Below are 115,343 nucleotides of genomic sequence, written 5' to 3'. Positions count from 1 at the left end.
CCGGGCCGGCACTGCGCAAGCAGTTCCTGGACGGGGCACCCGAGGGCGTCGAGGCGTTGCTGACCGACGTCTCCGACGAGGACCTTGGCCCGCTCGTCACCGACCTGGGCGGGCACGACCTGGCGGCGATGCTGGACGCGTACGCCCAGTGTGACGCGGTGACCGACCGGCCGAGCGTGGTGTTCGCGTACACCGTCAAGGGGTGGGGGTTGCCGATCGCCGGTAACCCGCGCAACCACTCTGCGCTGTTGACCCGCGAACAGGTCGACGCGTTGCGCGCCGCGCAGGGGTTGACCCGGGACACCGAGTGGGACCGTCTCGACCCGGCGTCGCCGGCCGGGATCCGGGCCGGGCAGCGTCGCGAGGCACTGTCCCGCGCGCCCCGCGAGCGTGCGCTCGGGGTCGCCGTCCCGCAGAGCACGAACGTACGCGCCAACAAGCCGATCTCCACCCAGGAGGTCTTCGGTCGGGTGCTGGTCGACCTGGCTCGCGACCCGCAGGTCGGTCGGTATCTCGTCACCACCGCGCCGGACGTGGCCACCTCCACCAACCTGGCCGGATTCATCAACAAGACCGGGGTGTTCGCCCCGACCGCCCAGCGTTCCTGGTCGTCGGACCGGATGCTGCGCTGGACGGAGAGCCCTGAGGGCCAGCACATCGAGCTGGGCATCTCCGAGATGAATCTGTTCCTGCTGCTCGGCCAGCTCGGCCTGGCGTGGGACCTGTCCGGGCAGCCGCTGCTGCCGGTCGGCACCGTCTACGACCCGTTCGTGCTGCGCGGGCTGGACGCCTTCCTCTACGGCACCTACTCGGGTTCCCGGTTCGTCGTCGCCGGCACCCCGTCCGGGATCACCCTCGCCCCGGAGGGTGGCGCCCACCAGTCGACCATCACCGCGAGCGTGGGCCTGGAACTGCCCGGGGTGACCTTCGTCGAACCCGCGTACGCGGCCAGCCTCGACTGGCTGCTCTGCGACGCGTTCGGGCACATCGCCGGCGCGACCCGGTCGACACCGACAGCGGTGCCGGCCGAGGACGGGGCGTACTACTTCCGGCTGAGCACCCGGCCGGTGGACCAGGCGCCGTTCGAGGCGGCGCGGGCCCGCCTCGGCGACGCGGTGCTGCGTCGGCAGGTGCTGGCCGGGGCGTACCGACTGGTCGACGCCCACCAGGCGTACCCGCACCTGGCCGACGCGCCGACGGTGCAGCTGGCCGCCTCCGGGGCGGTGCTGCCCGAGGTGCTGGCCGCCGCGGCGGAACTGGCCGACGAGGGGGTCGCCGCCCACGTCGTCGACGTGACCAGCCTGGACCGGCTGTACCGGGCCTGGCAGCGCACCCTGCGTCAGGGCGTACGCACGGCGACCGTGCCGAGCGTGCCCGGCGCGCTGCGGTCCGCCTTCGCCGACCGGGTGCCGGTGGTCACCGTGCACGACGCCGCCTCGCACGCCATGGCCTGGCTCGGCTCGGCGGTCGGCGCTCCCGCCGTTCCGCTCGGCGTCGACGAGTTCGGCCAGTCCGGCACCGTCTCCGACCTCTACGACCTGCACGACCTGCTCCCCGGCAGCATCGTCAACGCCGCCCTAGCCGCCCTCTCCCTCCGCTAACAGCCCCCCGCACCCCCCGCCCCCCCCGCCCCCCCCGCCCCCCGCCCCGCACCCCCCGGCCCCCCGCGCCGTGCCCGCCCCGGTGATCAAGAAGTTTTGGTCACCGTGGAGCGCTCTCCGTGACCAAAACTTCTTGATCACCGGGGCTAGAGGGGGGCGCGGGGGCGCGGGGGGTGGGGGGTGGGAGGTAACGGGGTGGGGGGGTTAGCGGGTGGGGGTGGGGGTTGGGGTGGGGGTGGTTTGGGGGGAGGTGGGGGGTGGGGCGATGACGGTACGTTCGAGATTCACCTGGGCCTGGCCGGTGCCGCCGACGGTGATGTCGTCGTACGCCTGGAGCCGCTTCTCCTGGTCGAAGTAGAGCACCGTCATCGCCAGCGGGGTCGGCTCGTCGCTTTCCAGCCCGCGCAGCCCGGCACCGCCGGTGGAACCCTGCACCATCAGCGTGGTGGTCTGCTGGCCGGGCACCTCCGGCAGCGTGTTGAGCTGCCGGTCGTGGGTGTGCCCGGCGAGCACCAGCGGGCAGGTGCCGGAGAGCGGGCCGGCGGAGGCGGGGTCGTGCACCAGTGCGATGTCGACCGGCCGGGGCGAGCTGCGGATGGTCGCGGCGAGCTTCTCACCGTTGCTGATCAGCTGATCGGCGGTGGGTTGGCTCAACCCGCCGCTGGCCGGCGAGGTGCTCTTGTCCGGGGTGAACCGGGGATCGCCGATCCCGGCGATGGTGAGCCCGGCGACCGTGGTCGTGGTGTTGTCCAGCACGATCGCGTTGGGCTGACGGGCCACCGCCGCCGCCGTACGGCCCGAGTCGTGGTTGCCCCGGATGTACACGTACGGCTTTTCGAGCAGGCTGATCGATCCGACGTAGGACGCCTCCGGCTCGCTGCCCCAGTCGGTGATGTCGCCGGTGTCGACCACCACGTCGATGCCGAACTGCTCCGTGACGGTCCGGATGAGCTGCCAGGCGCTCGGGTTGAGGTGCAGGTCGGAGATGTGCAGTACCCGGGTGGTGCCCGGCTCCGGTTCGTACACCGGCAGCGCCGACACCGTCGTGTACAGCTGGGTGACGTTGCCGATGAGACGTTGGAGCTGCTCGGCGTACCGGGTGTAGTCGTCGGCGATCTTGCGTACGTCGCCGACGATCGCCGGGGCGTTGACCAGCAGTCCCTCGTACCGGGGCTCCTCGATCGACTGGGGCCGGATGGTCGCCGCGGCGGTGCCCAGACTTCCGGCCGTGATCAACAGCGCCAGGCCACCGGCCCAGGCGGCCCGGCGGGTGTCGCGGAACACCAGCAGCGCCAACACCAGGGTGGTGAGTACGCAGGAGCCGATCGTCCGTAGCCCGAGCCGCATCACCCCCTCCCGGACCTCGTCGACGGCCGACTGGGTGGCCCGGTTGAGGCTCGCCGGATCGTCGATCAGCGCCTCGACGCGGCTCTGGTCCAGCGCGCCCAACTGCACGGTCAGGTGGGTCGGCCCGTCGTGGCTGCGGAGCATCAGCGAACCCAGCGGCGGGATGTTGACGGTGGTGCCGCCGGTGGTCGAGGGCGACACGGACAGCCGGGCCTGGAACGGCCCGATGTCGGTGCCCACGTTTCCGCCCGCTACGACACCGGCGAACACACCGACCAGCGTGACGGCCAGGACGGCACCGGCCACGCCGAGGCGGTGCGGCCATCGACGTCGCCCCCCATCACGACGCGGTACGGCGATGCGTCGCATCGAGGGGAAGCGGCGCGGCCGACCGGTGGGGGTTTCCCCGTCCCGATCGCGGCGCGGCTCCTCGTTCTGCTGACCGTCCATGCTGAGATTCTGACCTGCCCGACGAAGGATCTTGGCAAACCTGTGATGACGGGTCGGGTGACCGCGTCAGCTGCGTCCGGCACCGCCACCGGAGAAGACGAGGCGCAGCAACCGGTCGTCCTCGGGTACCGGCCGACCACGCCCGTCGTGGTTGGAGGTGCTGACCCAGAGCGAGCCGTCCGGGGCGGCGGCGATCGCCCGCAGTCGCCCGTACCGCTCGGTCAGCAGTTCCTGCGGTTGACCGAGGACCGTGCCGGTCTCGGTCAGCTCGACCAGCCAGAGTCGCTGACCGCGCAGGCAGGCGGTGGCGAGCATCCGTTCCGTCGCGGCCAGGCCGGAGCAGGACGCCTCGTCGGTCGACCACTGCACGATCGGATCCACGTACCGCTTGTCGCCCTCGCGCCCCTCGACCTCGGGCCAGCCGTAGTTCTTGCCCTTGGTGATCTGGTTGATCTCGTCCCAGGTGTTCTGGCCGAACTCGACGGCGTACATCCGTTCACCGGCCCAGGCGATGCCCTGCACGTTGCGGTGGCCGAGGGACCAGACCGGGGAGTTCGGGAAGGGGTTCCCGGGGGCCGGCTTCCCCTCCGGCGTGATTCGCAGGATCTTGCCCCCGAGCTGCTTGACGTCCTGCGACTGGTCGGTCTCCCCGGCGTCGCCGGTGCTGACGTAGAGGTGCCCGTCGGGGCCGAACGCCAGGCCGCCGCCGTTGTGGATGCCGGCCTTGGGGATGCCGGTGAGAATCGGAGTCGGCGCCTCACCGAGCCGCAGTCGGGCCACCCGGTTGTCCCGCTCGGCGGTGTAGTAGACGAAGACGGTGCGGTTCTGGGCGAACTCCGGAGACACCGCGATGCCCAGCAGACCACCCTCGCCGCCGGCGGTCACATCCTCGATGGTCTGCACCTCGGTGACCTTCAGACCGTCCTTGGTCGACTCGGGCCCGACCTGGACGATGCGGCCACTGTCACGTTCGGTGACCAGAGCGCCGCCGTCCGGCAGGAAGGCGATCCCCCACGGCACCCGCAACCCCTGGGCGAGCACGGTGGTGACGACCTCCTGGTCGCCGTTGCCCGGGGTGAGGGTGGGGCGGGGCAGGTTCGGCGGCTCGCCGGCCGGGTCGGGTTCCGGATCCCCGAGACTGCAACCGCTGGCGACGAGCAGCAACGTCGCGCAGGCCGCCACGAGGGCGGCTCGGACCTGACGGGCGCGGAGGTACGGGGGAGCGCTCACCCGCCCCAGAGTAGCCCGCCCGGCCCCGCCCCGTGGAAGGCCAGGCGGGCCGACCCCCATCGGCTGGTCGGCCCGTCTGGACGCCTATCGTCGGCGAGGTGAAGGTATGGATTCCGCACGAGGCCGGCCACGCCTTGCTCGGCGAGCTGCCGCCGGAGGTCACCGTCGAGACGATGGAGGATCCGGCGAAGCTGCCCTCACCGGTGGCCGGCGTCCGGTTCTGGGTACCGCCCTTCCTGGCCGGTGGGGAGGCCGTGGCGCTGCTGCACGAGCTGCCTGACCTGGCGGTGGTGCAGCTGCTCTCGGCCGGTGCGGACGCCTGGGTGGGACGGGTACCGGCCGGTGTCACGCTCTGTGACGCTCGTGGGGTGCACGACCCGTCGACCGCCGAGTGGGTGGTCGCGGCGATCCTGTCCCAGCTGCGCGCGTTCCCGGCCATGGCTCGGGCCCAGGCCCGGCGACAGTGGGCGTACGACGAGGTGGCTCCCACCGACGAGCTGGCCGGCAAGCGGGTGCTGATCGTCGGGGCGGGTTCGATCGGCACCGCGCTGCGGGACCGGCTGACGCCGTTCGAGGTCGAGTTCACGCTGGTAGCCCGGACCGCCCGGCCCGAGCAGGGTGTGCACGGCGTCGACGAACTGCCGCGCCTTCTGCCGCAGGCCGATGTCGTGGTGCTGTTGGTGCCGCTGACCGAGCAGACCCGCGGGCTGGTCGACGAGACGTTCCTCGCCGCGATGCGCGACGGCGCGCTGCTGGTGAACGCCGCCCGAGGGCCGGTGGCTCGGACCGACGTCCTGGTCGCCGAGCTTGCCACCGGACGGATCTCCGCCGCTCTGGACGTGACCGACCCCGAGCCGCTCCCCGCCGACCACCCGCTCTGGGAGATGCCGAACGTGCTGCTCACGCCACATGTGGCCGGCTCGGTGCGGGGCCTGCTGCCCAGGGCGTACCGCCTGGTCGGTCAGCAGATCCGACGGTTCGCGGCTGGCGAGCCACCGCGCAACGTGGTGGTGGACGGCTACTGATTCGAGTCGGGCGCGGCGCGCCCAGCCGCGGCCGCCAGCCGGGACAGGTCCTCGCGGCGGACGGCCGGAAGCATGAACCAGCGGCCGTCGTCGAGTTGGGCCACCGCCCGACCACGTGGGTCGGCGGTCAGCTCGACCACCTGCTCCCAGGAGATCCGGCGCTCGCCGGCGAGCGCCCGGACGCGCAGTCCACGGGCGTCGGCGTCGGTCCCGGCCCGCCAGGCCCAGACGGCCACCGCCACCGGGACCAGCAGCACCGGCAGCAGATAGGGGCGGGCACTGGCCAGTGGGAGAGCGCCGATGGTGGCGACGATCGCCCCGACCAGGATGGCCTGGTTGTGCCGGAATCGTGCGGTGTCGGTGCGAGGCATGACCAGATGATCCCACCCGGGTCGCGACGGCCAACGGTGGGCCGAGACCGTCGGGTGGAACACCTCCCGGGCGGACGTGTTCGTGCCCGGATCGGGACACTCAGTGGCGGTGACCTAACTCACTGTCGATTGACCGTCACTTACCGCCGGGATGGTCGTTCATCGATGGTGGGCGGTGGACCATGTCCACCGTCCGCGTACCGCCCCAGTGCCCCCTCACGAAGGCGAACGTCGTGCCTGTGTTCCGTGCCGCCCCGTTCCGTGCCACGAGCTGCCGTCCGCTCCTGCCGGAGATCTCTGTCCTCGCGGTCGCCGCAGTGCTGATCGTCCTCGGTGCGACCGGTCCGGTGCCCGCGCTCGCCGTGGTGGCGCTCGCCAGCGCAGCCGCGTCCACCCTGGCCGGGGTGCGGTTGTCCCGGCTGACCCTGAATCCCGAATCGCCCCCCGGAGGCCCGTCCGTCGGCCGGCTGGCCCGTCGACGCGCGGCGCGGCCCCGTCGGGCCGCCGGTCTGCTGCACGCCGCGGTGGTGACCGCCGGTCTGACCGCGGCGGTGCTGCCGCTGGCCTCCGCCGGTTACCGCCCGGCCGCCGCCGTGGCGGGGCTCGTCGGCACTGCGGCCCTGCTCGTCGGCGGCCTGTTCAGCCTGTCGCCCCGATCCCGTCCGCCGGTCCGGGACCGCCTGCACCGCCTGCTCGACCAGGTCGCCCCCGGTGTCTGTTTGGTGCTCACCGCCTGGCTGCTGCTGCCGTACGCCGGTGTGACGTCCCCGGTTCGGCTGATGGTGGCGGTGGCCCTGGGCCTGCTCGCCGTCGACGCGTTGGCCGCGCTGAGCGGGGCGGACCGGCACCGTGGCAGCGCCCGCTGTCGCGGCGGCGCGGCGTTGACCCTCCTCGCCCTGGTGCTGCTGGCCGCGCTGCCGGCCGGTCCGGCCGCCGGGCGGGCGGCGCTGCTGGCCGTACCTCCCCTCGTGGTCGGCGTGTTGCTGGTCGCCGCCGGGGGTCGGCAGGTGGGCCAGGTCCCGCCGGCCGGGCAGACCGCGCTGCGTTGGCCCCGGGCGGTGCTGCCACCGGTCGCGGCGGTGGTCGCCGTCGTCTACCAGCTACAGGCCGGCTTCCTGCCGGACCTTACGGCGGTGCTGCTCGCGCTCGCCGCAGTTCCCCCGCTGGTGGTACGGGAGCTGTTCGGGGCCGCACCGGCCGTGCCGGACGGGCCGACGGTCACCGACCCGGCTCCGGCGCCCTCCGCGGCGGCCGGTCCGGGCGGCGCGACCGGACGTGCCGACCTGCTGCGGGCGCTGGCGGCCCGCTCGGAACCGGCCTGCGGCGCACTGCTCGTGGTCGACCTGCATCTCACCGAGCTGCCCGGCCGCCTGGTGCGCGACGACGTGGCCGCCGAGGCCGTCCGCCGGGCCCGAGCCGTGGTGGCCGACGAGGACGAGGTGTTCGACCTGGCCGGCAGTGGGCTCGCGGTGATCAGCGGGTCGGGACCGATGATCGCGTACGCGCTGGGCGCCCGGCTGCTCGCCGCGCTGAGCCGGCCCTACGAGGTCTCCGGGGCGGTGCTGCGGTCGCGACCCAGCGTCGGGCTGGCCGAGTTGGGCCGGGGGCGTCCGGAGGAACTGCTCCGCCAGGCCGACCTCGCCCGTCGGCGCGCGGCCCAGCTCGGTCGGGACCGGGTCGAGTGGTACGACGCCTACCTGGAGGAGCAGCTGGTTCGTCGGCTGGACCTGGAGCGGGAGCTGCCCGGTGCGGTCGCCCGGGGCGAGTTGGACCTGGTCTACCAGCCGGTGCTCGGCTTGGCCGACCAGGCTCCGGTCGGTACGGAGGCGCTGCTGCGCTGGCGTAACCCGGTGCTCGGCACCGTGTTCCCGGCGGAGCTGCTCCCGGTGGCCGAGGACCTCGACATCGTCGGTGAGCTGGGCGTCTGGGTGCTCGACCGGGCCTGCCGACAGTTGGCCGACTGGAGCGTGGGCGGGCGACGGCTGTGGATGGCGGTCAACGTGACCACCCGGGAACTCACCTCCCCGGACTTCGTACCCCGCACGGCGGCGGTGCTGGAGGCGTACGGGATCGGGCCGGACCAGTTGGTCATCGAGGTCGCCGAGCCGAAGGTGGCCACCGAACTGCCCACGGTGGTGGCCCGGCTGGCCGGGCTGCGGTCGATGGGCATCCGGACGGCGCTCGACGACTTCCGTGCCGAGCAGGCGTCGCTCACCCAGCTCCGGCGGCTGCCGATCGACCTGCTCAAGGTCGGCCCGGAGGTGGCCACGGCGGGTGGTGACCCGCACCGTCCACTGCTGGACGTGGTCGTCACCGTCGCCGAACGTCTCGGCCTCGAGGTGGTGGCCGAGGAACTGGAGTCGGCGCATCAGGTCGAGGCGGCGCATCGGGCCGGATGCCGCTACGGCCAGGGATTCGAGCTGGCCAGGCCGGCGACCGCGGAGCGGGTCGAGGCGTACTTCGAGGAGTTTCCGTCGACCTCGCGCTGATCACCGTGGTTGCGCGACCGTTGCGCCTGTCGGTGGCGGTGGGCCGGTGCTGCCACGCGGGGTCAGGTGGGGTGTCTCGTCCTCCAGCCCGCCCGTCGGTGCGCCCTCGATCAGCTGGAGCAGTTGCCGCGCCGCGTGTGCCCCGTGTTCCGGGATGTCCCGACTCAGCGCGGTGAGCGGTGGGTGCACCAGCCGACACAGCGGGGAGTCGTCCCAGGCCACGATGGACAGATCAGCCGGGACAGTCAGCCCCATCTCCTGGGCGACCGAGAGCCCGGCGATGGCCATCACGTCGTTGTCGTAGATCACCGCAGTCGGTCGTACCCGGGAGCTGAGCAGTCGCCGGGTCGCCCGCGCGCCCTCCTCGCCGGTGTAGTCGGAGGAGACGGTGACCGCGTCGGCGAGGCCGAGACGCCGGCACACCTCGGTGAACGCCTCGGTGCGGATCGCGGTGTGCTGGAGCTCGGGCAGGCCGCCGACCCGGGCGATCCGCCGGTGGCCGAGGGCGTAGAGGTACTCCACGGTCTCCACCAACGCCGCCGCGTCGTCCGACCAGACACTGGGCAACCCACCGGTGCCGGTCGGGCCGCCGATCACCACCGCCGGCAGACCCAGTTCCTCCAGCACCGGCACCCGGCCGTCGTCGATCCGCAGGTCACAGATGAGCACGCCGTCGACCCGCCGCTCGGCCCACCAGCGTCGGTAGACCGCGATCTCGGCGGTCTGGTCGGCGACCATCTGGAGGGTCAACGCGTACGACCGGGCGGACAACTCCGCCTCGACGCCGCTGATCAACTCCATGAAGAAGGGCTCGATGCCGAGGGTGCGGGCCGGTCGGGCGAGGATCAGGCCGATGGCGCTGGCGGTCGCGCCGGACAGGGCACGGGCGGCGCTGCTCGGGCTGAACCCGATCTCGGCGGCGATGGCGATAATGCGTTGCCGGGTCGCCTCGGAGACGCCGGGCTGGCCGTTCAGCGCGTACGAGACCGCGCCCTTGGAAACCCCTGCCCGCCGGGCGACGTCCGCGATCGTGGGTCGCTTCACCGGCGTACGTCCTCCTGAACCAGTTCGTCCGGCCGACCGCGTCGATGGCGTGCGCGGCGGTGGACACGCTACCCGCCCTGTTGCCCGGGTGGCTGTGGGCCCGCTCGCCCTCGTACGGTCGCCTGGCTTATCCGGTTCAGTCAACATTGCTCGATCTCTTGGCCGTTGCCGACAGGTTTCGGGGGACGGGTCATGAGACGGTTACTCATCGATGGCTGCGGGGAACCATGGAAGGCGCGGTGGAATCTTGAGCGATGCGCGGGGGAACGACCCGACCCGGCTGGCGCTGCACGACGGGTGGACCATGTGGGCGGTGCCCGACCAGCCGCAGGTGCCACCCGAGATCGACGGGGTGATGGTGCCGGCGAGCGTGCCGGGCTGCGTGCACACCGACCTGCTGGCGGCCGGGCTGATCCCCGACCCGTACCTCGACGACAACGAGACCGGGTTGGCCTGGATCGGCCGCACCGACTGGGCGTACGAGACGACCTTCGACCGGCCGTCCGGCGAACACACCCGCCTCGACCTGGTCTGCGCCGGCCTGGACACGGTCGCCACGATCACGCTCAACGGGGTCGAGGTCGGTCGCACCGAGAACATGCACCGGGGCTATCGCTTCGAGGTCACGTCGCTGCTCCGCGCCGAGGACAACCACCTGGCGGTACGCTTCGACTCCGCCTACCGGTACGCCGAGGCGCAACGGGACCGGCTCGGCGACCGGCCCAACGCGTACCCGGAGCCGTTCCAGTTCATCCGCAAGACGGCCTGTAACTTCGGCTGGGACTGGGGACCGACGCTGGTCACCGCCGGCATCTGGCAGGGGATCGGCCTGCACTGCTGGTCGGTGGGTCGACTGGCAAAGGTGCGCCCGGTCGTCACCGTCGACGGCGACACCGGCCGGGCGGAGGTGCACGTCGACGTGGAACGGGTCGCCGACCGGCCGCTCACCGTGCGGGCGCGGCTGGCGGGCCGGCACGCCGAGGTGATCCTCCCGGCGGGGCAGTTCTCGGCGGTGCTGACTCTCACCGTCCACCGGCCGGAACTCTGGTGGCCCCGAGGCTACGGCGCACCGAACCTGCACGACCTGACGGTCACCCTGCACGACGACGACGGTGGCACTCTCGACGAGTGGCACCGCCGGATCGGGTTCCGGTCGGTACGCCTGGACACCACCCCCGACGAGCACGGTGCTCCGTTCACGCTGTACGTCAACGAGGTGCCGGTCTTCGTGCGGGGAGTCAACTGGATCCCGGACGACGTCTTCCCGAACCGGGTCACCCGTCGGCGTCTGGCCGAACGCTTCGACCAGGCCGAGGCCGCGCACGTCAACCTGCTGCGGGTCTGGGGCGGCGGCCGGTACGAGTCGGACGACTTCTACGACCTGGCCGACGAACGGGGACTTCTGGTGCAGCAGGACTTCCTCTTCGCCTGCGCCGCGTACCCGGAGGAGGAGCCGTTCGCCACCGAGGTGGCCGCCGAGGCCGTCGAACAGGTGATCCGGCTCGCGTCGCACCCCTCGCTGGTGTTGTGGACCGGCAACAACGAGAACATCTGGGGCTGGCACGACTGGGACTGGCAGGCACCACTGGCCGGGCGTAGCTGGGGGCGGGGCTACTACCTCGACCTGCTGCCCGGCATCGTGGCCAGGTTGGACCCGACCCGGCCGTACTGGCCGGGTAGCCCCTGGTCGGGCAGCGAGACGATCCACCCCAACCATCCGGCTTACGGCACCACGCACATCTGGGACGTGTGGAACACCGACGACTACGTCAAGTACCGCGAGTATCTGCCCCGGTTCGTCGCCGAGTTCGGCTACCAGGGCCCGCCCGCGTACGCGACGCTGCGCCGGGCCCTCTCCGACGAGCCTCTCGCCCACGACTCACCCGGCATGGCACACCACCAGAAGGCCGCCGACGGTGACCGGAAACTGCGCCGGGGGCTGGAGGCGCACCTGCCCGAGCCGCGCGACTTCGACGACTGGCACTGGCTGACGCAGCTCAATCAGGCGCGGGCCGTCGCCCTCGGGGTGGAACACTTCCGTTCCCACCGAGGGCGGTGCATGGGCACCATCGTCTGGCAACTCAACGACTGCTGGCCGGTCACCTCGTGGTCCGCCGTCGACGGCGACGGCCGCCGCAAACCACTCTGGTACGCGCTGCGTCGGGCGTACGCCGACCGGCTGCTCACCGTGCAGCCACGCGGCGCCGGACTGGCCGTGGTCGCGGTCAACGACGGCGGGCGGCCGTGGCGGGGGTCGACCACCGTCGCCCGGCTCACCCTGGCCGGTGAGCCGAAGGCGAAGACCACAGTGGAACTGGACGTGCCCGCGTACTCGGCGGTGACCGTGGCGCTGCCGGACGAGCTGACCCGGCCCGACGACGGCCGGGCCGAACTGCTGGTCGCCGACCCCGGCGACCAGGCCGAGCGGGCGTGGTGGTTCTTCGCCGAGGACCGTGACGTGCGATGGCCGGCGGCGGCCTTCGACGCGACCGTGGAGCCGGTCGACGGCGGCCAACGGGTACGCGTCACCGCCCGCACCATCCTGCGCGATGTGACCCTGTATCCGGATCGGCTCAACCCGTCCGCCGAGGTCGACACGGCGCTGGTCACCCTGCTTCCCGGGGAGTCGGCCACGTTCACCGTGCGGGCCGACGCCCCGCTGGACGTCGCCGCGCTGGCGTCGCGCCCGGTGCTCCGTTGCGTCAACGACCGGCAGGAAGACGGTTCGCCGGGATAACCACCATTCGATTGTCCTGAAGGCAACTCTTCCTACGCCTCCGTTCGGTTGCGGGCTCAGAATGAGCAGACATCGACTCTCCTAAAAGGAGGTTCCTCATGGGTCCTGTTCGGCGCGCGTTGCTCGCGATGGCGCTGGTCGTCGCCGCGACGCTGCTGGTACCGGCTGCTCCGGCCCACGCTGGCGGTCAGCCGGTGACGATCTGCTTCAAGGTCGGCGAGTTCGACGGCCGGCCCGTCTTCGACTGTCACACGATCCCGTTGCCCGACTTCAAGCCGAAGCCGATCGGACCGGTCGAGTGCCTGACCTGTCCGCCGGTGTTCGACCTGTGGGACCGAATCGATCCGGGGAAGCGCATCGAGTATCTGAAACTGCTGGGCCGAGGGCTGTCGTTGCTGGGGGAGTCGGCCCAGGCGGTGGATCCGGTGGAGCAGAGTTATCTGCGTGACCTGGCGACGGAGAGCTTCTGGTCGTCGGCGAAGCAGCTGGACGACTCGGAGGTGGAACTGGGTCAGGTCGGTTGGGCGGACCTGAAGAACGGGAAGTTCTACGGCGATCCGGAGCCGCAGCCGATGCTGGTGGCCAGCGGCGTGAACATCGCCGGCGGGATCGGGCTGATGCAGAAGGCGCTCGGCGACCCGGATCCGGAGCCCAACATCGCGGCCTCGTTGGCCCGTTTCGACCAGGCGTACAAGGATCTCGGAGCGCTGTTCGCCGGCTGGTGACCCGGCGGCGACGGTGCGGCGGCCGGTGACCGGGCCGCCGCACCGGGCGGTCCACCGCACCCACCGACTTGAAGAATTTCGCAAGTGCTAAAGTCTTCACGGTGTCGCCGGGTGGTGGCACCGAAAGGAGCGCGGGCGTGTCGGTGCCGCTGTACCAGGCGAAGGCGGAGCTGTTCCGCACCCTCGGACATCCGGTCCGGATCCGGGCGTTGGAGCTGCTTCAGGACGGCCCCAAGCCGGTGCGCGACCTGCTGGCCGCCATCGACGTCGAGGCGTCCAACCTCTCCCAGCAGCTCGCCGTGCTGCGCCGGGCCGGCATGGTCACCTCGTACCGGGACGGTTCCCTGGTGATGTACGCGCTCAGCACCCCCGACGTGGCCGACCTGTTGGCCGCCGGGCGGCGGATCCTCGGCGCGGTGCTCACCGACCGGGACGGCCTGCTCGACGAGTTGCGCGCCGGCGGACCGGACCGGTGACTGCCCCCGACACCCGGCCGACCAACCCGGCCGGAGAGACCCTGTCCGCCGCCTGGCGTCGCGTCCGCGACCTGTTGCCGGGTCGCGCCGACTGGCAGGCGGTACGCCGCTCGCCCCGCCGGGACCTCGTCGCCGGGCTCACCGTGGCCATCGTCGCGTTGCCGCTGGCGCTCGCCTTCGGCGTCACCTCCGGACTCGGCGCGGAGGCCGGGCTGGTCACCGCCGTGGTCGCCGGTGCGGTGGCGGCCGTCTTCGGCGGCTCTAACCTCCAGGTGTCCGGTCCGACCGGCGCGATGACCGTGGTGCTGGTGCCGGTCGTGGCGCAGTTCGGGCCGACCGGGGTGCTCATGGTCGGCGCGCTGGCCGGGTTGATCCTGATCGTCCTGGCCCTCGCCCGCCTGGGCCGCTACGTCCGCTACCTGCCGGTGCCGGTGATCGAGGGCTTCACCGCCGGCATCGCCGTGGTGATCGCCCTGCAACAGGTGCCCGCCGCGCTCGGCGTCACCGACGCGCAGGGTGAGAAGGTGTGGGCGGTGGCGGCCGACGCGGTCGCCCGCTTCGTCGTACACCCTCGTCCGGCGGCCGTCGCGGTGGCCCTCGGCGTCGCGGCGGTGATGCTGATCGGTGCCCGGTGGCGTCCCGCCGTACCCTTCTCCCTGCTGGCGGTGGCCGCCGCCACGCTGCTCGCCGAGTTCGTGCCGGCCGACCTGGTCCGGATCGGCGCGCTGCCGCAGGGGCTGCCCGCGCCGTCGCTGGACTTCCTCGATCTGGGGGCGGTGGGTGTGCTGCTGCCCGCCGCGCTCGCGGTGGCCGCGCTGGCCGCGCTGGAGAGTCTGCTCTCGGCCACCGTCGCTGACGGGATGACCGTCGGCCAGCGGCACGACCCGGACCGCGAACTCTTCGGCCAGGGCCTGGCCAACCTGGCCTCCCCGCTGTTCGGTGGCATTCCCGCCACCGCGGCCATCGCGCGTACCGCCGTCAACGTGCGGGCCGGAGCGGCCTCGAAACTGGCGGCGCTGACCCACGCGGTGGTGCTGGCCGTCATCGTGCTGGCCGCCGCTCCGCTGGTCAGCCGGATTCCGCTCGCCGCGCTGGCCGGTGTCCTGCTGGCCACCACCGTGCGGATGGTCGAGGCGGCGTCACTGCGGGCGCTGGCCCGGTCCACCCGGGGCGACGCCCTCGTGCTGGTGCTGACCTTCGCCGTCACCGTGATCTGGGATCTGGTCACCGCCGTGGCCGTCGGTGTCGCGGTGGCGGTCGTGGTGGCGCTACGCGCCATCGCCCGCAGCGCCAAACTCGAACAGGTGCCGCTGGACTCCAGCGAGCACAGCGCCGAGGAGCGGGCCCTGCTCGCCGAACACATCGTGGCCTACCGGCTCGACGGGCCGCTCTTCTTCGCCGCCGCGCACAACTTCCTGCTCCGGCTCTCCGACGTCGCCGACGTGCGGGTGGTCATCCTGCGGATGTCCCGGGTCTCCACCATCGACGCCACCGGCGCCCAGGTCCTCGGCGACGCGATCCGTCGACTTCAGGGACGCGGGATCACCGTGCTGCTCTCCGGCATCGTGCCCGGCCACGATCAGGTGCTCGATGCACTCGGCGTGGCCGACCAGTTGCGTCGGGACGGCCTCGTCTTCCCCGACACCCCGGCCGCCATCGCGTACGCCCGGAAGCTCGCCCTGCCTGCGGTCGGTGACCGAGAGGGCCGCCGTGCGTCCAAGCCGCCCCAACCTCGGCACGGCGCACAGGTCAGCGTCGGCCAACGCGCGGGCGAGTCCGCCACGGTCGACGGACACTGACCGCCCTGTCCGTGCCGCGGCACCCGGGCGTACCGGATCGGCAGGCGCGACAACGGAGGAAGGCGGTACGCCGACGGCTCTGGACCTGGCCCGCGCCGCGCGGGCTGGCGTCCGCGTGGCGAAGGTGACATTGTGTCCGCTACGGCCCTGTGATCATGTCCGGGCAGGCGTGGGTGCTGAGCCAGCAGGAGAGCATCATGTCCCAGAATGGCAGTGGTCAGTCACACCTGCGGATAGGTGGCTGGCTTTCCCAGACCGGCCAATCTGATCCGGACCATGGCCAGCCCCTACCTGACAGCGCGGTGCCTGCCGCTCAACACCCAACGGCCCCCGACGATCCGAAACCGACCGCCGAACCGCTGGCGGCGGCGGACCCGGGAGCGGCGGTCGGCCGGTACCGGGTGACCGGCGGAGCCGTCGGCCAGCGCCGTGCTCGTGGCACCGCGTCACGCGCCGCCGCAGACCGCCGGGCTCAGCTCGTCGGCCGGGCCGCCCCACGTCGTACGCACCTGCTCGGCGGCGTCGGTCTCGTCGTCGTCACCGCGCTGATCGGCGTGATAGCACTACGCGACGCGAGCCCCCAGGAGCCGATCCGCGGCGAGTTCGTCGCCGGGATGCCCTCGCCCGCAGATCCTGCCCTCGGCGACCGGCCTACCGACGTCACCAGACCCGAGACCCGAGCCGCCGAGTCCGCTCCGCCGAGCCCGATCGCCGACACGGTGGCCCGGCCCGGTCTCAATCCGCGCGCCGCCGGTGGCGACGCCAGCCCTGACCCGACAACCGTCCCCGACACCGTACCGGCGATGCCGGGCAGCCACGCCCCACCGGCCGCGCCGAATTCGCCTGTACCGCCTCCGGCCGCACCCGCCGACCCGGGCGGACCGGCGCTGGTACCCGGTGCCCGTATCGGGCTGGAGTTCGCGAACCTGCCCGGTCACCGGGTACGACACGTCAACTTCCAGGCTCGGGCCGAGCGGGTGGGTCCTGCCAGCGGCCCCGGTGTGAAAGCCGATGCCGCCTTCGTGGTCCGTACCGGCCTCGCCGACAGCGGATGCGTCTCGTTCGAGTCGGTCAACTTCCCCGGCTACCACTTGCGACACGTCGAGTTCCGGGTGTTCCTGCACCGCTCCGACGGCAGCGCACTGTTCCGTGCCGACAGCACCTTCTGCCCGGTCACCGGCATCGGCGGCCGACACGTCTCACTGCGCGCCTACAACTACCCCGACCGGTACCTCAGCCACGACTCCCATCGGCAGATGCGGATCTCACCGATCGGTAACGGCGCCTCACCCGCGACCGCCACCTTCCTGATCCGCCCCGCCCTGTAGCCGGAGGTGGCGGGTCCTGATCCGACGGCCGCCGCGAGAAGCGCGTCCGGATCCTCGCCGTCCGCGTCAGCCGATCTGGCTGAGCAGCCGTTCCAGGTTGGTCAGGCGTTCCTTGACCTCGGTCAGTTCGGTACGCGTCGCGTGTAGCTCCTCGCGGATGCCGTCGAGGGCGGTCGCGGTGGTCCCGGCGTGCTCGACGAGCCGGGTCTGTGCGTCACCGGCGCGCTCGGCCAGCTGTCGGTAGTGCTGTTCCCGGGCGGCGGAGTGCCGGGCCCGGTAGATCCCCACCGCCACGAACGCGATGATCGCCATCAACGCGACCAGCACCACGGTCGACGTGATCATCGCGATCTCGGGGATGTTGTCGTCGGCGGCCACGATGCTCGTCATTGTGAGTCCTCATCCTTCTGACCGGGAACGGTCAACGTCGGTACGGCCGCCGCGATGGTCTGCGGAGTCAGCGTCAGCGCGAACGGAGCGAGGTCGAACCACTTGACCGAGCTGCCGTCCGGAGCCGTCTCCAGGGTGCCGACGACCAACTCGGCGGCCTCCAACTTCTGTAGGTGCATGTAGAGCAGGGGACGGTTCATCCGCAGCCGGCGTGCCAACGCGCTGACGTAGCTGCGGCCCTCGGCGAGCGCGGCGACGATCCGCAGCCGGTGTGGACTGGCCAGCGCCGCGAGCACCGCCAACAGCTCGTCGCCGCTCGGCGTCTCACGACTCATTCGTCAGCCCCCTCCGCACCGGGTGTCAGAAATTACTGACCCCCCTGTCAGATAATGCTGACAGGTTGGGTGTGCGGCCGTCAAGCAATACTCAGACTGCCGATGAGCGAGTCGACCCGTGCCGCCACCGACCCGGCGGAACGGGCGGTGGCCGAACATGGCACGGTGTGCGTGGGAGGTGGCGGTGAGCAGGGCAGTCGAGGAGACGAACCGGGCGATGCTGCGCGCGCGGGACGCGATGGACCGGGCGTACGCCGAACCGCTCGACATCCCGACGCTGGCGAGGATCGCGCACGTCTCCGAGGCGCACTTCATCCGCACGTTCCGGGCGACCTTCGGCGAGACCCCGCACCGCTATCTGCAACGGAGGCGGGTGGAGCGGGCCATGTACCTGCTGCTGCACACCGACCGGGAGGTGACCGACATCTGCACCGCGGTCGGGTTCGGCAGTCTCGGGACGTTCAGTCGTACCTTCCGGCAGATCGTCGGGGAGTCGCCCACCGACTATCGCAAGCAGCAGACGGCACCGGTCGCGCCGGTGCCGAGCTGCTTCACGAAGGCGTGGACCAGACCGAGCAGTTTTGGATAAGCAGCAGGTCAGGGCACTGCACTAGCGTTTCGGGCATGACGATCAACGCAATCAGCCGCTCTCAGATCTACGTCCTCGACCAGGACGAGGCGCTCGACTTCTACATCGGAAAGCTCGGCATGGAACTGCACACCGACCAGGATCTCGGCTTCATGCGCTGGCTCACGGTCAACATCCCCGGAGACCGGCAGCGGGAGATCCTGCTGGAGAAGCCGGGCCCGCCGAACCTCGACCCGGCCACCGCCGAGCAGGTCCGGGAACTGCTCACCAAGGGCGCCACCGGCGGCTTCCTCTTCCTGACCACCGACGACGCCTACAAGACGTACGAGGACCTGGTCGCCAAGGGCGTCGACATCACCGACGAGCCGATGGAACGGCCGTACGGCATCGACTTCGGCATCCGCGACCCGTTCGGTAACAAGATCCGGATCGGCCAGATGTTCACCAAGGGGACCGAGCACTGAGTGCCGGCGAGCGCCATGTCACCCAGGCAGGATTCTGTCTGGGTGACATGACGGCGGACCTTCGGAAACGTGGCGGTGTGCGCCATGTAGACCGCCATGCCGTACTGGTCGGGAAGAGCGAAGCCGTGCTCTGCCCCCACCGCGGTGCCGAATGCCTCGACTCCGTCAGCGCCGACTCACCAGCACACCGCCTCGATGGGCGAGCGAGCCAGTACCGGCGCGCTCGGCCAGGTCACCGCCGGTGTAGTGCGGCGGTGACCGCGCGGGCCCGGTCGGCCGTACTGAGTACCTCGGTGCTGTCCACGAACTGGTCGACCCCGCCGATGTACGGCGGCAACGCCAACACCTGTGGGTCCGTGATCGCACGGCGGGTGGCATCGGCGAACCGGTCCGCTGCTGACACGCGGTACGGCCGGTCGTGGAACGGGCGCACGGTCGGCTCGACCGGTTCGCTCAGGCCGAGGTCGTTGTGCGCGCGGGCGAGATGTTCGTACGCGGCGCAGAGTGCGTCTTCGCGGTGCGGCCATGCGGCGTCGGCCAGGGCGTCGGCGAGCAGCGGTTGCAGCGCCGGGGCGCAGCGCAGCCGGGCGAACGCGGTACCCAGCCATTTGCTGTAGGGCGGGTAGCGACGCTCGATGAGCATCGCCAGGCGCATCAAATCGCGGACCAACCGGGCGGTGACCAGCCGGGAGCCGAGGTCGTCGCCGCTCTCCGCACACCGGCCGGGGAACGCCTCCTCCTGAGCGATACGCCGCCACTGGCAGGCCAGCAGATACCGCCAGACGTCATCCGGGTACCACGCCAGAGCGGCCCGGACGGGCTCGAGCTGGCCGAGTCCGTCGTGGAAGACGGCTCCCTCGGTGACCTCCAGCAGCAGTTGGGTCGGGATGGCCAGCCAGTCGTGAGCGGCCATGTCGTCGCGCGGGTCGACGCCGATCCGGTCGACCAGCCAGGTGTCGAGGTCGTGCAGGTCGACGCGGTGGTCGACCGGGGCGTCGCCGACGGGTCGCAGAGTCCGTGATCGTCCGGGTTCAGGTGGGCTGAAGTTCGTGCTCCAGCCGCCCACCGAGGCGGGCATCCGCTCGGCGAGCAGCCTGCTGATCTGGCGGGCGTGCCGACGGGCGTCGGCGGGGTGGAGAAAGAGCAGCAGACGCGGCCCCCAGTCGTGGTCGGTCGAGCGGGCGGTGTCGAAGCCGAGCACCTCGGAGCCCGGGCCCAGTAACGCCGCCGAGTGCGCCAGATCCGGAAGGGCGGCATCGAGGATCGGCCGCACCGCCTCGCGGTAGGTGGCGGCGGCCAGCGACAGGCCGGGTACGAACGTCGGCACAGGTCACCCCCCGGGTAGCGCCAACCGCCCGGTGCGCGGTCAGTGATCGGTGACGGTTCACAGTGGTCCCAGGACGGCGTGCGGGTCCGCGTCCAGCGCGAGCGTGTCGAGTACCGCCAGGAGTTGACGTTCCTCGTAGCGGAAGTGGCTCTCCATGATGGCGGCGATCCCCTCGACGTGGCGGTCGAGTTCGGCCGGGGAGGCGGCCCGCTCCACGGCGGCCTGTAGCCCGCCGATGAGGTGCGCGATCATCGAGTGGTCCTGCTTCAGGTACCGCAGGGTGTCGCGCAACTGCGGGTGGGCGGCGGCGATCGCGGGGAACAGTTCCCGGTCCTCGCCCTCGTGGTGTGCGGTCAGCGCGGCGCAGAAGCCGTGACAGAACAGCAGCAGATCACGGGTGGCTGGTGCCGCCGCCTCGCCGTCGGCCAGCGCGGCGCGGGTCACCTCCAACGCCTCGCGCAACCGGTCGTGCACGCGGCGCATTTCCTGACTCCAGGCGACAAGCCTGGTCTTCTCGCCCTCAGTCACTGGAGGGCGAAGGCAACGACTGGGTCACCGTCGTGGTCCTTCGATCCGGCGCCTCCATGCCTGACACAGCCTGCCACCGACACGCGACGCTGGAGAGCAGGCTACCCGATCATGCCGACGGGTGGCAGCCCGTGGCTGGCCCGGCACCCGAGCGCCGGGCCAGCCAGCAAGGTCACTCCGGGACGCGGCGGTAGGCGCCGTCGCTGGCCGAGGTGGCCATCGAGGCGTACGCGCGCAGCGCCGCCGACACCGGGCGCTGCCGGTTGAGCGGGGTGTAGGGGCGATCCCGCTTCTCCTGGGCGACCCGGCGGGCGTCCAACACCTCGGCCGGCACGTTCAGCTCGATCGAGCGTGCCGGGATGTCGATGACGATCTCGTCACCGGGCTCGACCAGCGCGATCAGCCCACCGGAGGCGGCCTCGGGCGAGGCGTGGCCGATGGACAGCCCCGAGGTGCCACCGGAGAACCGGCCGTCGGTCAGCAACGCGCAGGCCCGGCCCAGCCCTCGGCCCTTCAGGAACGAGGTGGGGTAGAGCATCTCCTGCATGCCGGGCCCACCCTTCGGCCCCTCGTAGCGGATCACCACCACGTCCCCGGCGACGACCTCCTTGGCCAGGATGGCGGTCACCGCGTCGTCCTGGGACTCGTAGACCTTCGCCGGGCCACGGAAGGTCAGGCACTCCTGGGGCACCCCGGCGGTCTTCACCACGCAGCCGTCCGGCGCGAGGTTGCCGTACAGGATGGCCAGTCCACCGTCGGCGGTGTACGCGTGCTCGCGGTCGCGGATGCAGCCACCGGCCGCGTCGGTGTCCAGAGAGGACCAGCGGTTCGTGGTGGAGAACGGCTCGGTGGTACGCACCCCACCCGGCGCGGCGTGGAACAGCTCGATCGCCTCGGGCTTGGCGCTGCCGCCGCGCACGTCCCAGTCGGCCAGCCAGCGCTCCAGGGTGGGGGAGTGCACCGCGTGCACGTCCCGGCGCAGCAGGCCAGCGCGGTTGAGTTCACCCAGGATGGCCGGGATGCCACCGGCGCGATGCACGTCCTCCATGTGGTACTGCGGCGAGTTCGGGGCGACCTTGGCCAGGCACGGCACCCGACGGGAGACGGCGTCGATGTCGGCCACGGAGAAGTCCAGCTCGGCCTCACGGGCGGCGGCCAGCAGATGCAGGATCGTGTTCGTCGATCCGCCCATCGCGACGTCCAGGGCGATGGCGTTCTCGAACGCGGCCCGGGAGGCCACCTCGCGGGGCAGCACCGAGGCGTCGTCGTCGTCGTACCACCGCTTGGCGATCTCCACGGCGGTGCGGCCGGCCTCGACGAAGAGCGACCGGCGGGCCGCGTGGGTGGCCAGCGTCGAGCCGTTACCCGGCAGCGCCAGGCCGATCGCCTCGGTGAGGCAGTTCATCGAGTTCGCGGTGAACATGCCGGAGCAGGAGCCGCAGGTGGGGCAGGCGGAGCGCTCGATCTCGCCGAGTTGCTCGTCGCTGACGTTCTCGTTCGACGAGGCGATCATCGCGTCGATCAGGTCGATCTTGCTGTGCACGATCCCCTCGATCGCCACCGTCTTGCCGGCCTCCATCGGGCCGCCGGAGACGAAGACGGTGGGGATGTTCAGCCGCAGCGCGGCCAGCAGCATGCCCGGGGTGATCTTGTCGCAGTTGGAGATGCAGACCAGGGCGTCGGCGCAGTGCGCGTTGACCATGTACTCCACCGCGTCGGCGATCAACTCGCGGCTGGGCAGGGAGTAGAGCATGCCGCCGTGGCCCATGGCGATGCCGTCGTCGACCGCGATGGTGTTGAACTCCCGGCCCACCCCGCCGGCGGCGGCCACCGCATCGGCCACCAGACCGCCCATGTCCTTGAGGTGTACGTGGCCCGGCACGAACTGGGTGTAACTGTTCGCGATGGCGACGATCGGCTTGCCGAAATCGTCATCGGTCATCCCGGTGGCCCGCCAGAGGGCCCGGGCACCCGCCATCGTCCGACCGTGCGTGGAGGTCTTCGACCGCAGCTCAGGCATGTGTACCAGCATGACACCGCCGACCGGGTGCGGGTGTGGGCGTCCGGCCGTGTCCCAACAGATGCACACCCGACCCCCACAGCGGGCGTCGATCCGGCAGAGTTGAGGGCGTGCACACACCCCCGGCCATGATCGGCGCTGCGGTGCTGAGCACGCTGATCGCCCTGACGGCCGGCGTGTTGCTGGCCGCCGCCGTTCGCCGCCGCGCCGCCCCCCACCGCCCGGTGTACGCGGTGCTGGCCGTCGGTGGCGCGATCGCGCTGGCGACCATGCTGGCCGGGCTGGTCATCACCCTGACCACCACCGAGCACTGGGCGCACGAGCAGCAGCAGCGCACCAGCTGGGCCACGCTGGTGGCGCTCGGCACGGCCACCAGCGGCCTGCTGTTCTGCTTCGGTCTGCTCCGGCTGCCCGGGGTGGTCGGTTCGACACCCTCGGCGGCCCGGCTCGCGCTGGACAGCGTGATCGTGGGTGCCGCGCTGTGGTTCGTCGGCTGGGTGGTGTTCTCCGAGCCGACCCGGCTACTGGGCGACGCGACGCCGATGGCCTGCCCGTCGATCCTGCTCGCCTCGGTCAGTGCGGCGTTGAGCGTCGGGCTCTCCGCGATCATGGTGCTCCGGGCACCCGCACCTCGACGGTGCCTGATCGTGCTGGGCACCGGGATCACCACCGCGTCGGTGGGTGGGCTGGGTGTCGCCACCGGGCTCTGCCAGGCCGGGCCGACCCTGGCGCTGGTCGGCGCGCTGGTGCTCGCCCTGGGGCTGCTGGTCGTCGGGTTGGCGGCCTATCGCATCGACCCGCCGGGCGAACTCGCCATCGACGTGATCCGCCGCGACAGCGAGTACGCCTTCGTGCCGATGGTCGCCATGGCCGCCTCGGCGATCTATCACCTCTTCCAGGACGGCCGTTTCGACGGGCTGGCCGTCACCGCCGGCAGCATCGAGGGGTTCGCCCTGGTCGCCCGGCAGTACCTCACCCTGCACGACGTGCGGGCGTACGCCCGCCGGCTGGCCGACCGGGAGGCGCACTTCCGGCAGCTCGCCCACACCGACGCGCTGACCGGCCTGGCCAACCGTCGTGGCCTGCTCCAGGCCCTGCACCGCGGCGCCGCGGAGCGGGTGCCGTGCGTGCTGCTCGGGCTGGACCTGGACGGCTTCAAGAACGTCAACGACATGCGGGGCCACGACGTCGGCGACGCGGTGCTCGCCGAGGTCGGTCGACGACTGCGGAGCAACCTGCGGCCCGGCGACCTCGCGGCCCGACTCGGTGGTGACGAGTTCGCGGTGCTCATGCACGCCGGACCGGCGGAGGCGGAGGTGGTCGCGGAGCGGTTGCTGAAGGTGCTCGGGGGCGCCTACGAGCAGCCCGAGGCACCCGTCTTCCTCTCGGTCAGCATCGGTTTGGCCGGCTGGGCCGACGAACCCGACGTCGAGCTGCTGCTGCGGCACGCGGATCTGGCGCTGCGCTACGCCAAGCAACGCGGCAAGAACCGGATCGAGCGCTACGACGGCGCGTACGACCGGCTGCTGCGCCGTCGCACGACGCTGGAGCACGAGCTGCGCGGCGCGATCGAGCGGGACGAACTGCGGCTGGTGTTCCAGCCGGTGGCCTCCCTGCCGTCGGTGCGCCCGGTCGGCGCGGAGGCGCTGCTGCGGTGGCATCACCCGGAGCTGGGCAACGTCCGGCCGGACGAGTTCATCCCGCTCGCCGAGGAGAGCGGGATGATCGCCAAGCTCGGCGCCTGGGTGCTGCACCAGGCCTGCTATCAGCTGTCCCGCTGGCTGGCCGAGGGCCACGACGTCTGGGTGTCGGTGAACGTCTCCCCGCGTGAGCTGCACGCCCCCGAGTACGTGGTGCAGGTCGCCGAGGCGCTGCGCGCCCACCACGTGCCGCCACAGCGGCTGGTGCTGGAGGTCACCGAGCACGCGGTCGCCACCGATCTCGACGAGCTGATCCGGCGGTTGACCGCGTTGCGGCTGACCGGGGTGCGGATCGCCCTGGACGACTTCGGGGCCGGCTACTCCTCGCTGAACCAACTCCGGCGGCTCCCGATCGACATCCTGAAACTCGACCACGGCCTGGTGGCGGAGCACGAGCCGGTCCGTCCGGTCGGGTGCGACGGGCCGGCCTTCGCCCCGATGGTCGACATCGTGATGCGGTTGGGGCACCAGTTCGGCCTGGAGGTGATCGCCGAAGGAGTCACCACCCCCACCGAGCTGGCCGCGGTGGTGGCCGCCGGCTGCCGGTTCGGCCAGGGCGCGTTGTTCGGGTGGGGCGTACCGGCCGAGCACCTGGAGGCGATGCTGGAGGCGGCGACCTCGCCGGGTGCCCGCCCGGCTCGCCCGGTAAGCGAGGGTCAACCACCAGCGCGACCTGCTGGTCTACCCGTCCAGCGTCGGCCCGAAAGTGCCCCTGAGCAGGTCTTGCCCGGCGCGTTCGGCGCGTCGGGCGGTGACGCGCCGACGTCCGTGAACCAAAATGTGGGATCAGTTGACTCATCGCGTGAGATGCGTCAGTCTTGAGCCCATGTCGTCGTACCGGTCGCTGCGAGTACTTACCTGAGCGCACTCTCCCTGACTGAGAGTGCGCTGGCCCCGTGCATCTGGCACGCGGGCTTTTTTCTTGCCGTTTAACCGATCGAGCGCAGGCACTGCCCGCGTTCCCCAGTGTGAGCAGCCCCACCCACTCCAGCCGAAGGCCAACCGTCATGACGAGACCCACGCCCGAGACACTCGCCCACTCCGCCCGGCGTGCCCGCACCGCCGTCGAGGCGCCGGGCGACGCCGACCACGCCCGCGCCGCTTCGTCGGCTGCGGCGGCCCACCCCGCCCCGGCCCAGGTGTCGGGTGCCGGCTCGCTGGTGCGCTCCCTGGAGGCACTCGGCGTAGACGTCGTCTTCGGTATCCCGGGAGGTGCGATCCTGCCGGCGTACGACCCGCTCTACGACTCGTCCGTGCGGCACATCCTGGTCCGGCACGAGCAGGGCGCCGGTCACGCCGCCACCGGATACGCCCAGGCCACCGGCCGGGTCGGGGTGTGCATCGCCACCTCCGGTCCGGGTGCGACGAACCTGGTCACCCCGATCGCCGACGCGTACATGGACTCGGTGCCGTTGGTGGCGATCACCGGGCAGGTGGCCCGCCCGGCGATCGGCACGGACGCCTTCCAGGAGGCGGACATCCAGGGCATCACGCTGCCGATCACCAAGCACAACTTCCTGGTGCAGGAGGCCAGCGAGATCCCCCGGGTGCTGGCCGAGGCGTTCCACCTCGCCTCGACCGGGCGTCCCGGGCCGGTCCTGGTGGACATCCCCAAGGACGTCCTACAGGCGTCGACGACCTTCGCCTGGCCGCCCACGCTGGACCTGCCCGGGTACCGGCCGACGCTGCACCCGCACGGCAAGCAGATCCGGGAGGCGGCGCGGCTGATCAGCAGCGCCCGCCGGCCGGTGCTCTACGTCGGGGGTGGCGTGCTCAAGGCCGGTGCCACCGAGGGCCTGCGTCGGCTGGCCGAGCTGACCGGCATCCCGGTGGTCACCACGCTGATGGCGCTCGGCGCGTTCCCCGACTCACACCAGCAGCACCTGGGCATGCCCGGCATGCACGGCACGGTCGCCGCGGTCTACGGGTTGCAGAAGGCCGATCTGATCGTGGCGCTGGGCGCGCGGTTCGACGACCGGGTCACCGGCAAGCTGGACTCCTTCGCGCCGGACGCCACCGTGGTGCACGCCGACATCGACCCGGCCGAGATCGGCAAGAACCGGCACGCGGACGTGCCGATCGTCGGCGACGCCCGACACGTCATCGACGAGTTGGTGACGGCGGTCACCACCGAGCGGGCGGCGGGGCGTACTCCCGACATCTCCGACTGGTGGGCGCAGTTGAACGACCTGCGCGAGCGTTACCCGCTGGGCTACGAGGAGCCCGCCGACGGCACCCTCTCGCCGCAGTACGTCATCAAGCGGCTGGGAGAGATCGCCGGACCGGACACCATCTACGTCGCCGGTGTCGGCCAGCACCAGATGTGGGCCTCCCAGTTCATCTCGTACGAGAAGCCGCAGACCTGGCTCAACTCCGGTGGTCTCGGCACCATGGGCTACGCGGTGCCGGCGGCGATGGGCGCCAAGGTGGGCCGACCGGAGACGGTGGTCTGGGCCATCGACGGTGACGGCTGCTTCCAGATGACCAACCAGGAGCTGGCGACCTGCGCGCTGGAAGGCATCCCGGTCAAGATCGCGGTCATCAACAACGGCAACCTGGGCATGGTCCGCCAGTGGCAGACGCTCTTCTACGGTGAGCGCTACTCCAACACCGACCTCGGTACCCACAAGCACCGCATTCCGGATTTCGTCAAGCTCGCCGAGGCGCTCGGCTGCGTGGGGCTGCGGTGCGAGACCGCCGAGGAGGTGGACCGGACCATCGAGATGGCCATGTCCATCAACGACGCGCCGGTGGTCATCGACTTCGTGGTCGGCAAGGACGCCATGGTCTGGCCGATGGTCGCCGCCGGAACCAGCAACGACGAGATCATGTTCGCCCGCGGCGTCCGCCCGGCGTTCGACGAGGATGACATCTAGTCATGGCCGATCGCACCGAGCGAAGCGAGGGCCGTGCGGGCATGACGAGGAAGGTGCCGCTTTGACCATTCACACACTCTCCGTCCTGGTGGAGAACAAGCCCGGCGTGCTGGCCCGGGTCTCCGGGTTGTTCTCCCGGCGCGGGTTCAACATCGACAGCCTCGCGGTCGGCGAGACCGAGAACCCGGACGTCTCCCGGATCACCATCGTGGTCAACGCGGAGTCCTCGCCGCTGGAACAGGTCACCAAGCAGCTCAACAAGCTGGTGAACGTACTCAAGATCGTCGAACTGGATCCGGCCACCTCGGTCGCCCGTGAACTGTTGCTGGTCAAGGTGCGCGCGGACCGCAACGCCCGAGGTCAGGTCCTGGAGACGGTCAACCTGTTCCGGGCCCGGGTGGTCGATGTGGCCGCCGACACCCTCACCGTCGAGGCGACCGGCACCCCCGACAAGCTCGACGCGCTGCTGCGCGACCTTGAGCCCTTCGGCATCAAGGAGATGGTCCAGTCGGGCCTGGTGGCGATCGGGCGCGGCTCGCGTGCGATCACCGCCGGCCCGGCCCTGCGGGCCGCCTGACCCCCACCCCGGCCCGGTCCGCGTGACCGGGCCGGTCACCAGCCACGACGGGCCGTTGCGGCCGCGTACGAAAGGGAAGTCATGAGCGTTGAGGTGTACTACGACGACGACGCCGACCTGGGTCTGATCCAGGCGAAGAAGGTCGCCGTGATCGGTTACGGCAGCCAGGGGCACGCGCACGCACTGTCGTTGCGTGATTCCGGCGTCGACGTGGTGATCGGCCTGCCGGAGGGCTCGAAGAGCCGGCCGAAGGCCGAGGAGCAGGGGCTGCGGGTACTCACCCCGGCTGAGGCGGCGGCCGAGGCCGACGTGATCATGATCCTCGCCCCGGACACCGCGCAGCGCCACATCTACGCCGAGTCGATCGCACCGAACCTCAGCGCCGGCAAGGCGCTGTTCTTCGGGCATGGCTTCAACATCCGGTACGGCCTGATCAAGCCGCCGGCCGACGTGGACGTGGCGATGGTCGCCCCCAAGGGCCCGGGTCACCTGGTCCGCCGGCAGTACGTCGACGGCAAGGGCGTGCCCTGCCTGGTCGCCGTGGAGCAGGACGGCAGCGGTAGCGCGTTCGCGCTGGCTCTGTCGTACGCCAAGGGGATCGGTGGCACCCGGGCCGGTGCGATCAAGACCACCTTCACCGAGGAGACCGAGACCGACCTCTTCGGTGAGCAGGCGGTGCTGTGCGGCGGCGCGGCGGCGCTGGTGCAGACCGGCTTCGAGGTGCTCACCGAGGCCGGCTACGCGCCCGAGGTGGCCTACTTCGAGTGCCTGCACGAGCTGAAGCTGATCGTGGACCTGATGTACGAGGGCGGCATCGCCCGGATGCGCTACAGCGTCTCCGACACCGCCGAGTACGGCGACCTCTCCCGTGGGCCCCGGGTCATCGACAGCCGGGTCAAGGAGGAGATGCGCAAGATCCTCGGTGAGATCCAGTCCGGCGAGTTCGCCCGCGAGTGGGTGGCCGAGGACGAGGCCGGGCGGCCGAACTACAACAAGTGGCGCAACGAGGGCGCGGCGCACCCGATCGAGGCGACCGGGAGCAAACTGCGCGGGATGATGAGCTGGGTGGACCGGCCGATCACCGAGACCGCCTGAGCGCTTTCCCCAGCGGCACCCGGACCCGGCGTTCTCCCCGACGCCGGGCCCGGGTGCCGTGTTGTCTTCACTTCGCTAACGATCGTTAACACGCACGTCATGACCGGTTTGTGAGGGCACTCACCTCTCACTCCGAGGCGTAGAGGGCGGCCCGCCCCCTACGATCGCGGGTAGGTGCTCCAGGCGGCACCTGACGGCCATGGCCCGGAGCGCGCCGGGCGCAGCGCAGCGTCCAGCCCCCGGCCGACCGCTATGACGACATCTACGAGGACCAATGACTCCTGTCGTACTGATCGCCGAAGAACTCGCCCCTGCCGCCATCGAGGTATTGGCCCACGACTTCGACGTCCGGCACGTGGACGGTACCGACCGCCCGGCCCTGCTCTCGGCGCTCTCCGAGGCCGACGCCGTCATCGTCCGCAGCGCCACCCAGATCGACGCCGAGGCGATCGCCGCCGCCCCCAGACTGAAGGTCGTCGCCCGGGCCGGTGTCGGTCTGGACAACGTCGAGGTGCCGGCCGCCACCGCGCGCGGCGTCATGGTCGTCAACGCACCCACCTCCAACATCGTCTCCGCCGCCGAGCAGGCGGTCGCGTTGCTGCTCGCGGTGGCCCGTAACACCGCCAGCGCCAGCGCGGCCCTCAAGGCGGGGGAGTGGAAGCGGTCGAAGTACACCGGCGTGGAACTCCAGGGAAAGACCGTCGGTGTGGTCGGCCTCGGCCGCATCGGCGTGCTCTTCGCCTCCCGGATCGCGGCGTTCGGCACCCGGCTCATCGCCTACGACCCGTACATCCAGCCGGCCCGGGCCGCGCAGCTCGGCGTCCGCCTGGTCGGTCTGGAGGAGTTGCTGCGGGAGAGCGACTTCATCTCGATCCACCTGCCGAAGACCCCGGAGACCGTGGGCCTGATCGGTGAGAAGGAACTGGCCATCGTCAAGCCGGGCGTACGGATCATCAACGCCGCCCGGGGCGGGCTGATCGACGAGCAGGCCCTGGCCGACGCGCTCGCCGAGGGCCGGGTCGCCGGTGCCGGGGTGGACGTCTACGCCAAGGAGCCGTGCACCTCGTCGCCGCTGTTCGCCTTCGACAACGTGGTGGCCACCCCGCACCTGGGCGCCTCCACCGCCGAGGCGCAGGACAAGGCCGGGCTCGCCGTAGCCAAGAGCGTCAAGCTGGCCCTCCAGGGCGAGTTCGTGCCGGACGCGGTCAACGTGCAGGCCGGTGGCGTGGTCGCCGAGGACGTCCGTCCGTTGCTGCCGCTGGCCGAGAAGCTCGGCCGCGCCTTCACCGCCGTGGCCGGTGGGGTCGCCTCCAGCGTCACCGTCGAGGTACGCGGTGAGATCGTCGAGCACGACGTCTCGGTGCTCAAGCTCGCCGCCACCAAGGGCCTGTTCAGCTCGGTGGTCGAGGAGCAGGTGACCTACGTCAACGCGCCGCACCTGGCCGCCCAGCGCGGAGTCGAGGTGTCGTTGAGCACCCAGACCGAGACCGCCGATCATCCGGTCCTGGTCACCGTGCGTGGCGCGCTGCCCGACGGTCGTACGGTCAGCGTTTCCGGCACCGTCACCCACGCCGGTAGCCGCGACGTCATCAAGCTGACCGAGGTGGACGGCTTCGACGTGGAGATCAGCGCCGAGGGCATCCTGCTCTTCCTCCGCTATGCCGACCGCCCGGGTGTGGTCGGCATCGTCGGCACCCTGCTCGGGCAGGCCGGCATCAACATCGCGGCGATGCAGGTGGCTCGCCGGGAGGCCGGCGGTGAGACGCTGATGACCCTCACCGTGGACCAGGCGCTCGGTGCCGACCTGCTCACCTCGGCCGCCGACTCGATCGGCGCCACCTCCGCCAGCGCCGCCGACCTGCGCGACGAGTAGTCCACGGCGGACGTTTCAGGCATGCCACGACGGGGCCCGGCCAATGGCCGGGCCCCTCGTCGTTCCCCCGGGCACGCGACGGTTGGGACCACCGTGCCCGCAGGTGTCGCCGAGTCGTCCCCGGTTTGCAGGTCAGCCGGGTAGCCGGACCCCGGGCGGCGGATAGACCGAGCCGTCCTGGGCGTCGAAGAGCATCAGCCGGTGCTCACCGGCCAGTCGCTCGATGTCCAGCAGCACCTGGTCCGGGCAGGTCGGATCCAGGTTCAGCTCGATGTGGTCGGCCGCCTTGTGCAGTGGCGTGACCGCCCATGGAGTGTTCGGGCCGGCCGGCTGTTCGGGGTAGCTGGCAGTGAGCGCCCGGTAGAAGGCGACACACCGTGGGTCCGGTTGACGCTCGTGGTGCCGGCCGTCGCGGCACTGCTGCACCGCCGCTCGTACGTCCTCGGGCGTCGCCCCGTCCGCCAGGGCCCACACGCTCAGATCGAAACTCACGGCGGACAGCGTGCCATCTGCGGTTCGGCTTGTCGAAAACGCCCTGCCGCAGGCAGGCCCCTGAGGTTCCAGGATCGCGCAGATGCTCCCCTCTGGAACCCTTGCCGCGAAACACGCCAATTCGATAGCGTACGAATGCGGTGACCTGCCGAGCACGTGGCGCCGACCCGTCTTCGGGTGGCGAGGTTGACGTCCGGCCGAGCGGCCCGCACCCCTCGATTGCGCGAGCCACGCGCACTCGTCGCCGACCGGCCTCCACGGTCGTTGCCGCGACCGTGGAGGCCGATCGCTGTCTGAAGTCCACTTGAGATCCCGCCGCGGCGGTTCGACTGTCGCTGTGCCCTGGGCCGTGCATCCACCTGGCAACCGTGTGGGTCAGCGGGGTGCGGCGAAGAGCACCCGGTAGTCCGACCCGGGGTGGAACCAGGCCAGCCCGACCGGTCCGGCGGCGTACAAGGCGGTGGCGTAGGCGTCGGCGACCGCGAGGTCGGGACCGACCACAGTCGCGGCGACCAACTGGGTGGCCGGCTCACCGGTACGCGGATCGACCACGTGTCCCTGTCGTCCGGTCACCCCGGAGGTGCCGACCGCACCGGCCGTCATCTCCAGCAACAGCGGTGCCCGTTGCCGATCGGTGGGGTGGTGCACCGCGACCCGCCACGGGCCACCGTGGGCGGCGTTGCCGCGTACCACCAGGTCGGCGCCGCAGAGCACGGCGTAGTCGTGGATGCCGGCGTCGCGCAACCGGGCCGCGGCCCGCTCGACCGCCCATCCGCCGAGCAAGCCGCTCGGGTCGAAGCCGCCCGGCACCGCCCAGGCGTCGAACCAGCCGTCGGTGGCCGCGCGCATCGCGGCGCACCGGTCCACCAGATCGGCCAGCGGTGGGAACGACTCGGGGCTGATCTCGCCCCGGCGCAGCCGGGACACCAGGCTCGTCGGACGGTTCGGGCCATACGTCAGGTCGATCGCCCGTAGCTCGGCCACGGCGTCCCGCAGCGCCTCGCCGACGCCGCGTCGCCCCAGCCATTCGGGGGCGTTCAACACCAGGGTGTACTCCGCCGTGGAGGTGCGGACGGTGTGTCGGACGGCGATCCGGTCCCCGGAGACCAGGTCGGCGCGGTCCGGCCGCTGTCGTGCCGGACCCAGCCGCAGGTCGGGTCGGCGGAAGCGGAAGGCTGCCGGGTCGACCCAGCGGGTTCGTGGCTGCTCGTCGGTCCACATCGTGTCCGCCCCCTTCTGGGCGCGTGTCGCCCCGTCGCGACGCTCGCCCGGCCACACGGCCCCGTGACGCTTCACGCTAGGCGGCGCAGATGACCGCGCCATGAATGCCGGCTGGGAAGCTGCTGTGCGTCACCTTCTTCCCGAAAAGTGGAACATTCGTACCGGGGGGCGGGACGGCCGCGTACCGTCGAGCCATTCGAGCGAAGGAGCTGACGGACGTGGCACGGATCGCGGTGGTGGCCGGGGACGGGATCGGACCCGAGGTGGTCGGTGAGGCCCGCAAGGTCGTTGACGCGGTGCTGCCCGGCGTCGACGTGACCGAGTACGACCTGGGCGCAGCACGGTATCACCGCACCGGCGAGGTCCTGCCCGACTCGGTGCTCGCCGAGCTGGCCGGGCACGACGCGATCCTGCTCGGCGCGGTCGGCGACCCGACCGTGCCGCCTGGCGTGCTGGAGCGGGGCCTGCTGCTGAAGCTGCGCTTCGCCTTCGACCAGTACGTCAACCTGCGCCCGTCGCGGCTCTGGCCGGGCGTGACCAGTCCGCTCGCGGCGGTCAAGCCGGGCGAGGTGGACCTGGTGGTCGTCCGGGAGGGCACCGAGGGGCTGTACGCCGGTGCCGGCGGCTCGCTGCACCGGGGCACCCCGGCCGAGATCGCCACCGAGGAGAGTCTGAACACCCGGCACGGGGTGGAGCGGGTGATCCGGGACGCCTTCGCCCGCGCCGCCCGACGTGAGCGGCGCAAGGTGACCCTGGTGCACAAGACCAACGTGCTCACCCACGCCGGTTCGCTGTGGGCCCGCACCTTCGAGGCGGTCGCCGCCGAGCACCCCGACGTCGCCACCGAGTACCAGCACGTCGACGCCGCGGCGATGTTCCTGGTCACCCAGCCGCAGCGGTACGACGTGGTGGTCACCGACAACCTCTTCGGTGACATCCTCACCGACATCGCCGCCGCCGTGACCGGCGGCATCGGGCTCGCCGCCAGCGGCTCCATCAACCCCGACGGGACGTACCCGTCGATGTTCGAGCCGGTGCACGGCTCCGCGCCGGACATCGCCGGTCGTGGGGTAGCCGACCCGGTCGCCGCCGTGCTCTCGGCGGCCCTGCTGCTCGACCAGCTCGGGCACGCCGACGCCGCCGCCCGGATCACCGCCGCGGTCAGCGCGGAACTGGCCGCCCGCAGCCCGGAGACGCCCGTACGCACCGCCGAGGTGGGCGACCGGATCGCGGCGCAGGTCGCCGGCTGAACCGTACGCGTCCCACCGGCCGGCGATGCTTCGTCGGCCGGTACGGGTTGCGGCGGTTACACACCGGTTTCGGGCCACCTGTCCACCGGTGGACCTATCCGCTGAACGACCGTTCGGGGTAGGTTTTGGCAACAACATGTTTCCGGCGTGCGGTCGGCGCATGCCGTCGTCCCCCAGGGAGGTCAGCGCGATGAGCGGTGGTGACAAGATCGATTTCGAGGTCCGTCCGAACCCCGCACCGGTATCGGCCACCGACCGTGCCGCGCTGCTGGCGAACCCCGGGTTCGGCCGGGTGTTCACCGACCACATGGTCACCATCCGTTACGCCGAAGGCAAAGGCTGGTACGACGCACGGGTCGAAGCACGCGCGCCGATCCCGATGGATCCGGCCAGCGCGGTGCTGCACTACGCCCAGGAGATCTTCGAGGGCATGAAGGCGTACCGGGCGGCCGACGGCGGCGTGACGATGTTCCGCCCGTACGCCAACGCGGCCCGGTTCAACATCTCCGCCGCTCGGATGGCCATGCCGGCGCTACCGGAGCAGACCTTCGTGGACTCGCTGCACCGGTTGATCGAGATCGACCGGGAGTGGATTCCCGACGGCGACGACGGGGGCAGCCTCTACCTGCGGCCGTTCATGTTCGCCAGCGAGGTCTTCCTCGGCGTCCGCCCGGCCAACGAGTACCTCTTCTCGGTGATCGCCTCGCCCGTCGGGGCGTACTTCTCCGGCGGGGTCAAGCCGGTGACGGTCTGGGTCTCACCCGACTACACCCGGGCCGCGCCCGGCGGCACCGGTGCGGCCAAGTGCGGCGGCAACTACGCCGCCTCGCTGGCCGCCCAGGCCGAGGCCCTGGAACACGGCTGCGACCAGGTGGTCTTCCTCGACGCGGTGGAGCGCCGCTTCGTGGACGAGCTGGGCGGCATGAACGTCTTCTTCGTCTACGACGACGGGTCGATCGTCACTCCGCCGCTGACCGGCACGATCCTGCCCGGCATCACCCGCGAGTCGGTGCTCACCCTGGCCGCGGCGGCCGGGCACCGGGTCGAGGAACGGCCGGTGACCTTCGACGACTGGCGGGCGGACGCCGCCAGCGGCCGGCTGCGCGAGGTCTTCGCCTGCGGCACCGCAGCGGTGATCACCCCGATCGGGCAGGTGCGGTTCCCGGACGGCGAGTTCAGCGTGGCCGGCGGTGAGCCGGGCGCGGTCACCATGGCGCTGCGCCAGCAGTTGGTGGATATCCAGCGGGGCAACGCGGACGACCCGTACGACTGGGTCCACCGCGTCTTCTGAGTTGTAAGGAAGGGCACCTTCTTAACGCCTGGTGTATAGGAAGGGGCCCTTCCTAACGCTGCTTGCGAGCTAGTCGAGCAGGTGGGTACGCAGGGCGGTGAGCTGGCCGTCGGTGACGCCCGCGCCGCGCAGATAGTTGTCGACGGAGCCGTGACCCGCGCGGATCTCGGCGAGGAAGAGCAGCATCGCCTCGCTCGGCGAGGACAGGAACGGGGACGGAAGGTCGGTCGCGTCCGGGAAGGTGGCGGCGACCCAGGCGCTGTACCGCTTCGACGCCTCGGTGCTCAGCGCGTAGTCCGCCGCGATCTCGCCGTCGTCGACCCCGAGCACGGCGAGCGTCAGCCCGCAGACGATTCCGGTGCGGTCCTTGCCGGCGACGCAGTGCACCACCACCGGCGCGTTGGCCTCGTCGGCGATCAGGCCGATCGCCTCGGCCAGCCCGGCGGTGCCGGTGCGGGCCAGGTCGGCGTACCGGTCGGCGAGGTAGCGGGCCAGGTCGTCACCGGGCTGGTAGGGCTGCTCGCCCCACTCCGCGTGCTCAGGGTGGATGTGCCGGTAGGTCAGCCCGTCGAAATCGGGAACCCGACCGTCGCGTTCGACCTCGTGGGGGCGGCGCAGGTCGATGACGGTCCGTACGCCGAGCGCCGCGAACGCGTCCCGGTCGTCGCCGTCGATGCGGTGCAGCGAGTCGGAGCGGAAGAGTCGGCCGGTGCGTACCTGGCGGCCGTCCTGGGTGCGATAGCCACCCACATCCCGGAAGTTGAAGGTGCTGGTGAACGGGTTCCTGCGGTTGACGTCGATGGAGTCCACCCCTGACACGGTAAACGGCCGGTGGGTCGATGCCCACCGGCCGTCACACCGTCTGTCGTCGGTTACCGCAGCCCGTTGCCGGGCGGAGTGGCGGCGTACGTGTCGTTGTAGTAGCCGCCGAGCTTGTCCCGGTAGGCCGGGTCGGTGGCCGTCTCGTCGTACTCCGGTGCGGCCTTGATCTGGTCCTTGGTGCGGTCGACGTAGACCTTCTGCTCCTCGTGGTCGACGTGGTTCACCGTCCCGGCGGGGAGCATGACCTTCTTGCCGAAGATCCACGGGCCGGTGTCCACCACCAGGTAGCTGGCGTTGACCTCGCTGCTGTCGCTGTCGATCTTCCCGATCGAGCCGTCGCTGGCCTCCACCTTGTAACCGGCCAGGTTGGTGCCGGCAACCCCGGCCTCGTCCCGGTAGCTCCAGGGGTCGAAGGCGCCAGCGGGGGTGCCGCCGCCGACGACGCTCTGGTCGACGGCGCGCAGGTCCGCCTCCGGGGTGGCGTTCGTGGTGTTCGGGTCGAGCCTGTCCATGGGATGTCTCCTGCCCCGGCTGTGCTCAGCCGTCTCGGAGGAACGTGTTTCGTTGTCCCGAAATCTCCTACCCCCCAGCGGACGCTCTACACGCGTCACACCAAAACCATCCGGCCCGCTCGCACCAGCGCGTCCCGGGATGTGGATTGTGGCTCCCAGATTGCGTGGCGAGGTGGCAGAGTACCGATCGTGACCAGCACCGCCCGCATTATTGGCAACTAGCGCGCCGGCTTCCCCCCTCGCCGAGCGCGCAGACCTCCCGCATCCGCGGGGGGTCTTTTTGTTGTGCTGGCCGGTGCCTGACGAAGGGATCACCATGACGTTCCAGGTCTACGACACCACGCTGCGCGACGGTGCGCAGCGCGAGGGGCTCACCTACTCGGTGGTCGACAAGCTCGCGGTGGCTCGGCTGCTCGACGAGTTCGGTGTCGGATTCATCGAGGGCGGTTGGCCGGGTGCGGTGCCCAAGGACACCGAGTTCTTCCGCCGGGCGCGTACCGAACTCGACCTCAAGCACGCGGTGCTGGTCGCCTTCGGGTCCACCCGCCGGGCCGGTGCGGTGGCCGCCGACGACCCGCAGGTGCGCGGTCTGCTCGATGCGCAGACCCCGGCGATCGCCCTGGTCGCCAAGGCTGACCTGCGGCACGTCGAACGGGCGTTGCGCACCACCGCCAAGGAGAACCTGGCGATGATCCACGACACGGTGACCCACCTGGTCGCCGAGGGACGCCGGGTCTTTGTCGACGGCGAGCACTTCTTCGACGGTTACCGCCACGACGCGGCGTACACCGCCTCGGTGGTGGAGACCGCGCTCGAGGCCGGTGCCGAGCGGTTCGTGCTCTGCGATACCAACGGTGGAATGCTGCCGTCCTGGGTCACCGCCGCCATCGCCGACCTCACCGACCGGATCGGCGTCGCGCCGGAGCTGCTCGGCATGCACGCCCAGAACGACACCGCCTGCGCGGTGGCCAACACCATCGCCGCCGTGGAGGCTGGTGTCCGCCACGTGCAGGGCACCGCCAACGGGTACGGCGAGCGGCCCGGCAACGCCGACATCTTCGCGGTCGTCGCGAACCTCCAGCTCAAGCTCGGGCTGCCGGTCCTACCGGAGGGCTGCCTGGAGCAGATGGTGCGGGTCTCCCACGCCATCGCCGAGATCGCCAACATCGCACCCGACACCCACCAGGCGTACGCCGGGGCGGCTGCCTTCGCCCACAAGGCGGGGCTCCACGCGAGCGCGATCAAGGTGGATCCGCTGCTCTACAACCACGTGGAGCCCGAGGTGGTCGGCAACGACATGCGGATCCTGGTCACCGAGATGGCCGGCCGGGCCAGCATCGAGCTGAAGAGCCGTGAGCTGGGATTGGACCTGGCCGGCCATCCGGAGACGCTGGCCCGGGTCACCAACCGGGTCAAGGAGTTGGAGGCCGGTGGGTGGTCGTTCGAGGCCGCCGACGCCTCGTTCGAGCTGCTGGTCCGCTCGGAGCTGCCGGACGCCGCGCCGGTGCGGCCGTTCTCCCTGGAGTCGTACCGGGTGCTGGTCGAGCACCGTGAGGACGGCGCGGTCGTCTCCGAGGCGACCGTCAAGATCCGGGTACGCGGGGAACGGGTGATCGCCACGGCCGAGGGAAACGGCCCAGTGAACGCACTGGACGAGGCGCTCCGCACCGGTCTCGCCCGGCACTACCCGGAGCTGCGGGAATTCGAGCTGGCCGACTACAAGGTGCGGATTCTGGAGGGCAGCCACGGCACCGGCGCGGTGACCCGGGTACTGGTCGAGACGGCCGATGGCCGGGGCGATGGCTGGACGACCGTCGGCGTGCACCCCAACGTGGTCGAGGCGAGCTGGCACGCGCTGGTCGACGCGCTCACCTACGGCCTCGACCGAGCCCGGGTGTAGCCGGGCCGCTCACCGCTGGGCGGCCGGTAGCCGCAACTCGGCGAGGACCATGCGGTGGTCGCTGCCGGGCAATGGGTGGACCGTCACGTCCCACACGGCGATGCGGCGGTCCACCAGCACGTGGTCGATCACCACGGGCGGGATGAGGTCGCCGTCGTGCGGCCCCCAGGTGCCGACGAGCCCGGCACCGACCGGTGCGGCGGCGTCGACGTATCCGGTGTCGAGCAGCGGGCGCAGTGGACCGTGATCGAGGGTGGCGTTGAAGTCCCGGCGAGGATGCTCAACGGCCCGTCCGGGGTGGCGGTCGGCTGGGCGGCCAGGTCGGTCCGCCAGAAAGCCCAACTGGTCGATCGCGTACGGGACTGCCGGGTGCGCCGACTCGACGCGTACCGGGTGCCCCGGGCACCGCGACGGTCGCGCGGTCCGACGGACCGGCGCGTAGGCGGGAATAGTTCTCACCCGCTGCTCTAATTGTCTTTTCGTGAATTTGTATCGGCTTCGCTTTCGCGATTGCTGGCGTTGATCCGACAACGCGCCGACGGCTTTATCACTATTGACCCGCAGCATTTTTCGGTGCTACGTTTCAGCTGCTCGGGAGGTTGTGTCTAGCCAAATATCCCCAGCTCAGAGCACATGACAGTCGACGAGACCGAAACGTCTGTGGGGTGTGCTCCCGGACGGGGTTTGTAGGCGGTGACCGCTCATTGCCGCCCGACTCGGAAAAGGAAAGAACCGCCCCGTGTGCTGCGGGCCGGCCGTATCTCCACGCCTGGACAAGGGAGACCCGTCATGACCAGATTATTCCGACGTAAGACGGCTGCGGTGGTGATCGCGGCGCTGGCGTTGGCACTTGCCGGCGGCGGAATCGCCGTGGCGAAGCCGACCGCCGAGTCCGCCCAGCCCGCAGCCCGCACCAGCGGCCAGCCGGCTGTCACCACGGCCTCGCTGAACAGCGCGAAGGCTGCTCTCGCCAAGGGCGACGAGATGAGCACGCAGGCGGTCGCCGGCTTCTACGCCACGTCGGTCAACGCCAACGGCACCAAGGCCCGTGGCGCTGGCATCGTCATCAAGTACGGCGTCGGCGAGTACGAGGTGCAGTTCGGCACCGATGTCACCAACGGCATCTACGTGGCGACGATCGGTCGACCGGACTCGTGCTGCATCCCGCCGGCGGGTGAGATCTCGGTCGCGCGTCGACTGCTGACCCCGAACGCGGTCTTCATCCAGACCCGCAACTCCGCCGGGGCCCCCGCCGACCTGCCGTTCTACCTGCTCGTGCACCGCTGATCCGTCCACTGTCACCGGCCCCCGCCACTGGTGGGGGCCGGTGTCGTGTGGGATGGGCCCCGAGCGCTCTGAGTGGCCTGTCCGGTAACGCCGTCGGCGCGTGGTCTGGGTCGCCCAGGGCCGGAAATTCCGACGTTTGTCGGCCGGTCGCCTCGGGAAGCAAGCACCGTGACGGACATCTCGGACACCATGGCCAGCCTGCCCAGCCCGGCCGATCCGGACGCGACCGCAGCGCAGTTGGATCAGACGCTCTTCGAGGTCAAACGCGTGATCGTCGGGCAGGATCGGCTCGTCGAACGCCTTCTGGTCGCGTTGCTCGCCGACGGGCACTGCCTGTTGGAGGGCGTACCCGGGGTGGCCAAGACCCTCGCCGCGCAGACCCTCGCGACGGTGGCCGGCGGCAGCTTCTCCCGCATCCAGTTCACCCCGGACCTGGTTCCCTCCGACATCGTCGGCACCCGGATCTACCGCGCCTCGAAGGAGAGCTTCGACGTCGAGCCGGGCCCGGTGATGGCGAACCTGGTGCTGGCCGACGAGATCAACCGTGCACCGGCGAAGGTGCAGTCGGCGTTGTTGGAGGCGATGGCCGAGCGCCAGGTGTCGATCGGCGGGCGCAGCTATCCGGTGCCGGAGCCGTTCCTGGTGCTGGCGACCCAGAACCCGATCGAGTCCGAAGGGGTCTACCAGCTGCCGGAGGCGCAGCGGGACCGCTTCCTCATGCGGATCGTCGTCGACTATCCGGACGGCGCGGACGAGCTGGCCATCCTCTACCGGATGAGCGCCGACCGGCCCCGGGCGCACCAGGTGCTCGACCCGCAACGACTGTGCGAGTTCCAACGCCAGGCCAGCCAGGTCTTCGTCCACCACGCCATCGCCGAGTACGTGGTCCGGCTCATCCTGGCCACCCGAGATCCGGCCCGGTTCGGGTTGCCGGAGCTGGCCGGGGCACTCGCCTACGGTGCCAGCCCGCGCGCCACGCTCGGCCTGGTCTCGGCGGCCCGCGCACAGGCCCTGCTGCGCGGACGGGGCTACGTCCTCCCCGACGACGTCCGGGAACTCGCCGTGGACGTGCTGGCCCACCGGCTGGTGCTCACCTTCGACGCGGTCGCCGACGGGGTGAGCGCCGAATGGGTCGTGCGACGGCTGGTCGAGGCGGTCCCGCCACCACGGGAGGCCGCCACCAGGGCGGAGCAGCTGACCGACCTGGCGGTCGCCTGATGGGCCGCCGGACCTCCGTACCGCCGGTGGCGGCGGATCCGAACCTGACCGACCTCACCCCGGACGAGCGGCTGCGACGGCTGGAACTCACGGTGACCCGGCGTCTCGACGGCCTGCTGCACGGCGAGCGGCGCGGGCTGCTGCCCGGCCCGGGTAGCGAACCGGCGGGCAGCCGCGAGTACCGGCCCGGTGAGGACGAGGTACGCCGGATGGACTGGTCGGTCACCGCCCGTACCGCGGTGCCGCACGTCCGGGAGGTCGACGCCGACCGGGAGCTGACCACCTGGTTGTTGGTCGACGCCAGCCCCAGCATGGAGTACGGCACGGCGGCGGTGGACAAGCGGGAACTGGCGGTGGCGGCGGTCGCCGCCGTCGGCTTCCTCACCGCCGGGCCGGGCAATCGGCTCGGCGCGCAGGTGCTCACCCCGTACGGGCTGCGCCGGATGCCCGCCCGAGGTGGGCGTACCCACTTGTTCGGGCTGCTGCGCGCGTTGCTGGCCTTGCCCCGGTCCGGCGACGACACCGCCTCGGCGGTGGTGCCCGCCGCCGGGCTGGCCGACGCGCTGGCCGAGGTGCGTCGGGTCGCCCATCGGCGGGGTCTGGTGGTGGTGATCTCCGACTTCCTCGACGGTCTGCCCGACGATCCACGGCTCCCGGCCCGCTGGGAGCGCCCGCTGCGGCAACTCTCCGTCCGTCACCAGGTGCTCGCGGTCGAGGTCACCGACCCGCGCGAGTGGGAGCTGCCGGATGTCGGCCTGATCACCCTGGCCGACCCGGAGACCGGCGATCACCGCGAGGTGTGGACCGGTGACCGGCGGCTGCGGGAGCGGTACGCGGCCGCGGCGGCGGCCCAACGCGAGCAGGTCCGGCACGCTCTGCGTCGGGCCGGCGCGACGCATCTGGGGCTGCGCACCGACCGCGACTGGACAGTGGACATCGTGCGGCACGTGCACGCCCAGCGTCGGCTGGCCGCCGCCTCCCCACCACCTCGGGGAGGTGCGGTGTGATCTGGCAGTCACCCGTCCGGCTCTGGCTGTTGCTCGGTGTGGCCGCGCTCGCCGTGGCGTACCTGCTGGCGCAGCGTCGTCGGAGCCGGTACGCGGTCCGATTCACCAACCTGCGCCTGCTCGACCGGGTGGCACCCCGGCGGCCGACCTGGAGACGGCACCTGCCGGCCGGTCTCTTCCTGGCGATGCTGGCTCTCCTGGTGGTCGGTTTCGCCCGTCCCACCGCCGAGGTCCGGGTGCCCCGGGAGCGGGCCACCGTGATGGTGGCGGTCGACGTCTCCACCTCGATGCTCGCCGGTGACGTCGAGCCGGACCGGCTCAGCGCGGCGAAGAGCGCCGCCCGGCGGTTCGCCGACGGACTGCCCGACGAGTTCAACGTGGGGCTGGTCGCGTTCGCCGGCAGCGCGGCGGTGCTGGTGCCACCCAGCACCGACCGGGAGGCGTTGGCCGACGGGATCGAACGGCTCGCCGAGGGGGTGACCGGGGTGCAGGGCACCGCGATCGGCGAGGCGATCAGCACCTCGCTGGGCGCCGTGAAGGCGCTGGACACCAAGGCCGCGACCGAGCCGCCGCCGGCCCGCATCATCCTGCTCTCCGACGGGGCGAACACCTCGGGCATGGATCCGATGGAGGCCGCCGCCGAGGCCGTGGCCCTCGAGGTGCCGGTGCACAGCATCTCCTTCGGTACGCCGAGCGGCTTCGTCGACCGGGGCGGCCGACCGATCCAGGTGCCGGTGGACGGGGAGACGCTGCGGGCCGTGGCCGAGGAGACCGGGGGTGGCTTCCACGAGGCTGGTACGAGCGCCGAACTGCGGGCCGTCTACGACGACATCGGCAGTTCGGTGGGTTGGCGCAAGGTGCGGCAGGACGTCTCGGCCCGGTTCATCGGGCTCGGGTTGGTGTTCGCCATGGGTGCGGCGGCCGGCTCGTTGCGCTGGTTCTCCCGCCTGCCCTGATCCCGGCGGCCCGATCCGCGACAGCGGCCACACCCGGCCGCGCACGTGAGGAGCGTACGTATGGCAGTGCAGACCGGACTGGGCGAGCCGCGTGGGCCCTGGTTCGTCTCGCCCGATCTCGACCCGGACGGGCGGGGCGGATCGGACGCGGCGTCGCAGGCGCGGGAGGGGCCGTTGGACGGTTGGCGACGCCGACTGCTGGCCGGGCTGGCGATGGTGGCGATCTCCGCTGGGTCGGGTGCGGCGGCCGGGAGTTGGGCGGCCGGGCAGGACGGTGTGCCGGGTCCGGCCGCCGCATCCGCGGCCCCGGTGCCGGCCGAGTTGGTGACGGCCGCCGAGAAGACCGTGCCCGGTGTGGTGTCGGTGCTGGTGGGTGGCCGTGCGGGGGGCTCGGCGAGTGGTTCCGGCTTCGCCATCGACGCCGAGCAGCACATCATCACCAACGACCACATCATCGCCAAGGGCCGGGGCGGTCCGGTGACCGTCGAACTGCCCGACGGTCGGCGGTACGCGGCGCAGGTGGTGGGTCGGGAACCGGCGAGCGATCTCGCGGTGCTCAAGGTGCCGTCGTCGGCGGGCCTGACCTCGCTGCCGCTGGCCCAACCTGGCGCCAGCCGGGTCGGTGAACCGGTGCTGGCGGTCGGCTCGCCACTGGGGCTGCCGGGCACGGTGACCGCCGGCATCATCAGCGCGCTGGACCGCCAGGTGCGCCTCGGTGACAACCGGCACCGGGCGGTGCAGACCGACGCGTCGATCAACCCGGGGAACTCGGGCGGGCCCCTGGTCAACGCGCGGGGCGAGGTGGTCGGGGTGAACACCGCGATCGCCACCATCGACGGCAACGGCTCGATCGGGATCGGTTTCGCCATTCCGATCGAGCAGGTGCAGCAGACGGCCGACACGATCATCGGGAAGGGCGGCTGACCACTCTCAGTCACTGTCCGATTACGCAGTGATTGAGGCAACTGTCGGATTCCAGCGTTCGATGATCGGGGAATGGAAATATGACGCTCGGTATGGATACTGGCGTGGGTGGAGCGTCCTCTCATCACGGTCCTCCTGCTGGTGGGCCTCATCATCGGAAGTGGCGTCGGGTCGTCGTACGCACGCGCCCGGCGGGGCTGGAACGACTACCAGACGGCTAAGAAGACCGTGCCCGGAGCGCGCCGGGCCGCCTGGATGCTGATCAAGGTGGTCACCACGAAGGTCGGGATCCTCGCCCTGCTCCTGATCGGCGCGGTCGCGTACGCCGCCGCCGGTGGCAGTGACGAGCCGGCGCCGCAGCCGACGCCGAGCAGCAGCGCCGACGAGCGGCCCCGCTGACCCGCCGATCGCCGGGCGGGACGGGCGCGCACGCGACATTGGCGCGGACGGGCCGCGCGGCTCGCGCTAGCCTCAGGGCGTGGATGACGGGCTGCGGGTGACCGACCGGTGGGTGGTTCCCCCCGCCGAACTGCGGGAGCGGTTCTCCCGGTCGTCCGGGCCGGGTGGGCAGGGGGTCAACACCGCCGACTCGCGGGTCGAGCTGAGCATCGACCTGGCCAATTCACCGAGCATCCCCGAGCCGCTGCGCACCCGGGCCCTGGAGCGGCTCTCCGGGCGGCTGGTCGACGGCGTACTCACGATCGCGGCCAGTGAGCACCGGGCGCAGTTGGCCAACCGGGAAGCGGCCCGGGAGCGGCTGGTGTCGGTGCTGCGCGAGGCGGTCGCACCGCCACCACCGCCACGCCGACCGACCCGCCCGTCGCGGGCCGCCAAAGAGCGTCGGCTGGCCGAGAAGAAGCGTCGCGGGCAGCGCAAGCGCGACCGTCGGGTGGACGGCGAGTAGCCGTCACTCCTCGGCGCGCGCCTCCGGTTCGGCCTGCGCCAACAGCGCCGAGCAGATCTCGATCAGCTGGGCCCGCAACCGACCGGCCCGCTGGGCGAACTCGCGTTGCTGGGCCACGTACTCGGCCTTGCCCTCCGGCGTCTCGATGGCCACCGCCGATTCGCCGTACGACGAGAAGTCGTACGGCGACGCGCGCATGTCCAGCAGCCGGATGTCACCGGCCAGCTCGAAGCAGTCGAGCGCCAGGGCACCGGGCACGGCGGGGCCCAGCTTGGTGGCCCACTTGTGGCAGTCCATGGAGGCGTGCAGGCAGCCCGGCTGGTCGAGGTCCACCTGGCTGGCCCGGGTCGGACGGTGCAGGTTGAGGTCGACCGCGTCCGGGGTGAAGAACCGGTACGCGTCGAAGTGCGTGCACCGGATCTGGTGCGACGAGACCACCGCGTCGGTGCCCTGCTGGCCGAGCCGCAGGGGCAACGGATGGCGGTGCTCCCGCTGGCGGTAGACCATCGCCCACTCGTGCAGGCCGAAACAGCCGGTGAAGGCGGGTCGGGACGCGATGGCGGTCAGCAGCCGGTGGATGTACCGCACCGAGTCACCCCGGTCGGACAGGAACGCCGCGACGTCGAGGCGTACCGCTTTGTCGGCGTCCGTGGTGTACCACCGCCACCGGTGGTGCGGTGCCGGGCCGTCCGGGCCGGCTTCCAGCCGGACCCCGATGCCCGGATGCCACCGGCGCAGGGTCGACGGGCGGGTGCCGTAGTAGTCGTACAGGAAGTCGTCGATGGCGTGTCGTTCCCCGGTGGCCCGGCGGGCCCGGTGCCCCGCGGTCAGCGAGTCGGCCCGCCGTTCGTGGTCGGCCGACAGGGACCGCCAGGTGGCTGCGGGAAGGCTGGTCACGGGGGCCCGCTCGACCCGGCTCGGCCCACCGTCACCAGCGACGACGGCAGGTGTGGCGGAGGCGGGGACGGCGGTCACGGCCCAAGGGTACGACCGCCGTCCGAGCGCCGGTCAGGGCACGTCGACCCGTACGCCGGCCGAGAAGACCCCGCTGCGCAACTCCAGCCGCTGCGGCACCTCCCGCCCGTTGATGGTGAAGACCAACGGCAGCACCAGGCGGCTGCCGGCGGCGACCGGGTCGGCGAACACGTCGCGTCCCTGGTTCGCCCGTCGGGTGGCCGACTCGTCGGTGGTGACCCAGTTCCCGTTGGCCAGGTACGCCCGTTGCAGCTTGCCGTGCCAGCTCTGGTGTTCCCGGGTGAGGTTGCGGACCCCGACGGTCGCCTGGCACTGCCGTGCGCCCCGGCCCGGCTCGCAGCTCATCTGGTAGACGGTGAACTCGAACGCGTCCTCGCGCAGCGGCATCCCCAGCACGCCCTGGACCCCGGTGCCCTTCCACGCTCCGGTGGTCGGCTGGCTGTCCGTGTCGATCGCGGTGACCCGTCGGGTGGCCGACCAGGCGGCGGCGCCCACCGTGCCGGCCAGCACGGTCGCGGCCACCGGCACCACCAACCACACCGGCGGCTTACGTCGCCGGGTCGGCGGTCGCGGGGTGGCCGGGCGGGGATAGATCGTCCCCGGGCCGTCCGAGGCCAGCGCCGCGGCCACCGGCCGTCGACGCCGCCGCCAGGTGATCAGCGCCACCAGACCCAGCACCAGTAGCGCGGTCCCGGCGGCCAGGAGCGCGGGTGCCTGACGACGCCAGCCGGTGGGCTCCTGCGCGTTGAGGGCCGAGTCCCCCGGCGCTGTCCAGGTGGCGCTCGCGCAGTCGTACGGCTGACGACCGTCGCTGGCGAAGGCGCACGCCGGTGCGGTCACCGGCTGCTGCGAGGCGGTGGTGAGCGTGGTACCCAGCGTGGTGGTGCCGCCCGGCGGCAGCCTCAGTCGCCAGGTCACCTCGGTCGACCGCGACCCGTCGGGGCTCACCACCCGGCCGCCGTCGCTGACCGTGCTCGCCGAGACCCCCTGCGGCAACTCCTGGCGGACCGTGGTCTCGACCGAGGTGGAGCCGGTGTTGCGGACCTCGATGCGGTACCTGGGGTCGGGGCTCTGCTCCGGTGCGACCCGTACGCTCACCTTCGGCCTGGCGGCCGGCTTGACCACCCGGGTCGGCGTCGGGACCGCCGGTGGCGCCGACGGCAGGTTGGGGTCGGACGTGGTGGCCGCCGCCGGCTGGAGCTGCCGAGCCGCCGACGAGTCGGCAGCGGTGTCCGCCGGCAGCACCGGCAGGGCGGTCAGCAGCCCGACGCAGTGCACGATCGCCGCGAGGGCCTTGTGGTGTCGTGTCGATGCAGGCATACGAACGAACCTCCGCAGCCGACGCTAGGGGCGGGCGCACGCCGTGCGGGTACGAAGCGGCGAATCCGGCTCCGACCGGCGGCGAGGCGGGTAAGCTGCGGCGATCGCCGCTGTTCGCACTACATTGGCCTGGTGCGTATCGCTCGTTTCGCTCATGCCAAGGGAATGTCGTTCGGTGTCGTCGAAGGGGAGCCGGAGGCGGGCCCGCAGGGGCTCACCATCGCGGAGATCTCCGGTCACCCGTTCGGCCAGATCACGTTCAGCGGGGTCCGCTGGGCGCTGTCCGATGTCCGGCTGCTCTCGCCGATCCTGCCCAGCAAGGTGGTCTGTGTCGGGCGTAACTACGCCGAACACGCCGCCGAGCACGGCGCGGAGGTGCCGAAGGAACCGCTGTTGTTCCTGAAGCCGTCGACCTCGGTCATCGGCCCCCGGGACGCGATCCGGCTGCCGGAGTTCAGCAAGCAGGTCGAGCACGAGGCCGAACTGGCGGTGGTGATCGGCGCGCCCGGCGCCCGCCGGGCGGACCGTGCCGCGGCGGAGCGGGCCATCTTCGGCTACACCTGTGCCAACGATGTGACCGCCCGGGATCTCCAGCGTTCGGACAGCCAGTGGACCCGGGCCAAGGGGTTCGACTCGTTCTGCCCGATCGGCCCGTGGATCACCACCGGGTTGGACGTCACCGATCTGGAGATCCGCTGTGAGGTCGGTCGTGATCCGGAGGAGATGGAGGTGCGGCAGCTCGGCCGGACCGGGGACATGGTCTTCGACGCCCCGGCACTCGTGTCGTACGTCTCACACGTGATGACGCTGCTGCCCGGTGACGTCGTGCTGACCGGCACGCCAGCAGGGGTTAGTCCGCTCACGGACGGGGATACGGTGAGCGTCCGGATCGAGGGGATCGGCGAGCTGACGAACCCGGTCGTGTCGGCGGCCTGAACGCCGTTTGGGCAGCTCAGGCACGTTATGGGGAAGTCGATTTGGCCTGTCGGTGCCGGGAGGGTAGAGTTTGTTCCCGGCGCCGCAAGGGGCCAATGGGGTATGGGGTAATTGGCAGCCCGACTGATTCTGGTTCAGTTAGTCTAGGTTCGAGTCCTGGTACCCCAGCGCAGCCGCGATTCCACGTGAATCGAGGCCGCTGGATTCTGGTGGAGTTCAGCGCCGACGCACCGCAAGGGGCTCGGCCATGAGGTCTGGTAGAGTTCGGCGACGCCACCGCAGAGGTGGTGTCGCGATGTGTTCTGGCCCCGTCGTCTAGCGGCCCAGGACGCCGCCCTCTCAAGGCGGTAGCGCCGGTTCGAATCCGGTCGGGGCTACAGGTTGTTGACGGCTCGTTCCGCTGAGGCGGAGCGGGCCGTTTTGCTGTGCGCCCGTTCCGCTGCCCGTTCCGCTGTCCTGGGGAAGCGCGAGCGGTTTCGCCACCCCGATGGTCCGCGCGTCGGGTCGGCCCACCCCTGTGGGGGCTGTCCCCAACGCGCCGCTAGACTACTGCCGCACCGCCCGCAGGGGTCGGTGAATCAGGAAAGTACCTGGCCCCGTCGTCTAGCGGCCCAGGACGCCGCCCTCTCAAGGCGGTAGCGCCGGTTCGAATCCGGTCGGGGCTACCACACACGAGTTGATCAAGAAGTTTTGGTCACCGCCCGTACGGATATCTGACCAAAACTTCTTGATCAACTCGGTGGGGTGGGTGGGTCAGAGGCCGGAGAGGCGTTGGCCGGCTCGGACCACCGCCATGGCGTGACGTTCGCCGGGGCGGCGACCGAGACGCTCGATCGGGCCCGAGATGCTGATGGCGGCGATGACCCGGCCGGTACGGTCGCGGATCGGCGCTGAGACGCTGGCCACACCCGCCTCGCGTTCGGCGACACTCTGCGCCCAGCCGCGACGTCGCACCTCGGCCAGGGTGCGGCCGGTGAACTTGGACCGGGGCAGCAGCGGCATCACCGCCTCCGGCGGCTCCCAGGCGAGCAGGATCTGCGCCGCCGATCCGGCGGTCATCGGCAGCACCGAGCCGACCGGCACCGTGTCGCGCAGCCCGCTGGCCCGCTCGGCGGCGGCCACGCAGATCCGCTCGTCGGCCCGACGAAGGTAGAGCTGCGCGCTTTCGCCCGTCGCGTCCCGCAACGCGGCCAACAGTGGCTCGGCCGCAGTCAGCAGCACGTCCGGCGCCGCGTTCGCCAGCTCACCCAGGCGCGGGCCCGGACGCCAGCGGCCCTGGGTGTCCCGGACCAGCATCCGGTGAATCTCCAGTGCCTGCGCCAGCCGGTGCGCGGTGGCCCGGGGCAGCTTGGTGCGTTCAACGAGTTCGGCCAGGCTGGCGCCGTCGACACAGGCGGCCAGGATGACCACCGCCTTGTCGAGAACGCCGACACCGCTCATACTGTGTCCCACAAGCCGAAATTTACCTCCCAGAATTTAGGATGTCCAGATGGTGGGAGTCACTCCTGAGCCGAGGACCCTGGCCGAGAAGGTCTGGGACGCACACGTCGTCCGGTCCGCCGATGGTGAGCCCGATCTGCTCTTCATCGACCTGCACCTGCTGCACGAGGTGACCAGCCCGCAGGCGTTCGACGGCCTGCGCATGGCGGGCCGCCGGGTGCGGCGTACCGACCTCACGCTCGCGACCGAGGATCACAACACCCCGACCGGGTACGCGGATCCCAGCTTCCAGCAGCGCCGTGGCGACCTGCTCACCATCGCAGACCCGACCTCGCGTACGCAGATCGAGACGCTGCGCCGCAACTGCGCCGAGTTCGGGGTGAAGCTGCACCCGCTGGGCGACGAGAACCAGGGGATCGTGCACGTCATCGGCCCGCAGCTCGGGCTCACCCAGCCCGGCATGACGATCGTCTGCGGCGACTCGCACACGGCCACGCACGGGGCCTTCGGTGCCCTGGCGTTCGGCATCGGCACCAGTGAGGTCGAGCACGTGCTGGCCACCCAGACGCTGCCGCAGGCCCGGCCGAAGACGATGGCGGTCACCGTCAACGGCCGCCTGGGCCCCGGCGTCACCGCCAAGGACCTGGTGCTCGCCCTGATCGCCAAGGTCGGCACCGGTGGCGGGCGCGGGCACATCGTCGAGTACCGGGGTGAGGCGATCCGAGCGCTGTCCATGGAGGGACGGATGACGATCGCCAACATGTCCATCGAGTGGGGTGCCAAGGCCGGCATGATCGCGCCGGACGAGACCACCTTCGCGTACCTGAAGGGGCGGCCCAACGCCCCCAGCGGCGCCGACTGGGATGCGGCGCTGGAGTACTGGCGGACGCTGCCCACCGACGAGGGCGCGACCTTCGACGCCGAGGTGACGCTGGACGCCGCCCAGGTCACCCCGTTCGTGACCTGGGGCACCAACCCCGGGCAGGGCGCGCCGCTGGCCGCGACCGTGCCGGACCCGGAGGAGTTCGCCACCGAGCCGGAGCGGGCCGCCGCCCGCCGGGCCCTGGCCTACATGGACCTGACCCCCGGTACCGCGCTGCGCGACCTCGCCGTCGACGTGGTCTTCGTCGGTTCGTGCACCAACGGACGGCTGGAGGATCTCCGTGCCGCGGCCGACGTGCTGCGCGGCCACCGGGTGGCCGACGGGGTACGCATGCTGGTGGTGCCCGGCTCGGCTGCGGTGCGCGAGGCCGCCGAGGCGGAGGGGCTGGACAAGGTCTTCACCGACGCCGGGGCCGAATGGCGCTTCGCCGGTTGCTCCATGTGTCTCGGCATGAACCCGGACACGCTCTCCCCGGGGCAGCGCGCCGCCTCGACCTCCAACCGGAACTTCGAGGGCCGCCAGGGCCGGGGCGGGCGTACCCACCTGGTCAGCCCGCCGGTGGCCGCCGCCACCGCCGTCGTCGGCCGGCTGGCCGCTCCCGCCGACCTGTAGAAGGGCTTGCGACAGATGGACAAGTTCACCGTGCACACCGGCACCGCCCTGCCGCTGCGTCGGTCCGACGTGGACACCGATCAGATCATTCCCGCCGTGTACCTCAAGCGGGTGACTCGTACCGGATTCGCCGACGGACTGTTCAGCGCGTGGCGTGAGGACCCGGCATTCGTACTCAATGATCAAGCCTATTCGGGGGCGTCGATTTTGGTCGCCGGTCCCGAGTTCGGCACCGGATCGTCGCGGGAGCACGCCGTCTGGGCGTTGCGCGACTACGGCTTCCGAGTGGTGATCTCGCCGCGCTTCGGTGACATCTTCCGTGGGAACGCACTCAAGGAAGGGTTGCTCCCGGTCGAGCTGGAATTGAAAGCCGTCGAAGAGATCTGGCGTCTGGTCGAGGCGGAACCGACCACCGAGGTGGTCGTCGACCTGACCGCCCGCGAGGTACGGATCGGCACCGCAAACTGGTCGTTCCCGCTCGACGACTTCAGCCGATGGCGGCTGATGGAGGGCTTGGACGACATTGGACTCACCCTCCGACACGAGGACCGGATCAGCGCCTACGAGGCCCGCCGACCGGCCTTCCTGCCCCGGGTCGCGTAGCCCGACCGCCCGATCCAGAGCCGTTTTCGCCCCCGCCGGTGCCACCGGCGGGGGCGAATCCGTTACGACACAAGGGCTTTTTTCCACCGAATGTTTGTGTCCCGCCAGCACAGGGCATACCGTGCGCGCAGAATGGCTCGCGTCGAGTCAGTTGCACAATCAGGAGGAAGTCGTGAACAAGGCCGAGCTCATCGAGGCGCTCGCCGTTCGCCTGGGGGACCGGAAAACGGCGACGGCCGCGCTCGACGCGGTCCTCGCTGAGGTCCAGGCGGCGGTCACCAAGGGCGAGAAAGTGGCGATCACCGGTTTCGGAGCGTTCGAGAAGCGGGTGCGCGGCGCACGAACAGCCCGGAACCCGCGTACGGGGGAGGCAGTGAAGGTCAAGAAGACCTCCGTGCCGACGTTCCGCCCCGGCGCCGGGTTCAAGGAGATGGTGGCCAGCGGCAAGGTGCCGAAGGCCACCGCTGCGGCGAAGAAGACCGTCGGGGCCACCGCCAAGACCACCGGTGCCAAGGCGACCACGGCGAAGAAGACGACCGCGGCGAGAAGCACCGCAGCCAAGAAGACCACGGCGAGCAAGACCGCGCCGGCCAGGAAGACCACCGCGACCAAGGCGACCAAGACGACTGCCAAGGCCGCTCCGGCGAAGAAGGCCGCGACGAAGAAGACCACCGCGGCGAAGAAGACCACCACGGCGAGCAAGGCGACAGCGGCCCGCAAGACCGCGACCGCCAAGAAGGCCCCGGCGAAGAAGGCGCCGGCCAGGAAGGCGACGACCCGGCGCTGAGCCGGTCGTACGACGAGGGCGTCCGCCAGTCGGCGGGCGCCCTCGCCATGTGCCCACCCGACGGGTAACCCCGTCGCGGAACCGTTGACCGGCACCGGGCAGGGCCAGCAGAATCGCCGCACCACCCCTCGGCGGAAAGAGAACCTGTTGCGTCAGCGTCGTCTCGGCACCGTCGCCCTGGCCCTGGGAATCGTCGTCCTGACCGACGTGCTGCGGGTCTTCCTGCCGTCGGTCATCACCATCTTCGGGCAGGCCGCGTCCACCCCGGCCGAGTTGCTCGGCGCGTTCGCGCTCGGCTGGTTCGTGGTGGCGTTCGCCGCCCCGTTCCTCGTGGCGCGGGTCGGTGCCGACGTCGTCGGTGCCACCGCGGTGCTGCTCCTCGGTGTCTCCCGGCTCACCCTCACCGCCGCGCCGGGCGGCCGGGCCCAACTCTGGCTGGCCAGCGCCGGTCTGCTCGCCGGTCTGATCTGGCTGGCCGCCACCGCCGTCCGGGTCGCGCATCCGGTTCCCGGGTTGGCGTTGGGGCTGACCGCGAGCGCGCTGGGGCACGCGCTGCTCGGCACGTACGACCTGGTGTGGTGGCAGTGGTGGCCGGCGTGGGTGGCCAGCGTGGCGCTCGTGGCGGCGTTGCTGGCCGCCGAGGTCACCTTCGGTCGCACCCGTGACGGCGACACCCCGTCGGTCGGACCGGCCTGGTTGCTGGTCGGACCGACGCTGCTGCTCGGCGGGATGCTCGCGCTGTCACCGGCGGTCGCGGGCGTCGCGATGTCGTACTGGTACGGCGAGGCCGGCACCGCCGGGCCGCCGCTGTTCGCGCTGGCACCGCTGGGTGTCGCCGCACCACTGTTCCTGTTCGGCGCGCTGACCGCGCCGCGGCACCGGTGGCGGACGGTGCCGCCGGTACTGCTGCTGGTCGGGGTCCTGCTGAACGGATTCGGCCCACCGACGCTGCTCACCCTCGCCGTGCTGCTCAGCGCCGCAGGGCTGGGTGGTTGCCTCGGCCTGGTCGGTGCGGCGTCGCCGGTCGCCCGCAGCGGGGCGGCGTACGCGGTCGTGGGCGGCATGCTCGTCTTCGCCGTCGCCTCGGTGCTGTACTACGCCGCCTACGACCTCGGTTACCCCAACCAGTGGCTGCCGGCCGTGGTGGCCGCCCTGATCGTGGTGGTCGCGATGCGGGTCAACCCCGCCGCCGAGCGGTCGCCGCAGCTGCCGTCCACGCGTTCCGTGCGGTGGTACGCGGCGCTGGCCGCCCTCGTCGCCTTCGCCGCCGCCGTGCTGCACGGACCGTGGCTCACGGCGACCAATCGGGACGGGCCGCCGGAGCAGGTCCGGTTGGTGGCGTACAACATCCGGATGGGCTTCGGCCTCGACGGCCGCTTCGATCCCAGGGCACTGCACCGGGCGATCGGCCGAGCCGACGTGGTGGTGCTCAGCGAGGTCGACCGGGGCTGGCTGCTCAACGGCGGCCACGACACCCTGGAACTGCTCGCCGCCCGGCTGGGGATGCCGTACGTTTTCGCGCCCGCCGCCGACCCGCTGTGGGGGGACGCGGTGCTCAGCCGCTGGCCGGTGCAGCGGGCACGTACCCGTGCCCTACCGGCGGTGGGTGCGCCCACCGGAGCGCAGGCGCTCGGCGTCACCGTCGACTTCAGTGACGGCGTACGCCTGGCCGTGGTGAGCACCCATCTGCAACCGCCGCCCGGCACGGACCCGGTGGTGCAGGCCCGCGCCGTCGCGGACTTCGCCACCGAGTACGCCGACGGCGCACCGCTGGTGGTCGCCGGTGACCTCAACACCGAGCCGGGCGATCCGGCGTTCACCGCGTTCGCCGGTGCCGGGTTGGTCGACGCGCTGGCCTCGGCCCGCCCGCTGCCGACCAGCCCGGCGGACGACCCGCGTGAGCAGATCGACCACGTCTTCGTCTCGGCCGACCTGGTCGCCTCCGACGCGGTCGCGGTGCCGGGCACCGCCAGCGACCACCTGCCGGTCGCCGTCACCCTCACCCTGCCCGCAAGCTGATCGGGTCAGAGGCGGTCGGCGGCGACGAGGTGGCCACCGGTGAAGGCGAGCAGCCAGCCGCCGCCCTTGCCGGTGGCGTAGTCACCGCACCGCCCCGCCAACCGTTCCAAAGCACCGGGAATCACCGCGCCCTGGCTGCACAACGCCGACGCTTCGCCTGCGGCGGCCAGCTCGGCCATGCGCGCGGCGGCGGCCAGCACGCGTTCGTCGGGCTGCTGGCCGGCGCTCGGCTCGTCCAGGTCGCCGCAGACCTCGATCGGCAGGTCCAGCAACGCGGCAGCCGGGTCGAGGGTCTGCACGCACCGGCGTGGCGACGCGGAGAGCAACCGGGCCGGGCGGATCAGCCCGATCAGCGGTGCCAGCGCGTGTGCCTCGGACCAGCCACGGGCGTCCAGTGGTCGGCCGGTGTCCGGGCCGGGCCAGCCCAGCCGGTTACCGGCGTGGCCGTGCCGGACCAGCATCAGGGTCGTGGTGACCGGCGGCAGCGCCGCGAACGCGGCGAGCACCTCCACGTCGTGCGGGTAGCTGACCAGGGTCATCGCCTCGTCGACGGGCAACCACCGGACCTCGTCGACCTCCGTGTCGGGCTGGAATCCGCCGGTGCCCACCGCCCGCATCGTCCAGTAGTCGACCACCTTGAACCGGCCTTCGCTGCGGTACCGCACCGACGGCAGCCGCAGTTGCGGCGCGGCCTGCGCGTCAGTCTCCTCGGCCACCTCCCGAACGGCGGCGAGCAGCGGGTGCTCGCCCGGCTCCAGCTTGCCCTTCGGCAGCGTCCAGTCGCCGTACCGGGGCCGGTGCACCAGACACACCTCGACGTCGTCGGTGTCCGCCGGTCGCCACACCACGCCGCCGGCGGCCCGGATCTCGGTCACCCCGGCCACCGGGAGCGACCTCGCCGGACACGCGAGACCGGCACGGCGGGGGACAGGTCGGGTGACCACCCCGCGACCCGCACCGTGAACGCCCGTTTCTCCTCGACCACCCGCTCAGCCTATTACCGCCGAGCTCAACCGGCCGTGCTGCCGACATGACGCAGCAGCAGGTGTTGCAGGTGACTCGGGGCGTGCCCCGGTCGGCCCGGGTGGCGGGTCCAGCTGCCGTCGCCGGCCAACTCGAACGCGTCCACCTCCGGGCTCATCGCGCTGCTGAGGACATGGTCCAGCTCGGCTCGGGCCACCGGGTCGGTCACCTGGACCAGCGCCTCCACCCGGCGATCCAGGTTGCGGTGCATCAGGTCGGCGGAGCCGATCCAGAACTCGCCGTCGCCGTTGTTGCCGAACCGGAAGATCCGGGAGTGTTCCAGGAAGCGGCCGAGGATCGAACGCACCCGGATGTTCTCCGACAGCCCGGGTACCCCCGGCCGCAACGTGCACATGCCCCGGATGATCAGGTCGACGTGTACGCCGGCCTGCGAGGCCCGGTACAGCGCGTCGGTGATCTCCTCGTCGACCAGCGCGTTCACCTTGAACTGGACGAGTCCCGGCATGCCCAGCCGGACCTGGGCGACCTCTCGCCCGATCCGTTCGATCAGGCCACGACGGATGCCCTGCGGCGCCACCAGCAGCCGCCGGTACGCGGTCTGCCGGCTGTAGCCGGTGAGCACGTTGAACAGGTCGGTCAGGTCGGCACCGATCTCGGGATCGGCGGTGAGCATGCCGAAGTCCTCGTAGAGCCGTGCGGTCTTCGGGTGGTAGTTGCCGGTGCCGATGTGGCAGTAGCGGCGGATCTGGTTGCCCTCCTGCCGTACCACCAGGGCCGTCTTGCAGTGGGTCTTGAGACCGACCAGGCCGTAGACGACGTGGCAGCCGGCCCGTTCCAGGGTGCGGGCCCAGCCGATGTTGGCCACCTCGTCGAAGCGGGCCTTCAACTCGACCAGCACCACCACCTGTTTGCCGGCGGCGGCGGCGTCGACCAGCGCGTCCACGATCGGTGAGTCGCCACTGGTGCGGTAGAGCGTCTGCTTGATGGCCAGCACGTTCGGGTCTGCGGCGGCCTGCTCGATGAACCGTTGCACGCTGGTGGCGAAGGAGTGGTACGGGTGGTGTACCAGCACGTCGCCGTCGCGCAGGGTGGCGAAGACGCTGCGCGGCACCTCGCCCTCGACGAGCCGGGGGTGGGTGGCCGGGACGAACGGCGGATCCTTCAGATCCGGCCGGTCGGCCTCGCCGTACAGCTGCCACAGCGCGGAGAGATCCAGCAGGCCACGGACCCGCAACACGTCCTGGGCGTCCATGTCCAGTTCCCGGACGAGCAACTCCAGCATGTGGTCGGAGATCGAGTCGGCCACCTCCAGCCGCACCGGCGGGCCGAAACGGCGGCGGGCCAGTTCCCGTTCCAGCGCTTGGAGCAGGTCCTCGTCCCGGTCCTCGTCGACCTCCACCTCGGCGTTGCGGGTGACCCGGAACAGGTGGCACTCGACCACCTGCATGCCGGAGAAGAGCTGACCGAGGTGCACCGAGATGAGGTCCTCCACCGGCAGCATCCGGACCCCGGGCCCGTCCCGGTCGACCCGGACGAAGCGGGGCACGTTGTTGGGGACCTTCACCCGGGCGAACAGCTCCGGCCCGCCGTCCGGGTCGCGTACCGCGACGGCCAGGTTGAGCGATCGACCCGAGATGTACGGGAACGGGTGGGCCGGGTCGACCGCCAGCGGGGTGAGCACCGGGAAGATCTTCTCCCGGAAGTAGGTGCGCAGCCGTTCCCGCTCGGCGTCGTCGAGGTCGGACCAGCACAACACCTGGATGTCCTCGGCGGCGAGCTTCGGCAGCAGGTCGTCGACGTAACAGGTGGCCTGTCGGGTCACCAGGGCGGCGGCCCGTTCCGCGATCAGCGCCAGCTGGGTCCGCAGCGGCAGCCCGTCGCCACCCCGGACGGGTAGGCCGGCAGAGAGCCGGCGCTTCAGCCCGGCCACCCGCACCATGTAGAACTCGTCCAGGTTGCTGGCGAAGATGGCCAGGAACTTGGCCCGCTCCAGCAGTGGGGTGCGATGGTCCTCGGCCAGGGCGAGCACCCGGGCGTTGAAGTCGAGCCAGGACAGCTCCCGGTTGAGGAAGCGGTCCGCGGGCAGCGGCGGGACGGATTCCGGTTCGTCGGTGGGCGGAGGCAGGCCCGCCCCGGAGACCGGGTCCAGCACCTCCTCCAGGCCCGCGGAGTCGGCCGCCGCGTCGCTGCCGCCGACGGTGTCGGCGGCCGGGCTGGTGGAACGTTCGCGAGGGGTGCTCACCAGTTCATAATCACCCGAACAGAGTTAACGCCGAACGAACTTGGAGTGGGTAGTCAGGACATCGTCGGCAGCGTGACGCGTACGACGGTGCCGGAGGCGTCGGTTTCCACGCGTACCCGCTGGCCGAGGCGGAGCAGGCGTAGCCCGGAGGCGTCGAACGCCGGGGCCGGGAAGGGTAGTTCGGTGCCGTCGTCCAGCAGCAGCAGCCCGCTGCGGGTAGCCGCGTCGAAGGTCGCCACCGTGCCCTGCATGCCAGCACCGTACCGCGCTCGGCCGGTCCCGCTCCACGAGGTCAGGTGGACGAGGATTCGCTGAGGCGACCGGCGACCAGCGCCGTGGTGCGCGGCCCGAGCCCGAGCCGCGCCGCGGCGGCCAGGTCGTCGGCGGTGTCCACGTCGCGCCGCAGGCTGGGCCAGTCGCCGGTGAGCGGGTGCGCGCCGCTCGCCGAGTGCGCGGCGGCCGAACCCGGCCCGAAGCGTGGGTCCAGTGGCACGCCCGGCGGTGCCGCCAGCAGCACGGTGCCGGTGCCCGGGGCGTCGGCCACGAACCGGCGTAGCCCCGGCTGCCCGGTCGTCGTCTTGTGCAGCGCCGCCGCCAACTCGGCCGGTCGCAGGGCGGGCAGGTCGGCGGTGAGCCCGGCCACCCACCCGGCGACACCGGCCGCGCCGTGCCGGAAGGCGGCGTTGAGCCCGGCGTCCGCGACGTCCGGCAGCACCCTGGCACCCCCGGAACGGGCCATGTCGGCGACCCGGACGTCGTCGGTGACCACCAGCACCTCGGCCACCGCCGGGCAGGCCCGCACCGCCGCCAGGGTGTCGGTGGCCAGGGCCAGGGCGAGGTCCTGATGGGGTACGCCCGGCAGCCCGCCACGCAGCCGGCTCTTCGCGGCTGCCAGGCGCTTGACCGGCACCACCACCGTCCAGGACTGCGTCACGCCTGCCATCCTGCCAGCCGGGCGGCGGTACCCTCACTGGCCCGTACCGGGGGCGAGCAGGCATGATTTCGGCTGCGAACCTCACCGGTTTCCTCCGGTGGGTGGGTCGGGGCGGGCACGAGGAGGCACGGTGGGGCGTCGGAAGCTGGGATTCTGGCAGTGGGTCGCCGTGGTGCTGGTGAAGCCGGTACTGACCGTTTGGACACGGCGTACCTGGCGAGGCATGGAGCACCTGAGGCAGGACGGTCCGGTGATCATCGTGCCGAACCACATCTCGCACGCCGATCCGCTGGTCTGCGCCCACTTCGTCTACGACGCCGGGCGGTGGCCACAGTTCCTCGGCAAGGCGAGCGTGTTCAAGGTGCCGGTGCTCGGCCGGATCCTGCACTGGTGTCGGCAGATTCCGGTCGAGCGGGGCACGGTCGACGCGGTGAAGTCGCTGGACGCCCTGGTCGCGGCGCTCAACGAGGGTGGAGCTGTGATCATCTACCCGGAGGGGACCATCAGCCGCGAACCGGACCTGTGGCCGATGAAGGGTAAGACCGGGGCCGCCCGGCTGGCGTTGGCCACGGGTGCCCCGGTGGTGCCGGTGGCGATGTGGGGGCCGGAGCGGATCTTCGATCCGCGCACCACCCGGATCAACCTGCGGCCCAGGATCCCGGTGACCGTGGTGGCCGGGCCGCCGATCGACCTGAGCCGCTGGGCCGGTGCCACCCCGACCCGGCAGGTGCTGGAGGAGATGACCGACGTGATCATGCTGCGGCTGCGGGACACGCTCGCCGAGATCCGGGGCGGGACACCACCGCCGCTGTGGCAGCGTCCCACCCGCTCGCAGACCGACCGCCAACGCCCGGAGAAGACGGTATGAGCGAGCGTCAGCGAGTGAATCATCGGTGCGGTGCGGTGGGGCCTCACGACGACGCCGACCGCAGGGAGGCGGCGGCGTGAACGGGCATGTGGCGGTGCTGGGGGCCGGGTCGTGGGGTACGGCGTTCGCGAAGATCCTCGCCGACGCGGGCCGGGACGTGACGCTCTGGGCGCGACGACAGTCGATCGCCGACGTGATCCGCGTCGAGCGACGTAATCCGGAGTACCTGCCCGGGGTGGTGTTGCCGGAGCGGATCACCGGAACCGGCGACCCCGTCGAAGCGATCACGGGTGCCGAGATGGTGGTGCTGGCGGTGCCGTCGCAGACCCTGCGCGGCAACCTCGCCGAGTGGGTCGAGCACCTGCATCCCGAGGCGACCCTGGTGTCGTTGATGAAGGGCATCGAACTCGGCACCACCAAGCGGATGAGCGAGGTGATCGTCGAGACCGCCAAGGTCGCGGCGGACCGGGTGGTGGTGGTCTCCGGCCCCAACCTGGCACCGGAGATCGCCGCGGAGCAACCCGCGGCCACCGTCGTCGCCTGTACCGATTCCGACCGGGCGACGCTGGTGCAGCGGTCGATCACCACGCCGTACTTCCGCCCGTACACCAACGACGACGTGATCGGTTGTGAGCTGGGCGGGGCGGTGAAGAACGTGATCGCCCTGGCGTACGGCATCGCCACGGCGATGGGCTTCGGACACAACACCCGGGCCATGCTGGTCACCCGAGGGCTGGCCGAGACCGCCCGGCTCGGGGTCGCCCTCGGCGCGGATCCGCTCACCTTCGCGGGCCTGGCCGGGATGGGTGATCTGGTGGCCTCCTGCTCGTCGCCGTCGGCCCGTAACCGCACCTTCGGCGAGCACCTCGGCCGGGGCGCGACCCTCGAAGAGGCACGGGTGGCCACCCGGCAGACCGCCGAGGGGGTGAAGAGCGCGCTGGCGATCCGGGATCTGGCCCGCGCGCACGGAGTGGAGATGCCGATTACCGAGCAGGTCGAGCTGGTCTGCCACGAGGGGGTGGATCCCCGGTTGGCGGTCCAGGCCCTGATGAGCCGCACCACGAAGCCGGAGTGAGCATGGCGGACGAGTACCGATGGCTCTCCCCGGAGCAGCACGAGCAGGCGTTCCCGGGGCACGGGGACGGCACCCGGTGCGTACACGCCGGTCTGCCCGAGCCCACCCCCGGCGCGCCGTTCCTGCCCGGGCCGGTGCTCGCCGCGCCGTACCACCTCGACCCGTGGCAGGGGCCGGAGGCGTCCCCGAACGGGTACGGACGCCCGGACAACCCGACCCGTCGGCTGCTGGAGGCCGCGATCGGCGAGCTTGAGGGCGGCGACTGCCGGGTCTTCGCCAGCGGACAGGCGGCGATAACCGGGCTGCTGCTGGCGGTGCTGCGGGCGGGGAACACGGTGGTGCTGCCCGCCGACGGGTACTTCCCGGTGCGTGCGTTCGCCACCGACACGCTCGCCGGCAACGACGTACGGGTGCTGTTCGCGCCGACCGCCGGGCCGTACCCACCGTTCGACGGGGTACGGCTGGTGTTGGTGGAGACGCCCGCGAACCCGGGACTCGACGTCGTCGACCTGCCGGCGCTGGCCGAGCGGGTGCACGCCGCCGGAGCCCTGCTGGCCGTGGACAACACCACCGCCACCCCGCTCGGGCAGCGTCCGCTCGACCTCGGGGCGGACGTGGTCGTGGCCTCCGGTACCAAGGCACTGACCGGGCACTCCGATCTGCTGCTCGGCTACCTCGCCACCCGGTCGCCGGACCTGTTGTCGACGCTGACCGCCTGGCGTACCGCCACGGGTGCGGTTCCCGGCGCCTTCGACGCCTGGCTGGCCCACCGGTCGTTGGCCACCCTAGACCTGCGCCTGGCCCGGCAGACGGCGAACGCCGAGGCGCTGGCCCGGCTGCTGGCCGGGCGCGCCGACGTCACCGGGCTGCGCTGGCCGGGCCTGCCGGACGATCCGTCGTATCCGGTGGCGGCGCGACAGCTGCGGCGGATTCCGGGCGTGCTCTCCTTCGATCTCGGCAGCGCCGAGCGGGTCGCCCGCTTCCTCGACGCGGCCCGGCTGGTCGCCGCGGCGACCTCCTTCGGCGGCCTGCACACCACCGCCGACCGGCGGGCGCAGTGGGGCGACGACACCGCGCCAGGGTTCGTCCGACTCTCCTGCGGGGTGGAAGACACCGCCGACCTGGTCGCCGATGTCACGGCCGCGCTGGACGCCGCCGCCTGATGGGATCGCCGGTCTCCCCGGTCGGGTACGACGTCGTGGTCACCCGGCTGCGGCGGGCCGGCTGCGTGTGGGCCGAGGAGGAGGCCCGCCTGCTCGTGGCGGCGGGCGGCGGCCCGCAGCGGCTGGCGGAACTGGTCGATCGGCGGGTCGCCGGTGAGCCCCTGGAGTACCTGCTGGGCTGGGCGGCGTTCTGCGGCGAGCGGATCGACGTCGACCCGGGTGTCTTCGTGCCCCGGGCGCGTACCGCCCTGTTGGTCACCGCCGCCGTCCGGGTGACCGGGCCGGGGGCGACCGTGGTGGAACTGTGCTGCGGCTCGGGTGCGATCAGCCGCGTGTTGGCGCGGCGGCTCACCGCGCCCCGGCTGGTCGCCGCGGTCGACACGGACCCGGTGGCGGTGGCCTGTGCCCGCCGCAACCTGGCCGCCCTGGGCGTACCGGTGCTCGCCGGTGACCTCTTCGAGCCGCTGTCGGCTGCCTGGCAGGGTCGGCTCGACCTGGTCGTGGCGAACGCCCCGTACGTGCCGACGGCGGCGATGGCCCTGCTACCGCCGGAGGCACGCCGGTACGAGTCCCCGGTGGCGCTCGACGGTGGGCCGGACGGTTTGGCGGTGCTGCGCCGACTGGCCGCTGCCGCGCCGACCTGGCTCGCACCCGGTGGGCATCTGGTGGTGGAGGTGGGCCGAGGTCAGGTGGAGCAGTTCCGGGTGGTGTTGACCGAGGCCGGACTGGTGCCGTCGGTGGTCTGTGACGACGCGTCGGGCGCGGCCGCCATGGTGGGCCGGTGCCCGGTCGACGTGGCGGGTCGACCGTACGAGAACTAGCCTCACGTCAGGTTGGGGCGGCGGGAGGCGGAACTCGGGTGGACAGCGCAACGGTGGTCGTCGGGATCGACAACGGTGGCACGGCCAACAACGCCACGGTGCTCACGCTTGACGGGCGGTTCCTGGTCGACCGCCTGGTGGAGACGCCGAGCCGGGTGCAGGACGGGCCCGAGGCGGCGGTGGCGGCGATGGCGGACGCCTTCGACGGCGTGCTGGCCCTCACGGGGGTGCCGCGCGCTCGGGTCGCCGCCGTGGGTCTGGACACTCCCGGCCCGGCCAGCGCCAGCGGCGTCATCTCGTCGAAGGGGTCCACGAACTTCTCCCAGCCGGCCTGGCGCGGCTACGACGTGCGGGGCGCCCTCGAACGTCGGTTGGGCTTGCGGGTGGTCTACCACAACGACGGCAACGCGGCCGCGCTCTACGCCCACCACGTCCACTTCGGGCCCGACGCGGCGCGGCGCTCGTCGGTGTCGGCGATCGTCGGTACCGGGCTGGGTGGTGGCGTGGTCGAGAACGGCCGGGTCGTCGCCGGGGCGGCGGGCATGGCCGGTGAGCTGGGGCACGTGCACATCCCGATGACCACCGTGCTGGCGGCGGGGCAGCCGGTGCCGACCTGCGCCTGCGGTTTCGCCGGTGACGTCGAGAGTGTCGTGTCGCTCACCGCGATCGAGCACAACCTGCTGCCGTACTGGCTGACCAACTTTCCGGGGCATCCGTTGGCCGGTGAGGAACCGGGCCGGGCGGCGAAACTGGTACGCGGTTACGGGGAGCGCGGTGACGAACTCGCCCGGGAGATCTTCGCCCAGCAGGCGAGGGCGCTCGGTGCTCTGTTCACCATCGCGGCGAACTTCACCGATCCGCACGCGTACTTCGTCGGCGGTGGGGTGGTGGAGACGGACGCGGAGTTCCGCGACTGGTTCCTGGCCGCCGTGCGGGAACACACCAGGCTCCGTGCGGAGCAGGCCGCCCTGGCCACTTTCGCGGTGGTGCCCGACCGCGACATGGCCGGCGCGCGGGGGGTGGCGCTGGCCGCGCTGGAAGCGATCCGGACGGCACCTTCGCCGTCGGCCGGCGACTGAGCCTTCGGTAGCCGGAGGGGCTGACCGGGCCGGCGGTGCCCTTACCGGCCCGGTCAGCGGCACTGGGGGTGCGGTTTGCTCCGGGGGCTCAGCGGGTCGGTGGAGCCTGGGCGAAGGTGGTCCACGCCGACGGCGGGAAGATCAGCAGCGGGCCGTGCGGGTCCTTGGAGTCGCGTACGGCGACCGTGCCGGGAGCGACCGCCACCTCGACGCAGGCGCCCTCGTCGCCGCTGTGGCTGCTCTTGCGCCACCCGGTCACGGTCACCACCGCGTTGGTCGTCGGTGTCATCGCATTACCGTCCCTTCAGGAGTTGGAAGATTGCCTCGCGGCTGGCCGTCGGGCTGAGTGCGACGGTGCGCAGGTGCTCCATGATCTTGGTGCAGGTACGCAGCTCGCCGGGACGGTCGAGGATCATCTGCCCGGCCACCGTCTCCACGGAGGCGATGATCGGGTCCTCCGGGTCGGCGAATTCGAGGATGTGCAGTGAGCCCCGGGTGCCCCGGTGGTAGCCGGCGGCCAGCGGGATCACCTGGACCGTGATGTTCGGCAGCTCGCTCATCTTGAGCAGGTGGCTCAGCTGGCCCTGCTGCGCGGAGTGGTCACCGACCGGGCGGAGCAGGGCGGCCTCGTCGAGGATCGCGTCGAAGATCGGCGGCTCATCCTCGAAGATGCGCTGCTGCCGGTCCAGCCGCATGCGCACCCGTTCCTCGACGTCGCTGTCGCTGAGGGTGTGTGGCCCGCCGCGCATCACGCCGCGGATGTAGTCGGCGGTCTGCAACAGCCCCGGCACCACCGACGGCTCGAAGTTGGCGATGGCGACCGCCTCGGCCTCCAGCGCGATGAAGTCGATGGTGCGCCGGTCGAGCAGGTACGAGTAGGACACCCACCAGCCCGGCTTGCGCGCGTCCTTGGCGAGCTCGACAGCGGCGGCGACCTCTTCCGCCGAGACACCGTAGAGGGTGAGCAGGGCCCGCACGGTGGCCGGACTGACCAGGGTCTGCGCGTTCTCGTAGCGGGAGAGGGTGCTACGGGTGCTGTTGATCTCGTCGGCTGCGGTCTCCAGGGTGAGGCCGGCGGCCTCCCGATGGTGGCGCAGGGCGATGCCCAGCCGACGGGCGCGGGCTGTCTTCGGAGCCATGCATAGATGGTCGCATGTATTTGGGAATCTGTACATGAGAGAACGCCAGTGAGAGTTGCATTCACGCCTGTGGAGGTGTCAATCTGTTAACGCGTCCTCACCGCCGGTTGTCGTGGCGACGGTGGTGGTGAGCGACCGGAGGGGATGGGGCGCGCGGCGGTCGGGTTTTCCCCCGTACCTGACCGCCGCGTGCCGCGCCAGTTGGTCGGCCACCGGAAGGGAATCGACGTGCGAACTGGTCAGCGGATTTTCGGCGAGCGCCGGGACGGCCGGCGATGACACGGTTTCTGGTGGTGCTGACCGACGTCCGCCCGTACGAGGTGGAGGGTCGTAACGAGCGGCTGGCACCCGAGCGTCGCCGTCAGGTGGTTGGTGCGAGCAGCCGCGAGGCAGCCGAGCGGATCGCCGGGGCCTTCATGGCGCTGGGCATGGTGCGGGCCGGTCGGCAGCGGGTCAAGGTGCTCGCCATCGGTCGACGGCACGCGTACGGCGAACGGGAGCTGGCGGGCTGACTCAGCCGACGCTGTGCGATTACGTTCCGTATAGCACCGATTGACCGTTTGCGGCTGACGCGCGTTGCCGCAGGGTATCGGCTACCCGTACCCGCCACGCACAGTAAGGTCATCCGGGAGAGCGCCAGCAGTGCGTCCCGGAAAGGTGACCGCAGTGACCACCCCAGGCAAGACCCGCGTGGCGATCGTCTTCGGCGGCCGCAGCCCGGAACACGGCATCTCGTGCGTCAGTGCCGGCAGCGTGCTCGGCGCGCTCGACCCGGACGAGTTCGAGGTGGTGCCGGTGGGTATCACCCGGGCCGGCCAGTGGGTGCTCACCAGCGACGACCCGGGCCGGTTGGCGATCAACGCCCGACGGCTGCCGGAGATCACCGCGGAATCCGGCACCGACGTCGTGCTGCGGGCCGACCCCACCGGCGGCGGGCTGCTCGTGCTCGACCCGGCCGAGGGCCCCCGGGCGCTCGCCGACGTGGACGTGGTCTTCCCGGTGCTGCACGGCGCCTACGGTGAGGACGGCACCATCCAGGGCATGCTGGAGATGGCCGGCATCCCGTACGTCGGCGCGAAGGTGTTCGCCTCGGCCGCCGCGATGGACAAGGAGTTCACCAAGAAGCTCTGCGTCGCCGAGGGGATCCCGGTCGGCCCGTACGCGGTGCTGCGCAGCGGCATGACGTTGAGCGAGGCGGACCGGCAACGTCTGGGCCTGCCGGTCTTCGTCAAGCCCTCCCGGGCCGGGTCCTCCTTCGGCATCACCAAGGTCAACGACTGGGCGGATCTCGACGCGGCCGTCGCCACCGCCCGGGAGATCGACAGCAAGGTGCTGGTCGAGGGGGCCATCGTCGGTCGGGAAATCGAGTGCGGCGTGCTGGAGGGCGAGGCCGGTGGCGCGCCGGAGGCGTCGGTTCTCGCCGAGGTCCGGGTGGTCGGGGACTACGACTTCTACGACTTCGAGGCCAAGTACATCGACGCCGAGGACGCCTGCGAGTACGACATCCCGGCCGATCTGCCGGAGTCGGTCACCCGGCAGGTACGCGACTACGCCGTACGCGCCTTCACCGCGCTGGACTGTGCCGGTCTGGCCCGCGTCGACTTCTTCGTCACGCCCGACCTCGACGTGTACCTCAACGAGATCAACACGATGCCCGGCTTCACGCCGACGTCGATGTTCCCGAGGATGTGGGCGGCGGCCGGGCTGGAGTACCCGAAGCTGGTCGATCGGCTCATCCGTACCGCGCTGACCCGGGGGACCGGGCAGTACTGACCCTCGCCCCGGGCGGCGCGTGGCCGGTGCCGCAGGAGGGCCGCCGGGTGGTGCCGTGCCGGTGCCTCAGGAGGTGCAGCCGGCCGGCGCCGAGTCGGACGACGGGACCGACTCGACGATGGTGGCGGAGACCGGGGAGGCCCACTGCAACGCCTCGCCGTAGAAGTGCGGCACCCGCAGGGTCACCGGGGTCTCCCGGTCGACGGTGGTCAGCTCCGTGGCGTCGGGCCCTTCCACCGCGAACCAGCAGACCGAGTTCACCAGGTAGAGGTGGTCGTCGCGCTCCAACGTGGGCTCGTCACCGCCGCAGGCGATGGTGATCGCCGGGTCGCCGTACGCGGCGTTCTGCTCCGGCCCGGCGCTGACCGGCCGTTGCGGCAGGTCGCGGTACGAGTCGGGCAGCTGCGACAACAGCGCGCGGCAGACGACGGCCGGACGTTCGGCAAGCTGCGGCGCGGCCATCTCGACCGGCGCGGTGGAGACCGGACCGGGCGTGGTCGCCGACGGTTGCGGCGCGGCGGCCGGTTCGTCCGGCGAGAGGTTGCCCAGCGCCAGCGCTCCCACCAGCAGGGCCACCGGCACCGCCACCGCCGTGGCGATCAGAGCCGCGCTGCGGTTGGTACGGTCGGCTGCCGGCGTCTCCGGGCGGTCGGCCTGGGCGACAGAGGATCCCACGTGCTCGTCCACTTACAGGTGCACCACCGAACAGGTGAGGGTGCGGGTGATCCCGGGCACCATCTGCACGTTGCTGACGATGAGCTTGCCGAGTTCGTCGACGGTGTTCGCCTCGGTGAGCACGACCACGTCGTACGGCCCGGTGACCGCATCGACCCGGACCACGCCGGTGAGATCCGCGATGTGCCCGGCCACGTCACGTGCTTTGCCGACCTCTGTCTGGATGAGGATGTACGCCTGTACCACGCTCGACCTCCCTCCCGTCGCCGCCGCCAGGCGGCCCGAAGGGAGAAAGTACCTTACGGACCAGGGCAGATCCCTATCGGTGGCCAAGGAGAAGCAGTGAGCGAGTGCAGTATCAGGCTCAGCGCGGGGGCGTTTCACGGCCTGCGGCGCAGCGGGGTGTCGGCGTGAGCGTCGCGGGTGTCGGGGAGTTCGGGCTGATCGACCGGGTGACCGCCCGGCTGTCGTACGGCGCAACGGTGCTGCTGGGACCCGGTGACGACGCCGCGCTGGTCGCCGCGCCGGACGCCCGGGTGGTCGCCACCACCGACGTGCTGGTCGAGGGGCGGCACTTCCGCCGGGACTGGTCCGGTGCACACGACATCGGTCGGCGGGCCGCGGCGGCGAATCTCGCGGACGTGGCCGCCATGGGTGCCGAACCGACTGCCCTGCTGGTGGCGCTCTGCGTACCGGCGGACGTGGACACCGACTGGATGGAGGCACTCGCCGACGGGATCGGCGCCGAGGCGGCCGGTGTCGGGGCCAGCGTGGTGGGCGGGGACATGTCCGCCAGTCCCACGCTGACCATCGCGGTCACCGCACTCGGTGACCTGGGCGGTCGGTCACCGGTGACCCGGGCCGGTGCCCGCCCCGGAGACCTGCTCGCCCTGGCCGGTCGCACCGGGCACGCGGCGGCCGGGTTCACCGTGCTCTCCCGTGGCTTCCGTACGCCCCGGCTGCTGGTCGAGGCGTACCGGCGGCCGGAGGTGCCGTACTCGGCCGGACCGCAGGCCGCCCGGCTCGGTGCCACCGCCATGATCGACGTCTCGGACGGGTTGCTCGCCGACCTCGGGCACGTGGCGAAGGCCAGCGGTGTGGCCGTCGACATCGCCCGGGACGCCTTCGAGGTGCCGTCGCCGATGCGTGACGCCGCGCAGGCGCTCGGCGTCGACCCGTACGCCTGGCTGCTGGCCGGGGGCGACGACCACGCGTTGGCCGCGACGTTCCCCCCGGCGACGGCCCTGCCGCCGGGGTGGCGGCAGATCGGCCGGGTCGCCGAGGGCTCCGGTGTGACGGTGGATGGCCGACCGTTCGACGGCCCGCCCGGATGGGACCATTTCCGCTGATCGCAGGCCACCCGGCGGTGCCTGGTCGACCGGGTCGTACCCTGCACGGGTGCACGAGATCGAAATCCACGAGGTGCCGTTCGACTCCCCGGTGGCCCAGCGGTTGATCACCGCTACCCTGGCCGACCTAGCGTCCCGGTACGGCGGCAGCGGCGACGAGACGCCGATCGACGCGAGCGAGTTCGTACCACCGGCCGGGGCCTTCCTGGTGGCCCGGCTCGACGGGCAGCCGGTGGGGTGCGGCGGCTGGCGCAGTCACGGCGACGACGCCGAGTTGAAGCGGATGTACACCGCGCCGGAGGCCCGGGGACGAGGGGTGGCGCGGACGCTGTTGGCGGCCATCGAACGCTCGGCTCGTGAGCACGGCCGCCGACGGCTCATCCTGGAGTGCGGCGACCGGCAGCCGGAGGCGATCGCGCTGTACAAGGCGGCCGGCTACGAGCGGATCCCCAACTTCGGCTTCTACGCCGACGAGCCCGGCTGCCTGTCGTTCGGCCGCACCCTCTGAGCGGCCGAACCGGCTGCGGACACGACAACACCGGCGGGCCCAGCTGGGCCCGCCGGTGAGACGGTCGTGATTCCTGCTGCTACCGCGTCAGGCGCGGGCGACCTTGCCGGCCTTGATGCAGGAGGTGCAGACCTTCAGCTTCTTGGTCGTGCCGCCACCGGCCGGGGTGCGCACCGACTGGATGTTCGGGTTCCAGCGGCGGTTGGTCCGCCGGTGCGAGTGGGACACGTTGTGGCCGAAGCCCGGCCCCTTGCCACAGACGTCACACACGCTAGCCACGGGATACTCCTGGGATTGAAACGTTCATGAAGTCGCCGCCAGGCGCAGCCCGGGCAACCTGGCCAGGGTACCCGATAGGGGAACCGGCCGCCCAACCGGGCTCGGTCGCCGTCACCACGCAAGACCCGGGCGGGACGAGCGGGTGCGCGCGGGCGAACCGGCCGAAGCGGGACCGCCCGGTGCCGGGCAACTGTCAGCGTACGCCAGTAGGCTGCCACCGTGCTGGACACCCTTGACGCCGCCGCTGTGCGCCGCTGGTGCGCCAGCGGTCTGGCCACGCTCAAGCAGCACCAGGGTGAGATCGACGAGCTGAACGTCTACCCGGTGCCCGACGGTGACACCGGCACCAACCTGGTGCTCACCCTCACCTCCGCGCAGCAGGCGCTCGCGATGGATCTCGACACCCGCGCCGACGGCACCTCGACCGCGCACGGGCACGCGCTGCGCCTGATGGCCCGCGGTGCCCTGCTCGGCGCGCGGGGCAACTCCGGGGTGATCGTGGCGCAGATCCTGCGCGGTCTCGCCGACGCCCTGGCCGGCGAGCCGCAGGTACGGGGTCGGACGCTGGCCGTGGCGCTGCGCACGGCGACCGATGCGGCGTACGCGGCGGTCGCCCGCCCGGTGGAGGGCACCCTGCTCTCCGTGGTCTCCGCGGCGGCCGACGCGGCCGAGCAGGCGGACAGTGACGAGCTGCGCGTGGTGGCCCGGGCCGCGGCGAACGCCGCGGCCACCGCACTGGCCCGCACCCCCGAGCAGTTGCCGGCGCTGGCCCGCGCCGGGGTGGTCGACGCCGGTGGTCAGGGGCTGTGTCTGCTGCTGGACGCGCTGGTCGAGGTGGTCACGGGGGAGAGCCCGGAGCGGCCCGCACCCAGCCCGGCGCCGGACCGACCGCCACTGGCCGTCGCCCGCGAGACCGGCTCGGAGGAGTACGCCTACGAGGTGCAGTTCCTGCTCGACGCCGAGCCCGCTGCGGTGGAGCGGATGCGGGAGTCGCTGGCCGCGCTCGGCGATTCCCTGGTGATCGTCGGCGACGCGGGCACCTGGCAGGTCCACGTGCACGTCAACGACGTCGGCGCGGCCATCGAGGCGGGCGTGGTCGCCGGCCGACCGCACCAGATCTCGGTGACCCGCTTCGCCGACCAGCCGGAGCCCGCACCGCCCCGGTTGTCCGACGGGCGGGCCGCCGTGGTGGTGGCCGCCGGTGCCGGGATCGCCGAGCTGCTCGCCGCCGAGGGGGCCGTGGTGGTGCCCGGCAACCCGTCGGTCGGTGAGCTGTTGGACGCGGTACGCGCCACCGGCGCGGCTCGGGTGGTGGTGCTGCCCAACGACCCGGACGCCCAGGCGGTGGCGAACCAGGTCGTCGAGGAGACACACCGGCTGGGGGTGGAGGTCGCCGTGGTGCCGACCCGTTCACCGGTGCAGGCGCTGGCGGCGCTGGCCGTACGCGATCCACGGCGACGCTTCGCCGACGACGTGATCGCGATGGCCGAGGCGGCTGGCGCCTGCCGGTACGCCGAGGTGTGCCGAGCCAGCCGCGAGGCGCTCACCGTCGCCGGTCCGTGCCGTGCCGGCGACGTGCTCGCCCTGGTCGAGGGGGAGGTGAACCTGATCGGTGCCGACCTGGTGGAGACCTCTGTCGAACTGGTCGACCGGATGCTCGGCGGTGGTGGTGAACTGGTCACCCTGCTCGTCGGTGCCGACGCGCCGGCCGGGCTGGTCGACGCGGTCCGCGCGCACCTCGCGGCCCACTGGCCCTTCGTCGAGGTGCAGGTGTATCCGGGCGGGCAGCCGCACCATCCGCTGCTGGTCGGTGTCGAATGACCGCAGCACCGTCCGACCTGGACACCCCGCTGAAGAAGCTGGTCGGTGAGAAGACCGCCAAGGCGCTCGCCAGCCACCTCGACCTGCACACCGCCGGTGACCTTCTCTACCACTTCCCCCGCCGCTACGACGAGCGCGGCGAGCACACCGACATCCGCTCGCTGGACGTCGGTGAACAGGTCACCGTGCTGGCCCAGGTGCAGCGCACCGCCGTACGCCCGATGCGTCAGCGCCGGGGCAACCTGCTGGAGGTGACCGTCGGCGACGGCTCCGGCGGCAGCCTCACCCTCACCTTCTTCGGTAACCAGGCGTGGCGCGAGCGGGAACTGCGGCCCGGCCGGTGGGGGCTGTTCGCCGGGAAGGTCACCGAGTTCCGGGGCCGGCGGCAGCTCAACGGGCCGGAGTACGTCCTGCTGGGCGAGCAGACCGACACCGAGGCGGCGGCCAGCGAGCAGATCGAGGAGTTCGCGGGCGCGCTCATTCCGGTCTACCCGGCGGCTGCGGCGGTGCCCACCTGGGTGATCGCCCGCTGCGTACGGGTGGTGTTGGACACCGTGGCGCCGCCGGAGGATCCGCTGCCGGCCACGGTGCGGGCCAGCCGGAACCTGGTCGGCCTCGGCACCGCCCTACGGGAGATCCACCGGCCGTCCAGCCGGGAGGAGCTGTACCGGGCCCGTCGGCGACTGAAGTGGGACGAGGCGTTCGCGGTGCAGGTGACCCTGGTCCGCCGCAAGCGTGACGCCGCCGCCTCGCCCGCCCGTCCCCGTCCCGCGCGCTCGGGTGGCCTGCTGGATGCGTTCGACGCCCGGCTGCCGTACGAGCTGACCGCCGGTCAGCGCGACGTCGGTGGTGAGATCGCCGCCGACCTGGCCACCGGTCATCCGATGCACCGCCTGTTGCAGGGCGAGGTCGGCTCCGGCAAGACCGTGGTGGCGCTGCGGGCGATGCTCCAGGTGGTCGACGCGGGTGGGCAGGCCGCTCTGCTGGCCCCGACCGAGGTGCTTGCCGCCCAACACCACCGGGGCATGCTCGACCTGCTCGGCCCGCTCGCGCAGGCCGGTGAGCTGGGTGCCGCCGAACACGCCACCCGGGTGGAGTTGGTCACCGGTTCACTGGGCGCGGCGGCTCGACGCCGGGCGTTGGCCGAGGTCGCCAGCGGGGCGGCCGGCATCGTGCTCGGCACCCATGCCCTGCTCTACGAGGGGGTCGACTTCGCCGACCTCGGTCTGGTCGTGGTCGACGAACAGCACCGGTTCGGGGTCGAGCAGCGGGACGCGTTGCGGGCCAAGGCGGAGCAGCCGCCGCACGTGCTCGTGATGACCGCCACCCCTATCCCTCGTACGGTGGCCATGACCGTCTACGGCGATCTGGAGATCTCCACCCTGTCCCAGTTGCCGCGCGGTCGTTCACCGATCGCCTCGCACGTGGTGCCGGCCGCCGAGAAACCCGCGTTCCTCGATCGCGCCTGGCGTCGGCTGCGTGAGGAGGTCGACGCGGGCCACCAGGCGTACGTGGTCTGTCCCCGGATCGGCGACGACATGTCCGGCACCGACGAGGAGCCGCCGGCGGTCGACGACAACGGGCGCCGGCCGCCGCTCGCGGTGACCGAGGTGGCGCCGTTGCTGGCCGACGGGCCGCTGCACGGTCTGCGGATCGGTGTGCTGCACGGCCGGCTGCCCGCCGACGAGAAGGACGCGGTGATGCGGGCCTTCGCCGCCGGGAAGCTCGACGTACTGGTGGCCACCACGGTGGTCGAGGTGGGCGTGGACGTGCCCAACGCGACGATGATGGTGGTGTTGGACGCCGACCGGTTCGGCGTCTCGCAGCTGCACCAGTTGCGGGGTCGGGTGGGCCGGGGCAGCGCCCCCGGGCTCTGCCTGCTGGTGACCGAGGCGGCCGAGGGGACCGGGGCGCGGGAGCGACTGGACGCGGTGGCCTCCACCACCGACGGTTTCAAGCTCGCCGAGCTGGATCTGGAGCAGCGCCGGGAGGGCGACGTGCTGGGCGCGGCACAGTCCGGCCGCCGTTCGCACCTGCGCCTGCTGTCGTTGTTGCGCGACGCGGACCTGATCCGGGACGCGCGGGCGGAGGCGATCGCGCTGATCGAGGAGGATCCGGAGCTGGTCCGACACCCGGCGCTCGCGGCCTCGGTCGCCGCGCTGGTCGACGCCGATCGCGCCGAGTACCTCGAAAAGGGCTGACTGCCTCCGTCCGCTGGTCCACGGTTCGGCCCGCTCCGGTCGCCCGGTGCCGACAGACGAACCGCCCCGGTCACCCGTGGTACGGGGCGACCGGGGCGGACCGGCTCAGCTCAGGTCAGGCGGTGAAGTGGATCCGCCGCCGCCGTGCCATCACGAACAGCACCGCGCCCAGCGCCAGCAGGGCGATCGCACCGGCGGCGATGCCACCGGCCGCGGCACCGGTCACCGGCAGGCCCGGGGGCTCCTCGCCGCCGCCACCGCCGCCGCAGCCCTCGGGCGCGTAGACGACCTCAAGCTCCAGGCCCAGTTCCGGCAGGACGACCAGCGCCGTCTCCTCGTCACCGGCCGGGAAGCTGACCTTCTCGGCCGAGCCCGGGGCGACGGTACGGGTCTCGGTCTTGTCGCCGTAGGTGAACTCCACCTTCACCGGCATGCCACCCTCCGGGTTCGAGGCGGTCAGCCCGAAGGTCTCGCAGTCCGCGTCGGCGGTCACCGTCGGCAGCGGGCACTCCTCGGGACGCTCCCAGGAGTACGTGCCGTTCTCGATGACCTTGCCCTCGACCAGGACCTCGATCTTGCCGGCGTGCTCGGCGGGCACCACAGTCTCGTTGTCCGCCTTGCCCGGCTCCACGGTGACCTTCTTGGACCAGCCGTTCTCGCCCCGCACCTCGAACTCGACCGGGTACTTGGAGATCGAGCCGTCGTTGCTCAGTGAGACGGTGACGGTGCCGTCGCAGGCGGAGGCGAAGGTGGACGCGGGGGTGGTGCAGTTCTTGCTGCCACCGTTGTACCAACCCTGCGGACCCGACGAGCGGTTGCCCGGAGCGCTCTTCTCGCCCAGCTTCTTGGAGCCGTAGCGGGGGCCGTCCTCGACCAGCGGGTCGATGACCTCGTCGACGCCGCCCCAGATCAGGTCGACCTGGGTGTGGCAGTCCGGCACACCGACGTTCAGCTCGATCTCGGTCTGGCCGGCGCCGAGGAAGTCGCTGTCCGGCTCGCCGAAGACGTACTGCGGGGTGGCGAACTGCGGGCGCGGAGCGAAGTACGAAACCAGGGTGAAGTACTGCTTCGCGTCGCCGCACAGCGGCAGGTCACCGTCCAGCTTGACCGTCGCGGTGCCCTTCGGGCCGTCGAAGGTGTGGCTGTACTTCGCCTGGCTGGCGTCGACACACTTCGGCGCGGGGTTGCAGGCGGCGTCGGCGGCGAGGTTGATGCTGCCCTCGTTCGTCTTCTCCCGCTTGTTGTCCCAGCGGGCCTCGACGACGAGCTTGGCGCTCGTGGTCGCGCCCGGCACCCGCTGCACGGCCTGGACGGAGCCGTTTCGGGGGATCGCCACACCCTGAAGGTCGACGGAATCGGCACCCGGGACGAGCACCGTGACGGGGGTCGACGGCTCGGCGGTCACCTTCTTGACGGTGGCGGCGGTATTCCGCTCGCTGTTGACCACCTTCCACGTGATCACCCGCTCGCCGCTGAGCTGGTCACAAACGGCGGTGGCGGTGATGGTGGTGTGGTGGGCGGCGGCCGGGGTTGCCGCCACTGCTGCGCCGGTCATGCCGATGAGGGCGGCTGCCAGGACAGCCAGCGGTCGCCGCAGCGACAGCTTGGGTCGGATCACGCGTACTCCCGGGGTGAAAGAGCGTCTGGGTCGGCGCGGGCGGGACGGACGGCGCTGGCGGCACGTTGCCGCGCCTGGGGGGTGCCTCCCGTGCCGATGGCCGGCGGCGAAGACGCCGCACCGGGCAGACCCTAGCGAGATCGTGAGAACCGAAACAGCCCTCAGCAGGCCTTAAGCATGATGTTATGAATGCGAGATCATTGATATACGGTGAGTGAACACCTGGCGGCTTTACGCATCGATGTCCACTTTAGAGGTGACCTGTCCGGGAAACTGGACCGGCTCTGCGGACTGGCGACGATCCGGATCGAAGCCGCCGAGGGCGCGTCGACCAGCAGGTCGACGCGCCCTCGGATCAGGTCGGTTCAGCAGGATCAGGCGGTGAAGCGCACCCGACGTCGGCGGGTCACCACGAACAGCGCCGCGCCAGCGGCCAGCAGCACAGCGGCGCCGGCGATGATGCCGCCGGTGGCGGCACCGGTGACCGGCAGGCCGCCGCCTCCGCCGTTGCCGCAGCCCTCAGGCTGCTCCCAGGCCACCGACTCGCCCTCGACGGTGCCGTCCTCGTCCTCGTAGCTGGGCGTGACGACCAGACCGGGGTACGCGTCGAAGGTGACCGAGGTGGTCTCGCCCGGCACCGCTTCCAGCGTCTTGGTCGCGCCCTTCTCCGAGGTCAGGGTGATCGAGAACGGGACGCCGTCGGCCGGGTTGTTGATCAGGAAGGTCAGCTCGTCGCAGGTCTCGGTGAGCTCGAAGGTCGGCTCACCGGGCTCCGGCACCACCGGCTCGCCGGTCGGCGTCGGGGTCGGCTCCGGGCTCTCGCTCGGCTCGGGGCTCTCGGTGGGCTCCGGGCTTTCGCTCGGCTCGGGGCTCTCGGTGGGCTCGGGGCTCTCGCTCGGCTCCGGGCTCTCGCTGGGCTCCGGCGTCGGCTCGGGCTCCGCGCACTTGCCGACGATCCGGGCCTTACCGGTCTGGGTGTTGGTGACCGTGTTCCGGTTCTTCTTCCAGACCGCCTTGACGGTCAGGTGGGCCTGCTGGCCGCCCGGCACGATCTGCTCGCCGACCAGCGCGCCCTCGCCCGCCTTCGGCACCTCGGCGCCGACGACGATGTTGGTGACCGGGGCGCCGGAGGGCGTCTGCACGGCGGCCACCGTGGCGACCCAGTGCCGCTCGCTGTTGGTGACGGTCCACTCGACCTTGACGGTGCCGTCCGTCAGTTTGCAGCCGACACCTTTGATGATGGGGTGGTGAGCGCTAGCCGGGGCGGCGACGGCGGCAACACCGGCGAGGCCGATCAGCACACCAGCGGCGGCTGCCGCGACGCGCCGGAAGTTCAGACGGTTCACGTCTACTCCTGAGTGGGGGAACCGGAAGCATCGTCGGCGACGGACAGGCCGATCCGTTCCGACACCCGGCAGACATTAGCGATCAGGCTTGGTCGGCCATAGTTTTCATGCGGAGCTAAGGATGATGTTGTTAATCCGTGATCTCCCATATACGGAAGGTCTTCGGATGGGTGCGGAGGATCACGTGCGTCGTGCCGGTCGCCGGTCGGGCGTCGCGTAGCGTCGAGGGCATGAGCAGGAGCGAACGATGACCCGCATCGTCGCCGGCAGCCTCGGCGGCCGGCGGATCACCGCCCCGGCCGGCGCCGGCACCCGACCGACCTCCGACCGGGTACGCGAGGCGTTGTTCAGCGCGATCGAGGCGGAGCTGGACCTCGACGGTGTCCGCTTCGCCGACCTCTACGCGGGCTCGGGCGCGGTCGGCCTGGAGGCGCTGTCACGGGGAGCCGCGCACGCGCTGCTGGTCGAGTCGGACCCGCGTGCCGCCCGGGTGATCCGGGAGAACCTGACGACGCTGCGGGTCGGCTCCTCGGCGCGACTGGTCACCGGCAAGGTCGGCACCGTCCTGGCCGCCGGTCCGGAGGGCGACCCGTACGACGTCGTCTTCGCCGACCCGCCGTACGCGCTGTCCGACGACGGCGTACGGGCGATGCTCACCGCCCTCGTGGACGGGGGGTGGCTGGCACCGGAGGCATTGGTGGTGGTGGAGCGATCCAGCCGTGGCGGACCTGTCGATTGGGTGGAAGGCGTCACTGGCCAGCGTAGTCGCAGGTACGGCGAAACTACTCTTTGGTACGGTCGCCGATCATGAGACGTGCGGTGTGTCCCGGCTCGTTCGACCCGGTCACCAACGGTCACCTCGACATCGTCGGCCGGGCCAGCCGGCTGTTCGACGAGGTGATCGTCGGCGTACTGGTCAACCAGTCGAAGAGTGGCCTGTTCACCGTCGAGGAGCGCATCGAGATGCTGCGCGAGGTGACCGCTTCCTACGGCAACGTCCGGGTGGAGTCCTTCCGTGGCCTGCTGGTGGACTTCTGCCGGGCGCAGCGGGCGACCGTGCTCATCAAGGGCCTGCGAGCGGTCAGCGACTTCGACTACGAGTTGCAGATGGCCCAGATGAACATCGGTCTGGCCGGGGTCGAGACGCTGTTCATGCCGACCAATCCGCTCTACTCCTTCCTCTCGTCCAGTTTGGTCAAGGACGTGGCCAAGTGGGGCGGTGACGTCACGCCGCACGTGCCGGACGTGGTCCGCGAGGCGCTGAAGGTCCGGCTGGCTCCGCCGCCGGCCTGACCGCCGTCCGGCAGTTGCGGTCGCCTTTCCGTCTCCGGCGTGGCCCTCGCGGCGCGGCATGTGCAAGATCGCGGGATGTGATGGGCCGACACGCCCGAGGAGTGGGCCGGGCCATGGACGGGTGCGGGACGACATCATTGGGTGAAGCGGGAAACCGGCCGCAGCCCGCATGATGTAGGTCGGCCCGACGAACGACAGGAGTGAGGTACCGGTGGACCCGCTCGACCGCATCGACGAACTGATCGCCATCGTGGAGCAGGCGCGCTCCGTGCCGATGTCGCGCAACAACTGCATGGTCGACCGGGGCGAGATGATCGCGGCCCTCGACGAACTGCGCGCCGAGCTTCCCGCCGACCTGCGCCGCGCCGCCGCTCTCCTGGAGGAGCGGGACAAGATCATGGAGGCCGGCAAGCGGGAGGCCGACCGCATCATCAGCGAGGGTGAGGCGGAACACGCCCGCCTGGTCTCGGTGAACGAGATCACCGTCTCCGCCGAGCACGAAGGTGCCCGGATCATCGCCGAGGCGCGGGCGGAGGCGCAGCGGCTGCGCGAGGAGGTCGACGACTACGTCGACACCGCGCTGGCCAACTTCGAGCAGTTCCTCACCCGGGCGCTGGCCTCGATAGAGCGCGGCCGGGACAAGATGCACGCACTGCGGGAGATCGGCACCTTCGCCGGTGACGAGGCGGAGCGCCCGCTGCCCTTCTGATCCAGTCGATCCCGACGTCACGGAACGTCCGCTGCCGGCCGGACTGTCCACCGCCGTCGGGATCGTCCGGTGCCTCCGACGCGCCGGGACGGGCTGGTCACCCCCGGTTCGACGTTGGGGCGTCGGTCCGGGTAACCTCGTTTGTCGGCCTCTCACCGGCCGGAGTCTGACTATGCCCAAGAACTCACCCACTTCACTCGACCCCAGGTCGCCGCTGGTCCTCGACACGAGGGAGCTACCGCGCCGACCTGGTGTTCTGCGTACCGTCCAACGGGTGGTCCCGGCACCGTCTGACCTCGGCGTGGAGTTGATCGGCGTGCCGGAGGGCGCGGACCTCGACCTCGATCTGCGGATGGAGTCGGTGTCCGAGGGCGTGCTCGTCTCGGGGACCGTCAGCGGTCCGATCAAGGGCGAGTGCGGCCGTTGCCTGCGCGAGATCAACGACTCGGTGACGGTGACGATCCAGGAGCTGTACGCGTACGAGAACAGCACCACGGACGCCACCACCGAGTCCGACGAGGTGGGTCGAATGCAGGGAGACCTGATCGACCTGGAACCGGCGTTGCGGGACGCGGTGGTGCTCGCGCTGCCGAACAACCCGCTCTGCCGCCAGGACTGCCCAGGGCTGTGCCCCGACTGCGGGGTGCACCGGGACGATCTGCCGGCCGATCACAGCCACCAGCAGATCGACCCGCGTTGGGCGGGCCTGTCGCAACTGACCCGTACAGAGGAGTAAGAACCGTGGCCGTCCCCAAGCGCAAGATGTCGCGCAGCAACACCCGGTCCCGCCGGGCGAACTGGAAGGCCGCGGCGGTCGCGACCGTCGCCTGCCCGCAGTGCAAGTCCGCGAAGCTGCCGCACGCCGCCTGCTCGGTCTGCGGCACCTACAACGGCCGCCAGGTCCTCGAGGTCTGACCCGGACGGCGCGTGACGTCTCCGACCACAGGTCGGGCGACGCACACCCCCCGGCGGTCGCCCGCAACTCCGACCGACGCCGGCCGGCCCACGTCGGCCGGCGTCGAGACGGAGCCGGGCATCGCACGGATCGCCGTTGACCTCCTCGGCGGGGACGACGCTCCCGCCGTCGTGGTGGACGGCGCTCTGCGGGCGGTGTGCGACGACCCCGATCTGCACCTGCTTCTCGTCGGGCCCACCAGGGCCGCCGGCGCGTTGATCGCCGCCCTGGACCCGGCCCAGCGAGACCGGATCACGGTCCGGCCCGCCCAATCCGTCGTCGACATGGCCGACGATCCCAGCGCCGCGCGTGCCGAGACCACCGTCCGCGCGGCAGTCGCCGCCGTCCGGGCCGGGTACGCCGACGCGCTGGTCTCCGCCGGCTCCACCGGCGCGACCGTCACCGCCGCTGCCCTCGGGCTCGGTCGCTGGCCCGACGTGCGACACCCGGCCCTCGCCGCCGCGCTACCCGGCGTCTCCGGCACCGTCGTCCTGCTCGACGTCGGCGGCTCGCTGGAGCCGACCCCGGCCACGCTCGCCCGGCACGCCGTGCTCGGTGCCGCCTACGCGTCGGTGGCCCACGGCGTCGCCGCGCCCCGGGTGGGGCTGCTCTCCGTGGGCACCGAAACCGGCAAGGGCGACCGGACCCGCCGGCTCACCGACCCCATGCTCAGCGCGGCGACGCTGCCCGGCGACGCACGCTACGTCGGGCTGGTCGAGGGGTACGACGTCTGCCTCGGCACGCGCGCCGATGTGGTGGTCACCGACGGGTTCACCGGTAACGTGCTGCTCAAGGCCGTCGAAGGCGCGTACGCCATGGCCGGCGGGCCCCCGCCCGGTGGTGGCGCGCCCCGGGCGGCCGCGCTGCTCGGCGTGGCCGGCACCGTCGTCGTCTGCCACGGTGCCGCCCGCGCCGACGACATCACCTCCGGCATCGCCCTGGCCGCCCACCTCTGGCGGCGCGACGCCACCGAGCGGGTGGCCGCGCTGCTGACCGGGGACCGCACCGATCGCACGACCGACACCGAGGTACGCACATGAGCAACGACAAGCGCAGGCGGCCCGCAATCGGCCACCTGGAGGCCGCCTTCGGCGTCTCACTGGACCCGGAACTGCTGGAACGCGCGCTCACCCACCGCTCGTACGCATACGAGAACGGCGGGCTGCCCACCAACGAGCGGCTGGAGTTCCTCGGCGACTCGGTGCTGGGCGTGGTGATCACGACGGCGCTCTTCCAGAACCACCCCGACCTGCCGGAGGGGCAGCTGGCCAAGCTGCGGGCCAGCGTGGTCAACATGCGCGCGCTCGCCGACGTGGCGCGTAACCTCGGCCCCGACGGGCTCGGCCCCTACCTGCTGCTCGGCAAGGGCGAGGAGACCACCGGCGGCCGGGACAAGGCGAGCATCCTCGCCGACACCCTGGAGGCGTTGCTCGGTGCGATCTACCTCCAGTACGGGCTGGACACCGCCGCCCTCGTCATCCACCGGCTGTTCGACCCGCTGATGGCCGAATCCGCCGGCCGGGGTGCCGCGCTGGACTGGAAGACCAGCCTCCAGGAACTCACCGCCGCGCTCGGCCTCGGCGTTCCGGAGTACCGGATCGAGGGCACCGGACCGGACCACCTGAAGACCTTCACCGCCTGGGTGGTGGTCGCCGGGAACCGGTACGGCGGCGCGGACGGGCGGAGCAAGAAGGAAGCCGAGCAGCGGGCGGCGGAGTCGGCCTGGCGGACCCTCACCGAGCAGGCGGAGGCGACCGCCGACGGCTCGGCGGAGAAGCCGGCAGACGCCACCGACGGCCCGGCGGACGCCACCACCAGCTCGGCGAACGCGACCGACGGCCCGGCGGACGCCACCGACGGCTCGGCGGACGCCACCGACGGTGACAAGCGGGACCTGGTGGACGAGGTCGGGGCCCAGGCACACCATGCCTGAGTTGCCGGAGGTGGAGACCGTCCGGCAGGGACTGTCCCGCTGGGTCACCGGTCGCCGGATCCTGTCGGTGCAGGTGCGGCATCCCCGGGCGGTCCGTCGGCACCTGCCCGGCGGGGCCCACTTCGCCGACGTCTTGGCCGGCCGGAAGGTGCTCGACGTCCGGCGGCGCGGCAAGTACCTCTGGCTTCCGCTGGACAGCGGCGACGCCGTCGTCGGGCATCTCGGCATGTCCGGGCAGTTGCTGCTGCAACCGGCGGACGCGCCCGACGAGACCCACCTGCGGGTCCGGTTCCGGTTCGACGACGACGGCCCCGAGCTGCGCTTCGTCGACCAGCGCACGTTCGGTGGACTGTCGGTCAGCGAGGGCGGCGGCACCCTGCCGGCGGAGATCGCCCACATCGCCCGCGACCCGCTCGACCCGGAGTTCTCCGACCCGGAGTTCGTGGCCGCGCTGCGCCGTCGGCGTACCGAGGTCAAGCGGGCGCTGCTCGACCAGAGCCTGATCTCCGGCGTGGGCAACATCTACGCCGACGAGGCGCTGTGGCGGGCGGGACTGCACGGCACCCGCCCCACCGACGCGCTCACCGGCCCGGCCGCACAGCGGCTGCTCGGGCACGTGCGGGACGTCCTCGGTGAGGCGATCACCGCCGGTGGCACCAGCTTCGACGCCCTCTACGTCAACGTCAACGGCGAGAGTGGCTACTTCGACCGGTCGTTGAACGCGTACGGGCGGGAAGGGCAGCCCTGCCGTCGCTGTGGCACGCCGATCCGTCGTGAGGCGTTCATGAACCGCTCGTCGTACAGCTGCCCCCGGTGCCAACCCCTGCCCCGGACCAGGCCGAGCCCGCCGTCAGGGGGCCGCACACGGTAGCCGCCAGGCGTCCAGGCTGCGGTTCTTGCGCACGGAGGCGAAGCCGTAGCCGACGCTGGTCACGCAGAAATCGGTGACGGCACCGGAGTACTCGACGTGGAACACCGGTTTACCGGCGTCGACGAAGGGCAGCAACCGGTCACACTGGCCCAGCCGTACGCACTCCTCGTTGACGGCGAAGTCGAAGTCCGGGGCCAGCGCGGCGACCTGCGGCAGGTCGTTCAGCAGGCCGGGGGAGAGATCGAGCGAGCGGGCCAGCGCGGCGACCCGACGGTTGAACGCCAGCTGGTGGTCGAACTCCAACGCGAAGCCGGAAGGCCTGTCGTAACCGTCGGCGTCGGCGAACACCACCGCGCCGAATCCCTTCCCACGGCAGAGCCGGAACCGGTCGGCGAGCACCGGTCGCAGGACCTCCCACCGGCGGACGTCCAGCCAGACGCGCCCGGTGTCGGCCGCCGTGGCACCGCGTACCGGTGCCGGATAGCGACTGGCGTCGGGGTCGGCCGGGTGCATCGAGCCGATGTGCACCTGACAGACCAGCCGACGTTTGCGGGAGCGTAGCTCGGCGGTCTGCGCGGTGGTGGTGCCGACCGGGTCGAGGACGAACACGTCCGCCTCGACCTCCGGATCGAGCACCCCGGTGAGCTGCCACTGCCATTGCCAGTGCCGCGCCGAGGTGCTCGGCCAGTTGGTCGGTGCCCCCGGTGGCGTCAGCTCCGGCCGGCAGGCGGCCACGGTGACCAGCAGGGTGAACGTCAGACCGGCGGGCAGCGCCCGGCGGTGCACCCACCGCGCCGGTCGCCCGCCCAGGCCGATCCGCATCGCCAGCTCCGCAGGTCGCGGGGCGGCATCGGGCCGCCCGAGCCGGTACGCCGGGTCTCGGCGTACCCCACCCGGTCAAACGAGCGCAGACCCGACAAGGATTCGCGCTCAGCGTGGTGCGGCGAAGACCTGCGTCCAGTACGGCCCGTTGCTGCTCGCCACGCCGACGCCGATCTCGGTGAAGGCGCAGTTGAGGATGTTCTGCCGGTGTCCGGGGCTGTTCATCCAGGCGTCCATGACGGCCGCCGGGGTGCGCTGGTTCCAGGCGACGTTCTCGCCGTAGGTGCGCCAGGCGTAGTCGACCCGATCGATCCGGTCACCGGGATCGCTGCCGTCGCTGCCGGTGTGCGACATGTTCTGGTGGTCGGCCTGGTCCTGGCTGTGCCGCTGGGCCGCGGTCATCAGCTTGTCGTTGATGCTGAGCGCACCGCAACCGGCCTTCGCCCGCTCGGCGTTGACCAGCGCGACCACCTCCTCCGCCTCGGAGGCGACACCGGCGGAGGACGACGGGCTGGTCGAGGCGCCGCGGCTCGGACTGCCCTGCCGGTCGGCGTTGAGCCGGGACGCGGCAGTGGTGCGCGCTGGCGAGGGTGTGGCCCGCGCCGACCGGCTCGCCGACGGTGACGCGGTGGCGGTGCTGGGAGAGGCGCTCGGGCTCGCGCTGGGACTCGGGCTCGGGCTCTCGGACAGGTCGAACGGAAGGGCCTGGTCCTCGTCCTCCGTCAGTGCCGGCGCGCTGGCGACAGGTGCCTCGTCGGCCGTGGTGGACGGGGTGTCGTCGCCGGGCAGTGCCAGGGCCGCGACCCCGATGCTCACCACGAGGGTGGCCGCCGCGGCGGCACCGCCCATCACCAGGGGGCGGGACCGCCGCCCGGACCGACGGCCCTTGCCGCTCGGTTCGCGTCCCGGCTCGTCGGCTCCGACCGGCTCGCGGTGCGCGGTCTGCGCCGACTGGTAGGGGGAACGGAGGACCGGTTCGGCGTACGGGTCGGTCCGGTCGGGGTAGCCGACGGACTGATCGGCGTACCGGTCGGGCCGATCATCGTAGGCGTACGGGCTGCCCTGCGGCGACGCGTGGGGGGTGGACCAGCCGTCGGTGTCGCGGTGGTGCCGTCCGGCCTCCTGCCAGGACGACGCGGAGGTGTCGTGCCAGTCCTGTCCCGCCGTCGGGTACGCCTGCTCGGTGGGCTGGTAGGGGTGCTGATCGGCAGGCCGCCACTGCTCGGTGGGCTGGTGGGGGTGCGTGAGGTCGGATCGCCACTGCTCGGTGGGCTGGTCGCGGTACCACCCGGCCGAGGGCTCCTCCGGGTCGTCGCCGAACAGATAGGACGACCGTGGTGCCGGCCGGTCGGTCAACCAGGCCGGTTCGTCGGTCCACGATTCCTCTCGCCGGGGGGTGTGTTCCGGGTCGATCGGATCATTCCAGCCGTGCACGCCGGTTGCCTCCACACATCAGTTGAGAGCCGGGGTGACGCTACGTGCCGCTTCTGAGCAGCAGCAATCTGGCTAAGGAAGAGTTAAGAGGAGCTTGTACGTCCGGGTGAGGTCTTCGGCGATTCCGAAGCGTAGAGTCGAGATGTCCGGACAGAGCGTGTCCGCGCCTTTGAGGCAGCCTCCCGCGACAGGTGTGGCCGACACCGAGATGATCTACGGCCTGCGTGAACTTGACGAAGCAGGGGCTGTCGGCTCAATATGGTGTTGTCGCCAGTCGCGCCCGGCCATGCCCAGAAATTGTGGGAATGGTAGTCGCGTTCACAGGGGCGCGCGTTGGCCGGCCTCTCCGGCAGCGCACATCAAGGAGTAAAAATGGCGAAGGCCCTCTACGGCCACGTAGGTGCGGCGCCCGACCGGCGCCTGCTCGACGAGGTCACCCGACTGCGTGCCAGGGTTCAGTCCCTAGAGTTCGAGGTCACGCGCCTGCGAGCTGAGAACGATCGGCTCGCGGCGGCTGCGGCGGAGGCGGACGATCTGCTCCGTCTGGCCGAGCCCGCGTTGACCTGACCCACCTGGCCGCACACCGCGACCGCACCCATTGGTCGCGACAACTGAACAGCACCACCGCACTGAGCGCGCCGACACCATGTGCCGGCGCGCAGCTCTGTGCGTACCCGGTCGGCATGGGCTGTTCGGGGGCACGCGACCCGGACGGTGCCGGCGACCGGCAGGCGGGTCGCGTCGTGTGCGCCACCCGGTCCCGGGTTAGTCTGCGGGTTTACCAGGGTCCGCGCAGCCGGGCGACGGTACGGCGGCCACCGGACGAGGATCGAGAAGGTGCATCTCAAGAGCCTGACGGTGAAGGGCTTCAAGTCCTTCGCCTCCGCGACAACGCTCAAGCTGGAGCCGGGGATCACCTGCGTGGTGGGCCCCAACGGCTCCGGCAAGTCCAACGTCGTCGACGCCATCGCCTGGGTGCTCGGCGAGCAGGGCGCGAAGGCGTTGCGCGGCGGCAAGATGGAGGACGTCATCTTCGCCGGCACCGCCGGACGGGCGCCGCTGGGCCGCGCCGAGGTGACCCTCACCATCGACAACACCGACGGTGCCCTACCGATCGAGTACACCGAGGTCTCCATCACCCGCCGGATGTTCCGTTCCGGCGAGAGCGAGTACGAGATCAACGGCGACTCCTGCCGGCTGCTCGACATCCAGGAGCTGCTGAGCGACTCCGGTATCGGCCGGGAGATGCACATCATCGTCGGTCAGGGCCGCCTCGACGGGATGCTGCACGCCAAGCCGGAGGACCGGCGGGCGTTCATCGAGGAGGCGGCCGGCGTCCTCAAGCACCGCAAGCGCAAGGAAAAGGCGCTGCGCAAGCTCGACGCGATGCAGACCAACCTCAACCGGCTCACCGACCTCACCGCCGAGCTGCGCCGACAGCTCAAGCCGCTCGGCCGACAGGCCGAGGTGGCGCGCCGCGCCGCGGTGATCCAGGCCAACCTGCGCGACGCCCGGCTGCGGCTGCTCGCCGACGACCTGGCCACGTTGCGGACCACGCTGGACAAGGAGATCGCGGACGAGACCGCGCTCCGGCAGCGACGCGAGCAGGTCGAGGCCGAGCACGCCGAGGTGCAGTCCCGCCTCGGTGAACTGGAAGAGGCGCTGGCGTCCGACGCGCCGCTGCTGGCCGCCGCGCAGGACACCTGGTACAAGCTCTCCGCGTTGCAGGAGCGGTTCCGCTCGATCGAACAGCTCGCGGTCGAGCGGCTGCGGCACCTCAGCGCCACCCCGGACGACGAGCGCCCGGGTCGGGACCCGGAGCAACTGGAGGCCGAGGCCGACCGGGTACGCGAGCAGGAGGAGGAACTGCGCGCGGCGCTCACCGACGACCAGATCCGGCTCGCCGAGGCGGTCGAGCACCGCCAGGAACTGGAACGACAGCTCGCCGCCGCCGAGCGGGAACTGGTCGCCGCCGCGAAGGCGATCGCCGACCGGCGTGAGGGCCTGGCCCGGCTGACCGGGCAGGTCAACTCCGCCCGGGCGCGGACCACCAGCGCCGGTGAGGAGATCGAGCGGCTCGCCGCCGCGCACACCGACGCGCTGGCGCGCGCCGAGCGGGCCCAGGCCGAGCTGGACGCGGTCGCGGAGCAGTCCACCGAGGCGGATCGCGACAACGCCGACCTGGACGCCCGGCACGCCGAGGCGGTCGCCGCCCAGGAACGGGCGCAGGCCACGGTGCGTGCCCTGTCGGACGCGGAACGGGCGGCGGAGAAGGACGCCGCGACCTGGAAGGCCCGGGAGGAGGCGCTCGCCCTCGGCCTGCGCCGCAAGGACGGCGCCGGGGCCCTGCTGGCCCGCGCCGACCAGGTCCCCGGCCTGTTGGGTGGCCTCGCCGGCCTGCTCACGGTGGCCCCGGGCCACGAGGCCGCGCTCGCCGCCGCGCTCGGTGGTCTGGCCGACGCGGTCGCGGTGACCGGCGTGGACGAGGCGGTCGAGGCGATGCGCCTGCTCAAGATCTCCGATGCCGGGCGGGCCGGGCTGGTCGTCGGTAGCCCCGCCGGGCCGGGGATGACCGGCTCGGTCGACGCGTTGCGGCCGAAGCTGCCCGACCGCGCGCAATGGGCACCCGACCTGGTCGAGTGCGACGCACAGATCCGGCCCGCGGTGCACCGGGCGCTGCGTGACGTGGTCCTGGTGGACGACCTCGCCGCCGCCGCCGAGGTGGTCGCCGGCAACCCCGAACTGCGTGCGGTCACCCGGGAAGGCGACGTCCTCGGCGCGTACGCGGCAGCCGGCGGGTCGGCCAAGGCACCCAGCTACATCGAGGTGCAGGCGGCCGTCGAGGAGGCGCGGGCCAACCGGCTGGCGGCCGAGCGCACCAGCGCCGAGCTGCGGGAACAGCTGGTCGAGGCGCGTGCCGAGGTGGCCGTCGCCAAGGAGGCGGTGCAGCACGCCGCAGCGGCCAAACGGGAGGCGGAGAGCCACCGCAACGCCGCGGCGCGGCGACTGGCCGAGCTGGGGGCCGCCGCGCGGTCGGCGAAGGCGGAGACAGACCGGCTCGGCGAATCCCGCTCGCGTGCCGAGGCGGCCCGGGAACGGGACCTCGCCACCCTGGCCGAGCTGGAGGAACGGCTGCGGTTGGCCGAAGCCACCCCGATCGACGCGGAACCCTCCACCGAGGAACGCGACCAGCTCGCCGCGATGGTGCCGCAGGCCCGGCAGAACGAGATGGAGGTCCGGCTCGCGGTGCGTACCGCCGAGGAGCGGGTGGCCTCCATCTCCGGACGGGCCGACTCACTGCGCCGGCAGGCCAGCGCCGAGCGGGCGGCCCGGGAACGGGCGGCGGCCCGCCGCGCGGCACGGACCCGGGGCGCCGCCATCGCCCGCGCCGTGGCCGGTGGTGCGCGGACAGCGCTGACCCAGCTGACCAGCAGCATCGCGCGGGCGGAGGAGCACCGCGACACGGTGGCGCGGGAACGGGCCACCCGCGAGGCGGAGCTACAGGAGGTGCGAGCGGCCGCGAAGCGGTTCGGTGCGGAACTGGAACGGCTCACCAGTCAGGTCCACCGGGACGAGGTCGCCCGAGCCGAGCAGCGGCTGCGTATCGAGCAGTTGGAGGCCAAGGCCGCCGAGGACTTCGGCCTGACGGTCGAGACGCTGATCGCCGAGTACGGCCCGAGTCAGTTGGTGCCGCCCACCGAGGCCGAGGTGGCCGCCGCCGAGCGGGACGGCCTCGCGGTGCCTGAGCCGGTCCGCTACGAACGCCCGGTGCAGGAGAAGCGGGCCGCCAAGGCCGAACGGGAACTGGCCCTCCTCGGCAAGGTCAACCCGCTCGCGCTGGAGGAGTTCGCGGCGCTGGAGGAGCGGTACAAGTTCCTCTCCGAGCAGTTGGAGGATCTCAAGGCCACCCGGCGTGACCTGCTCACCGTGGTCAAGGATGTCGACGACCGGATCCTGGAGGTCTTCGCCAGCGCCTTCGCCGACACCGCCCGGGAGTTCGAGCAGGTCTTCACCGTGCTGTTCCCCGGCGGGGAGGGCCGGTTGGTCCTCACCGACCCGGACGACCTGCTGACCACCGGCGTCGAGGTCGAGGCCCGCCCGCCGGGCAAGAAGATCAAGCGGTTGTCGCTGCTCTCCGGCGGAGAACGATCCCTGACCGCGGTGGCGATGCTGGTGGCGATCTTCCGTGCCCGGCCCAGCCCCTTCTACATCATGGACGAGGTCGAGGCGGCTCTCGACGACGTGAACCTGGGCCGGCTGATCACCCTGCTGGCCCAGCTGCGGGAGAAGAGCCAGTTGATCGTCATCACGCACCAGAAGCGGACCATGGAGATCGCCGACGCGCTCTACGGTGTGACGATGCGCGGCGGGGTGACCCAGGTGATCAGTCAACGGCTCAACCGGGCCGACGGGGAAGACGAGCGGCAGAGCCGCGGCGAGGAGAACGGGTAGTGGCTCGGGAACGCGCGACGGCGCTCCTGGTGGACTTCGACGGTGTGCTGCGGCGCTGGGATCCGGCGGTCGCCGCCGGCGTCGAGCGGGAGTACGGCCTCTCCGCCGGTGTGCTCGGCGAGATCGCCATGCAGTGGGGACGGCTGCAACCCGTGCTCACCGGCCAGATCAGTCACGCCGACTGGATGACCAGCGTGGCCGACGCGCTCACCCCGTCCGTGGGGGACGCCGAGCGGGCCCGGGCGGCGGTGGCGCAGTGGCAGCGCTATCGCGGAGAGGTCGATGCGGAGGTGCTGGCGTTCGTCCGCGAGGTCAGGGCCGCCGGCATCCGGGTCGGACTCGGCACCAACGCGACCGACCTGCTCGACGCCGACCTGACCGCGCTCGGTCTGACCGACGAGTTGGACGTGGTGGTGAACTCCTCGGTCATCGGCGTGCACAAGCCGGCACCCGAGTACTTCCAGGCCGCCTGTGCGGCGCTGGAGACCCCGCCGTCGCGGGTGCTCTTCGTCGACGACGAGGATCGGGCGATCAGCGGCGCGCGGGCGGCCGGACTGTCGGCGTACCGCTGGAACGGGCCGGCTGACCTGCGTTACCTGCGCGCCGCGCTGGCCGGCTGAGGCGCGCCGTCGCCGGCCCGGTCGCTGTCTGCTGGTGACGACCGGGCCGCGTGCGGTTCACTCGCCGACGACACCGTCGATGCGTTCGCGGATCAGGTCGGCGGGCCCGTTGTGCCGGGCGTACTCCTCGATCATGTGGACGTAGACCCAGCGCAGGTTGAACGTCCGCCGTTTCGGACCGACCTCGGTGAACGTCTCGTCGAGCGACCGACCGACGACGGCGGCACGGGCCAGCGCCACCTCCCGGTGGTAGGTGGCGAAGTCCGCACCGACGTAGGGCTCCGGGGTCCGGTCGATCTGTGGTGCTGTCCATGTCATCCGAGGATTCTGGCCCGTACGTCTGACAGGTGGCGAGGCGGATTCAGCCGCCGGTGCCCTCGGCGAGCCGCTGCCGCGCCACCTCGTGCAGGTCACCGTCGTTGGTGGTGCCCTCGATGATCACCTCGGCCCCGCGACCGGCGTGGGTGAGCGTCGCCACCGCGTTGCCGAAGTAGGGCCCGGCCAGCCGGCGCCACTTGACCAGGGGGCGGCGGACCCCGGCCGTGCGGGCCAGGGCACGTGTCGCCCCGGCCGGGCCGCGCGCCCACCCGAGCCGCATCAACGGGCGCATCCCGGCGGGCACCTGGTTGTGGATCGGCGAGCAGGTCAGCTGGTGCACCGGGGTGCGTACGGTGGGGTCGGCGAACCGGACCCGCGCCACGTACGAGTGGTGCACGTCGCCGGAGAGCACGCTGATCGACGCCGGTGGCGGGTACGCCGGACCGGCCCCCTTGCGGTCGTCGGGCGTGCCCGGTTCGCCGCCGCCGATGCGGGCGAACAGTTCGGCCAGCGCGTCGAACGAACGGCGGAACGCGGCCCAGTGCTCCAGGTCCAACCCTCGGCGCAGCTGTTCGCCCAGCCGGGCGACCCACGGTCGGGGCGAGTCCGCCAGCTTCTCGTTCCACGCCTCGACGTGGTGGATGCCCGGTGGCAGCAGCCAGGGCAGCGAGGAGCCGACCACGAGGTGGTCGTAGCCGCCGTGTGCGCGGTCGACGAACCACGACCACTCGCCGGGCGGCAGCATCGCCCGACGGCCCGGCAGCAGCACCCGGCTGCACCGGTTGTCCAGCATCACCAGTCGGGTGCGGCCCAGGTCGAGCGAGTAGCTCCACTGGTACTGCACCGCCTGCCAGCGTTCGGTGTCGTGGGCCAGGTCCGCCTCGGTGTCGACCCGCGCACCGAACTCCCGCAGCACCTCGGTGGCGTCCTCCGCAGCGCTCACCTTGGCGAAGACCGGGTCCGCGGCGATCTCGTCGGGGGAGAGGTTGCCGAGGTGTTGGTAGACCCAGTAGGAGGCCAGGCCGCTGGTGATCCGCTCGGCCCACCACGGCTGTTCGCGCATGTCGGCCCGCCAGGAGGCCGAGGTGTTCCAGTCGTCGATGATCTCGTGGTCGTCGAAGATCATCACGCTCGGCATGGTGGAGAGGAGCCAGCGAATCTCCGGATCACTCCACGACTCCAGGTACAACTTCGTGTACTCGTCGAAGCTGACCACCTGGTCGCTCGGGGCGTCCGCCGGACGCCGCCGCCGTCGACGCAGCAGACGCTTCACGGTCCGCGAGGTCTCGTCGGCGTAGACCTGGTCGCCGAGCAGCACCAGCAGGTCGGGCAGGGCCGCCGGGTCGGATTCGGCCATCACCCGCCGGGCGTACGCGTCGAGCGCGTCCGGCGGCAGCTTACGGGTGGTGGCGTGCGGGGTGGCCTCCCGGCAGGAACCGAAGAGCAGCCGGACCGGCTGGTCCCGGTCGTCGGCGGCCCGGGTCCGGATGACACTGGGCGGAAAACGGCTCTCCGGCAGCGGCCAGACCACCCGGTCGTCGACCAGCACCTCGTAGCGGGTGGTGCTGTCCGGGGTGAGGCCGTCGACGACCACCAACGCGTAGTGGTGCTCGTACGCGCTGAAGGTGGGTGCGGTGCCGCTGGCACCGTCGGCCGTGCGGACGGTGACCACCGACGGCGCTGTGGTCTCCACCCACACGGTGGCCCGAGTGCCGACGACCCGGCGTAGCAGGGGGCCGATGAGCAGCTCGGCAGCCATACGGACACCTCCAGACGAGAGAATGTCATCCTTTACTACCCGGCTGGTGGCGCACCACTGCCAACTGTGGCCGAGACTACCGCCGATTTTTGATCACCCCGGGGGCAGAGCGCCGTCGCCCGGCGGGGCCGGTGGCTGAGACGCGGTCGCCGGCATCTGACAGGATTCCGGCATGACGGAATACCTCCTCATCGCTCTCGCCCTGCTCGGCCTGCTGATCCTCGGCGGCATCGGGCTGGTCGTGCCGCGGCTGCGCCGACGGCCTCAGCCGCCGCTGCCGCGTACGGAGGTCGACACGCGGGCGGAAGAGGACCTCGCCGGTCCGCCGGTGCAGGCACCGGAGGCCGATCTGTCCACCGGTGTCCTGGTCGAGCCGCCGGTCGTCGAGGCACCGGCACCGACCGTCGAGGTGCCCGAGCCGACCGCCGGACGGCTGGTGCGGCTGCGGTCGCGGCTGTCGCGGTCGCAGAACGTCTTCGGCAAGGGCCTGCTCGGCCTGCTCAGCCGGGACCGACTCGACGAGGATGTCTGGGAGGAGATCGAGGACAGCCTGATCACCGCCGACGTCGGCATCGACGCCACCCGGGAGATCGTCGACCGGCTGCGGGAGCGCACCCGGGTGCTGGGTACCCGTTCGACGGCCGAACTGCGCACCCTGCTCGCGGCCGAGCTGGTCAACGCGCTCGACCCGTCGCTGGACCGGTCGCTGCACACCGCCCCGAAGGAGGGCGTGCCGGCGGTGCTGCTCGTGGTCGGGGTCAACGGTGCGGGCAAGACCACCACCTGCGGCAAGATCGCCCGGGTGCTCATCGCCGACGGCCGTAGCGTGCTGCTCGGCGCGGCCGACACCTTCCGCGCCGCTGCCGCCGACCAGTTGCAGACCTGGGCGGGTCGCGTCGGTGCCGAGACGGTGCGTGGCCCCGAGGGCGCCGACCCGGCCAGCGTCGCCTTCGACGCGGTCAAGCGGGGCATCGAGACAGGGGTGGACACCGTCCTCGTCGACACCGCCGGCCGCCTGCAGAACAAGATCGGCCTGATGGACGAGCTGGGCAAGGTCAAGCGGGTGGTGGAGAAGCACGGCCCGATCGACGAGACCCTGCTGGTGCTCGACGCCACCACCGGCCAGAACGGGCTGGAGCAGGCACGCGTGTTCACCGAGGTGGTCAACGTCAGCGGCGTGGTGCTGACCAAGCTCGACGGCACGGCCAAGGGCGGCATCGTCATCGCCGTGCAGCGCAAGCTCGGCATCCCGGTGAAGCTGGTCGGCCTCGGCGAGGGCGCGGACGACCTGGCGCCGTTCGACCCGGCCCAGTTCGTCGACGCGTTGCTGGGTACCGAGCCCACCGGTCAGACCGCGTAACCTCGGGTGACCAGAAACGATCGCGCGTACGCGGGCTGGCGTGACCCGAGTCACCCGTCGCAGCGCCTCGGGAGACCGTACGTGACTTCGCAGGAGATCCCGCTGCACGGCGGGAACGTGAGCACCGTGGTGCGGGTCGGTGACACGGTGCGGCGCAACGCCGGTCCGTGGACCCCGTCGGTGCACGCCCTGCTGCGTCACCTGGAGTACGTCGGGTTCACCGGTGCGCCCCGTGCCCTCGGCATGGACGAGCGCAACCGGGAGGTGCTGTCGTACCTGGAGGGGGAGTGCGGGGAGTACCCGTTGGCCCCGCACTGGGTTACCGACGAGGCACTTGTCACGGTCGCGACCATGCTGCGCATGTTCCACGACGCCCAGTACGGTTTCGTGCCGCCGCCGCAGGCGGTGTGGCGCTCGTTCGGCCCACCGCCGCCGGACACCGAGGTCATCTGCCATCACGACGCGGCACCGCACAACGTCATCTGGCGGCCGGACGGCACCCTCGGGCTGATCGACTTCGACCTGGCCTCGCCGGGTGCCCGGATCTACGACGTGGCGTACGCGGCGTGGACCTGGGTGCCGATCTTCTCCGACCGGGACTCCATCACGCTGGGCTGGAAGCACCCCGACCGGCCGCGTCGGCTGCGGCTGTTCGCCGACGCGTACGGGCTCATTCCCCGTGACCGGCACCGGCTGATCCGGACCATCCGCAAGCGGATCGTCGACCACGTGGAGGGCATCCGGCGGATGGCCGCGGCGGGGGAGCCGGCGTTCGTCCGGATCGTGCACAAGGGGCACCTGCGCCGACCGATGCGGGATCTGCGGTTGCTCGACTACGAGCGACACGCCCTCGAATACGCCCTTCGCTGATCAGTCGGGGGATGGGTCGGCACCGAATGGCCGATCCGCTTCCGTCAAAGCGCGGAGGTGTGCGGTTTTCTTCACACGTCCGAAACAAGCTGTCACTATTCGGAAACCAGCCGGGGTCCCTGTGTGAAACAGCCGACGACCAGGCTTCCGCGCAACCGGCGTACGGGCGATGCTGCGCGATGCCGGGAGGGAGGGAAAACAACCCGAGAGGAGGCAGCGTGCCGGAGCTAGATTCTGGTGCCACCGCCTGGATTTTGACTTCAGCCGCGCTGGTGTTGCTCATGACGCCCGGCCTGGCGCTGTTCTACGGGGGCATGACGCGGTCCAAGTCCGTGCTCAACATGATGATGATGAGCTTCGGCGCGATCGGTCTGGTCAGCCTGTTGTGGGTGTTCTACGGCTACAGCATCGCGTTCAGCGGGGACATCGGCGGGATCACCGGTGATCTTTCCGCCGCTGGGTTGCGCGGCATGCTGGAGAGCGGGACCGAGGGCGGTATCCCGGACCTGCTCTTCGCCGGATTCCAGCTGATGTTCGCGGTGATCACCGTTGCTCTGATCAGCGGTGCGATCGCCGACCGGGCCCGGTTCGGCCCGTGGCTGCTCTTCGCCGGCCTGTGGGCCACCCTGGTCTACTTCCCCGTCGCGCACTGGGTGTGGGGCGGCGGCTGGATCGGCGAGTTGGGCGTGCTCGACTTCGCCGGTGGTACGGCGGTGCACATCAACGCCGGTGCCGCGGCGCTCGCCCTGGCGCTCGTCCTGGGTCGGCGGGTCGGTTGGCCGAAGGACAAGTTCAAGCCGCACAACCTGCCGATGGTGCTGCTCGGCGCGGCGCTGCTGTGGTTCGGCTGGTTCGGCTTCAACGCCGGCTCGGCGGGTGCCGCCGACGGTGCCGCCGCCGTCTCGCTGATCAACACGCAGGTCGCCACCGCCGCCGCGGTGCTCGGCTGGATCGTGGTGGAGTGGCTCCGCGACGGCAAGCCGACCACCCTGGGTGCGGCCTCCGGTGCGATCGCCGGTCTGGTCGGTATCACCCCGGCCTGTGCGTTCCTGGAGCCGCTGGGTGCCATCGCCCTCGGCTTGATCGCCGGTGCGATCTGTGCGCTCGCGGTCGGCCTGAAGTACAAGCTCAAGTACGACGACTCGCTCGACGTGGTCGCGGTGCACATGGTCGGCGGCATCATCGGCTCGCTGCTCATCGGCTTCCTGGCCATCGAGGTGCTCTCCGGTGAGGGCAACGCCGGTCTGCTCTACGGTGGCGGCATCAAGCTGCTGGGCCTTCAGGCGGTCGGTGTGATCGCGGTGCTGGTCTACTCGTTCGTGGTGGCGTACATCATCGGGTTCGCGATCGAGAAGACCATCGGTTTCCGCGCCAGCACCGAGGCGGAGGTCGAGGGCATCGACAACGCCGAGCACGCGGAGAGCGCGTACGAGTTCAGCTCCACGGGTGGCGGCGGTGGGGCGTTCGCCGCCGCGGGCATCGGCACCTCGGCCGCGCCGAAGACCGAGCCCACCGAACCGGTAAGCGAGAAGGTCGCCGGCTAACGTTCCTGAGATGGAGGGGTTGGACATGAAGCTGGTGACCGCGGTCATCAAGCCGCACCAGTTGGACGCCGTCAAGGAGGCCCTGCACACGCTGGGCGTGGCCGGGCTGACGGTGAGCGAGGTTCAGGGCTACGGGCGGCAGAAGGGCCACACCGAGGTCTACCGAGGCGCTGAGTACACCGTCGAGTTCCTGCCCAAGATCCGGGTGGAGGTGCTCACCGACGAGATCGACGTCGAGAAGATCGTCGACGCCGTCGTGGCAGCCGCCCGGACGGGCAAGATCGGTGACGGCAAGGTCTGGGTGACCGCTGTCGAGGAGGTCGTCCGGGTCCGTACTGGCGAGCGCGGCCTGGACGCACTGTAGGACGAACATCGATGACCTCGTTGACCAGCAGGACAGGCTCAGTACCCCCCGGTAGCACTGAACTCCTGGTCAACGAGGTTGTCGGCATCATGGCCGGGATCGGCGCGGCAGCGCGTCGGGCCCGCGCCGACGCGTACGACGCCTGGCTGGCCCGGTTGCTGCCGGACCGGCCGGGCGTCGCGCTGCTCGCGGTCGGCGGACTGGGTAGGCGGCAGTGCGCCCCCTACGGTGACCTCGACCTGGTGCTGGTACACGCCGGGGTGCCCGGCATCGACGAACTGGCCGCCGCGCTCTGGTACCCGATCTGGGACGCCGGGGTGCGGCTGGACCACTCCGTACGGACCGTCGCCGAGGCGCTGTCGGTCGCCCAGGACGACGTGAAGGTGGCCCTCGGGCTGCTCGACGCCCGGCTCGTCGCCGGTGACCCGGAACTCGCCCACACGCTGCTGGACCGGGCGACCGACCACTGGCGGCGTACCGCCGTCCGCCAGCTCGGGCCCCTGCGGGAGAGCAGCGCCGCCCGCTGGCACGCCCACGGTGAACTGGCCCACCTGCTGGAGGGTGACCTCAAGGAGGCGGCCGGTGGCCTGCGCGACGTGGGCATCCTGCGGGCCATCGCCACCGCCGGGATCACCGACGCGCTACGACCCGCCGTGCACGCCGCGCACCTGCGGCTGCTGGACACCCGTGACGCCCTGCACCAGCAGGTCGGCCGGCGGGTCGACCGGCTGCTGGCGCAGGAACGCGACCCGGTGGCGGCCCTGCTCGGCCTGCGCCGGACGCCGTTCGGTGGCGCCGAGGACGTCCCACCGGGCGTGGTGCCGCCGCAGCCTGAGGAGATGTCGGCGGAGCAGCGATCCGCGATGGCGTCGCGGCCGGAGGACGGCGACGGCGACACCCTGCTGCGTCGGGTCGCCAGCGACGCCAGGACCATCAGCCACGCTCTGGACGACGCCTTCCGCGCCGCCGACCGGCTGCGCTCCGGTCGCCGCCGGGGTGCCGACGGAAGGCCGCTGCGCCGACCGGTCGCCCGGGACGTGGTGGAACACGACGGCGAGCTGGTGCTGGCCCGTACCGCCATCGGGGCCCGCCCCGACGCCAGCCTCTCGCTGCGGATGGCCGCCGCCGCGGCGACCACCGGGCTGCCGATCGCCCGAGCGACCTGCGAGTGGCTGGCCTCGTACTGCCCGCCGTTGCCGACGCCGTGGCCGACGGAGGCGCGCGCCGCCCTGACCACACTGCTGGGGGCGGGGGCCGACATCATCCCGGCCTGGGAGACCTGTGACCGGTACGGCCTGGTCGACGGTTGGTTGCCGGAGTGGACCCGGCTGCGCAGCCTGCCCCAGCACAACCCGGTGCACCGGTTCACCCTGGACCGTCACCTGGTGCAGACGGCGGCCGAGGCCAGCCGGCACGCCCGCGACGTGGATCGCCCCGACCTGCTGCTGTTGGCCGCGCTGCTGCACGACGTCGGCAAGGGCCTCCCCGGCGACCACAGTGTGGTGGGCGCACCGATCGCCGAGGGGATCGCGACCCGGATCGGCCTGCCGGCGGCCGAGGCGGCGCTGATCGGCAAGCTGGTCCGGCTGCACCTGGTGCTGCCCGAGGTGGCCACCCGGCGGGATCTGTCCGACCCGGTCACCATCGCCCGGGTGGCCGAGTCGGTGGGCGACGTGACCACCCTCGACCTGCTGTACGCGCTGGTGCGGGCCGATGCCGCCGCGACCGGCCCGGCCGCCTGGACGGACTGGAAGGGTCGGCTGGTCGCCGAACTGGTCGCCCGGGTCCGCACCACGCTCGACACGGGCGACGTACCCGCCCCGCCGGCACCCGACCCGACGCTGGTGGCCGGGCCGCTGCCGGTCGTACACCTGACCGCCGACCGGGTGGCGGTGGCCGCGGCGGACCGGCGTGGCCTGCTCGCGACGGTGGCCGGCTGCCTGGCCCTGCACCGGCTGGAGGTGCTCTCCGCCGACGCCTCGACGGTGGACGGGCGGGCGCTGGTGGAGTGTCTGGTGCAGCCGCGCTACGGCCTGGCCCCGGATCCGGTGGCGCTGAGCGCGGACCTGCGCCGGGCGGTGCGCGGCGACGTCTCGGTGAACCAGCGACTGCGCGGTCGGGCCCTGGCCGCACGGGGGGCCGGGGCCCGACCTCGGGTGGTCTGGCACCGGGACGCCGCCACCGACGCGGTGCTGTTGGAGCTGCGCGCCGCCGACGCCGCCGGACTGCTCTACCGGGTGACCAGTGCGCTGGACGCGGCCGGCGCCCAGGTCCGGGCGGCCCGGATCGCCACGCTCGGCGGTGACGTGGTGGACGCCTTCTACCTGGTCGGTGGCTGGCCACCGGAGGACGAACGGGCCCGCCTGGAGGCGGCCGTCCTCGCCGCCGTGTGAGCACCTGACCGGTCGTGGTCGGCCTCGGCCCGACGGCTGCGACGGTGACGGTGGCGACCGGCTGGCGCGGGCTGCCGGGCCGGAAGCGCGGGTGTGGGCGGCGGGCTACCCTAGCGGTGGTCGGACAGCTCTCCCGGCCTCGTTCGTGCTCGCCGGAACACTGACAATCGGGATGTTCGCGTGTTTGACACCTTGAGTGACCGCCTCTCCGGGATCTTCACCAAGCTCCGTGGCAAGGGACGCCTCACCGACGCCGACATCGACGCCACCGCGCGCGAGATCCGCCTCGCGCTGCTGGAGGCGGACGTCGCGCTGCCGGTGGTCAAGGGCTTCATCGCGAACGTCAAGGAGCGGGCGCGCGGCGCGGAGGTCTCCCAGGCGCTCAACCCGGCCCAGCAGATCATCAAGATCGTCAACGAGGAACTGGTCGCCGTGCTGGGCGGCGAGGGGCGGCGGCTCCAGTTCGCCAAGCAGCCGCCGACGGTGATCATGCTCGCCGGTCTCCAGGGTTCCGGTAAGACCACCCTCGCCGGCAAGCTGGCCCGCTGGCTCAAGGCCCAGGGCCACCAGCCGTTGCTGGTCGCCGCCGACCTGCAACGCCCCAACGCCGTCGGGCAGCTCCAGGTGCTCGGTGGCCGCGCCGGTGTCGAGGTGTACGCCCCGGAGCCCGGCACCGGGGTCGGCGACCCGGTGCAGGTGGCGAAGTCCTCCATCGAGCACGCCCGGCGGGCTGCCCGGGACGTCGTCATCGTGGACACCGCCGGCCGGCTCGGTGTCGACGCGGAGATGATGCAGCAGGCCGCCGACATCCGCGACGCGGTCAACCCCGACGAGGTCATCTTCGTCATCGACGCGATGGTCGGCCAGGACGCGGTGCGCACGGCGGAGGCGTTCCGGGACGGCGTCGGCATCACCGGCGTGGTCCTCTCCAAGCTCGACGGCGACGCCCGAGGTGGTGCTGCGCTGTCGGTGCGTGAGGTCACCGGGCAGCCGATTCTGTTCGCCTCCACCGGCGAGAAGCTGGAGGACTTCGACGTCTTCCACCCCGACCGGATGGCCAGCCGGATCCTCGGCATGGGCGACGTCCTCACTCTGATCGAGCAGGCCGAGGCGGCCTTCGACACCGATCAGAAGGAGAAGATGACCGCCAAGCTGATGGGCGGCGAGCAGTTCACCCTGGAGGACTTCCTCGACCAGCTCATCGCGGTACGCCGGATGGGGCCGATCGCCAACGTGCTGGCCATGATGCCGGGCATGGGGCAGGTCAAGGACCAGCTCGCCGAGCTGGACGACAAGCACTTCGACCGGATCACCGCGATCATCCGGTCGATGACCCCGGCCGAGCGCACCAACCCGAAGATCATCAACGGGTCGCGGCGGGCCCGGATCGCCAACGGTTCCGGCGTCACCGTGATGGACGTCAACCAGCTGCTCAACCGCTTCACCGACGCGCAGAAGATGATGAAGCAGATGGGCGGCATGATGGGCCTGCCCGGCGCAGGCCGGCGCAAGGCGACCAAGTCGCCGAAGAACAAGCGCAAGGGCACCAAGGGTGGAAACCGGCCGCGCAGCGGTGCCGGCACCCGGGGAGTGCAGGGTGGCTTCCCCGGCGGGATGCCGCAGCTCCCGCCGGGGATGAGCCCGGAGGACCTGGCCGCCGGTCAGGGCCTGCCGCCCGGCTTCAAGCTGCCGAAGATCGACTTCAACAAGTTCGGCAAGGACGGCAAGCCGCCCCGCTGAGCGTGTCGGTGACGGCGGGTGGCGTGACCGCTGCTTAGGGTGATGCTGGCCTGGAAAGAGGAGTCATGACCGTGGCCCCCACGCTGCCAGTACGACAGGCCAAGGTCTACGCCCACGCCGGCGTGCGCACCTACTGTGTGGTCGACCCGCTGCACGAGAAGATGACGCTGACGGAGTACACCCTCAGTTCGTCCGGCGACTACGAGGTCGCCGCCCACACTGAGGATCTCTTCGTCACAAAGCGACCGTGGAAGGTGTCGGTCGACCTGCCGGCGTTGACCGCGCGGCGAGCGGGGCTCCTCGCGCGCGACGAGGAGTGATCGGGTAGGACTGTGCGCATGGCTCTGCATGTGCGCGGTGTGCTCCTACCGGACGACGAGGTCCGGGATCTGTGGCTGGTCGGCGACCGGATCACCTTCGACCCGGTGCCCGGCGCGGAGACGATCGCCGACCGTGGCTTCATCCTGCCGGGGCTGGTGGACGCGCACTGCCACATCGGCATCGCCCGAGGCGGCGCGCCGATCACCTCGTTGGACCAGGCCTGCGCCCTGGCCCGCATCGATCGGGACGCGGGCGTGCTGGCGATCCGGGACGCCGGCTCACCCTTCCCGTACCCGGAACTCGACGACGAGCCCGACCTGCCCCGCCTGATCCGAGCCGGGCGGCACGTGGCACCGCCCAGGCGGTACCTGCGCGACATCGGGGTGGAGGTCGGTGCCGCCGAGGTGGCCGCGACCGTGGCGGAGCAGGCCGCCGCCGGGAACGGTTGGGTGAAGCTGGTCGGCGACTGGATCGACCGGGGCGTCGGTGACCTGGCACCGGCCTGGGACGCCGACACGATGACCGCCGCCGTGGCCGCCGCCCACGCGGCCGGGGTACGCGCCGCCGTGCACACCTTCAGCGAGTCGGCGGTGGAGATCATGGTGCGGGCCGGGGTCGACTCGGTCGAGCACGGCACCGGGTTGAGTCTCGACGTGATCGACCTGATGGCCCGACAGGGCACCGCACTGATCCCCACGATGATCAACATTCGTACCTTCGGCAACATCGCCGACCAGGCGCGGGGGAAGTTCCCCGGGTACGCCGATCACATGCTCGCCCTGCGCGACCGCTTCCCCGAGGTGGTGCGCTCCGCGTACGAGGCCGGGGTGCCGATCTTCGTGGGTACCGACGCCGGTGGCGGCATCGACCACGGCCTTGCCGTCGAGGAGATGCTCCTGCTGCACGAGCAGGCCGGCATGTCCACCCTGGACGTCCTCGCCGCCGCCTCCTGGCGGGCCCGGGAATGGCTGGGCCTGCCCGGACTGGTCGAAGGCGCCCTCGCCGACCTCACCATCTACCCCGAAGACCCCCGCCGGGACCTCAACGCCCTGCGTACCCCCACGCACCTCATCCTCCGCGGCCACCCCCACCCGCGTTGATCAAGAAGTTTTCGTCAGGATTCGGCCTGCTGGTGACCAAAACTTCTTGATCACCAGCAGGCCGCGCGGGGCGCGCGGGGTGGGAGCGGAGGGGGGTCTGTGCGGGGGCATAGGATGTGCGGTCATGGCGCGTGTGCTTACTCCCCGGGCTGAGGACTTTCCTCGCTGGTACCAGGATCTGATCGCCAAGGCGAAGCTGGCCGACAACGGGCCGGTGCGGGGGACCATGGTGATCCGACCGGCCGGCTACGCCATCTGGGAGCGCATGCAGGCCGAGATGGACGACCGGATCAAGGCCGCCGGGGCGGAGAACGCGTACTTTCCGCTGTTCATCCCGGAGAGCTACCTCAAGCGCGAGGCCGAGCACGTCGAGGGCTTCTCGCCCGAACTGGCCGTGGTCACCCACGGTGGTGGCAAGCAACTCGCCGAGCCGGTGGTGGTGCGGCCCACCAGCGAGACGGTCATCGGCGAGTTCATGGCCAAGTGGATCGACTCGTACCGGGACCTGCCGCTGCTGCTCAACCAGTGGGCCAACGTGGTCCGCTGGGAACTGCGCCCCCGGGTCTTCCTGCGGACCAGCGAGTTCCTCTGGCAGGAGGGGCACACCGCGCACGCCACCCGCGCCGACGCCCGCGCCTACGCCCGCAAGATCCTGCACGAGGCGTACGAGGACCTGATGGTGAGCGTGCTCGGCATCCCGGTGGTGGTCGGGCTCAAGACCGCCCGTGAGCGCTTCGCCGGGGCGACCGCCACCTACACCTGCGAAGGCATGATGGGCGACGGCAAGGCGCTCCAGCTCGGCACCAGCCACGAGCTGGGCCAGAACTTCGCCAAGGCGTTCGATATCAGCTACTCCTCGGCGGAGGGCGGTCGGGAGCACGCCTGGACGACCTCGTGGGGCACCTCGACCCGGATGCTCGGCGGTCTGATCATGTGCCACGGCGACGACAACGGGCTGCGGGTGCCGCCGAGGCTGGCACCGACCCAGGCGTACGTCATGGTGGTCAAGGACGGTGACGGCGTCACCGAGGCGGCGGCCAAGCTGCGCGACGCGCTGCGCGACGCCGGTGTCCGGGTGGCGCTCGACGACCGCACCGACACCCCGTTCGGCCGCCGGGCCGTCGATGCCGAGCTGCGCGGCTATCCGGTACGCGTCGAGGTCGGCCCCCGCGACCTGGGCGCCGGCAACGCGGTGGTGGTCCGGCGTACGGACGGCTCGAAGTCCCCCACGCCGGTGGCGGACGTGGTCGGTGCGGTGCTCGCCGCGCTCGACGCCGACCAGCGGGCGCTGCACGACCAGGCGCTCGCCTTCCGCGAGTCGCGCACGGTCGACGTGGCCACGCTCGACGAGGCGCTGGAGGCGGCGGCGACCGGCTGGGCCCGGGTGCCGTGGTCCGCCGTCGGCGTCGACGGTGAGGCGAAGGCGAACGGGCAGGGTGTCACGGTGCGCTGCCTGGTACGCGCCGACGGCACCGTCCCCGACAGCGAGGACGAGCCGGACCTCGTCGCCATCCTCGCCCGCGCCTACTGAGTTGTAAGGAAGGGCACCCTGTTAACGCCTCCGGTAGAGGAAGGGGCCCTTCCTAACATCTCACCGGGGTGGGGTGCTGCCGCTCGGGATGGATAGGGTCGAGGCTGTGAGGTTCGAACCTGGTCGGTTGGTCGTGCACCGCAACGTGCGGCGGGGGCGGGTCGGCTGGGTCCGACCGGCCCGGGTGGTCAGCGACGACGAACGAGGGCTACTGCTCTGGGTGGCCGAGGGCACGCCGGTGGCCGCTGAGGTCAACGAGGCCGGGCTGGGTATGCGGGCGGTGCCCTTCCGCGAGTGGCTGACCCCGACCTACCGGTTGGCGCCGGGCCGCTGGACTGGACCGCCGCTGCTGAAGTTCCTGCCGACCGGCGCGGCACACTCCGTCTGGTGGTTCCGCGACGCCCAGGGTCGCTTCACCGGCTGGTACGTCAACCTGGAGGAACCCGGTGTCCGCTGGGACGACGGCGGACTGGCCGGTGTCGACATCGTCGACCAGGACCTCGACGTGTGGGTCCGTCCGGACCGCAGTTGGGAGTGGAAGGACGAGGACGAGTTCGTCGAGCGGTTGGCCTTCCCGGAGCACTACTGGGTGACCGACGAGGCGGCGGTGCGGACCGAGGGTAAGCGGATGATCGCACTGGCCGAGGCGGGGGTTTTCCCGTTCGACGGCACCTGGTGCGACTTCACCCCGCCGCCGGACTGGACCGTCCCCGACCGCCTGCCCGACGGCTGGGATCGCCCTCCGGTCCGCTGACCACGGGGTGTGTTCTTCGTCACGTACGGCCCGTCTCGGGTGACCCGGGGCGGTGCGGTGTGAACGTTCCGGAAGCGATCTGGCAGAATGGCTGGCTGGTATCCGGCGCGCGTCCGGCGCCCTCTAACCCGGCGCGTCGCCAGTCCACCCGAGTGGTCTCCGGCCCAACCCCACTGTGCCGGTTGGCGCTCACCCGTGCACCGCCCGTACCGGGTCGGTGAGATCGCAACAGGAGCGAAACAACCGTGGCCGTAAAGATCCGGCTCCTGCGGATGGGCAAGATCCGCAACCCGCAGTACCGCATCGTCATCGCCGACTCGCGCACCAAGCGCGACGGCCGGGCGATCGAGTTCGTCGGGATCTACCAGCCGAAGGAAGACCCTTCGGTCATCGAGGTCAAGTCGGAGCGGGTCCAGTACTGGCTGTCCGTCGGCGCTCAGCCCAGCGAGGCGGTGCAGCGGCTGCTGGAGCTGACCGGTGACTGGCAGAAGTTCAAGGGCCTGCCGGCCCCGCCGCCGCTGAAGGTCGCCGCCGAGCGGGCCGACCGCAAGGCGGCCTACGAGGCCGAGGCGAAGGCCGCCGCGGGCGTGGCCGACACCCCGGCCAAGCCGGCGAAGAAGGCAGCCAAGGCCGAGGCGCCGAAGGCCGACCAGGCGCCGGCCGAGGAGCAGCCCGCCGCGAACTCCGGCGAGCAGGCCTGACATGGCGCTGCGGCCGGCGTTGGAGCACCTGGTCAAGGGCATCGTCGACCATCCTGACGACGTGCGCGTCCGGATGGTCGACTCCCGTCGCGGCAAGCGGCTGGAGGTCCGGGTGCATCCCGAGGACCTCGGCACCGTGATCGGGCGGTCCGGCCGGACCGCCAAGGCGCTGCGCCAGGTGATCGGCTCCATCGGTGGGCGCGGCGTGCGCGTCGACATCGTCGACTCGTACTGATGCAGCTCATCGTCGGCAGGATCGGTAAGCCGCACGGCATCCGCGGTGAGGTCACCGTGGAGGTACGTACCGACGAGCCCGAGACGCGGTTCGCCCCCGGCACGGTGCTGGCCACCATGCCGGGGGCGAACGCCGCCCAGCCCGTGCCGAGCGGTCCCGGTGTGCCGTTCCAGGTGCCCGACGAGTTGACCGTCGAGTCCGCCCGTTGGCACCAGGGGCGGCTGTTGGTCGTCTTCGACGGGGTGCTGGACCGCAACGTCGCCGAGGCGCTGCGTGGCACCCTGCTCGTGGTGGACAGCGCCGACGTCGCTCCGCCGGAGGATCCGGAGGAGTTCAACGACCACCAGCTCGTCGGGCTGGCCGTGGTCACCCCGACCGGTGAGCAGTTGGGCGAGGTGGCCCGGATCGACCACGCTCCCGCCTCCGACCTGCTGGTGCTGCGACGTCCCGAGGGGCGTACGGCGCTGATCCCGTTCGTCAAGGAGATCGTCCCCGAGGTCGATCTCGCCGGTGGTCGGGTCGTCGTGGACCCGCCCGGCGGCCTGCTCGATCTCTGACTGGCGGCACCCCTGATGCGCGTCGACATCGTGTCGATCTTCCCGGAGTACTTCGCCCCGCTGGACCTGTCGCTGATCGGCAAGGCCCGAGCCAACGGGACGCTGCGGCTGGCCGTGCACGACCTGCGCGACTGGACCCACGACGTGCACCGGACGGTCGACGACACCCCGTACGGTGGCGGGCCGGGCATGGTGATGCGGCCCGAGCCGTGGGGTGAGGCGTTGGACGCCCTGGCCCCGGCCGAGTCCGCTCCGCCCCGGCTGCTGGTGCCGTCGCCGGTCGGGGTGCCCTTCACCCAGGCGTTGGCCCACGAACTGGCGGCCGAGCCGCACCTGCTGTTCGCCTGCGGTCGGTACGAGGGCATCGACCAGCGGGTCCTCGACCACGCGGCGACGCGGATGCCGGTCACCGAGGTCAGCCTCGGCGACTATGTCCTCTTCGGCGGCGAGGTGGCGGTGCTGGTGATCCTGGAGGCGGTGACCCGGCTGCTGCCGGGGGTGCTCGGTAACGCCGGTTCGTTGACCGAGGAGTCGCACGCGCACGGGCTGCTGGAAGCGCCGATGTACACCAAGCCGGCGACCTGGCGGGGGCTGTCGGTACCGGAGGTGCTCCGCTCCGGCGACCACGGCCGGATCGCCCGCTGGCGGCGCGACGAGTCGCTGATCCGGACGGGTCACCGTCGGCCGGACATGCTCGCCGGACTGGACCCGGAGAGCCTGGACAAACGGGACGTGGCGACGTTGCAGCGGGCCGGATTTCAGGTGCCCGGAGCGGATGTGGCAAAGTAGGGGGGTTGCCGCAGTCGTCTGCGCCCGTAGGCGGCTGCGAGGATCCTCGACCGGGGTCGGTTCCACCGGCCACCACCCGGGGATCAGTATCACCCATCCGCGCGCCGAGTGACGGTGCGCCGTGAGCCTCACGAGGACACAGCGATGAACATCCTGGACGCCCTTGACGCCCAGTCGAAGCGCACCGACCTGCCCGACTTCCGCGCCGGTGACACCGTCAAGGTGCACGCCCGGGTGGTCGAGGGAGCCCGGTCCCGGGTCCAGATCTTCCAGGGCGTCGTCATCCGTCGCCAGGGTGCTGGGCTGCGCGAGACCTTCACCGTCCGCAAGCTGAGCTTCGGCGTCGGCGTCGAGCGGACCTACCCGATCAACAGCCCGGCGATCGACCGTGTCGAGGTCGTGGTGCGCGGTGACGTCCGCCGTGCCAAGCTCTACTACCTGCGTGAGCTGCGTGGCAAGAAGGCCAAGATCAAGGAGCTGCGCGAGAAGCAGCCGAGCTGACCTCGCTCTGCGCCACGCCGCCCGAGCTGCGCGTATGTCGTACCGGCCAGTCCGCACTACCCTGGTCGTACGGGCGCAGCGCGGCGGTGGCCCGCCATCGTGGCGGGTGACCTCCGACTACCGCCCGGGGAGCCTCGACGAGGTTCCCGGGCGGTAGTCGTTTCTGCGGACCGGGGAGTGGGTGTGGTACAGGCGCTTGACGACAGCGGTGCGGCCGATCCCTGGCGTCGGCGGACCCGGCGGGGCAAGCGGCAGATGCCGCTCTGGCAGGAGCTGCCGTTGCTGCTCATCGTCGCCTTCTGCCTGGCGGTGCTGATCCGCACCTTCCTGCTCCAGGCGTTCTTCATCCCCTCCGGTTCGATGGAGGACACCCTGCTCGTCGGCGACCGGGTGGTGGTCAACAAGGTCGTCTACAACGTCCGGAACCCACAGCGCGGCGAGGTGGTGGTCTTCCGGGGCACCGACCGGTGGGTCCCCCAGGTGGATGTGGAGCCGCCCGCCGGCTTCGCCGACAAGCTCAGTCGCACCGTGGGTGACCTGGTCGGTGTCGGGCGTCCGGGGGAGAAGGACTTCATCAAGCGCGTCATCGCACTACCCGGGGACCGGGTGAGCTGCTGCGACGACCAGGGACGGGTGCTGGTCAACGGCACCCCGCTGGACGAGTCGGCGTACGTGTTGCGCGACTCGCCGTTGGACCTCCCACCGAACCCGGACGAGTGCCGCTCCCGACGGTTCGAGGAGATCGTCGTGCCGCCTGGCCACATATTCGTCCTCGGCGACCACCGTCAGGTCTCACAGGACGCGCGCTGCCAGGGCACGGTGCCGATCGACAACGTCGTGGGGCGGGCGTTCGCGGTGGTCTGGCCCTCCAGCCGATGGCACTCGCTGCCGATCCCCGATACGTTCGCCACCGTCGCGCCGCCGCCCACCGCGAGTGGCGGCGTGGCCCCGGTGCGGCCCACACCCGATGGAGGTGTCGTCCTGCTCATCCCGATTGCGGCCACACTATCCGTTCTCGCGCGTTCCGGACGGTCGCGCTCGGTCGGGCAACGTAGGCTCCTCCCGTGATTGACGAGCAGACCGACAAGCCCCGCCACTCCTTCTGGAAGGAACTGCCCATCCTCCTCGGGGTGGCGATCCTGGTCGCGGTACTGGTACGCGCCTTCGTACTGCAGACCTTCTTCATTCCTTCGCCGTCCATGGAGAACACACTCAAGATCGACGATCGGGTGTTGGTCAACAAGCTCGTCTACCACACCCGGTCGCCGCAGCGGGGCGAAGTGATCGTCTTCAAGGCGCCGTTGGAGTGGAGCGGCAACCCCGCGGGCGAGGACTTCATCAAGCGGGTGATCGGTGTCGGCGGCGACCGGGTGGTCTGCTGCGACGAGCAGGACCGCCTGGTGATCAACGGTACGCCGCTGGACGAGCCGTACATCTTCTCGGTGGACGGCCAGCGGGACAAGCCGGCGGACCAGGAGTTCGACGTGCAGGTGCCGAAGGGTCGGCTCTGGGTGATGGGCGACCACCGGTCCGCCTCCGGCGACTCACTGGAGCACTACCAGCAGTCCGGGCAGAACATCGAGTCGGCCACCATCCCCGAGAAGGACGTGGTGGGGCGGGCCTTCACGATCTTCTGGCCGTTCGACCGGGCAACCCTCCTGTCCGTGCCGGATGAGTTCGACGCGATTCCGAAGCCCTGAGCTGGGCCGACCCGCCGGTCGGCGAGCACCCGCCCAGGCCGGGCCTCGACGGGGGTGCCGGGGCGTGGGCGAGGTCGCAGGCTTCTGGCAGTCTGGTGCGGTGACCGACTACACCCCGAGGTGCGCCGCCCGCGTCCTCCTGGTCGACGCGGCCGACCGGTTGCTGCTGTTCCGAGGCTCCGACCCCGCTCGTCCGGACGACGGGCGGTGGTGGTTCACCCCGGGCGGGGGGCTTGATCCGGGGGAGACGTACGCCGAGGGCGCCGTCCGCGAACTGGCCGAGGAGACCGGACTGCGGCTGTCGGTGGCCGAGGTCGGCGAGCCGGTGCACGCGGATGTCGTGGAATTCTCCTTCGACGGGGTGTGGTATCGGCAGGAGCAGCGGTTCTTCCTCGTCCGGGTGTCGGCACACCAGGTCGACACGGCCGGTTTCAGCGAGGTGGAGCGAGGCAGCGTCGACCGGTACCGGTGGTGGTCGATCGACGAGCTGACCGGCACCACGGAACGCTGCTACCCACTTGACCTTGCAGAGGTGCTGGCCCGGGCGTTGGCTGGTACGACGGCTGTCACCGAGGGACAGGCATGCTGACTCCACCACGCACCGTGGTCCGCCGCGAGGCCGGGCTCTACGCCCTGGAGCGGGCCCTGCAACGGCGTGGGTTCCGCTATGTCGCCGGTGCCGACGAGGCGGGTCGCGGTGCCTGCGCCGGGCCGCTGGTCGCCGCTGCCGTGGTGCTGCCGGAGGGGCGGCGGGGCGAGATCGACGGGCTGGCCGACTCCAAGCTGCTCACCCCGGCCAGCCGGGAACGGGTTCACGACGAGGTCGTCGAGCGTGCCCTGGCGTACGCGGTGGTGGTCATCCCGGCGGACGAGGTCGACGCCCGGGGGCTGCATGTGTGCAATCTGGCCGCGATGCGGCGGGCGCTGGCCTCGCTGACGGTCCGGCCGGAGTACGTGTTGACCGACGGGTTCGGCGTCGACGGCATGGGTGTGCCGGGGCTTGCGGTGTGGAAGGGTGACCGGGTCGCTGCCTGTGTGGCGGCGGCTAGCGTACTGGCCAAGGTCACCCGGGACCGGATCATGGTGGATCTGGACGCCGCGTATCCGGGCTACGGGTTCGCCGAGCACAAGGGCTACATAACCGCCGAGCACACGGCCGCCCTGCGCGAGCGTGGGCCGTGTCGGGAGCACCGTTTCTCGTACGTGAACGTGGCCGCTGTCTCCGGGCTCGACAACCGGCCACCCCGCTCGCGACGACCGCTGGGCGCAAGCCGGGAAGAGCCGATGGGGCGCTCCGGCGCCGCAGGGGGTACCGTCGGCGTGGCGTTGAGCGAGCAGCCTCGGCCTCCGGCGCCGGTGGGGGAAGATGTGGTCATGGAAGGCGGAGTGCGATGAGCGCGGAAGATCTCGAAAAGTACGAGACCGAGATGGAGCTCCAGCTCTACCGGGAGTACCGCGACATCGTCCGTCAGTTCTCCTACGTGGTGGAGACCGAGCGCCGGTTCTATCTGGCCAACCAGGTCGACCTGCACGTCCGCAACTCGGACGGCGAGGTCTACTTCGAGGTCGAGATGCACGATGCCTGGGTCTGGGACATGTACCGCCCCGCCCGGTTTGTGAAGAATGTCCGGGTCATGACGTTCAAGGACGTGAACGTCGAGGAGTTGGAGAAGCCGGACATCTCCCTGCCCGCCGACTCCGGCTTCGGCGGCTGAGCCCAGCGTCGCCCACGGGCTGACGACGGCGGATCCCCCACCCGCCGCGATCGTCCGCGCCGCCCGTCGTCACGTCCACAGTGCACCGCCCGCCGTCCCCGCCGGTCTCCCGCCGTGGATGCGGCCTGGCCCTGGGATGCGGCCTGGCCCTGGGATGCGGCCTGGCCTTGGGATGCGGCCTGGCCCTGGGATGCGGCCTGGCCTTGGGATGCGGCCTGGCCCTGGGATGCGGCCTGGCCCTGGGATGCGGCCTGGCCCTGGGATGCGGCCTGGCCTTGGGATGCGGCCTGGCCCTGGTCAGGCGCGGCCGTCTATAGCAGATCATCCAGTTCCCGGTGGACTGTCCACAGGACGTCCGGCTATCCACAGGTCGGCGGTCCGGGGCGGCGAAGGCCGGTGGGCCCGACCACGCTCGACCTCATGCGACCACGGATAGCGATACCCGGCGTCCTCACGCTCCTGCTGGTGGCACCGGCGGGCGGCGCGCCCCCGGCGAATGGATCGTCGCCGCCAACGGCCGCACCAGTCGGGCCAGCGACGGCGCCGGGCAGGCCGGTCGACGGCACGTCGCGGGCCGATCCGGCCGGGTCGTTTCGGTGGCCGGTCTCCGGTACGTCGCGGGCCGACCCGGCTGGGTCGTTTCGGTGGCCTGTCGACGGCGTGCCGCAGCCGGTACGCCGGTTCGACCCGCCGCCCCGGCCGTGGCTTGCCGGTCATCGAGGGGTGGACCTGAGTGTCCCCGCCGCCGCCACGATCCGGGCGGCCGGGGCCGGCACGATCCTGTTCGCCGGCATGGTCGCCGACCGGCCGGTGGTCACCGTCGGGCACGCCGATGGCCTACGGACCACCTACGAACCCGTCCGCCCTGTCGTCACCGCAGGCACGGTGGTTGCCGCCGGTACGTCCCTGGGCGCCCTGTTGCCCGGCCACGCCGGTTGTCCCACGGCCGCCTGCCTGCACTGGGGGCTGCGCCGAGGAGATGACTATCTCGACCCGCTCGCGCTGCTCGGCCTCGGACGGGCCCGACTGCTGCCGCTCGGCCACGTCACCGTCGACCGGTCGTCGGCGCTCACCGTTGGGCGAGCAGGCCGGGCAGCCCGACGGCGAGTCGTTGGTACTCCTCCGGCGAGTTGTAGACCTGCCCGCACAGCCGCAGCCAGCCGCGTCCGTCCCAGGTCATCACCGCGACCTGGGTGGCGAGCCGCTCGGCGATGCGGGTCTGCAACGCCCGAGCACCGTCCCGGGTCGTGGCGAGACCCGCCGGCAACGGGATGAGCCGCATGGCGACCGTCGGTCCGCCGGGGTCGGGCAGGTCGGCCGGTGGCACGCCGAGCGCGTCCCCCACCACCCGTTGCCCGTACGCGGCCAGGGCGGCGTTGTGCGCGCGTACCCGGTCGACGCCGAGGCTGCGCAGTGTGTAGAGACCCGCCGGGGCGCTCAGCCAGGCCGTGTAGTCCGAGGTGCCCTGCCACTCCAGCCGAGCCGGGAAGCCCGAATCCTGTTCCCAGGAGACCACCAGCGGCTCGATCCGGTCCCGCCACCGTGGAGCCACCGCCAACACTGCGGTGCCGCGTGGGGCGTACCCCCACTTGTGCAGGTTGCCCACCCAGAAGTCGGCACCGATGCCGCGTACCGGCGCGGGCAGCATGCCCGGAGCATGCGCGGCGTCGACCAGCACCGGTACGCCGTGCTCGCCGGCCACCCCGACGATCGCGGCGACCGGGAACAGCCGGGCCGTCGCCGAGGTGAGCTGGTCCACCACCAGCAGACGGGTACGCCCCGGACGCAGGCCGTCCCGCACGATCTGCACCACCTGCTCGGCGGTGGCGGTCAACGGCACCCGCAGAACCCGGTGCGTCGCACCGGTGCGGTGGCACTCCCGGTCGATGGAGTAGTCGACCGCGCCGTAGCCGTGGTCGGTGGTGAGCACCTCGTCGCCGGGGCGGAGCCCCAGGGACTGGAGCACCACTGCGGCACCAGTCGTCGCGTTGGTGGTCAGAGCGGTGTGATCGGGGTCGGCACCGAGAAAACCCGCCAGGTGTCGACGGGTGTGGGCGATCCGGTCGGCCAGGCCCTGCGTGAAGAACCGCAGCGGGTCGGCTTCCATCTCGTCGCGTAGCCGTTGCTGCGCCCGTTGCGCCACGATCGGCACCGCCCCGAACGAGCCGTGGTTCAGATGGCTGACCGCCGGGTCGAGGGAGAAGAGCAGGCGGGCACCGGTGATCGGCTCGGGTGGCGGCGGGACGCTCACCTGATGATCGTAACCGTCGGGCCGGGGCGACCGGCTCGCCTTCGCTCCGGCTGCCTCACCCGCCGTCAGGCGCGGGGGTGGGCCTGACGGTAGGCGGCCCGGAGACGTTCCACCGAGACATGCGTGTAGATCTGGGTGCTGGCCAGCGAGGAGTGGCCCAACAGCTCCTGCACTGCCCGGAGATCCGCTCCGCCTTCGAGCAGGTGGGTGGCGGCCGAGTGACGTAACGCGTGCGGACTGGTCCGGGGCAGCCCGGCCGCCTTGGCGTAGCCGTTGACGATCCGGCGGGCCGTCGTCGGATGCAGCCGACCGCCCCGGGCACCGAGCAGCAGCGCGTCGCGGGACTCCGGGGTCGCCAGCAACTGTCGCCCCCGTCGCAGCCAGTCGTCGAGGGCACGCTGCGCCGGCAGCCCGTACGGCACCGTCCGTTCCCGTCCGCCCTTGCCGCGTACCCGGACCACCCGCCGGCCCTGGTCGACGTCGGCCGTGTCGAGACCGCACGCCTCGCTGACCCGCACCCCGGTGCCGTAGAGCAGTTCGAGCAGCACGCGGTCGCGTAGCCGCACCGCCGCACCGTCCTGCTCGTCGGTGACCGGCTCGGCCGCCTCGGCGACAGATGGGGCGGCGACAGATGGGGCGGCGACGCCGGTCGGGTCGTGGTCCTCGGCAGGTTGGCCGTCGGGGGGCGGTGGTGTGGTCGTGGGGAATGCCGGCGGGGCCGGCCGGCTGGCCGGCTGTTCGACGAGCAGCGCCGCCTGTTCGGGACGAAGCACCGTCGGCAGCGTCCGGCGTGGCCGAGGGCTGGCCAGCGTGGCGGCGACGTCGGCGGGCAGCAGTCCCGCCCGGTGGGCCCAGGTACTGAAGGTCCGGGCGGTGGCCGCCCGACGCGCCAGCGAGGTGCGGGCGGCACCGGTCGTGCGTTGCCGGGCCAGCCAGCTGCGCACCGTGTCGAGGCTCAGCTCGGCGACCTCGGTGCAGCCCATCCGCTGCGCGTGGTTCAACAGCGAGACCAGATCGGCGACGTACGCCCGGACCGTGTGCGCCGAGCGGTTACGGACCGAGGCGAGGTGCTCGGCGAACTCGTCCACCGCCTCCCGCAGCGGTGCCGGCAGCGCGCCGTGCATCGCCCGGGTGCTGGTGGCGGCCGATCCTCGCGCGCCCATCCTGCCCACGGGAACCACCCTACGAGCGCTGGCGCCCGGTCGGCGAACACGTGGCGTGCTCAGCCATACGGAGTTCCTGGCGGACGGGCCGGTCCTGCTGTTCGGGCATGGGTGCCCGTGCCCTTGCCGGTCGGGCTGGCCAGGGCGTAGCCGTCGTCACGGCGTACCACCAAAGCCAGTTCCTCCAGCAGGGGCAGTTTGCGCAACACCGTGCGGACGGCGAGGCCGGCCCGCGTGGCGAGGGCGTCGACGCCCACCCGCCCCCGCCGGGGCATCGCCTCCACGATCGACCGGGCGTCGTCGTCGAGCAGGTCGGTGGGCCGTTCGGGCCCACGCGGCACCGGGGCCAATTCACCGATCCGACCCACCTCCTCCAGCACCTGCGCCAGGCCGGTGACCAGCCGCGCCTTTGGCTCTTCCCGAAGGACCTCGTGGGCCCCGACCGACATGGCCGAGGTGACCGGGCCCGGAACCACCATCGCCGGGCGGCCCAGGGCGATGGCCCGCCGGGTCGTCTGTGTCGCGCCGCTGCGGGCCGCCGCCTCGACCAGCACGGTGCCCCGGGTGCCCGCCGCGATCACCCGGTTGCGGATGAGGAACCGGGGACGCAGCGGCTCCGCCCCCGGCGGCCACTCGCTGACCAACAGACCCGTGTCGGCGATCCGGTCGAACAGGGCCGCGTTGCCCATCGGGTAGGCGCGGTCCACCCCACACGCGAGCACCGCGACCGTGAGCCCACCGGCGTTCAACGCCCCACGATGCGCGGCGGCGTCGATGCCGAACGCGCCGCCCGAGACGACCGTCCAGTCCCGGTCAGCCAGCCCGTAGCCGAGGTCGGTGGCGATGTGGACGCCGTACGCCGTGGCCGCCCGTGCCCCCACCACCGCCACCGACCGGTCCAGCGCCTCCGCCAGCGGCCACGACCCGCGTACCCAGAAACAGAGCGGCGGCGCGGTCTCGACGTCCACCCGGCGGCGTGCGTCGGGCAGGCGGAGGGTGCGCAGGTGTTCCACCGTGCCGGGCCACTCGTCGTCGCCGGGGATGACGACCCGGACACCGAGCCGGTCGGCGCGGTGCAACGCCTCGGCGGCGATCGCCCTGGCGTCACCGGCCCGGGTACGCGCCGCCACTGACTCGCGTAGCCCCTGCTGTGGTGCACCGCCGTCCAGTAGCAGGTCCAGCGCGCCCATCGGACCCAACTCGTCGACCAACCCGTGCACCGACCGGGTGCCCGGTTCGGCCAGCCAGGTCAACGCCACCCGCGCCAGGGTCAACTCCTCGTGGGTGCTCACATGCCCTCTCCCGTCCTGAGTGCGATGGCCTCGCCGACGTCCTCCGCGTTCGGGGTGGCCCGCCCGTCCAGGTCGGCGATCGTCCAGGCGAGTCGGATGATCCGGTCGAAGCCACGGGCGGAGAGCGACCCGGAGTCGAGCCGAGACCGCAACTCGGCGGTGACCCGGCCGGGCAGTCGCCACGGTGCTCGTCGCAGGTCCGGACCGGGTATCTCGGCGTTGAGGCGTCGACCCAGCGGTGCCCACCGCCCGGCCGCCGCCGCCCGGGCCGCCGCCACCCTGCCCGCGACTACGGCGGACGACTCGTGACTGCCCGTCTCCATCAGCTCGGCCGCGCGCATCGGCGCCAGCCGCACCTGGAGGTCGATCCGGTCGAGCAGTGGCCCGGAGAGTCGGCCGAGGTAGCGACGGCGGACCAGCGGGGGACACTCACAGCGGTCGTCGCCGGCCGGGTTCGCGCACGGGCACGGATTGGCCGCGAGCACCAGTTGGGCGCGGGCCGGGTACTCGGCGCTGCCCCGGCTCCGGGTGAGCAGCACCCGGCCGTGCTCCAACGGCTGACGCAGCGCCTCCAACGCGGCCTTGCTGAACTCGGGTGCCTCATCCATCAGCAACACCCCACGGTGCGCCAGTGAGATCGCACCGGGACGGGCGAGCCCCGAACCGCCGCCGACGATCGAGGGCACCGTCGCGGTGTGGTGCGGTGCCTGGAACGGAGGCCGGCGGATCAACCGGCCACCCGGCGGCAGCAGCCCGGCGATCGAGTGCAGCGCGGTGACCTCCAGCGCGGCCTCGTCGTCCAGTTCCGGCAGGATCGACGGCAGGCGCTCGGCGAGCATCGTCTTGCCCGCACCCGGCGGCCCGATCAGCGCCAGATGGTGCCCACCGGCGGCGGCCACCTCCAGGGCACGCCGCCCCAGGCCCTGCCCGGCCACCTCGGCCAGGTCGGGGCCGGGCGCGGCCGGAGGCGGAGCGTCATCCGACGGCTCGATCAGCGGGGTGCCGTCGCGGACGAAGCCGACCAACCGGTGCAGGGTGTCCACGCCGCGTACCAGCAGCCCGGGGACGACCGCCGCCTCGGCCGTGTTGTCCGCCGGCACGATCACCCGCTGGACACCGGCCTTCGCCGCCGCGACGACCATCGGCAACACGCCCCGGACCGGTCGTACGGTGCCGTCCAGACCCAACTCGCCGAGGACCGCCACGCCCTCCAGCGGCAGCAGCGGAAGCTCACCGGAGCCGCCGAGCAGAGCCACCGCGATCGCCAGATCGAACGCCGAACCGAACTTGGGCAGGGTGGCCGGCAGCAGATTCAGGGTGATCCGGCGGTTCGGCCACCGTTGGCCGGAGTTGACCACCGCGGCCCGGACCCGATCGCGTGCCTCGTGCAGGGCGGTGTCGGGCAACCCGGAGATCACCACCCCGGGTAGGCCGGCGGCGAGATCCACCTCCACCTCCACCAGATGCCCGGTCACCCCGACCAGCCCGACACAGAGCACCCGGGCGTAACTCATCGCCCCACCTCGCTGCGCTCGGCGTCGCGATGAGGCACCACCGCGCTGCACCTGATGATTCGCTCGCGGTGCTCGCTCATCGCCCCACCTCGCTGCGCTCGGCGTCGCGATGAGGCACCACCGCGCTGCACCTGATGATTCGCTCGCGGTGC

At 71.6% G+C, this 115,343-nt stretch carries 105 protein-coding genes, 3 tRNA genes and 4 pseudogenes (1 of these 112 running past the window's edge); 76 read left to right on the top strand and 36 right to left on the bottom strand.

From position 1 onward, the window contains the following. Positions 1-1,601: the 3' portion of a pyruvate dehydrogenase gene (locus tag FF096_RS08190; RefSeq protein WP_309222930.1), read on the top strand. 757 nt of this gene lie to the left of the window's left edge; only the last 1,601 of its 2,358 coding nucleotides appear in the window; its start codon lies beyond the left edge, outside the window; the stop codon is at positions 1,599-1,601. A 204-nt stretch (positions 1,602-1,805) separates the two neighbouring features. On the opposite strand, the gene FF096_RS08185 is transcribed toward FF096_RS08190, so the two are convergent. Both FF096_RS08185 and FF096_RS08180 read right to left on the bottom strand, forming a co-directional pair. After that, on the bottom strand, positions 1,806-3,398 hold the full coding sequence (locus tag FF096_RS08185) for a metallophosphoesterase (RefSeq protein ID WP_155215861.1): 1,593 nt from the start codon (positions 3,396-3,398) through the stop codon (positions 1,806-1,808). Between the two features lie 66 nt (positions 3,399-3,464). Next, positions 3,465-4,688, bottom strand: a complete 1,224-nt coding sequence (locus FF096_RS08180; RefSeq protein ID WP_155215859.1) for a sorbosone dehydrogenase family protein — start codon at positions 4,686-4,688, stop codon at positions 3,465-3,467. 38 nt (positions 4,689-4,726) lie between these two features. On the opposite strand from FF096_RS08180, the gene FF096_RS08175 reads away from it, so the two are divergent. After that, the gene (locus FF096_RS08175) at positions 4,727-5,653 is read left to right on the top strand and encodes a 2-hydroxyacid dehydrogenase (protein ID WP_309222899.1); all 927 of its coding nucleotides are present in this window, start codon (positions 4,727-4,729) and stop codon (positions 5,651-5,653) included. On the opposite strand, the gene FF096_RS08170 is transcribed toward FF096_RS08175, so the two are convergent. Continuing rightward, complete coding sequence (locus FF096_RS08170) at positions 5,647-6,024, bottom strand: PH domain-containing protein (RefSeq protein ID WP_155215857.1); 378 nt, start codon at positions 6,022-6,024, stop codon at positions 5,647-5,649. The genes FF096_RS08175 and FF096_RS08170 overlap by 7 nt on opposite strands. Before the next feature lie 233 nt (positions 6,025-6,257). Here FF096_RS08170 and FF096_RS08165 point away from each other — a divergent pair, with 233 nt between their 5' ends. After that, on the top strand, positions 6,258-8,513 hold the full coding sequence (locus tag FF096_RS08165) for a bifunctional diguanylate cyclase/phosphodiesterase (protein ID WP_309222898.1): 2,256 nt from the start codon (positions 6,258-6,260) through the stop codon (positions 8,511-8,513). Here FF096_RS08165 and FF096_RS08160 read toward each other — a convergent pair whose 3' ends face one another. After that, complete coding sequence (locus FF096_RS08160; protein WP_309222897.1) at positions 8,514-9,557, bottom strand: LacI family DNA-binding transcriptional regulator; 1,044 nt, start codon at positions 9,555-9,557, stop codon at positions 8,514-8,516. A gap of 304 nt (positions 9,558-9,861) precedes the next feature. On the opposite strand from FF096_RS08160, the gene FF096_RS08155 reads away from it, so the two are divergent. From FF096_RS08155 to FF096_RS27255, 5 genes are all read left to right on the top strand, one after another. Beyond that, positions 9,862-12,294 carry a glycoside hydrolase family 2 protein gene (locus FF096_RS08155; RefSeq protein ID WP_230462400.1) on the top strand — a complete coding sequence of 811 codons (2,433 nt, stop codon included), beginning with the start codon at positions 9,862-9,864 and terminating at the stop codon, positions 12,292-12,294. A 98-nt stretch (positions 12,295-12,392) separates the two neighbouring features. Further along, entirely contained in the window at positions 12,393-13,019 is a 627-nt protein-coding gene (locus FF096_RS08150; RefSeq protein WP_155215849.1) for a hypothetical protein, read from the top strand. A 137-nt stretch (positions 13,020-13,156) separates the two neighbouring features. Then, positions 13,157-13,495, top strand: coding sequence for a metalloregulator ArsR/SmtB family transcription factor (locus FF096_RS08145; RefSeq protein ID WP_309222896.1), 339 nt, complete (start codon positions 13,157-13,159; stop codon positions 13,493-13,495). Between the two features lie 41 nt (positions 13,496-13,536). Then, the gene (locus FF096_RS08140; RefSeq protein WP_230462399.1) at positions 13,537-15,294 is read left to right on the top strand and encodes a SulP family inorganic anion transporter; all 1,758 of its coding nucleotides are present in this window, start codon (positions 13,537-13,539) and stop codon (positions 15,292-15,294) included. A gap of 302 nt (positions 15,295-15,596) precedes the next feature. Then, positions 15,597-16,622 (top strand): AbfB domain-containing protein, encoded by a 1,026-nt coding sequence (locus FF096_RS27255; protein WP_309222895.1) that lies wholly within the window; start codon positions 15,597-15,599, stop codon positions 16,620-16,622. A gap of 66 nt (positions 16,623-16,688) precedes the next feature. Here the strand turns inward: FF096_RS27255 and FF096_RS08130 are convergent, their stop codons facing one another. Together FF096_RS08130 and FF096_RS08125 are read right to left on the bottom strand one after the other, a co-directional pair. Continuing rightward, positions 16,689-17,012 carry a hypothetical protein gene (locus tag FF096_RS08130; protein WP_155215845.1) on the bottom strand — a complete coding sequence of 108 codons (324 nt, stop codon included), beginning with the start codon at positions 17,010-17,012 and terminating at the stop codon, positions 16,689-16,691. After that, positions 17,009-17,347 (bottom strand): winged helix-turn-helix domain-containing protein, encoded by a 339-nt coding sequence (locus FF096_RS08125; protein WP_155215843.1) that lies wholly within the window; start codon positions 17,345-17,347, stop codon positions 17,009-17,011. Before FF096_RS08125 ends, FF096_RS08130 begins: the two co-directional genes overlap by 4 nt. A gap of 184 nt (positions 17,348-17,531) precedes the next feature. On the opposite strand from FF096_RS08125, the gene FF096_RS08120 reads away from it, so the two are divergent. Both FF096_RS08120 and FF096_RS08115 read left to right on the top strand, forming a co-directional pair. Beyond that, positions 17,532-17,936, top strand: coding sequence for an AraC family transcriptional regulator (locus tag FF096_RS08120; protein WP_309222894.1), 405 nt, complete (start codon positions 17,532-17,534; stop codon positions 17,934-17,936). 35 nt (positions 17,937-17,971) lie between these two features. Beyond that, positions 17,972-18,400, top strand: a complete 429-nt coding sequence (locus FF096_RS08115; RefSeq protein WP_155215836.1) for a VOC family protein — start codon at positions 17,972-17,974, stop codon at positions 18,398-18,400. A 232-nt stretch (positions 18,401-18,632) separates the two neighbouring features. Here the strand turns inward: FF096_RS08115 and FF096_RS08110 are convergent, their stop codons facing one another. The 3 genes from FF096_RS08110 to ilvD all read right to left on the bottom strand — a co-directional run bounded on the left by FF096_RS08110 (position 18,633) and on the right by ilvD (position 22,275). Further along, positions 18,633-19,727: a DUF4037 domain-containing protein gene (locus FF096_RS08110; RefSeq protein WP_309222893.1), complete on the bottom strand. Its 1,095-nt coding sequence runs from the start codon at positions 19,725-19,727 to the stop codon at positions 18,633-18,635. 57 nt (positions 19,728-19,784) lie between these two features. After that, a complete protein-coding gene (locus FF096_RS08105) occupies positions 19,785-20,210 on the bottom strand; it encodes a hemerythrin domain-containing protein (RefSeq protein WP_155215834.1) in 426 nt (141 codons plus the stop codon). Between the two features lie 217 nt (positions 20,211-20,427). Beyond that, entirely contained in the window at positions 20,428-22,275 is a 1,848-nt protein-coding gene (gene ilvD, locus FF096_RS08100) for a dihydroxy-acid dehydratase (RefSeq protein WP_155215832.1), read from the bottom strand. Positions 22,276-22,385: 110 nt separating this feature from the next. Here ilvD and FF096_RS08095 point away from each other — a divergent pair, with 110 nt between their 5' ends. From FF096_RS08095 to serA, 5 genes are all read left to right on the top strand, one after another. Further along, entirely contained in the window at positions 22,386-24,797 is a 2,412-nt protein-coding gene (locus FF096_RS08095) for a bifunctional diguanylate cyclase/phosphodiesterase (RefSeq protein WP_309222892.1), read from the top strand. Between the two features lie 185 nt (positions 24,798-24,982). Beyond that, positions 24,983-26,851: an acetolactate synthase large subunit gene (locus FF096_RS08090; protein ID WP_155215830.1), complete on the top strand. Its 1,869-nt coding sequence runs from the start codon at positions 24,983-24,985 to the stop codon at positions 26,849-26,851. A gap of 61 nt (positions 26,852-26,912) precedes the next feature. After that, entirely contained in the window at positions 26,913-27,428 is a 516-nt protein-coding gene (ilvN, locus tag FF096_RS08085) for an acetolactate synthase small subunit (protein ID WP_155215828.1), read from the top strand. A gap of 81 nt (positions 27,429-27,509) precedes the next feature. Beyond that, the gene (ilvC, locus tag FF096_RS08080; RefSeq protein ID WP_155215827.1) at positions 27,510-28,523 is read left to right on the top strand and encodes a ketol-acid reductoisomerase; all 1,014 of its coding nucleotides are present in this window, start codon (positions 27,510-27,512) and stop codon (positions 28,521-28,523) included. Between the two features lie 274 nt (positions 28,524-28,797). Then, positions 28,798-30,396, top strand: a complete 1,599-nt coding sequence (gene serA / locus FF096_RS08075) for a phosphoglycerate dehydrogenase (protein ID WP_155215825.1) — start codon at positions 28,798-28,800, stop codon at positions 30,394-30,396. A gap of 132 nt (positions 30,397-30,528) precedes the next feature. On the opposite strand, the gene FF096_RS08070 is transcribed toward serA, so the two are convergent. Together FF096_RS08070 and FF096_RS08065 are read right to left on the bottom strand one after the other, a co-directional pair. After that, positions 30,529-30,888: a hypothetical protein gene (locus FF096_RS08070; protein ID WP_309222891.1), complete on the bottom strand. Its 360-nt coding sequence runs from the start codon at positions 30,886-30,888 to the stop codon at positions 30,529-30,531. A 375-nt stretch (positions 30,889-31,263) separates the two neighbouring features. Beyond that, positions 31,264-32,109 carry an FAD:protein FMN transferase gene (locus FF096_RS08065; RefSeq protein ID WP_155215822.1) on the bottom strand — a complete coding sequence of 282 codons (846 nt, stop codon included), beginning with the start codon at positions 32,107-32,109 and terminating at the stop codon, positions 31,264-31,266. A gap of 218 nt (positions 32,110-32,327) precedes the next feature. On the opposite strand from FF096_RS08065, the gene FF096_RS08060 reads away from it, so the two are divergent. Next, entirely contained in the window at positions 32,328-33,359 is a 1,032-nt protein-coding gene (locus FF096_RS08060) for a 3-isopropylmalate dehydrogenase (protein ID WP_309222890.1), read from the top strand. Positions 33,360-33,549: 190 nt separating this feature from the next. Then, a complete protein-coding gene (locus tag FF096_RS08055) occupies positions 33,550-34,650 on the top strand; it encodes a branched-chain amino acid aminotransferase (RefSeq protein WP_155215820.1) in 1,101 nt (366 codons plus the stop codon). Positions 34,651-34,719: 69 nt separating this feature from the next. Here the strand turns inward: FF096_RS08055 and FF096_RS08050 are convergent, their stop codons facing one another. After that, a complete protein-coding gene (locus tag FF096_RS08050) occupies positions 34,720-35,469 on the bottom strand; it encodes a tyrosine-protein phosphatase (protein ID WP_375335306.1) in 750 nt (249 codons plus the stop codon). Between the two features lie 53 nt (positions 35,470-35,522). Continuing rightward, positions 35,523-35,984, bottom strand: a complete 462-nt coding sequence (locus tag FF096_RS08045; protein WP_196222481.1) for a PRC-barrel domain-containing protein — start codon at positions 35,982-35,984, stop codon at positions 35,523-35,525. Between the two features lie 316 nt (positions 35,985-36,300). Between FF096_RS08045 and cimA the strand changes: the two genes are divergently transcribed. Then, entirely contained in the window at positions 36,301-37,884 is a 1,584-nt protein-coding gene (gene cimA, locus FF096_RS08040) for a citramalate synthase (protein ID WP_155215818.1), read from the top strand. Positions 37,885-37,893: 9 nt separating this feature from the next. On the opposite strand, the pseudogene FF096_RS08035 reads toward cimA, so the two are convergent. After that, positions 37,894-38,299: pseudogene (locus FF096_RS08035) on the bottom strand (endonuclease/exonuclease/phosphatase family protein); the annotation flags it as partial. A 374-nt stretch (positions 38,300-38,673) separates the two neighbouring features. Between FF096_RS08035 and FF096_RS08030 the strand changes: the two are divergent. From FF096_RS08030 to arfB, 7 genes are all read left to right on the top strand, one after another. Continuing rightward, the gene (locus FF096_RS08030; RefSeq protein WP_155215816.1) at positions 38,674-39,171 is read left to right on the top strand and encodes a hypothetical protein; all 498 of its coding nucleotides are present in this window, start codon (positions 38,674-38,676) and stop codon (positions 39,169-39,171) included. 168 nt (positions 39,172-39,339) lie between these two features. Continuing rightward, positions 39,340-40,389, top strand: a complete 1,050-nt coding sequence (locus tag FF096_RS08025) for a MoxR family ATPase (RefSeq protein ID WP_309222888.1) — start codon at positions 39,340-39,342, stop codon at positions 40,387-40,389. A gap of 26 nt (positions 40,390-40,415) precedes the next feature. Then, positions 40,416-41,396 carry a DUF58 domain-containing protein gene (locus FF096_RS08020; RefSeq protein ID WP_375335313.1) on the top strand — a complete coding sequence of 327 codons (981 nt, stop codon included), beginning with the start codon at positions 40,416-40,418 and terminating at the stop codon, positions 41,394-41,396. Beyond that, the gene (locus tag FF096_RS08015) at positions 41,393-42,352 is read left to right on the top strand and encodes a VWA domain-containing protein (RefSeq protein ID WP_309222887.1); all 960 of its coding nucleotides are present in this window, start codon (positions 41,393-41,395) and stop codon (positions 42,350-42,352) included. The genes FF096_RS08020 and FF096_RS08015 overlap by 4 nt, the downstream gene beginning before the upstream one ends. Before the next feature lie 60 nt (positions 42,353-42,412). Then, positions 42,413-43,276 (top strand): S1C family serine protease, encoded by an 864-nt coding sequence (locus FF096_RS08010; protein WP_155215810.1) that lies wholly within the window; start codon positions 42,413-42,415, stop codon positions 43,274-43,276. Between the two features lie 108 nt (positions 43,277-43,384). Then, entirely contained in the window at positions 43,385-43,675 is a 291-nt protein-coding gene (locus FF096_RS08005) for a hypothetical protein (RefSeq protein ID WP_309222886.1), read from the top strand. A gap of 79 nt (positions 43,676-43,754) precedes the next feature. Next, positions 43,755-44,180, top strand: coding sequence for an alternative ribosome rescue aminoacyl-tRNA hydrolase ArfB (arfB, locus tag FF096_RS08000; RefSeq protein WP_309222885.1), 426 nt, complete (start codon positions 43,755-43,757; stop codon positions 44,178-44,180). 3 nt (positions 44,181-44,183) lie between these two features. Here arfB and FF096_RS07995 read toward each other — a convergent pair whose 3' ends face one another. Both FF096_RS07995 and FF096_RS07990 read right to left on the bottom strand, forming a co-directional pair. Further along, complete coding sequence (locus tag FF096_RS07995; protein ID WP_309222929.1) at positions 44,184-45,077, bottom strand: 3-methyladenine DNA glycosylase; 894 nt, start codon at positions 45,075-45,077, stop codon at positions 44,184-44,186. Positions 45,078-45,188: 111 nt separating this feature from the next. Further along, positions 45,189-46,475, bottom strand: a complete 1,287-nt coding sequence (locus FF096_RS07990; protein ID WP_155215806.1) for a hypothetical protein — start codon at positions 46,473-46,475, stop codon at positions 45,189-45,191. A gap of 132 nt (positions 46,476-46,607) precedes the next feature. Between FF096_RS07990 and FF096_RS07985 the strand changes: the two genes are divergently transcribed. The 4 genes from FF096_RS07985 to FF096_RS07970 all read left to right on the top strand — a co-directional run bounded on the left by FF096_RS07985 (position 46,608) and on the right by FF096_RS07970 (position 48,079). Continuing rightward, a complete protein-coding gene (locus FF096_RS07985) occupies positions 46,608-47,411 on the top strand; it encodes a fumarylacetoacetate hydrolase family protein (protein ID WP_099847201.1) in 804 nt (267 codons plus the stop codon). Between the two features lie 96 nt (positions 47,412-47,507). Beyond that, positions 47,508-47,579, top strand: a tRNA-Gln gene (locus FF096_RS07980). 136 nt (positions 47,580-47,715) lie between these two features. Beyond that, a tRNA-Glu gene (locus FF096_RS07975) sits at positions 47,716-47,788 on the top strand. A gap of 215 nt (positions 47,789-48,003) precedes the next feature. Then, a tRNA-Glu gene (locus FF096_RS07970) sits at positions 48,004-48,079 on the top strand. A gap of 85 nt (positions 48,080-48,164) precedes the next feature. Here FF096_RS07970 and FF096_RS07965 read toward each other — a convergent pair. Then, entirely contained in the window at positions 48,165-48,851 is a 687-nt protein-coding gene (locus FF096_RS07965; RefSeq protein ID WP_013284529.1) for an IclR family transcriptional regulator, read from the bottom strand. Positions 48,852-48,900: 49 nt separating this feature from the next. Between FF096_RS07965 and leuC the strand changes: the two genes are divergently transcribed. The 4 genes from leuC to FF096_RS07945 all read left to right on the top strand — a co-directional run bounded on the left by leuC (position 48,901) and on the right by FF096_RS07945 (position 53,755). Then, positions 48,901-50,346 (top strand): 3-isopropylmalate dehydratase large subunit, encoded by a 1,446-nt coding sequence (leuC, locus tag FF096_RS07960; protein WP_155215804.1) that lies wholly within the window; start codon positions 48,901-48,903, stop codon positions 50,344-50,346. A 15-nt stretch (positions 50,347-50,361) separates the two neighbouring features. Then, complete coding sequence (gene leuD, locus FF096_RS07955) at positions 50,362-50,949, top strand: 3-isopropylmalate dehydratase small subunit (protein WP_155215802.1); 588 nt, start codon at positions 50,362-50,364, stop codon at positions 50,947-50,949. Positions 50,950-51,121: 172 nt separating this feature from the next. Next, positions 51,122-51,736 (top strand): HU family DNA-binding protein, encoded by a 615-nt coding sequence (locus FF096_RS07950; protein WP_309222928.1) that lies wholly within the window; start codon positions 51,122-51,124, stop codon positions 51,734-51,736. 147 nt (positions 51,737-51,883) lie between these two features. Further along, positions 51,884-53,755 (top strand): endonuclease/exonuclease/phosphatase family protein, encoded by a 1,872-nt coding sequence (locus tag FF096_RS07945; RefSeq protein ID WP_155215800.1) that lies wholly within the window; start codon positions 51,884-51,886, stop codon positions 53,753-53,755. Between the two features lie 5 nt (positions 53,756-53,760). On the opposite strand, the gene FF096_RS07940 is transcribed toward FF096_RS07945, so the two are convergent. The 4 genes and pseudogenes from FF096_RS07940 to cofC form a co-directional block, all read right to left on the bottom strand. Then, positions 53,761-54,639 (bottom strand): NUDIX hydrolase, encoded by an 879-nt coding sequence (locus tag FF096_RS07940; protein ID WP_309222884.1) that lies wholly within the window; start codon positions 54,637-54,639, stop codon positions 53,761-53,763. Between the two features lie 125 nt (positions 54,640-54,764). Next, positions 54,765-56,930: pseudogene (locus FF096_RS07935) on the bottom strand (RNA degradosome polyphosphate kinase); the annotation flags it as partial. A gap of 104 nt (positions 56,931-57,034) precedes the next feature. Then, a complete protein-coding gene (locus tag FF096_RS07930; RefSeq protein WP_155215796.1) occupies positions 57,035-57,232 on the bottom strand; it encodes a cold-shock protein in 198 nt (65 codons plus the stop codon). Between the two features lie 41 nt (positions 57,233-57,273). Then, positions 57,274-57,915 carry a 2-phospho-L-lactate guanylyltransferase gene (cofC, locus tag FF096_RS07925; protein ID WP_309222882.1) on the bottom strand — a complete coding sequence of 214 codons (642 nt, stop codon included), beginning with the start codon at positions 57,913-57,915 and terminating at the stop codon, positions 57,274-57,276. A 130-nt stretch (positions 57,916-58,045) separates the two neighbouring features. On the opposite strand from cofC, the gene FF096_RS07920 reads away from it, so the two are divergent. From FF096_RS07920 to FF096_RS07900, 5 genes are all read left to right on the top strand, one after another. Then, positions 58,046-58,783 (top strand): lysophospholipid acyltransferase family protein, encoded by a 738-nt coding sequence (locus FF096_RS07920; RefSeq protein ID WP_309222881.1) that lies wholly within the window; start codon positions 58,046-58,048, stop codon positions 58,781-58,783. Between the two features lie 76 nt (positions 58,784-58,859). Beyond that, positions 58,860-59,858 (top strand): NAD(P)H-dependent glycerol-3-phosphate dehydrogenase, encoded by a 999-nt coding sequence (locus tag FF096_RS07915; RefSeq protein ID WP_309222880.1) that lies wholly within the window; start codon positions 58,860-58,862, stop codon positions 59,856-59,858. A gap of 2 nt (positions 59,859-59,860) precedes the next feature. Beyond that, entirely contained in the window at positions 59,861-61,021 is a 1,161-nt protein-coding gene (locus FF096_RS07910) for a cystathionine gamma-lyase (RefSeq protein ID WP_155215793.1), read from the top strand. After that, entirely contained in the window at positions 61,021-61,842 is an 822-nt protein-coding gene (locus tag FF096_RS07905; RefSeq protein WP_155215791.1) for a putative protein N(5)-glutamine methyltransferase, read from the top strand. Before FF096_RS07910 ends, FF096_RS07905 begins: the two co-directional genes overlap by 1 nt. Before the next feature lie 38 nt (positions 61,843-61,880). Further along, a complete protein-coding gene (locus tag FF096_RS07900) occupies positions 61,881-62,921 on the top strand; it encodes an ROK family protein (RefSeq protein ID WP_309222879.1) in 1,041 nt (346 codons plus the stop codon). A gap of 88 nt (positions 62,922-63,009) precedes the next feature. Here FF096_RS07900 and FF096_RS07895 read toward each other — a convergent pair whose 3' ends face one another. Together FF096_RS07895 and FF096_RS07890 are read right to left on the bottom strand one after the other, a co-directional pair. Next, positions 63,010-63,210: a DUF397 domain-containing protein gene (locus tag FF096_RS07895; protein WP_155215789.1), complete on the bottom strand. Its 201-nt coding sequence runs from the start codon at positions 63,208-63,210 to the stop codon at positions 63,010-63,012. Positions 63,211-63,214: 4 nt separating this feature from the next. Further along, positions 63,215-64,060 carry a helix-turn-helix transcriptional regulator gene (locus tag FF096_RS07890; RefSeq protein WP_155215787.1) on the bottom strand — a complete coding sequence of 282 codons (846 nt, stop codon included), beginning with the start codon at positions 64,058-64,060 and terminating at the stop codon, positions 63,215-63,217. A gap of 275 nt (positions 64,061-64,335) precedes the next feature. On the opposite strand from FF096_RS07890, the gene FF096_RS07885 reads away from it, so the two are divergent. Both FF096_RS07885 and FF096_RS07880 read left to right on the top strand, forming a co-directional pair. Continuing rightward, positions 64,336-64,572 (top strand): hypothetical protein, encoded by a 237-nt coding sequence (locus tag FF096_RS07885; RefSeq protein ID WP_155215785.1) that lies wholly within the window; start codon positions 64,336-64,338, stop codon positions 64,570-64,572. 154 nt (positions 64,573-64,726) lie between these two features. After that, entirely contained in the window at positions 64,727-65,833 is a 1,107-nt protein-coding gene (locus tag FF096_RS07880; RefSeq protein WP_309222878.1) for a D-alanine--D-alanine ligase family protein, read from the top strand. Positions 65,834-65,899: 66 nt separating this feature from the next. On the opposite strand, the gene FF096_RS07875 is transcribed toward FF096_RS07880, so the two are convergent. Both FF096_RS07875 and FF096_RS07870 read right to left on the bottom strand, forming a co-directional pair. Then, positions 65,900-66,508 carry a DUF3515 family protein gene (locus tag FF096_RS07875; RefSeq protein WP_309222877.1) on the bottom strand — a complete coding sequence of 203 codons (609 nt, stop codon included), beginning with the start codon at positions 66,506-66,508 and terminating at the stop codon, positions 65,900-65,902. Between the two features lie 12 nt (positions 66,509-66,520). Then, positions 66,521-66,754, bottom strand: a complete 234-nt coding sequence (locus tag FF096_RS07870; protein WP_309222876.1) for an Lrp/AsnC ligand binding domain-containing protein — start codon at positions 66,752-66,754, stop codon at positions 66,521-66,523. Between the two features lie 164 nt (positions 66,755-66,918). On the opposite strand from FF096_RS07870, the gene FF096_RS07865 reads away from it, so the two are divergent. Beyond that, the gene (locus FF096_RS07865; RefSeq protein WP_309222875.1) at positions 66,919-67,857 is read left to right on the top strand and encodes a thiamine-phosphate kinase; all 939 of its coding nucleotides are present in this window, start codon (positions 66,919-66,921) and stop codon (positions 67,855-67,857) included. A 49-nt stretch (positions 67,858-67,906) separates the two neighbouring features. Then, positions 67,907-68,365 (top strand): GNAT family N-acetyltransferase, encoded by a 459-nt coding sequence (locus FF096_RS07860; RefSeq protein ID WP_309222874.1) that lies wholly within the window; start codon positions 67,907-67,909, stop codon positions 68,363-68,365. Positions 68,366-68,452: 87 nt separating this feature from the next. On the opposite strand, the gene rpmB is transcribed toward FF096_RS07860, so the two are convergent. Next, positions 68,453-68,644, bottom strand: coding sequence for a 50S ribosomal protein L28 (rpmB, locus tag FF096_RS07855; protein ID WP_093401721.1), 192 nt, complete (start codon positions 68,642-68,644; stop codon positions 68,453-68,455). A 219-nt stretch (positions 68,645-68,863) separates the two neighbouring features. Between rpmB and FF096_RS07850 the strand changes: the two genes are divergently transcribed. Then, positions 68,864-70,465 carry a DAK2 domain-containing protein gene (locus FF096_RS07850; protein ID WP_309222873.1) on the top strand — a complete coding sequence of 534 codons (1,602 nt, stop codon included), beginning with the start codon at positions 68,864-68,866 and terminating at the stop codon, positions 70,463-70,465. Further along, on the top strand, positions 70,462-72,666 hold the full coding sequence (recG, locus tag FF096_RS07845) for an ATP-dependent DNA helicase RecG (RefSeq protein WP_155215781.1): 2,205 nt from the start codon (positions 70,462-70,464) through the stop codon (positions 72,664-72,666). The genes FF096_RS07850 and recG overlap by 4 nt, the downstream gene beginning before the upstream one ends. Before the next feature lie 115 nt (positions 72,667-72,781). Here recG and FF096_RS07840 read toward each other — a convergent pair whose 3' ends face one another. After that, positions 72,782-74,284, bottom strand: a complete 1,503-nt coding sequence (locus FF096_RS07840; RefSeq protein WP_309222872.1) for a cell wall anchor protein — start codon at positions 74,282-74,284, stop codon at positions 72,782-72,784. A gap of 374 nt (positions 74,285-74,658) precedes the next feature. Beyond that, on the bottom strand, positions 74,659-75,630 hold the full coding sequence (locus FF096_RS07835) for an LPXTG cell wall anchor domain-containing protein (RefSeq protein WP_196222480.1): 972 nt from the start codon (positions 75,628-75,630) through the stop codon (positions 74,659-74,661). Between the two features lie 247 nt (positions 75,631-75,877). Between FF096_RS07835 and rsmD the strand changes: the two genes are divergently transcribed. From rsmD to mutM, 8 genes are all read left to right on the top strand, one after another. After that, positions 75,878-76,441 (top strand): 16S rRNA (guanine(966)-N(2))-methyltransferase RsmD, encoded by a 564-nt coding sequence (gene rsmD, locus FF096_RS07830; protein ID WP_155215777.1) that lies wholly within the window; start codon positions 75,878-75,880, stop codon positions 76,439-76,441. Continuing rightward, positions 76,438-76,923 (top strand): pantetheine-phosphate adenylyltransferase, encoded by a 486-nt coding sequence (coaD, locus tag FF096_RS07825; RefSeq protein WP_155215775.1) that lies wholly within the window; start codon positions 76,438-76,440, stop codon positions 76,921-76,923. The genes rsmD and coaD overlap by 4 nt, the downstream gene beginning before the upstream one ends. Positions 76,924-77,134: 211 nt before the next feature. Further along, the gene (locus FF096_RS07820) at positions 77,135-77,632 is read left to right on the top strand and encodes a hypothetical protein (RefSeq protein WP_309222871.1); all 498 of its coding nucleotides are present in this window, start codon (positions 77,135-77,137) and stop codon (positions 77,630-77,632) included. Between the two features lie 172 nt (positions 77,633-77,804). Further along, positions 77,805-78,368, top strand: coding sequence for a DUF177 domain-containing protein (locus FF096_RS07815; RefSeq protein WP_155215773.1), 564 nt, complete (start codon positions 77,805-77,807; stop codon positions 78,366-78,368). Between the two features lie 5 nt (positions 78,369-78,373). Further along, positions 78,374-78,547, top strand: coding sequence for a 50S ribosomal protein L32 (gene rpmF / locus FF096_RS07810; protein WP_091435485.1), 174 nt, complete (start codon positions 78,374-78,376; stop codon positions 78,545-78,547). Between the two features lie 120 nt (positions 78,548-78,667). Then, complete coding sequence (locus tag FF096_RS07805; RefSeq protein ID WP_309222927.1) at positions 78,668-79,627, top strand: phosphate acyltransferase PlsX; 960 nt, start codon at positions 78,668-78,670, stop codon at positions 79,625-79,627. Continuing rightward, positions 79,624-80,520 carry a ribonuclease III gene (gene rnc / locus FF096_RS07800; RefSeq protein ID WP_230462350.1) on the top strand — a complete coding sequence of 299 codons (897 nt, stop codon included), beginning with the start codon at positions 79,624-79,626 and terminating at the stop codon, positions 80,518-80,520. The genes FF096_RS07805 and rnc overlap by 4 nt, the downstream gene beginning before the upstream one ends. Next, on the top strand, positions 80,513-81,391 hold the full coding sequence (gene mutM / locus FF096_RS07795) for a bifunctional DNA-formamidopyrimidine glycosylase/DNA-(apurinic or apyrimidinic site) lyase (RefSeq protein ID WP_155215769.1): 879 nt from the start codon (positions 80,513-80,515) through the stop codon (positions 81,389-81,391). The genes rnc and mutM overlap by 8 nt, the downstream gene beginning before the upstream one ends. Here the strand turns inward: mutM and FF096_RS07790 are convergent. Next, on the bottom strand, positions 81,371-82,213 hold the full coding sequence (locus FF096_RS07790) for an endo alpha-1,4 polygalactosaminidase (protein WP_155215767.1): 843 nt from the start codon (positions 82,211-82,213) through the stop codon (positions 81,371-81,373). The two genes, mutM and FF096_RS07790, sit on opposite strands and share 21 nt — an antisense overlap. 108 nt (positions 82,214-82,321) lie before the next feature. Continuing rightward, complete coding sequence (locus FF096_RS07785; RefSeq protein WP_309222870.1) at positions 82,322-83,647, bottom strand: CAP domain-containing protein; 1,326 nt, start codon at positions 83,645-83,647, stop codon at positions 82,322-82,324. 372 nt (positions 83,648-84,019) lie between these two features. Between FF096_RS07785 and FF096_RS07780 the strand changes: the two genes are divergently transcribed. The 3 genes from FF096_RS07780 (at position 84,020) to FF096_RS07770 (ending at position 88,719) form a co-directional block, all read left to right on the top strand. Continuing rightward, entirely contained in the window at positions 84,020-84,214 is a 195-nt protein-coding gene (locus tag FF096_RS07780; RefSeq protein ID WP_093401709.1) for a hypothetical protein, read from the top strand. A gap of 270 nt (positions 84,215-84,484) precedes the next feature. Next, positions 84,485-88,099: a chromosome segregation protein SMC gene (smc, locus tag FF096_RS07775; RefSeq protein WP_309222869.1), complete on the top strand. Its 3,615-nt coding sequence runs from the start codon at positions 84,485-84,487 to the stop codon at positions 88,097-88,099. Beyond that, positions 88,099-88,719 (top strand): HAD-IA family hydrolase, encoded by a 621-nt coding sequence (locus FF096_RS07770; protein WP_309222868.1) that lies wholly within the window; start codon positions 88,099-88,101, stop codon positions 88,717-88,719. The genes smc and FF096_RS07770 overlap by 1 nt, the downstream gene beginning before the upstream one ends. 57 nt (positions 88,720-88,776) lie before the next feature. Here the strand turns inward: FF096_RS07770 and FF096_RS26310 are convergent, their stop codons facing one another. Together FF096_RS26310 and FF096_RS07760 are read right to left on the bottom strand one after the other, a co-directional pair. Beyond that, positions 88,777-89,037 carry a DUF664 domain-containing protein gene (locus tag FF096_RS26310; RefSeq protein ID WP_255456597.1) on the bottom strand — a complete coding sequence of 87 codons (261 nt, stop codon included), beginning with the start codon at positions 89,035-89,037 and terminating at the stop codon, positions 88,777-88,779. Positions 89,038-89,080: 43 nt separating this feature from the next. Next, positions 89,081-90,796 (bottom strand): alkaline phosphatase D family protein, encoded by a 1,716-nt coding sequence (locus FF096_RS07760; protein WP_155215765.1) that lies wholly within the window; start codon positions 90,794-90,796, stop codon positions 89,081-89,083. Positions 90,797-90,968: 172 nt separating this feature from the next. Here FF096_RS07760 and ftsY point away from each other — a divergent pair, with 172 nt between their 5' ends. The 21 genes and pseudogenes from ftsY to FF096_RS07655 form a co-directional block, all read left to right on the top strand. After that, positions 90,969-92,156, top strand: coding sequence for a signal recognition particle-docking protein FtsY (gene ftsY, locus FF096_RS07755; RefSeq protein ID WP_155215763.1), 1,188 nt, complete (start codon positions 90,969-90,971; stop codon positions 92,154-92,156). A 6-nt stretch (positions 92,157-92,162) separates the two neighbouring features. Beyond that, the gene (locus FF096_RS07750; protein WP_309222867.1) at positions 92,163-93,026 is read left to right on the top strand and encodes an aminoglycoside phosphotransferase family protein; all 864 of its coding nucleotides are present in this window, start codon (positions 92,163-92,165) and stop codon (positions 93,024-93,026) included. Between the two features lie 179 nt (positions 93,027-93,205). Beyond that, positions 93,206-94,570, top strand: coding sequence for an ammonium transporter (locus FF096_RS07745; protein WP_155215760.1), 1,365 nt, complete (start codon positions 93,206-93,208; stop codon positions 94,568-94,570). Positions 94,571-94,595: 25 nt separating this feature from the next. Then, complete coding sequence (locus FF096_RS07740) at positions 94,596-94,934, top strand: P-II family nitrogen regulator (protein WP_196222491.1); 339 nt, start codon at positions 94,596-94,598, stop codon at positions 94,932-94,934. Between the two features lie 89 nt (positions 94,935-95,023). Next, positions 95,024-97,327 (top strand): HD domain-containing protein, encoded by a 2,304-nt coding sequence (locus tag FF096_RS07735; RefSeq protein WP_375335312.1) that lies wholly within the window; start codon positions 95,024-95,026, stop codon positions 97,325-97,327. A 180-nt stretch (positions 97,328-97,507) separates the two neighbouring features. Beyond that, positions 97,508-99,067, top strand: coding sequence for a signal recognition particle protein (ffh, locus tag FF096_RS07730; RefSeq protein WP_309222866.1), 1,560 nt, complete (start codon positions 97,508-97,510; stop codon positions 99,065-99,067). Between the two features lie 65 nt (positions 99,068-99,132). After that, positions 99,133-99,387: a hypothetical protein gene (locus tag FF096_RS07725; protein WP_196222479.1), complete on the top strand. Its 255-nt coding sequence runs from the start codon at positions 99,133-99,135 to the stop codon at positions 99,385-99,387. A gap of 18 nt (positions 99,388-99,405) precedes the next feature. Next, positions 99,406-100,488 (top strand): amidohydrolase family protein, encoded by a 1,083-nt coding sequence (locus tag FF096_RS07720; RefSeq protein ID WP_155215754.1) that lies wholly within the window; start codon positions 99,406-99,408, stop codon positions 100,486-100,488. Between the two features lie 124 nt (positions 100,489-100,612). Next, entirely contained in the window at positions 100,613-102,019 is a 1,407-nt protein-coding gene (proS, locus tag FF096_RS07715) for a proline--tRNA ligase (protein WP_155215752.1), read from the top strand. A 106-nt stretch (positions 102,020-102,125) separates the two neighbouring features. Then, complete coding sequence (locus tag FF096_RS07710) at positions 102,126-102,773, top strand: DUF402 domain-containing protein (RefSeq protein WP_309222865.1); 648 nt, start codon at positions 102,126-102,128, stop codon at positions 102,771-102,773. Positions 102,774-103,018: 245 nt separating this feature from the next. Further along, a complete protein-coding gene (rpsP, locus tag FF096_RS07705; protein WP_309222864.1) occupies positions 103,019-103,474 on the top strand; it encodes a 30S ribosomal protein S16 in 456 nt (151 codons plus the stop codon). Between the two features lies 1 nt (position 103,475). Continuing rightward, positions 103,476-103,709, top strand: coding sequence for an RNA-binding protein (locus FF096_RS07700; protein WP_013732101.1), 234 nt, complete (start codon positions 103,476-103,478; stop codon positions 103,707-103,709). Beyond that, positions 103,709-104,266 carry a ribosome maturation factor RimM gene (rimM, locus tag FF096_RS07695; protein ID WP_155215748.1) on the top strand — a complete coding sequence of 186 codons (558 nt, stop codon included), beginning with the start codon at positions 103,709-103,711 and terminating at the stop codon, positions 104,264-104,266. Before FF096_RS07700 ends, rimM begins: the two co-directional genes overlap by 1 nt. A 15-nt stretch (positions 104,267-104,281) precedes the next feature. Continuing rightward, a complete protein-coding gene (gene trmD, locus FF096_RS07690) occupies positions 104,282-105,055 on the top strand; it encodes a tRNA (guanosine(37)-N1)-methyltransferase TrmD (protein WP_155215746.1) in 774 nt (257 codons plus the stop codon). Positions 105,056-105,199: 144 nt separating this feature from the next. Then, positions 105,200-105,556 (top strand): 50S ribosomal protein L19, encoded by a 357-nt coding sequence (gene rplS, locus FF096_RS07685; RefSeq protein ID WP_155215744.1) that lies wholly within the window; start codon positions 105,200-105,202, stop codon positions 105,554-105,556. 183 nt (positions 105,557-105,739) lie between these two features. Beyond that, positions 105,740-106,611: pseudogene (gene lepB / locus FF096_RS07680) on the top strand (signal peptidase I). Between the two features lie 9 nt (positions 106,612-106,620). Further along, positions 106,621-107,256: a signal peptidase I gene (lepB, locus tag FF096_RS07675; RefSeq protein ID WP_309222863.1), complete on the top strand. Its 636-nt coding sequence runs from the start codon at positions 106,621-106,623 to the stop codon at positions 107,254-107,256. Positions 107,257-107,356: 100 nt separating this feature from the next. Continuing rightward, positions 107,357-107,845: an NUDIX domain-containing protein gene (locus FF096_RS07670; protein WP_309222926.1), complete on the top strand. Its 489-nt coding sequence runs from the start codon at positions 107,357-107,359 to the stop codon at positions 107,843-107,845. Beyond that, positions 107,839-108,651: a ribonuclease HII gene (locus FF096_RS07665; protein ID WP_155215740.1), complete on the top strand. Its 813-nt coding sequence runs from the start codon at positions 107,839-107,841 to the stop codon at positions 108,649-108,651. Before FF096_RS07670 ends, FF096_RS07665 begins: the two co-directional genes overlap by 7 nt. Then, positions 108,648-108,971: a DUF2469 domain-containing protein gene (locus FF096_RS07660; RefSeq protein ID WP_007075222.1), complete on the top strand. Its 324-nt coding sequence runs from the start codon at positions 108,648-108,650 to the stop codon at positions 108,969-108,971. Before FF096_RS07665 ends, FF096_RS07660 begins: the two co-directional genes overlap by 4 nt. Before the next feature lie 420 nt (positions 108,972-109,391). After that, positions 109,392-110,009: pseudogene (locus FF096_RS07655) on the top strand (M23 family metallopeptidase); the annotation flags it as partial. A 31-nt stretch (positions 110,010-110,040) separates the two neighbouring features. Here the strand turns inward: FF096_RS07655 and FF096_RS07650 are convergent. The 4 genes from FF096_RS07650 to FF096_RS07635 all read right to left on the bottom strand — a co-directional run bounded on the left by FF096_RS07650 (position 110,041) and on the right by FF096_RS07635 (position 115,191). Then, complete coding sequence (locus FF096_RS07650; protein WP_309222862.1) at positions 110,041-111,222, bottom strand: aminotransferase class V-fold PLP-dependent enzyme; 1,182 nt, start codon at positions 111,220-111,222, stop codon at positions 110,041-110,043. A gap of 65 nt (positions 111,223-111,287) precedes the next feature. Further along, positions 111,288-112,385: a tyrosine recombinase XerC gene (locus FF096_RS07645; RefSeq protein WP_155216120.1), complete on the bottom strand. Its 1,098-nt coding sequence runs from the start codon at positions 112,383-112,385 to the stop codon at positions 111,288-111,290. Positions 112,386-112,444: 59 nt separating this feature from the next. Next, a complete protein-coding gene (locus FF096_RS07640) occupies positions 112,445-113,677 on the bottom strand; it encodes a DNA-processing protein DprA (protein WP_309222861.1) in 1,233 nt (410 codons plus the stop codon). After that, complete coding sequence (locus FF096_RS07635) at positions 113,674-115,191, bottom strand: YifB family Mg chelatase-like AAA ATPase (protein ID WP_155215738.1); 1,518 nt, start codon at positions 115,189-115,191, stop codon at positions 113,674-113,676. The genes FF096_RS07640 and FF096_RS07635 overlap by 4 nt, the downstream gene beginning before the upstream one ends. Positions 115,192-115,343 lie beyond the last annotated feature (152 nt).

This window comes from Micromonospora sp. CP22 (genome assembly GCF_009712475.1).
Lineage (GTDB): Bacteria > Actinomycetota > Actinomycetes > Mycobacteriales > Micromonosporaceae > Micromonospora.
The sequence above is the reverse complement of the archived record's forward strand: the minus strand, read 5'-3'. Positions and strand labels throughout refer to the sequence as shown.

Excerpts from the sequence above, each read along its gene's own strand:
- FF096_RS08185 (WP_155215861.1), bottom strand. The coding sequence starts at position 3,398 with ATGGACGGTCAGCAGAACGAGGAGCCGCGCCGCGATCGGGACGGGGAA.
- FF096_RS08180 (WP_155215859.1), bottom strand. The coding sequence starts at position 4,688 with ATGGGGGTCGGCCCGCCTGGCCTTCCACGGGGCGGGGCCGGGCGGGCT.
- FF096_RS08170 (WP_155215857.1), bottom strand. The coding sequence starts at position 6,024 with ATGCCTCGCACCGACACCGCACGATTCCGGCACAACCAGGCCATCCTG.
- FF096_RS08155 (WP_230462400.1), top strand. The coding sequence starts at position 9,862 with ATGTGGGCGGTGCCCGACCAGCCGCAGGTGCCACCCGAGATCGACGGG.
- FF096_RS08150 (WP_155215849.1), top strand. The coding sequence starts at position 12,393 with ATGGGTCCTGTTCGGCGCGCGTTGCTCGCGATGGCGCTGGTCGTCGCC.
- FF096_RS08130 (WP_155215845.1), bottom strand. The coding sequence starts at position 17,012 with ATGACGAGCATCGTGGCCGCCGACGACAACATCCCCGAGATCGCGATG.
- FF096_RS08125 (WP_155215843.1), bottom strand. The coding sequence starts at position 17,347 with ATGAGTCGTGAGACGCCGAGCGGCGACGAGCTGTTGGCGGTGCTCGCG.
- FF096_RS08115 (WP_155215836.1), top strand. The coding sequence starts at position 17,972 with ATGACGATCAACGCAATCAGCCGCTCTCAGATCTACGTCCTCGACCAG.
- FF096_RS08105 (WP_155215834.1), bottom strand. The coding sequence starts at position 20,210 with ATGCGCCGCGTGCACGACCGGTTGCGCGAGGCGTTGGAGGTGACCCGC.
- ilvD (WP_155215832.1), bottom strand. The coding sequence starts at position 22,275 with ATGCCTGAGCTGCGGTCGAAGACCTCCACGCACGGTCGGACGATGGCG.
- FF096_RS08090 (WP_155215830.1), top strand. The coding sequence starts at position 24,983 with ATGACGAGACCCACGCCCGAGACACTCGCCCACTCCGCCCGGCGTGCC.
- ilvC (WP_155215827.1), top strand. The coding sequence starts at position 27,510 with ATGAGCGTTGAGGTGTACTACGACGACGACGCCGACCTGGGTCTGATC.
- serA (WP_155215825.1), top strand. The coding sequence starts at position 28,798 with ATGACTCCTGTCGTACTGATCGCCGAAGAACTCGCCCCTGCCGCCATC.
- FF096_RS08065 (WP_155215822.1), bottom strand. The coding sequence starts at position 32,109 with ATGTGGACCGACGAGCAGCCACGAACCCGCTGGGTCGACCCGGCAGCC.
- FF096_RS08055 (WP_155215820.1), top strand. The coding sequence starts at position 33,550 with ATGAGCGGTGGTGACAAGATCGATTTCGAGGTCCGTCCGAACCCCGCA.
- FF096_RS08045 (WP_196222481.1), bottom strand. The coding sequence starts at position 35,984 with ATGGACAGGCTCGACCCGAACACCACGAACGCCACCCCGGAGGCGGAC.
- cimA (WP_155215818.1), top strand. The coding sequence starts at position 36,301 with ATGACGTTCCAGGTCTACGACACCACGCTGCGCGACGGTGCGCAGCGC.
- FF096_RS08030 (WP_155215816.1), top strand. The coding sequence starts at position 38,674 with ATGACCAGATTATTCCGACGTAAGACGGCTGCGGTGGTGATCGCGGCG.
- FF096_RS08010 (WP_155215810.1), top strand. The coding sequence starts at position 42,413 with ATGGCAGTGCAGACCGGACTGGGCGAGCCGCGTGGGCCCTGGTTCGTC.
- FF096_RS07990 (WP_155215806.1), bottom strand. The coding sequence starts at position 46,475 with ATGCCTGCATCGACACGACACCACAAGGCCCTCGCGGCGATCGTGCAC.
- FF096_RS07965 (WP_013284529.1), bottom strand. The coding sequence starts at position 48,851 with ATGAGCGGTGTCGGCGTTCTCGACAAGGCGGTGGTCATCCTGGCCGCC.
- leuC (WP_155215804.1), top strand. The coding sequence starts at position 48,901 with ATGGTGGGAGTCACTCCTGAGCCGAGGACCCTGGCCGAGAAGGTCTGG.
- leuD (WP_155215802.1), top strand. The coding sequence starts at position 50,362 with ATGGACAAGTTCACCGTGCACACCGGCACCGCCCTGCCGCTGCGTCGG.
- FF096_RS07930 (WP_155215796.1), bottom strand. The coding sequence starts at position 57,232 with ATGCAGGGCACGGTGGCGACCTTCGACGCGGCTACCCGCAGCGGGCTG.
- FF096_RS07910 (WP_155215793.1), top strand. The coding sequence starts at position 59,861 with ATGGCGGACGAGTACCGATGGCTCTCCCCGGAGCAGCACGAGCAGGCG.
- FF096_RS07905 (WP_155215791.1), top strand. The coding sequence starts at position 61,021 with ATGGGATCGCCGGTCTCCCCGGTCGGGTACGACGTCGTGGTCACCCGG.
- FF096_RS07895 (WP_155215789.1), bottom strand. The coding sequence starts at position 63,210 with ATGACACCGACGACCAACGCGGTGGTGACCGTGACCGGGTGGCGCAAG.
- FF096_RS07890 (WP_155215787.1), bottom strand. The coding sequence starts at position 64,060 with ATGGCTCCGAAGACAGCCCGCGCCCGTCGGCTGGGCATCGCCCTGCGC.
- FF096_RS07885 (WP_155215785.1), top strand. The coding sequence starts at position 64,336 with ATGACACGGTTTCTGGTGGTGCTGACCGACGTCCGCCCGTACGAGGTG.
- recG (WP_155215781.1), top strand. The coding sequence starts at position 70,462 with ATGACCGCAGCACCGTCCGACCTGGACACCCCGCTGAAGAAGCTGGTC.
- rsmD (WP_155215777.1), top strand. The coding sequence starts at position 75,878 with ATGACCCGCATCGTCGCCGGCAGCCTCGGCGGCCGGCGGATCACCGCC.
- coaD (WP_155215775.1), top strand. The coding sequence starts at position 76,438 with ATGAGACGTGCGGTGTGTCCCGGCTCGTTCGACCCGGTCACCAACGGT.
- FF096_RS07815 (WP_155215773.1), top strand. The coding sequence starts at position 77,805 with ATGCCCAAGAACTCACCCACTTCACTCGACCCCAGGTCGCCGCTGGTC.
- rnc (WP_230462350.1), top strand. The coding sequence starts at position 79,624 with ATGAGCAACGACAAGCGCAGGCGGCCCGCAATCGGCCACCTGGAGGCC.
- mutM (WP_155215769.1), top strand. The coding sequence starts at position 80,513 with ATGCCTGAGTTGCCGGAGGTGGAGACCGTCCGGCAGGGACTGTCCCGC.
- FF096_RS07790 (WP_155215767.1), bottom strand. The coding sequence starts at position 82,213 with ATGCGGATCGGCCTGGGCGGGCGACCGGCGCGGTGGGTGCACCGCCGG.
- FF096_RS07780 (WP_093401709.1), top strand. The coding sequence starts at position 84,020 with ATGGCGAAGGCCCTCTACGGCCACGTAGGTGCGGCGCCCGACCGGCGC.
- FF096_RS26310 (WP_255456597.1), bottom strand. The coding sequence starts at position 89,037 with ATGACATGGACAGCACCACAGATCGACCGGACCCCGGAGCCCTACGTC.
- FF096_RS07760 (WP_155215765.1), bottom strand. The coding sequence starts at position 90,796 with ATGGCTGCCGAGCTGCTCATCGGCCCCCTGCTACGCCGGGTCGTCGGC.
- ftsY (WP_155215763.1), top strand. The coding sequence starts at position 90,969 with ATGACGGAATACCTCCTCATCGCTCTCGCCCTGCTCGGCCTGCTGATC.
- FF096_RS07745 (WP_155215760.1), top strand. The coding sequence starts at position 93,206 with ATGCCGGGAGGGAGGGAAAACAACCCGAGAGGAGGCAGCGTGCCGGAG.
- FF096_RS07740 (WP_196222491.1), top strand. The coding sequence starts at position 94,596 with ATGAAGCTGGTGACCGCGGTCATCAAGCCGCACCAGTTGGACGCCGTC.
- FF096_RS07735 (WP_375335312.1), top strand. The coding sequence starts at position 95,024 with ATGGCCGGGATCGGCGCGGCAGCGCGTCGGGCCCGCGCCGACGCGTAC.
- FF096_RS07725 (WP_196222479.1), top strand. The coding sequence starts at position 99,133 with ATGACCGTGGCCCCCACGCTGCCAGTACGACAGGCCAAGGTCTACGCC.
- FF096_RS07720 (WP_155215754.1), top strand. The coding sequence starts at position 99,406 with ATGGCTCTGCATGTGCGCGGTGTGCTCCTACCGGACGACGAGGTCCGG.
- proS (WP_155215752.1), top strand. The coding sequence starts at position 100,613 with ATGGCGCGTGTGCTTACTCCCCGGGCTGAGGACTTTCCTCGCTGGTAC.
- FF096_RS07700 (WP_013732101.1), top strand. The coding sequence starts at position 103,476 with ATGGCGCTGCGGCCGGCGTTGGAGCACCTGGTCAAGGGCATCGTCGAC.
- rimM (WP_155215748.1), top strand. The coding sequence starts at position 103,709 with ATGCAGCTCATCGTCGGCAGGATCGGTAAGCCGCACGGCATCCGCGGT.
- trmD (WP_155215746.1), top strand. The coding sequence starts at position 104,282 with ATGCGCGTCGACATCGTGTCGATCTTCCCGGAGTACTTCGCCCCGCTG.
- rplS (WP_155215744.1), top strand. The coding sequence starts at position 105,200 with ATGAACATCCTGGACGCCCTTGACGCCCAGTCGAAGCGCACCGACCTG.
- FF096_RS07665 (WP_155215740.1), top strand. The coding sequence starts at position 107,839 with ATGCTGACTCCACCACGCACCGTGGTCCGCCGCGAGGCCGGGCTCTAC.
- FF096_RS07660 (WP_007075222.1), top strand. The coding sequence starts at position 108,648 with ATGAGCGCGGAAGATCTCGAAAAGTACGAGACCGAGATGGAGCTCCAG.
- FF096_RS07645 (WP_155216120.1), bottom strand. The coding sequence starts at position 112,385 with ATGGGCGCGCGAGGATCGGCCGCCACCAGCACCCGGGCGATGCACGGC.
- FF096_RS07635 (WP_155215738.1), bottom strand. The coding sequence starts at position 115,191 with ATGAGTTACGCCCGGGTGCTCTGTGTCGGGCTGGTCGGGGTGACCGGG.